General features: G+C 67.6%; 102 protein-coding genes, 5 tRNA genes, 1 other RNA gene, 7 pseudogenes and 1 riboswitch (2 of these 116 running past the window's edge). Of the genes and pseudogenes, 60 read left to right on the forward strand and 55 right to left on the reverse strand.

Annotated elements, in window-relative coordinates; all coding sequences use genetic code 11:
• Window positions 1-376, reverse strand: partial view of a DUF4214 domain-containing protein gene (locus IPG97_06375; protein ID MBK6856182.1) — the start only. 1,310 nt of this gene lie to the left of the window's left edge; the window shows 376 of its 1,686 coding nt (coding positions 1-376); its start codon is at window positions 374-376; its stop codon lies off the left edge, out of view.
• Between the two features lie 53 nt (window positions 377-429).
• Window positions 430-558, reverse strand: a riboswitch (cobalamin riboswitch).
• A gap of 93 nt (window positions 559-651) precedes the next feature.
• Between IPG97_06375 and IPG97_06380 the strand changes: the two genes are divergently transcribed.
• Genes IPG97_06380 through IPG97_06390 form a run of 3 tightly spaced genes read left to right on the forward strand, consistent with a single transcriptional unit; the run spans window position 652 to window position 4,171 of the window.
• Window positions 652-1,731 (forward strand): hypothetical protein, encoded by a 1,080-nt coding sequence (locus tag IPG97_06380; GenBank protein ID MBK6856183.1) that lies wholly within the window; start codon window positions 652-654, stop codon window positions 1,729-1,731.
• Window positions 1,728-3,335 (forward strand): ATP-binding cassette domain-containing protein, encoded by a 1,608-nt coding sequence (locus IPG97_06385; protein MBK6856184.1) that lies wholly within the window; start codon window positions 1,728-1,730, stop codon window positions 3,333-3,335. The genes IPG97_06380 and IPG97_06385 overlap by 4 nt, the downstream gene beginning before the upstream one ends.
• On the forward strand, window positions 3,332-4,171 hold the full coding sequence (locus IPG97_06390) for an ECF transporter S component (GenBank protein MBK6856185.1): 840 nt from the start codon (window positions 3,332-3,334) through the stop codon (window positions 4,169-4,171). Before IPG97_06385 ends, IPG97_06390 begins: the two co-directional genes overlap by 4 nt.
• 330 nt (window positions 4,172-4,501) lie before the next feature.
• On the opposite strand, the gene IPG97_06395 is transcribed toward IPG97_06390, so the two are convergent.
• From IPG97_06395 to IPG97_06405, 3 genes are all read right to left on the reverse strand, one after another.
• On the reverse strand, window positions 4,502-4,732 hold the full coding sequence (locus tag IPG97_06395; GenBank protein ID MBK6856186.1) for an amphi-Trp domain-containing protein: 231 nt from the start codon (window positions 4,730-4,732) through the stop codon (window positions 4,502-4,504).
• A 78-nt stretch (window positions 4,733-4,810) separates the two neighbouring features.
• Window positions 4,811-5,527, reverse strand: coding sequence for an ABC transporter ATP-binding protein (locus IPG97_06400; GenBank protein ID MBK6856187.1), 717 nt, complete (start codon window positions 5,525-5,527; stop codon window positions 4,811-4,813).
• Between the two features lie 6 nt (window positions 5,528-5,533).
• Window positions 5,534-7,576: a hypothetical protein gene (locus tag IPG97_06405; protein MBK6856188.1), complete on the reverse strand. Its 2,043-nt coding sequence runs from the start codon at window positions 7,574-7,576 to the stop codon at window positions 5,534-5,536.
• 92 nt (window positions 7,577-7,668) lie between these two features.
• Here IPG97_06405 and IPG97_06410 point away from each other — a divergent pair, with 92 nt between their 5' ends.
• A complete protein-coding gene (locus IPG97_06410) occupies window positions 7,669-8,493 on the forward strand; it encodes a dienelactone hydrolase family protein (GenBank protein MBK6856189.1) in 825 nt (274 codons plus the stop codon).
• A 37-nt stretch (window positions 8,494-8,530) separates the two neighbouring features.
• On the opposite strand, the gene IPG97_06415 is transcribed toward IPG97_06410, so the two are convergent.
• A complete protein-coding gene (locus tag IPG97_06415; GenBank protein ID MBK6856190.1) occupies window positions 8,531-11,149 on the reverse strand; it encodes a hypothetical protein in 2,619 nt (872 codons plus the stop codon).
• Window positions 11,150-11,238: 89 nt separating this feature from the next.
• On the opposite strand from IPG97_06415, the gene mce reads away from it, so the two are divergent.
• Window positions 11,239-11,658, forward strand: a complete 420-nt coding sequence (gene mce / locus IPG97_06420; GenBank protein MBK6856191.1) for a methylmalonyl-CoA epimerase — start codon at window positions 11,239-11,241, stop codon at window positions 11,656-11,658.
• 56 nt (window positions 11,659-11,714) lie between these two features.
• On the opposite strand, the gene IPG97_06425 is transcribed toward mce, so the two are convergent.
• From IPG97_06425 to IPG97_06435, 3 genes and pseudogenes are all read right to left on the reverse strand, one after another.
• Entirely contained in the window at window positions 11,715-12,203 is a 489-nt protein-coding gene (locus tag IPG97_06425; protein MBK6856192.1) for a VOC family protein, read from the reverse strand.
• A gap of 209 nt (window positions 12,204-12,412) precedes the next feature.
• Window positions 12,413-13,754 (reverse strand): annotated as a pseudogene (ccrA, locus tag IPG97_06430) (crotonyl-CoA carboxylase/reductase).
• Between the two features lie 53 nt (window positions 13,755-13,807).
• A complete protein-coding gene (locus IPG97_06435) occupies window positions 13,808-14,215 on the reverse strand; it encodes a hypothetical protein (protein MBK6856193.1) in 408 nt (135 codons plus the stop codon).
• 292 nt (window positions 14,216-14,507) lie between these two features.
• On the opposite strand from IPG97_06435, the gene IPG97_06440 reads away from it, so the two are divergent.
• On the forward strand, window positions 14,508-15,698 hold the full coding sequence (locus IPG97_06440; protein MBK6856194.1) for an acetyl-CoA C-acetyltransferase: 1,191 nt from the start codon (window positions 14,508-14,510) through the stop codon (window positions 15,696-15,698).
• Between the two features lie 124 nt (window positions 15,699-15,822).
• Here the strand turns inward: IPG97_06440 and recR are convergent, their stop codons facing one another.
• The 4 genes from recR to dnaX are packed head-to-tail and all read right to left on the reverse strand — an operon-like array spanning window position 15,823 to window position 18,921.
• Window positions 15,823-16,422, reverse strand: a complete 600-nt coding sequence (gene recR / locus IPG97_06445) for a recombination protein RecR (protein MBK6856195.1) — start codon at window positions 16,420-16,422, stop codon at window positions 15,823-15,825.
• Between the two features lie 6 nt (window positions 16,423-16,428).
• A complete protein-coding gene (locus tag IPG97_06450) occupies window positions 16,429-16,887 on the reverse strand; it encodes a YbaB/EbfC family nucleoid-associated protein (GenBank protein ID MBK6856196.1) in 459 nt (152 codons plus the stop codon).
• A gap of 56 nt (window positions 16,888-16,943) precedes the next feature.
• Window positions 16,944-17,978, reverse strand: coding sequence for a hypothetical protein (locus IPG97_06455; GenBank protein MBK6856197.1), 1,035 nt, complete (start codon window positions 17,976-17,978; stop codon window positions 16,944-16,946).
• A gap of 58 nt (window positions 17,979-18,036) precedes the next feature.
• Window positions 18,037-18,921, reverse strand: coding sequence for a DNA polymerase III subunit gamma/tau (dnaX, locus tag IPG97_06460; protein ID MBK6856198.1), 885 nt, complete (start codon window positions 18,919-18,921; stop codon window positions 18,037-18,039).
• A 153-nt stretch (window positions 18,922-19,074) separates the two neighbouring features.
• On the opposite strand from dnaX, the gene ffs reads away from it, so the two are divergent.
• From ffs to IPG97_06480, 4 genes and pseudogenes are all read left to right on the forward strand, one after another.
• Window positions 19,075-19,173, forward strand: an RNA gene (ffs, locus tag IPG97_06465) — signal recognition particle sRNA small type.
• A 32-nt stretch (window positions 19,174-19,205) separates the two neighbouring features.
• Window positions 19,206-19,293: transfer RNA gene (locus IPG97_06470), tRNA-Ser, on the forward strand.
• Window positions 19,294-19,585: 292 nt separating this feature from the next.
• Window positions 19,586-19,852 (forward strand): hypothetical protein, encoded by a 267-nt coding sequence (locus IPG97_06475; GenBank protein MBK6856199.1) that lies wholly within the window; start codon window positions 19,586-19,588, stop codon window positions 19,850-19,852.
• A 196-nt stretch (window positions 19,853-20,048) separates the two neighbouring features.
• Window positions 20,049-21,078, forward strand: a pseudogene (locus tag IPG97_06480) (Lsr2 family protein).
• Window positions 21,079-21,188: 110 nt separating this feature from the next.
• Here IPG97_06480 and IPG97_06485 read toward each other — a convergent pair.
• Complete coding sequence (locus IPG97_06485) at window positions 21,189-21,728, reverse strand: nucleoside deaminase (GenBank protein MBK6856200.1); 540 nt, start codon at window positions 21,726-21,728, stop codon at window positions 21,189-21,191.
• A 97-nt stretch (window positions 21,729-21,825) separates the two neighbouring features.
• On the opposite strand from IPG97_06485, the gene IPG97_06490 reads away from it, so the two are divergent.
• From IPG97_06490 to IPG97_06500, 3 genes are all read left to right on the forward strand, one after another.
• Window positions 21,826-22,350, forward strand: a complete 525-nt coding sequence (locus IPG97_06490) for a hypothetical protein (GenBank protein MBK6856201.1) — start codon at window positions 21,826-21,828, stop codon at window positions 22,348-22,350.
• A 120-nt stretch (window positions 22,351-22,470) separates the two neighbouring features.
• Complete coding sequence (locus IPG97_06495; protein ID MBK6856202.1) at window positions 22,471-23,031, forward strand: hypothetical protein; 561 nt, start codon at window positions 22,471-22,473, stop codon at window positions 23,029-23,031.
• A gap of 111 nt (window positions 23,032-23,142) precedes the next feature.
• Window positions 23,143-23,232: transfer RNA gene (locus tag IPG97_06500), tRNA-Ser, on the forward strand.
• A gap of 120 nt (window positions 23,233-23,352) precedes the next feature.
• Here the strand turns inward: IPG97_06500 and IPG97_06505 are convergent.
• Window positions 23,353-23,716 (reverse strand): annotated as a pseudogene (locus tag IPG97_06505) (YceI family protein).
• A gap of 178 nt (window positions 23,717-23,894) precedes the next feature.
• Between IPG97_06505 and IPG97_06510 the strand changes: the two are divergent.
• The 5 genes from IPG97_06510 to xseB all read left to right on the forward strand — a co-directional run bounded on the left by IPG97_06510 (window position 23,895) and on the right by xseB (window position 28,886).
• On the forward strand, window positions 23,895-24,323 hold the full coding sequence (locus IPG97_06510; protein MBK6856203.1) for a MarR family transcriptional regulator: 429 nt from the start codon (window positions 23,895-23,897) through the stop codon (window positions 24,321-24,323).
• A 174-nt stretch (window positions 24,324-24,497) separates the two neighbouring features.
• Window positions 24,498-26,345: an ABC transporter ATP-binding protein gene (locus IPG97_06515; GenBank protein MBK6856204.1), complete on the forward strand. Its 1,848-nt coding sequence runs from the start codon at window positions 24,498-24,500 to the stop codon at window positions 26,343-26,345.
• 89 nt (window positions 26,346-26,434) lie between these two features.
• Window positions 26,435-27,019 (forward strand): superoxide dismutase, encoded by a 585-nt coding sequence (locus IPG97_06520; protein MBK6856205.1) that lies wholly within the window; start codon window positions 26,435-26,437, stop codon window positions 27,017-27,019.
• Window positions 27,020-27,286: 267 nt separating this feature from the next.
• Window positions 27,287-28,675, forward strand: a complete 1,389-nt coding sequence (gene xseA / locus IPG97_06525; protein ID MBK6856206.1) for an exodeoxyribonuclease VII large subunit — start codon at window positions 27,287-27,289, stop codon at window positions 28,673-28,675.
• Window positions 28,668-28,886 (forward strand): exodeoxyribonuclease VII small subunit, encoded by a 219-nt coding sequence (gene xseB / locus IPG97_06530; GenBank protein ID MBK6856207.1) that lies wholly within the window; start codon window positions 28,668-28,670, stop codon window positions 28,884-28,886. Before xseA ends, xseB begins: the two co-directional genes overlap by 8 nt.
• Before the next feature lie 61 nt (window positions 28,887-28,947).
• On the opposite strand, the gene IPG97_06535 is transcribed toward xseB, so the two are convergent.
• Window positions 28,948-29,460, reverse strand: a complete 513-nt coding sequence (locus IPG97_06535; GenBank protein ID MBK6856208.1) for a hypothetical protein — start codon at window positions 29,458-29,460, stop codon at window positions 28,948-28,950.
• Between the two features lie 71 nt (window positions 29,461-29,531).
• Between IPG97_06535 and IPG97_06540 the strand changes: the two genes are divergently transcribed.
• Window positions 29,532-30,596, forward strand: a complete 1,065-nt coding sequence (locus tag IPG97_06540) for a polyprenyl synthetase family protein (protein MBK6856209.1) — start codon at window positions 29,532-29,534, stop codon at window positions 30,594-30,596.
• A gap of 54 nt (window positions 30,597-30,650) precedes the next feature.
• Here the strand turns inward: IPG97_06540 and IPG97_06545 are convergent, their stop codons facing one another.
• On the reverse strand, window positions 30,651-31,337 hold the full coding sequence (locus tag IPG97_06545; protein MBK6856210.1) for an alpha/beta hydrolase: 687 nt from the start codon (window positions 31,335-31,337) through the stop codon (window positions 30,651-30,653).
• Complete coding sequence (locus tag IPG97_06550) at window positions 31,334-32,263, reverse strand: alpha/beta hydrolase (protein ID MBK6856211.1); 930 nt, start codon at window positions 32,261-32,263, stop codon at window positions 31,334-31,336. Before IPG97_06550 ends, IPG97_06545 begins: the two co-directional genes overlap by 4 nt.
• A 144-nt stretch (window positions 32,264-32,407) precedes the next feature.
• On the opposite strand from IPG97_06550, the gene IPG97_06555 reads away from it, so the two are divergent.
• Window positions 32,408-33,796, forward strand: coding sequence for a lipopolysaccharide biosynthesis protein (locus IPG97_06555; GenBank protein MBK6856212.1), 1,389 nt, complete (start codon window positions 32,408-32,410; stop codon window positions 33,794-33,796).
• Here IPG97_06555 and IPG97_06560 read toward each other — a convergent pair.
• Window positions 33,783-34,133 carry a hypothetical protein gene (locus IPG97_06560; GenBank protein MBK6856213.1) on the reverse strand — a complete coding sequence of 117 codons (351 nt, stop codon included), beginning with the start codon at window positions 34,131-34,133 and terminating at the stop codon, window positions 33,783-33,785. The two genes, IPG97_06555 and IPG97_06560, sit on opposite strands and share 14 nt — an antisense overlap.
• 62 nt (window positions 34,134-34,195) lie before the next feature.
• Here IPG97_06560 and IPG97_06565 point away from each other — a divergent pair, with 62 nt between their 5' ends.
• Window positions 34,196-34,921 (forward strand): tRNA (guanine(46)-N(7))-methyltransferase TrmB, encoded by a 726-nt coding sequence (locus IPG97_06565; GenBank protein MBK6856214.1) that lies wholly within the window; start codon window positions 34,196-34,198, stop codon window positions 34,919-34,921.
• Window positions 34,922-34,937: 16 nt separating this feature from the next.
• Here the strand turns inward: IPG97_06565 and IPG97_06570 are convergent, their stop codons facing one another.
• Window positions 34,938-35,663 (reverse strand): acyltransferase, encoded by a 726-nt coding sequence (locus IPG97_06570; protein MBK6856215.1) that lies wholly within the window; start codon window positions 35,661-35,663, stop codon window positions 34,938-34,940.
• Between the two features lie 90 nt (window positions 35,664-35,753).
• Here IPG97_06570 and IPG97_06575 point away from each other — a divergent pair, with 90 nt between their 5' ends.
• Window positions 35,754-36,257 carry a hypothetical protein gene (locus IPG97_06575; GenBank protein ID MBK6856216.1) on the forward strand — a complete coding sequence of 168 codons (504 nt, stop codon included), beginning with the start codon at window positions 35,754-35,756 and terminating at the stop codon, window positions 36,255-36,257.
• 41 nt (window positions 36,258-36,298) lie between these two features.
• Window positions 36,299-36,682 carry a YbaN family protein gene (locus tag IPG97_06580; GenBank protein MBK6856217.1) on the forward strand — a complete coding sequence of 128 codons (384 nt, stop codon included), beginning with the start codon at window positions 36,299-36,301 and terminating at the stop codon, window positions 36,680-36,682.
• A gap of 1 nt (window position 36,683) precedes the next feature.
• Here the strand turns inward: IPG97_06580 and IPG97_06585 are convergent, their stop codons facing one another.
• From IPG97_06585 to IPG97_06595, 3 genes are all read right to left on the reverse strand, one after another.
• Window positions 36,684-36,935: a hypothetical protein gene (locus tag IPG97_06585; GenBank protein MBK6856218.1), complete on the reverse strand. Its 252-nt coding sequence runs from the start codon at window positions 36,933-36,935 to the stop codon at window positions 36,684-36,686.
• Between the two features lie 64 nt (window positions 36,936-36,999).
• A complete protein-coding gene (locus IPG97_06590; GenBank protein MBK6856219.1) occupies window positions 37,000-37,623 on the reverse strand; it encodes a TetR/AcrR family transcriptional regulator in 624 nt (207 codons plus the stop codon).
• A gap of 24 nt (window positions 37,624-37,647) precedes the next feature.
• Window positions 37,648-38,613 carry an aldo/keto reductase gene (locus IPG97_06595; GenBank protein MBK6856220.1) on the reverse strand — a complete coding sequence of 322 codons (966 nt, stop codon included), beginning with the start codon at window positions 38,611-38,613 and terminating at the stop codon, window positions 37,648-37,650.
• Between the two features lie 147 nt (window positions 38,614-38,760).
• Between IPG97_06595 and IPG97_06600 the strand changes: the two genes are divergently transcribed.
• From IPG97_06600 to IPG97_06610, 3 genes are all read left to right on the forward strand, one after another.
• The gene (locus IPG97_06600; protein MBK6856221.1) at window positions 38,761-40,311 is read left to right on the forward strand and encodes an adenylate/guanylate cyclase domain-containing protein; all 1,551 of its coding nucleotides are present in this window, start codon (window positions 38,761-38,763) and stop codon (window positions 40,309-40,311) included.
• 140 nt (window positions 40,312-40,451) lie between these two features.
• On the forward strand, window positions 40,452-41,837 hold the full coding sequence (locus IPG97_06605; GenBank protein MBK6856222.1) for an FAD-binding protein: 1,386 nt from the start codon (window positions 40,452-40,454) through the stop codon (window positions 41,835-41,837).
• Window positions 41,838-42,020: 183 nt separating this feature from the next.
• Entirely contained in the window at window positions 42,021-43,577 is a 1,557-nt protein-coding gene (locus IPG97_06610; GenBank protein MBK6856223.1) for an acetolactate synthase large subunit, read from the forward strand.
• 15 nt (window positions 43,578-43,592) lie between these two features.
• On the opposite strand, the gene IPG97_06615 is transcribed toward IPG97_06610, so the two are convergent.
• The gene (locus IPG97_06615; protein MBK6856224.1) at window positions 43,593-44,360 is read right to left on the reverse strand and encodes an SDR family oxidoreductase; all 768 of its coding nucleotides are present in this window, start codon (window positions 44,358-44,360) and stop codon (window positions 43,593-43,595) included.
• Window positions 44,361-44,464: 104 nt separating this feature from the next.
• Between IPG97_06615 and IPG97_06620 the strand changes: the two genes are divergently transcribed.
• Window positions 44,465-44,854 carry a VOC family protein gene (locus IPG97_06620; protein ID MBK6856225.1) on the forward strand — a complete coding sequence of 130 codons (390 nt, stop codon included), beginning with the start codon at window positions 44,465-44,467 and terminating at the stop codon, window positions 44,852-44,854.
• Between the two features lie 10 nt (window positions 44,855-44,864).
• Here IPG97_06620 and IPG97_06625 read toward each other — a convergent pair whose 3' ends face one another.
• The 3 genes and pseudogenes from IPG97_06625 to IPG97_06635 form a co-directional block, all read right to left on the reverse strand.
• The gene (locus IPG97_06625) at window positions 44,865-47,801 is read right to left on the reverse strand and encodes a CocE/NonD family hydrolase (GenBank protein MBK6856226.1); all 2,937 of its coding nucleotides are present in this window, start codon (window positions 47,799-47,801) and stop codon (window positions 44,865-44,867) included.
• A 125-nt stretch (window positions 47,802-47,926) separates the two neighbouring features.
• Window positions 47,927-48,882, reverse strand: a pseudogene (locus IPG97_06630) (alpha/beta hydrolase).
• 51 nt (window positions 48,883-48,933) lie between these two features.
• Window positions 48,934-50,004, reverse strand: coding sequence for a hypothetical protein (locus tag IPG97_06635; protein MBK6856227.1), 1,071 nt, complete (start codon window positions 50,002-50,004; stop codon window positions 48,934-48,936).
• A gap of 188 nt (window positions 50,005-50,192) precedes the next feature.
• Here IPG97_06635 and IPG97_06640 point away from each other — a divergent pair, with 188 nt between their 5' ends.
• Window positions 50,193-51,695 (forward strand): AMP-binding protein, encoded by a 1,503-nt coding sequence (locus IPG97_06640; GenBank protein MBK6856228.1) that lies wholly within the window; start codon window positions 50,193-50,195, stop codon window positions 51,693-51,695.
• Between the two features lie 51 nt (window positions 51,696-51,746).
• On the opposite strand, the gene IPG97_06645 is transcribed toward IPG97_06640, so the two are convergent.
• A complete protein-coding gene (locus IPG97_06645) occupies window positions 51,747-52,220 on the reverse strand; it encodes a hypothetical protein (GenBank protein ID MBK6856229.1) in 474 nt (157 codons plus the stop codon).
• A gap of 531 nt (window positions 52,221-52,751) precedes the next feature.
• Here IPG97_06645 and IPG97_06650 point away from each other — a divergent pair.
• From IPG97_06650 to IPG97_06670, 5 genes are all read left to right on the forward strand, one after another.
• The gene (locus IPG97_06650; GenBank protein MBK6856230.1) at window positions 52,752-53,534 is read left to right on the forward strand and encodes an alpha/beta fold hydrolase; all 783 of its coding nucleotides are present in this window, start codon (window positions 52,752-52,754) and stop codon (window positions 53,532-53,534) included.
• A gap of 64 nt (window positions 53,535-53,598) precedes the next feature.
• Window positions 53,599-54,465, forward strand: a complete 867-nt coding sequence (locus IPG97_06655) for an enoyl-CoA hydratase/isomerase family protein (protein MBK6856231.1) — start codon at window positions 53,599-53,601, stop codon at window positions 54,463-54,465.
• 89 nt (window positions 54,466-54,554) lie between these two features.
• Window positions 54,555-56,789: a bifunctional diguanylate cyclase/phosphodiesterase gene (locus tag IPG97_06660; GenBank protein MBK6856232.1), complete on the forward strand. Its 2,235-nt coding sequence runs from the start codon at window positions 54,555-54,557 to the stop codon at window positions 56,787-56,789.
• A gap of 48 nt (window positions 56,790-56,837) precedes the next feature.
• The gene (locus IPG97_06665) at window positions 56,838-57,668 is read left to right on the forward strand and encodes a DUF1775 domain-containing protein (protein MBK6856233.1); all 831 of its coding nucleotides are present in this window, start codon (window positions 56,838-56,840) and stop codon (window positions 57,666-57,668) included.
• 39 nt (window positions 57,669-57,707) lie between these two features.
• Entirely contained in the window at window positions 57,708-58,844 is a 1,137-nt protein-coding gene (locus IPG97_06670; GenBank protein ID MBK6856234.1) for a beta-lactamase family protein, read from the forward strand.
• 59 nt (window positions 58,845-58,903) lie between these two features.
• On the opposite strand, the gene IPG97_06675 is transcribed toward IPG97_06670, so the two are convergent.
• Both IPG97_06675 and IPG97_06680 read right to left on the reverse strand, forming a co-directional pair.
• On the reverse strand, window positions 58,904-60,352 hold the full coding sequence (locus tag IPG97_06675; protein MBK6856235.1) for a DUF839 domain-containing protein: 1,449 nt from the start codon (window positions 60,350-60,352) through the stop codon (window positions 58,904-58,906).
• Window positions 60,353-60,524: 172 nt separating this feature from the next.
• On the reverse strand, window positions 60,525-61,301 hold the full coding sequence (locus IPG97_06680) for an MBL fold metallo-hydrolase (protein ID MBK6856236.1): 777 nt from the start codon (window positions 61,299-61,301) through the stop codon (window positions 60,525-60,527).
• 35 nt (window positions 61,302-61,336) lie between these two features.
• Here IPG97_06680 and IPG97_06685 point away from each other — a divergent pair, with 35 nt between their 5' ends.
• Window positions 61,337-61,828, forward strand: a complete 492-nt coding sequence (locus tag IPG97_06685; protein MBK6856237.1) for a metallophosphoesterase family protein — start codon at window positions 61,337-61,339, stop codon at window positions 61,826-61,828.
• A gap of 23 nt (window positions 61,829-61,851) precedes the next feature.
• Here IPG97_06685 and IPG97_06690 read toward each other — a convergent pair whose 3' ends face one another.
• Together IPG97_06690 and IPG97_06695 are read right to left on the reverse strand one after the other, a co-directional pair.
• Window positions 61,852-63,318 carry a hypothetical protein gene (locus IPG97_06690; GenBank protein ID MBK6856238.1) on the reverse strand — a complete coding sequence of 489 codons (1,467 nt, stop codon included), beginning with the start codon at window positions 63,316-63,318 and terminating at the stop codon, window positions 61,852-61,854.
• A 185-nt stretch (window positions 63,319-63,503) separates the two neighbouring features.
• A complete protein-coding gene (locus IPG97_06695; GenBank protein MBK6856239.1) occupies window positions 63,504-63,785 on the reverse strand; it encodes a hypothetical protein in 282 nt (93 codons plus the stop codon).
• A gap of 10 nt (window positions 63,786-63,795) precedes the next feature.
• Between IPG97_06695 and IPG97_06700 the strand changes: the two genes are divergently transcribed.
• Entirely contained in the window at window positions 63,796-64,626 is an 831-nt protein-coding gene (locus IPG97_06700) for a dienelactone hydrolase family protein (GenBank protein MBK6856240.1), read from the forward strand.
• Between the two features lie 125 nt (window positions 64,627-64,751).
• A complete protein-coding gene (locus tag IPG97_06705; GenBank protein ID MBK6856241.1) occupies window positions 64,752-65,639 on the forward strand; it encodes a metal-dependent hydrolase in 888 nt (295 codons plus the stop codon).
• A gap of 6 nt (window positions 65,640-65,645) precedes the next feature.
• Here IPG97_06705 and IPG97_06710 read toward each other — a convergent pair whose 3' ends face one another.
• From IPG97_06710 to IPG97_06730, 5 genes are all read right to left on the reverse strand, one after another.
• Window positions 65,646-65,954 (reverse strand): DUF167 domain-containing protein, encoded by a 309-nt coding sequence (locus IPG97_06710; GenBank protein ID MBK6856242.1) that lies wholly within the window; start codon window positions 65,952-65,954, stop codon window positions 65,646-65,648.
• A gap of 32 nt (window positions 65,955-65,986) precedes the next feature.
• Complete coding sequence (locus tag IPG97_06715; protein ID MBK6856243.1) at window positions 65,987-66,787, reverse strand: methyltransferase domain-containing protein; 801 nt, start codon at window positions 66,785-66,787, stop codon at window positions 65,987-65,989.
• Between the two features lie 73 nt (window positions 66,788-66,860).
• On the reverse strand, window positions 66,861-68,003 hold the full coding sequence (locus tag IPG97_06720; protein ID MBK6856244.1) for a serine hydrolase: 1,143 nt from the start codon (window positions 68,001-68,003) through the stop codon (window positions 66,861-66,863).
• Window positions 68,004-68,148: 145 nt separating this feature from the next.
• Window positions 68,149-69,006, reverse strand: coding sequence for an Appr-1-p processing protein (locus tag IPG97_06725; GenBank protein ID MBK6856245.1), 858 nt, complete (start codon window positions 69,004-69,006; stop codon window positions 68,149-68,151).
• Window positions 69,007-69,404: 398 nt separating this feature from the next.
• Window positions 69,405-70,091 carry a hypothetical protein gene (locus tag IPG97_06730; protein ID MBK6856246.1) on the reverse strand — a complete coding sequence of 229 codons (687 nt, stop codon included), beginning with the start codon at window positions 70,089-70,091 and terminating at the stop codon, window positions 69,405-69,407.
• On the opposite strand from IPG97_06730, the gene IPG97_06735 reads away from it, so the two are divergent.
• Window positions 69,999-70,187, forward strand: coding sequence for a hypothetical protein (locus tag IPG97_06735; protein ID MBK6856247.1), 189 nt, complete (start codon window positions 69,999-70,001; stop codon window positions 70,185-70,187). The two genes, IPG97_06730 and IPG97_06735, sit on opposite strands and share 93 nt — an antisense overlap.
• A gap of 278 nt (window positions 70,188-70,465) precedes the next feature.
• Here IPG97_06735 and IPG97_06740 read toward each other — a convergent pair.
• Window positions 70,466-71,323: pseudogene (locus IPG97_06740) on the reverse strand (SAM-dependent DNA methyltransferase).
• A 403-nt stretch (window positions 71,324-71,726) separates the two neighbouring features.
• On the opposite strand from IPG97_06740, the pseudogene IPG97_06745 reads away from it, so the two are divergent.
• From IPG97_06745 to IPG97_06755, 3 genes and pseudogenes are all read left to right on the forward strand, one after another.
• Window positions 71,727-72,780 (forward strand): annotated as a pseudogene (locus IPG97_06745) (IS110 family transposase).
• 14 nt (window positions 72,781-72,794) lie between these two features.
• The gene (locus IPG97_06750; protein ID MBK6856248.1) at window positions 72,795-73,127 is read left to right on the forward strand and encodes a helix-turn-helix domain-containing protein; all 333 of its coding nucleotides are present in this window, start codon (window positions 72,795-72,797) and stop codon (window positions 73,125-73,127) included.
• Window positions 73,120-73,773 (forward strand): hypothetical protein, encoded by a 654-nt coding sequence (locus IPG97_06755; GenBank protein ID MBK6856249.1) that lies wholly within the window; start codon window positions 73,120-73,122, stop codon window positions 73,771-73,773. Before IPG97_06750 ends, IPG97_06755 begins: the two co-directional genes overlap by 8 nt.
• Before the next feature lie 328 nt (window positions 73,774-74,101).
• Here the strand turns inward: IPG97_06755 and IPG97_06760 are convergent.
• Window positions 74,102-74,175: transfer RNA gene (locus tag IPG97_06760), tRNA-Arg, on the reverse strand.
• An 86-nt stretch (window positions 74,176-74,261) separates the two neighbouring features.
• On the reverse strand, window positions 74,262-75,014 hold the full coding sequence (locus tag IPG97_06765; GenBank protein ID MBK6856250.1) for a DNA alkylation repair protein: 753 nt from the start codon (window positions 75,012-75,014) through the stop codon (window positions 74,262-74,264).
• A gap of 149 nt (window positions 75,015-75,163) precedes the next feature.
• Between IPG97_06765 and IPG97_06770 the strand changes: the two genes are divergently transcribed.
• Window positions 75,164-76,141, forward strand: coding sequence for an alpha/beta hydrolase (locus tag IPG97_06770; protein ID MBK6856251.1), 978 nt, complete (start codon window positions 75,164-75,166; stop codon window positions 76,139-76,141).
• An 84-nt stretch (window positions 76,142-76,225) separates the two neighbouring features.
• Here the strand turns inward: IPG97_06770 and IPG97_06775 are convergent, their stop codons facing one another.
• The 3 genes from IPG97_06775 to IPG97_06785 form a co-directional block, all read right to left on the reverse strand.
• Window positions 76,226-77,155 carry an MBL fold metallo-hydrolase gene (locus IPG97_06775; GenBank protein MBK6856252.1) on the reverse strand — a complete coding sequence of 310 codons (930 nt, stop codon included), beginning with the start codon at window positions 77,153-77,155 and terminating at the stop codon, window positions 76,226-76,228.
• A gap of 155 nt (window positions 77,156-77,310) precedes the next feature.
• Entirely contained in the window at window positions 77,311-77,781 is a 471-nt protein-coding gene (locus IPG97_06780) for a transglycosylase SLT domain-containing protein (GenBank protein ID MBK6856253.1), read from the reverse strand.
• 327 nt (window positions 77,782-78,108) lie between these two features.
• Window positions 78,109-78,200: transfer RNA gene (locus IPG97_06785), tRNA-Ser, on the reverse strand.
• Window positions 78,201-78,340: 140 nt separating this feature from the next.
• Here IPG97_06785 and IPG97_06790 point away from each other — a divergent pair.
• From IPG97_06790 to IPG97_06810, 5 genes are all read left to right on the forward strand, one after another.
• A tRNA-Ser gene (locus IPG97_06790) sits at window positions 78,341-78,428 on the forward strand.
• A 163-nt stretch (window positions 78,429-78,591) separates the two neighbouring features.
• A complete protein-coding gene (locus IPG97_06795; GenBank protein ID MBK6856254.1) occupies window positions 78,592-79,527 on the forward strand; it encodes a PQQ-binding-like beta-propeller repeat protein in 936 nt (311 codons plus the stop codon).
• 421 nt (window positions 79,528-79,948) lie between these two features.
• The gene (locus tag IPG97_06800) at window positions 79,949-80,302 is read left to right on the forward strand and encodes a hypothetical protein (protein MBK6856255.1); all 354 of its coding nucleotides are present in this window, start codon (window positions 79,949-79,951) and stop codon (window positions 80,300-80,302) included.
• 103 nt (window positions 80,303-80,405) lie between these two features.
• Complete coding sequence (locus IPG97_06805) at window positions 80,406-81,938, forward strand: hypothetical protein (protein ID MBK6856256.1); 1,533 nt, start codon at window positions 80,406-80,408, stop codon at window positions 81,936-81,938.
• 2 nt (window positions 81,939-81,940) lie between these two features.
• A complete protein-coding gene (locus IPG97_06810) occupies window positions 81,941-83,431 on the forward strand; it encodes a hypothetical protein (protein ID MBK6856257.1) in 1,491 nt (496 codons plus the stop codon).
• A 20-nt stretch (window positions 83,432-83,451) separates the two neighbouring features.
• Here IPG97_06810 and IPG97_06815 read toward each other — a convergent pair whose 3' ends face one another.
• Both IPG97_06815 and pheA read right to left on the reverse strand, forming a co-directional pair.
• Window positions 83,452-84,216: a hypothetical protein gene (locus tag IPG97_06815; GenBank protein ID MBK6856258.1), complete on the reverse strand. Its 765-nt coding sequence runs from the start codon at window positions 84,214-84,216 to the stop codon at window positions 83,452-83,454.
• A 192-nt stretch (window positions 84,217-84,408) separates the two neighbouring features.
• Window positions 84,409-85,395, reverse strand: coding sequence for a prephenate dehydratase (gene pheA, locus IPG97_06820; protein MBK6856259.1), 987 nt, complete (start codon window positions 85,393-85,395; stop codon window positions 84,409-84,411).
• A gap of 106 nt (window positions 85,396-85,501) precedes the next feature.
• On the opposite strand from pheA, the gene larB reads away from it, so the two are divergent.
• The 3 genes from larB (at window position 85,502) to IPG97_06835 (ending at window position 88,115) form a co-directional block, all read left to right on the forward strand.
• Complete coding sequence (larB, locus tag IPG97_06825) at window positions 85,502-86,233, forward strand: nickel pincer cofactor biosynthesis protein LarB (GenBank protein MBK6856260.1); 732 nt, start codon at window positions 85,502-85,504, stop codon at window positions 86,231-86,233.
• Entirely contained in the window at window positions 86,230-87,570 is a 1,341-nt protein-coding gene (gene larC, locus IPG97_06830) for a nickel pincer cofactor biosynthesis protein LarC (protein MBK6856261.1), read from the forward strand. Before larB ends, larC begins: the two co-directional genes overlap by 4 nt.
• Window positions 87,571-87,656: 86 nt before the next feature.
• Window positions 87,657-88,115, forward strand: coding sequence for a nuclear transport factor 2 family protein (locus IPG97_06835; GenBank protein MBK6856262.1), 459 nt, complete (start codon window positions 87,657-87,659; stop codon window positions 88,113-88,115).
• Window positions 88,116-88,252: 137 nt separating this feature from the next.
• Here the strand turns inward: IPG97_06835 and IPG97_06840 are convergent, their stop codons facing one another.
• The 3 genes from IPG97_06840 to IPG97_06850 form a co-directional block, all read right to left on the reverse strand.
• Window positions 88,253-88,975 (reverse strand): MBL fold metallo-hydrolase, encoded by a 723-nt coding sequence (locus tag IPG97_06840; GenBank protein ID MBK6856263.1) that lies wholly within the window; start codon window positions 88,973-88,975, stop codon window positions 88,253-88,255.
• A 67-nt stretch (window positions 88,976-89,042) separates the two neighbouring features.
• The gene (locus tag IPG97_06845) at window positions 89,043-89,711 is read right to left on the reverse strand and encodes a TrkA family potassium uptake protein (protein MBK6856264.1); all 669 of its coding nucleotides are present in this window, start codon (window positions 89,709-89,711) and stop codon (window positions 89,043-89,045) included.
• Window positions 89,711-90,379 (reverse strand): TrkA family potassium uptake protein, encoded by a 669-nt coding sequence (locus tag IPG97_06850; protein MBK6856265.1) that lies wholly within the window; start codon window positions 90,377-90,379, stop codon window positions 89,711-89,713. Before IPG97_06850 ends, IPG97_06845 begins: the two co-directional genes overlap by 1 nt.
• Before the next feature lie 223 nt (window positions 90,380-90,602).
• Between IPG97_06850 and IPG97_06855 the strand changes: the two genes are divergently transcribed.
• Window positions 90,603-92,468, forward strand: coding sequence for an APC family permease (locus IPG97_06855; protein ID MBK6856266.1), 1,866 nt, complete (start codon window positions 90,603-90,605; stop codon window positions 92,466-92,468).
• Between the two features lie 100 nt (window positions 92,469-92,568).
• Window positions 92,569-92,928, forward strand: a complete 360-nt coding sequence (locus IPG97_06860) for a hypothetical protein (protein ID MBK6856267.1) — start codon at window positions 92,569-92,571, stop codon at window positions 92,926-92,928.
• A 37-nt stretch (window positions 92,929-92,965) separates the two neighbouring features.
• Here IPG97_06860 and IPG97_06865 read toward each other — a convergent pair whose 3' ends face one another.
• From IPG97_06865 to IPG97_06885, 5 genes are all read right to left on the reverse strand, one after another.
• The gene (locus IPG97_06865) at window positions 92,966-93,388 is read right to left on the reverse strand and encodes a CbiX/SirB N-terminal domain-containing protein (protein ID MBK6856268.1); all 423 of its coding nucleotides are present in this window, start codon (window positions 93,386-93,388) and stop codon (window positions 92,966-92,968) included.
• Window positions 93,389-93,397: 9 nt separating this feature from the next.
• On the reverse strand, window positions 93,398-94,315 hold the full coding sequence (gene gluQRS / locus IPG97_06870) for a tRNA glutamyl-Q(34) synthetase GluQRS (GenBank protein ID MBK6856269.1): 918 nt from the start codon (window positions 94,313-94,315) through the stop codon (window positions 93,398-93,400).
• A 51-nt stretch (window positions 94,316-94,366) separates the two neighbouring features.
• Window positions 94,367-95,608, reverse strand: coding sequence for a CoA transferase (locus tag IPG97_06875; protein ID MBK6856270.1), 1,242 nt, complete (start codon window positions 95,606-95,608; stop codon window positions 94,367-94,369).
• A gap of 121 nt (window positions 95,609-95,729) precedes the next feature.
• A complete protein-coding gene (locus IPG97_06880) occupies window positions 95,730-97,271 on the reverse strand; it encodes an alpha/beta hydrolase (GenBank protein ID MBK6856271.1) in 1,542 nt (513 codons plus the stop codon).
• On the reverse strand, window positions 97,252-97,488 hold the full coding sequence (locus tag IPG97_06885; protein MBK6856272.1) for a hypothetical protein: 237 nt from the start codon (window positions 97,486-97,488) through the stop codon (window positions 97,252-97,254). Before IPG97_06885 ends, IPG97_06880 begins: the two co-directional genes overlap by 20 nt.
• 130 nt (window positions 97,489-97,618) lie before the next feature.
• Here IPG97_06885 and IPG97_06890 point away from each other — a divergent pair, with 130 nt between their 5' ends.
• From IPG97_06890 to IPG97_06920, 7 genes are all read left to right on the forward strand, one after another.
• A complete protein-coding gene (locus tag IPG97_06890) occupies window positions 97,619-99,613 on the forward strand; it encodes a hypothetical protein (GenBank protein MBK6856273.1) in 1,995 nt (664 codons plus the stop codon).
• Window positions 99,601-100,257: a response regulator transcription factor gene (locus tag IPG97_06895; protein ID MBK6856274.1), complete on the forward strand. Its 657-nt coding sequence runs from the start codon at window positions 99,601-99,603 to the stop codon at window positions 100,255-100,257. The genes IPG97_06890 and IPG97_06895 overlap by 13 nt, the downstream gene beginning before the upstream one ends.
• 128 nt (window positions 100,258-100,385) lie before the next feature.
• The gene (locus IPG97_06900) at window positions 100,386-100,805 is read left to right on the forward strand and encodes a hypothetical protein (protein ID MBK6856275.1); all 420 of its coding nucleotides are present in this window, start codon (window positions 100,386-100,388) and stop codon (window positions 100,803-100,805) included.
• On the forward strand, window positions 100,802-101,236 hold the full coding sequence (locus IPG97_06905; protein ID MBK6856276.1) for an ester cyclase: 435 nt from the start codon (window positions 100,802-100,804) through the stop codon (window positions 101,234-101,236). The genes IPG97_06900 and IPG97_06905 overlap by 4 nt, the downstream gene beginning before the upstream one ends.
• Before the next feature lie 122 nt (window positions 101,237-101,358).
• Window positions 101,359-102,186 (forward strand): DUF4234 domain-containing protein, encoded by an 828-nt coding sequence (locus IPG97_06910; GenBank protein ID MBK6856277.1) that lies wholly within the window; start codon window positions 101,359-101,361, stop codon window positions 102,184-102,186.
• 59 nt (window positions 102,187-102,245) lie between these two features.
• Window positions 102,246-103,679 carry an OB-fold domain-containing protein gene (locus IPG97_06915; protein ID MBK6856278.1) on the forward strand — a complete coding sequence of 478 codons (1,434 nt, stop codon included), beginning with the start codon at window positions 102,246-102,248 and terminating at the stop codon, window positions 103,677-103,679.
• A gap of 3 nt (window positions 103,680-103,682) precedes the next feature.
• Window positions 103,683-104,885, forward strand: a complete 1,203-nt coding sequence (locus IPG97_06920) for an acetyl-CoA acetyltransferase (GenBank protein ID MBK6856279.1) — start codon at window positions 103,683-103,685, stop codon at window positions 104,883-104,885.
• A 217-nt stretch (window positions 104,886-105,102) separates the two neighbouring features.
• Here the strand turns inward: IPG97_06920 and IPG97_06925 are convergent, their stop codons facing one another.
• The 3 genes from IPG97_06925 to IPG97_06935 form a co-directional block, all read right to left on the reverse strand.
• Window positions 105,103-105,672, reverse strand: a complete 570-nt coding sequence (locus IPG97_06925) for a TMEM165/GDT1 family protein (GenBank protein ID MBK6856280.1) — start codon at window positions 105,670-105,672, stop codon at window positions 105,103-105,105.
• 1,945 nt (window positions 105,673-107,617) lie between these two features.
• On the reverse strand, window positions 107,618-111,691 hold the full coding sequence (locus IPG97_06930) for an ATP-binding cassette domain-containing protein (protein MBK6856281.1): 4,074 nt from the start codon (window positions 111,689-111,691) through the stop codon (window positions 107,618-107,620).
• Between the two features lie 29 nt (window positions 111,692-111,720).
• On the reverse strand, window positions 111,721-113,505 hold the full coding sequence (locus IPG97_06935) for a long-chain fatty acid--CoA ligase (GenBank protein ID MBK6856282.1): 1,785 nt from the start codon (window positions 113,503-113,505) through the stop codon (window positions 111,721-111,723).
• A 332-nt stretch (window positions 113,506-113,837) separates the two neighbouring features.
• Between IPG97_06935 and IPG97_06940 the strand changes: the two are divergent.
• Together IPG97_06940 and IPG97_06945 are read left to right on the forward strand one after the other, a co-directional pair.
• Window positions 113,838-115,031: pseudogene (locus IPG97_06940) on the forward strand (thiolase family protein).
• A gap of 197 nt (window positions 115,032-115,228) precedes the next feature.
• Window positions 115,229-115,343 carry the 5' portion of a hypothetical protein gene (locus tag IPG97_06945; GenBank protein MBK6856283.1) on the forward strand. The gene runs 65 nt beyond the window's last position, so the window shows 115 of its 180 coding nt (coding positions 1-115); the start codon lies at window positions 115,229-115,231; its stop codon lies off the right edge, out of view.

Below are 115,343 nucleotides of genomic sequence, written 5' to 3' on the forward strand. Positions count from 1 at the left end.
CCCCGGCGGCCTGTCCTTGTGGTTCGGTGGCTCCATCGACCAGGGCATCGATGGAATCGAAGGGGGACTTGCCGTCCTTCTTCACCGCGCCAACGGCCGCTGACGCCGAGGTCGGGTTCCACGGCTGACCCACCAAGGAGTGAGCGGCCAGACCCAAGATGACGTCGGGCGTCTCGAAGCCGGGGAAGTCGCTGATGTCGAATCCGCCGTCAGCGCGCTGGGTGCCGACCAGGTAGGACACCGCCGAGTCCCGGCCGGCGACCCCGGAAAGGCGAGCGTTATCGGCACCAGCAGCGCCGGGTACCACCGAAGCCAGGCCGACGGTGGAGGCCAGGGTGGCTCCGACGATCACGCGGGACGGACGACGAGCAGACATGTTGACCTCCTGGGATCCCGTTCCACGGGGACCCGGTGTTGGGGTGACCGACCGGTTTCGGACGGTGGTGCGGCAGGTTCCTGGCTCCCGACCGAGATCGGTTACAGCTGCGGGTCAGCGTCGGACTCTCACCGAACTTCCCCTCCGGCCCACCGAGGCGGACCGGCGTCGGCAACTTCCGGGTTGCCGTCGGCCTACACGTGGTGCGTACGGTACGGGCACCCGTCCCCGGTGGTCAACCGTGCATCGACCGGATCGGGACCACCGCCCGGCCCATGCGCACCACCAGCCCGCTCCACGCCGTCACCTGGTCCCTGTGGGCCGTGGCCGCCGCCGCATCGGTCCAACTCGCGCCCAGCCCGGTGTACGTGGCGCTGGTGATCGCGGTGGCTCTCCTGGTGGTAAGTGCCCACCGACTGGACCACACGTTGGCCTCGGCCTTTCCACTGTTGGTCGGGTTGGGCGTTGTGTTCGCCGTCTTGCGCGTGGTCCTGACCGCGCTCACCACCCACACCGACGGCGTCGGTGGTCCGTCACCCGACACCTGGTTCACGCTGCCCCAGGCCACGCTCCCACGGATCCTCGGCGGGTTCACCGTCGGCGGCACCGTCGAAGGCGTGATCGTGATGTCGGCCGCGGCCCAAGCCTTCGCTGTCGTCGGGATCATCGCCGCCTTCGGGGCGTTCAACGCCGTGGCCTCCCACCACGAACTGCTCCAAGCCACCCCCCGGGCTTTCCACGAACCCGGCCTCATCGTGACGGTGGCCTTGGCCTTCGTACCGTCCACCGTCACGGCGATCTCGGCAGCCCGTGAGGCCGACCGGGCCCGAACCGGCGGACGGGTGGTCCGTCGAGGACGCCTGGTGCGCACCGCCGTGCCCATCTTGGAGTCGGGTCTTGAACGAGCCGTGGCCCTCGCCGAGTCGATGGATGCCCGCGGCTTCGCCCGACACCGCGCCAGCCGGCGGGACCGGACCGCGGCGTGGCTGGGATTCGCGTCGCTTGCCGCTCTGGGCGCTGCCTTCGTGGCGCTGGTGGGTAGAGCACCCGACTGGGCGGTGGTGGCGGCCGGGGCCGGGACCGTGGGACTGGTGGCCGCGGTGGTCACCGCCTCGCGGGGCACGGCAACCACCCGATACCGACCACGACGATTGGCCCGCCTCGACGCCGGAGTCATCACCATCGTTCTCGGCGCCCCGGTCGTGCTCACGCTGCTGAGGGCTTCGGGCCACGAGACGCTGACCTGGTGGCCCGACCCGGTCGTGTTCCCGCCGTTCTCGCTGTGGCCAGCGCTGGCCATCGCCCTGCTGGCGGTGCCCGTGCTGGTACCCCCCGGTGAGAAGGAATCCCGATGACGGCGAACAGAACGGGAGAGGTCCACTGGGACGGCGTGGGTTTCGCTTACCCCGACGGGCCGGCCGTGCTGAACGATGTAGCGCTCCACATACCGGCGGGTGAGGTGGTCCTGGTGGTCGGGGACTCGGGGTCGGGGAAGTCGACCCTGCTGCGAACCGTCAACGGCCTGGTGCCTCACAGTTCCGGCGGACGGTTCCGGGGCGAAGTGACCGTGTCGGGTCGATCCACGGCCACAAATCGACCTCGCGACCTCGCCGATGTGGTCGGGTTCGTTCACCAAACCCCCGAGGCCCATTTCGTGGTGGACCACGTCGAACACGACATCGCCTTCGCCCTCGAGAACCTGGGTCTGGACGAGGCGACCATGCGCCGTCGGGTGGAAGAAGTCCTCGACGCCCTGGCCATCGCCCACCTCCGACGACGATCCCCTGCCACCTTGTCGGGTGGGGAGCGCCAACGCTGCGCCATCGCCGGGGCGCTGGTCACCGCGCCCGCGGTGTTGGTCCTCGACGAGCCGACCTCGATGCTCGACCCCCAAGGCGCCGATGATGTCCTCGGCGCCCTGCGACGGCTCAACGAAGACCTCGGTACCACAGTGGTGGTGGCCGAACATCGCCTGGAACGAGCCGCCCCTCTCGCCGACCGAGCCATAGTCCTCACCGACGGGCAGATCACCAACGACGGGCTGCCGTCACTGGTGTTGCCAACAACTCCCGGGGCACCTCCGGTGACCCGCCTAGCTACCGAGATGGGATGGGATCCGCCCCCTCTGACGGTCCGAGAAGCGAGGGCGTTGGCCCGGGCTACGCCCCGACCGACGTGGGCGGCCGAGACCGCGGATCCCCCGGTTGTGCACCCCGGCCCCACGCCAGGCGATGTGTTCGTGCGCGCCGCCGGGGTGACTGTGGCTCACGGACAGACCGCCGTTCTGCGCAATGTCGACCTGGAGATCCGCTCCGGCGAGGTGGTAGCCCTTCTCGGCCGCAACGGCTCAGGGAAGACCACGCTGCTGCGGACGCTGGCCGGCGCCCATCCGACAGCAGACGGCGAAGTGACCGCCACCGTCCCGGTGGCCCACGTCCCGCAGGAACCCGATTCTCTGCTGTATGCCGAGACCGTCCGCGCCGAAGTGGAGGCCACCCTCAGGCTGATCGGTCGGGCCGACAACGAGGCGGTGGAGCGATGGCTGGCCGCCCTGCGCCTCGAGGACTTGGCCGACCGCCACCCCCGGTCGCTGTCGGTAGGCCAACGCCAACGGGTAGCCATCGCCGCGGTGGCAGTCGGGAATGCCCCGGTACTGGTCCTGGACGAACCGACCCGCGGCATCGACGCCACCTCGCTGCAAGCCTTGGAGGCGGCGATCATCAGCCACCGTGACAATGGCGGGGCGGTGGTGCTGGCCACCCACGATGTGGAACTGGCGGCCCGGGTGGCATCACGAGTGGTGGTCCTGGGAGATGGCGAGGTGGTGGCCGAGGGGCCGACGCGCCAGGTGCTGGCCGGTTCGTTGTTCGCTCCGCAGGTGCTGCGTGTGCTTCCCCCGTTCCTCACCGTTGCCGAGGTAGCCGCGGCCCGCCGCCGAGCCCGCGACCTCCAACCATGACCTACCCGTCGACACCGTCGTTGGTGGAGAGGTCGCGCACCACCGCTGTGTACCTGCTGGTGGTGGTGGTCGGGGTGGCCGCCTTCCTCTACCCGTTCTGGATTCCCGGCGAGGCCCTTCCGGCCGAGGCCCACGCTGGTGACGCCCCCCTGATTGCCGCCGTGGTCGGAGCCCTAGCGGTGGCGGCGGTGACCCTGGAGGTTCGGCGGGGCACCATGAACGGCACAACCGTGGCGTTGCTGGGGATGCTGTCGGCACTCGCCGGGCTGATGAAGCTGCTTGACCTTCCCGGAGGTGGCAGTGGGTTGTTCTTCTTGGTGATCCTGGCCGGCGCCGCCTTCGGGCCTCGCTTCGGCCTGCTGCTGGGGCTCACATCGTTCGTGGTGTCGGCCGTACTGTCGAGCGGGCTGGGTCCATGGCTGCCGTTTCAGATGCTCGCCCTCGCCTTCATGGGAGCCGGAGCCGGACTGATCGGACGGGTCACCATCCGTCTCGATCGACGGGTGGAGGTGGCGGTGCTGGCTTTTTACGGGTGGGTGTGGGGTTTCCTGTTCGGCGCCATCATGAACCTGTGGTTCTGGCCGTTCGTCCGTGACGGCAGCGAGCTGAGCTGGGAACCAGGCATGGGCTTGGGCCAGACCCTCCGCCACTACTGGTCGTTCTATGTGGCTACGTCGTTCGCGTGGGACGCGGCTGGAGCCATCGCCAACGCCATCATCATCTTGGTTGTGGGGCGAGCGTTGCTGGCGCCTCTGCGTCGCCACGCCCACCGACTCAACCCCGTCGTAGTCCTCGATCGGTCGCCGGCCCCGAACAACGAACGCCACCTCGTTTAGCCTGGATCCACCGAAAGGCAGAGCTTTCCGGCGGAGTTCGGTAGCCGGCCTGACGGACGACGTCTTCGCTGCTGCGACCGGCAAAGCCGATCTCCGCAGGTCAGGGGCTCCGCCACAAAGGGCTCTGCCCCCGAACCCCCGCCCAGTCCTGTGACTTCAGCTCGTCAGACAGCCGAGCACTAACGGTGGCCGCACAGAGAACCCGTCTCGCCTGGGTGACCATGGAGAATCGAGCACAACCCAAGATCGATCGGTGGATCGAGGTTTAGTTGACGAGCAGATGCCCGGGCACTCATCGCCTCGGCCGCTGGCCTGTCGCGAGCGATCAGCTCACCAGGAGATGGTGACCTCGATCTCGGAACCGTCGGCGTCGATCTCCACCTCGAGCTCGAAGCTCACCTCAGCGGGAACCTTGACGGTGACCGGCGCGCCGTCTCCGACCACCTTCACCTCGTTGTGCCGTTCGAGCTGATCGGCTAGGTCACGCAGGCGCGCCGCCGCCTGTTCACGTGTCATCGACTTCTCATCTTCGTGCTCGAACAGATCCACGTTTCGCTCCATTGTTCTCGATGTCGGGAACACCCAGCCTGTCATGTGACCGGCCGTGAGTTACGCCGACCGCGGCGACGGCCTCACCCGTCAGCCACCTACCAGGGGGAGGACTTGGTCGACGGTGGCGATGCCGTCGAAGACGACCTCGCCATCACGCAGGGCGAGGCTCCGGTCGACGCGGTCCACATACGCGGGGTCGTGGGTGGCAACCACGGTGGCGGCGCCGTCGGTGTGGACCTCATCCAGCAGTTCGAGCAGCACCGCCTTGCCTGGTTGATCGAGCCCGACGAAGGGCTCGTCGACCAACAGGAGCGAGAACGGGCGGACCAACGCCAACACGATCGACGTCTTCTGGCGAAGTCCTCGACTGAACGTGGCGGGCAGATCTTCGACACGGGCCGTCAGCCCCAGCCTCTCGCACAGACCTTCGGCATAGTCGTCCCAGCCGTCACCGCCGTGGAGGCGGGATACGTACTCGACGTGTTCGCGCAGGGACAGGTCGTCGTAGAGAACCGGGTCGTCGGGCAGATAGGACGTGGTGGCCCGTGCGTCGATGTCTCCCACCTCGAACCCCGCCACCTCCAGGCTCCCCGCTGTCGGCTCCAACAGCCCGGCTGCCATCCGCAGGAGGGTGGACTTGCCCGAGCCGTTGTGGCCGATCAGTGCCACCGACTCCCCCACCCCCACCGACAGGTCCAACGGCTGGAGTGCAACGACCCCGTCGTAGGTCTTGGTCAGCCCGGCCGCGGCCAGCGCCGGGGCAGCATCGACCAACTGAGGAGCGGCGCGTTTGTCGGCGGTCATGGGGTTCTACTCCCTGATCTGAGATGTCGGGTCTGAGGGCAGTTCGGGCGATGAGCTAGCGGCCGTTCCACCAGATGAACCCGAACCCGGGTCAACGGGGTCAACGGGGTCAACGGGCAAGCCGCCAACCGAACCAGCCGTAGCGCTGGGATTCGGGCTAGCAGCGGGTTCGCGGTCGCGGGCTCTTCCGATGGGCTTGGAACTGGTTCCGCCCTGGACTCCGACGGGCGCGGGTCCGACCGACTGCGAGGGCTTTCGCCGTGTGCCGGCTGGTGGCGTGGAACCGGACCGCTTTCCGCTTCCCCTATCGGCACCACCGTTGTCGACAGCACCATGGTCGCCCTCGCCACCCCTGGACCCGTCGGACGGTTCAGCACCACCCGAGTCCACGCCCACCGACTCGCGCTCGGCGGCCTCACGCTCAGCCGCGGCGCGCTCCAACGCCTTGGTCGGCGATGCCTCCTCCATGGCCGTTCGGATCCACTCGTGGATGGGATCGTGGAACCGCACCCAGCCCGCCACAAGGACCGCCACCACCACCAGCGGCATCCCGCCCAAAGCCAAGGCCGGTACCAGGTCGTCACCGCGACCGAGCGCGGCCCGGGCCAGAAGCAATGGTGCGGTCCCCGCCACGGCCATCCCCGGTGGCCAGGCTGTGCGCATCACGGTGCGAGCACCGGCGATCTCGGGGGTGGACATGGACAACACGTCCACCGCGGAGGGGGCTCCTTGGATCGTGCTGACCACCGCGCCACATCCGGCCAACAGCCCAACGGCTAGGCCGCTCACCACCGCGGGAGCGAACTCCACCCGATCGCCGAAGGGCAGGGCGGCCACCACGCCAGCCACCAGGCCCGCCACCGCAGATACGCCGTAAACCACTGGGAGGTGGCCCAAGAAGAGGTGACCCCGCTCCACCGGGAAACCGTCGGTTCGCCCCGGGTGGTCGACCTCTTGCCCCAGCGGCTCGACCGCGTCGAGGGCGGCCACCCACAGGGCCAGGCCGGCGGCCACCACCAGCGGGGTCGTTCCAGCCCACACCCCGCGCAGCGCGAACCCGGCGACCACCGCTAGGCCGATAACCCGCACCAGGCGGGTGGCGGGCCAGCGGCACACGCTGCGCACACCCCGTCGCAGGATCGGCCAACGGGCCTGTCGGCGACTCCCCCGGATCCAAGGCTTGGCTCGCGGACGTTCCTGCGCCAACTGGCGGCGCAGGACCATCACGGTGCGAAGGTCCTGAAGGGTCACGGCAAAGCGAAGTTGGCCGACCAACGCGGTCCTTCGTTCGGCCGCCTCCAGCGAGGTGGCCGCCACCCTCGCCACCCCGACCCCCACCAGGACCAGAGCCAATACCGGACCGACCAGCCCCAGCGGATCCGTGTCCAGCGGCCACACCCCCAGGGCGCCGATGACCGTGGTCGGCGCCATCGGCAACTTGCCGGCGACGTCACCCACCGACCACACCACCAGGCCGAGGCCGAACGCGGTTGCGATCCAGCGCGGTAGACGGATCCCCGATGCCGTGAGCGCAGCCCCGAACCCCAAGGCCACCGTGACCGCCCCGAAGGCCGCACCGACCATCAACCACTCTGCCGGGTTGCCGGGAAGGCGACGAAGCGCCAGCTGCCCGGTCGCGGCGCCCACCCCGGCGCCTACGGCCACCAGGAAACGAACCTGGCGAAGGGCCGGACCGCGCAAGGCCACGGCCCGATCCACTGGAGCCAGGAGCACGTGGCGCACGTCGGCGCGCTCGAGAGCAAGAGGTCCACCGCGACTACCCGATCGCAGCCCCACGAACAACGCCACCGCGGCCAGAAGCCCGAGGACGGCGGGCCCGTGGTCGCGCACCTGGTCGAGACTCGAACCTGAAACCTTCCCGTCGCCGACGAACCCCGACAGGAACACCAGCGCAACTACCGCCACCAGAGCGGTGACGTACACCTGGTACAGGGCATCGACCCAGTGGATGGCCGCTACACGCTGGCGACGTCGGGCCTTGCGTAGGTCGCCGATGACCACGGCAGATTCGGCGGCTGTCAACGACACGTCGGTCGACGCTACCCAAGCGATGTCCAAGCCACGCGGTCAGCCCGCTACCCACTGGGGGTCCAAGAGATCGGTCCGGTTACGGTCCGGGGATGGCCGACGACCCGATGGACGACTTCGAGACCACCACGTTCACCCATGGGGGCAAGACCCGCACGGTGTTCCGCATCGGCGAAGGCCCTGCGGTGATCGTCATGGCCGAGATGCCCGGCATCAGCCCCAAGGTGTTGGACTTCGCTCGCCGGGTGGCATCGATCGGGTGCACCGCCGTGGTTCCCCACCTGTTCGGGGCACCGGGGCGAGACCCGGTGCCCGACGGGAAGGCCACCGCCGCCGGCGCCGCCTACATGATTTCGTCGCTGGTGCCCTCCTGTGTGAGCCGGGAGTTCACGGTGTTCGCAACCGGCAAGTCGTCTCCGGTCATCACCTGGCTGCGGGCTCTGGCGGCCCACGAGCACGACCGCTGCGGTGGCCCAGGTGTCGGCGCGGTGGGAATGTGCTTCACCGGCGGCTTTGCCCTGGCCATGGCCGCCGACGACCGGATCTTGGCCCCAGTCCTGTCTCAGCCTTCGATGCCGGTGGCGCTCACCAGCTCCCAGAAGTGCTCGATCGACATCTCCCGCGGCGAGCTGGATGCGGTCAAGCACCGTTGTGCCAACGAGGGACTCGAGGTGATCGGGCTTCGGTTCCGCAGCGATCGACTGGTACCGGCCGAGAGGTTCGAGTTCCTGCGCCGAGAACTAGGTGACTCCTTCGTGGCCGTCGAACTCGAAGACGCCGACGCCAATCCCGACGCGGTCATGACCCCTCATTCGGTCCTCACCGAGCACCTGATCGACGAACCCGGCACCGCCACCAGGGACGCTCTGGAGCTGGTCCTCAACTTGTTCCGAACCCGCCTCCTGACACCCTCCTGACCGGTCACCAAGGCCGCCCCACCGGGCCCGGCGGCTACTAGCCGGTATAGGAGGGCGACGCCGGAAGGGCAGAGGCGGGACGGGCGGGGGCCGGCCGGTTCGACGGCTGTTGTGGCGTCGACGGACCTGATGTGGTTCCCAGGCCACCATCTGGGTGTCTCGGGGTGGTCGTGGGTGGCACCCCCGACGTCGACGACGGCGCGCTGGTCGACGGGAGCGGACCGACCGCGGAGCTAGACGTAGTAGAGGACCCCATCGACGACGGAGTCGCTGGGGTCGACGGCTGGACCGACGACGACGGCGGCGCTGGATACAGCGGGGGGCGTGAGGTCGTGGTGGTTGCGGGCACGGCCGCGGCCGACACCAGCGTGTCGGCCAGTGGGGCCGACTCGGGCAGGCACGACCATGGCGCGCTGGCGGTGCCGGTGACGCTGACGGCACCGAGGGAGACACCCACGGTCACGGCCAAGTCGAAGCTGGTGGCACCGGGCCGCAGCGTCGCCGTCCACGACTCGGGCCTACTGCCGGCGACGGCCTGCCAGTCGGCGGTGACGGTGTAGCCGGCGCTGGGAGAACGGGAATCGGTGCTGACCGAACCGAGGTCTACCTCCAGACCAGGCGGATCTTCGGTGGCCCACCGGGCCGACGCCGCCGGACCGGTGGATGACGCGACGGGTACTCCCTCGGCGTAGTTCCCGTCAGCCAAGGGAACTCGCAGCACCAGATTGTCGAAGGCGAGCTCGACCCAGGCGCTGGCCGCCAGTTCCTCGCCGTAGCTGGCCGCCACCACGGGGCGGACCCGGTCCTGGAGGATCCGTTCTGCCAACCCGGCCAGGTCCACGTTCGCGGTCAGCACGTGGTCGATGGTCCCACCCGCCTCCACCGCCGGGGAGGCCGTCGCCCGCACCGACAGGTCGACGGCGGTGGGCACCCGCTTGATCTCACCGGCGACGGTGTCGCTGATGAGGGCCAGGCCGCTTCTGGTCGGCTCGGCCGCGGGGAGGCACTCTCCCTGCTTGGGGTCGACGGTGGGATCGACCGGATCGGGCATGCATGCCGACGCCTCGGCTGGCGTCAGAAAGCGCACGCCGTCTGACTCCAGGGGCATAAGGGCGTCGACCAGACCGTCGAGCGAACTGGTCCAGATCGAAGCGGACACGAAGTTCACCAACGGACGGTCACCTGCCGGTCTGGCCAGGAGGGAGCGAAGCATGGCGGCCAGTTCGCCGGGTCCGTCGGCATAGGAGGCCCCCGAGGTGAACGCTGGCCTTCCGCCCGGGCTCCAGAACGCCTGGCCGACTCCGCTGCCGTTGCCGTACCCGATGAGAACCCCGTTGGGTGGGCCGTCACCAGCGGCGCCATCCAACGCCGTCCAGGACCCAGCCATGGGGGTTTCCAGGCCCCCGCCCAGCGACCAGAAGCTGGACATCTGGAGTTGGTCCATCAACGAGAACGAGTCACGGTAGAAGGCGGCCGGGTCGGGTAGGAGCGGAGGCGCGGCATAGCCGTACCCGATGATTCCGACCAGTTCGTCTCGCTCGCTGGCCTGATCGACGTAGGTGTCCCACACCGTGGGAGCGAGGATGGCCAGTTGCGGGCCGATCGACCAGCCCAGGGGAATGTCGCCCCGACGGGGACTCATCCACCCGCCGGGGCGCGAGTAGCGGCTCAGCGGAACGTTGAGGTTGTCTCCGTCGCTGATCGCCACGACCACGTTGAGCTGATCCGAGCTACAGGGGGCCACGCCGTCGAGCTCGGGGACCGCGGCCCGGGCCCGGGGTCGATCGGCGCCAACCGCGATGTGGAAGGAAAGGTTCCGGCTGGTATCGGTTGGGATCAGGAACTGACCGTTCACCGACAAGGTTGCCACCGCCGCGGCCTCTTCCTCCCCCGTGTCGGATAGGTACCCGTACACGGCATGACCCGGGGTCGACGCGGTGATGAGCGCGGATACCCGAGCCCAGTCTGGGGAGTTCGGCCTGGTGAATACAGTGGGAATGCCCTGCTGGGAGGTGAAGTCCCAGCTGGCGTCACCGGCTTCCATCACCGCTATCCCCTTGTAGGGCAATCGGTCTCGGTAGTCCCCGATCACCTCTTCGTAGGCCGCGGGTGCGTCGGGCCATCGGCCGCGCAGGTCGTCCAGGAGGCCCAGACCCCGGGCTTCCAGGCTCGGGACCAGGTCTGGGGTGGCGACCACCGCGCCGTCGGCGGCGGCGATGGTGGCGGCCGCGGTCATCGTCCACGGTTCGGACTCTGTGGCCAGCACGTAGCCCGACGCCTCGCCGGCGAATCGGTCGAGCACCTCGTTCACGGTGAGCGTGTCGACCACCGTGACCAGACCCCGGCTCTGGTACTCATCGATCCACCGCTGCGCGCCGCTGTCGCCAGGGTCCTTCAGGTACAGCTGAGCCGAACGACGGTTCACCAGGCCCTGCAACGTCCGCAGCATCATCCGTTCGGCCGTGCCCGACCCGGCCAGGTCGGCCACCCAGGTCGGACCGACCGACGGCCTAGTGGTCAGGAACCTCCCCTCGAGGTCATCTACCGCCGCTGCCATCGCCGGGCGGGTTCTGGACGCGCCTGTTCCGCTGCCGATCACCACCAGCGCGCCGACCACGGCCGCCAGGACCATGGCCACACGGGCTCCCCTGAGCATCGGCGAACCCTACCCAGCACCTGTGACCGATTCTCGGGAAAGACCGCTCCGATGGGCGACCGGGCCGGCACGGGGGGCACAATGGGTTCATGTTCACCGCCATCGACCACGTGGGTATCGCCGTCGCCGACCTCGACGAGGCTCTCGACTTCTACGCCAAGAACTTCGACCTGCGATCGGTGCACGAGGAGGTGAACGAGGAGCAGGGTGTTCGTGAGGCCATGCTGGCGGTGGGTGACTCCGGTAGCTGCATTCAGCTCCTCGCCCCGCTGAAGGCCGACTCGCCCATCGGCAAGTTCTTGGAGCGCAGCGGTCCGGGCATCCAGCAGATGGCCTACCGGGTCGAAGACATCGATGCCGTGTCGGCCACGTTGCGCGAGCGTGGTGTCCGCCTCCTCTACGAGGTGCCCAAGAACGGCACTGCCGGGTCCCGGGTGAACTTCATCCACCCCAAAGACGCCGGCGGCGTCCTGGTCGAACTGGTCGAACCCGGTACCGACCACCACTGAAAGGTGAGGCTCGCCGCCGAGCGAGCGCATCGGTGTTCGATCAAAGAACCCCTGCTTCAGATTCCTTCGACGACCTGGATGATGGTGCCGTCGATGTCGTGGGGGTTGACGTAGGCCACTCGGGTTCCGGCCACACCGGGGTGGGTGACCTGGTCCACGACGTCGTAGCCCTCACGCTCCATCACCGCCACCGCATCGGACGCGTCGGCCACGCGAAGGCCGAGGTGGTGCAGGCCCGGGCCCCACTCTTCCAAGAACGCGGCCAGGTCGGCGTCGTCGTCCACCGGCGACACCAGGTGGAGCGCCACGTCGCCCAAGCGCAACACCGCCACCTCCACACCCTCGTCGGCCACCACCTCGCGGGTCTCCACGGTCAGGCCGAACACGGTGCGGTACTGCTCCAGAGCACCACCCAGATCGGCCACCGCCACGGCGATGTGGTCGAGGCCGATCACGTCGACGCTGGCCCCCGGCGCTCCCGGCTGAGACTCCTCCCCCTTCAGCTCTTCGGCCTCCTCGAAGGGGTTCTTGGCGGTCAGACCCATGCGTGTCTCCCTGCGTTGTGCGGCGGCCGCGGTCGTGGCGACCATGCGGTGACGCCTGCGGTGGATCGCAAGCCTGCCACGCCCGGGACGCGAAGGAACCCCAGCCCATCAGGCCGGGGTTCCTACGACGTTGTTCAGCTGGCGCTAGACCCAGACGGCCCCGATCAACCCCGAGGTTGTCGGTCGGGGCGTCGAGACGCCTCCTGCGACTAGGCGCTGAAGCGCTGGAACAGGGTGATCTTGTCCTCGCCGACCTTGGCGCGGAACTCGGGGTCGTCGATGCCCAGGCCCTTCTCGGGGGCCAGGCACAGCACGCCGGCCTTGCCCTCGATCTGGTTCTGGTGCACGGCCAGGGCGGCCTCGCCGGTCTGCTCCAGGGAGAAGGTCTTGGACAACAGCGGCTGGACCTTGCCCTCGCAGATGAGCTGGTTGGCGGCCCACGCCTCCTTGTAGTTGGCGAAGTGAGAGGAGACGATGCTCTTCAGCTTCATCCACAGGTGGCGGTTGTCGTATTCGATCATGTAGCCGGAGGTGGCGGCGCAGGTGACGATCTTGCCACCGCGGGCCGCAGCGAACACCGAGGCTCCGAAGGTGGAACGACCGGGATGTTCGAACACCGTGTCGACGTCGCGGCCGATCAGGTTGCGAATGTCCTTGCCGAGGCGGCGCCACTCCTTCTCGTCCTGGGTGTGCTCGTCCTTCCAGAACTGGTAGCCGGCTTCCCGACGGTCGATGACGTGCTCGCAGCCCATCTCGCGGAGCAGGTTGGCCCGCTTCTCCGACGAGACCACACCCGACGGGGGTGCCGCCGCCGTTGAGCACGTACTGCACGGCGTAGCCGCCGATGCCGCCGGTGGCGCCCCAGATGAGCACGGCCTGGCCCTGCTTGAGGTCGCCGGCGTGCTTGCTGACGATCATGCGGTAGGAGGTGGAGTTGCACAGCGCGTTGCAGGCCGCCTCTTCCCATGTGAGGTGGGCGGGCTTGGGCATGAGCTGGTTGGCCTTCACCAACGTCAGGTCGGCCAGACCGCCGAAGTTGGTCTCGAAGCCCCAGATCCGCTGGTTGGCGGCGAGCATCGAGTCGTCGTGAGCCGACGGGTCCTGGTCGTCGAGGTAGTTGCAGTGCAAGGTGACCTTGTCGCCCGGCTTCCAGTTGCGCACCGCCGAGCCGACCCGGACGACCACGCCGGAGGCGTCGGAACCCACCACGTGGTACGGCAGGGCGTGGCGGGCGCCCCAGACCGACTCCTTGCCCAGCCGGTCGAGGAACCCGAAGGTGGACAGCGGTTCGAAGATGGACGTCCACACCGTGTTGAAGTTGATGGCCGACGCCATCACCGCCACGTATACCTCGTCGGGGGCCATTTCGGGCGTGGCCACCTCGCCCACGTGCAGCGACTGGCGCGGGTCCTTGTCTTCGGACGCCACCCCCTCCCACATGGTCTGCTCGTCTCGCTTGACGAAGGCCGCCCGGTAGGACTCCGGGATCGGGAGGTTGCCGATGTCGTCGCCGGACGCACCGGCCTGGATGGCGTCGAGGAAGGCCTGCATGGCGGCGCATCCTAGGAAAGCCGCGCCTGCCGACTCCCATCTGTGACACCCCGTCAGACCGGTAGCATCACCAGCCACCAGGACCGGGAGAACCGATGCCACTCACCCCAGACGAGATCGCGGACAAGGAGTTCTCCTTCGGCCTGCGCGGCTACGACCAGACCGAGGTCCGAGAGTTCCTGAGCCTGGTGGCCGCCGAGGTGGCGGGCGGATCGTCTCGGCGCCAACCTCGGCGACGGGTCCCAGCGCCTGGCCCGGGGCGAGCACGGCGACGACCAGGTGGCGGGGCGGTCGACGCCGCGGCCGCCCAGGCCGCCGTGGACCGGGCCCACCGCCGAGGCGGCCGAGATCCGCCGGGCGGCCGAGGCCGAGGCCGAGATCATGCAGCCGAGGCCCAGGCCGGTGCTGGCGGCCGCCGAGGCCGCGGCGCTGCGCCTGGTGGCCGAGGCCCAGGCCCGCATCGACCAACGGCTGTCCGCCCCCAGTGGCGGGGTCGGGGCGGAGACCAGATCGCCATCGATGGCGGGCGCTCCCCACCATCGATGCCCTCAGCGCCGAGATCAGCGCCCCGGTGCGCGGCCGCGAGGACATCCTCCCCAGCTCCAGTTGGTGCGCTCCAGGGTGATGGGCCACCGACGCCGCCGGCCGGCGCCCGGTGGCGCCCAGCCGCTGACCTCGCCCGGATGGGTGATCCGGTGATGCCATCGGTACGCTTGACCGGACCGTCAAGCCAACCTCTGAGGGGAAACTCCAATGGCCGGATCCGTGATCATCAATGGCGCCCGCACTCCCGTGGGCAAGCTGTCGGGAGCCTTCTCTGGCTTCAGTGCTGCCGAGCTCGGTGGGTTCGCCATCAAGGCCGCCCTGGAGCGGGCCGGGGTTACCGCCGAACAGGTGCAGTACGTGTTCATGGGTCACGTCCTCCAGGCTGGCGCCGGTCAGATCACCGCCCGGCAGGCCGCGGTCAAGGCCGGGATCGGCATGGGTGTGCCGGCCACCACCGTCAACAAGGTGTGCCCCTCTGGCATGCATGCCATCTACCTGGCCGACCTGATGATCCAGGCCGGTGAGGCCGACATCGTGATCGCTGGTGGCATGGAGTCCATGACCAACGCCCCCTACCTCCTGCCCGGTGCCCGCGGCGGCTACCGCCTCGGCGACCAGAAGGTCGTCGACTCGCTCATGTACGACGGCCTGTGGGACCAGTTCGACCACGTGGCCATGGGCGCGGGCACCGAGGCCTACTGCGGCAAGGAGCCCCAGGGCATCTCCCGCGAGGAGCAGGACGAGTTCGCCGCTGCTTCCCACCAGCGGGCGGCGGCGGCCGCCAAGAACGGCCTCTTCGACAACGAGATCGCCCCGGTCTCGGTCCCCCAGCGCAAGGGTGACCCCCTGGTGGTCAGCGAAGACGAAGGCGTGCGCGGTGACACCACCGCCGACAGCCTGGGCAAGCTTCGCCCCGCCTTCGACAAGGCCGGCAACATCACCGCCGGCAACGCCAGCCAGATCTCCGACGGTGGCGCCGCCCTGGTGATGATGTCGAAGGCCAAGGCCGACGAGCTGGGTCTGGCCCCGCTGGCCGAGGTCGTCGGCTACGGCCAGGTGGCCGGACCCGACGCGTCGCTGCTGCACCAGCCCTCCAACGCCATCGAGGCCGCCTTGGCCCGAGCCGGCAAGTCGGTGACCGACGTGGACCTCTTCGAGCTGAACGAGGCCTTCGCCGCGGTGGGCATCGCTTCCATGCGTGACCTGGGCATCACCGCCGATGTGACCAACGTGAACGGTGGCGCCATCGCCATCGGTCATCCGCTCGGCATGTCGGGCACCCGCGTCACCCTCACCCTCGCCCTCGAGCTGGCTCGCCGGGGCGGCGGACTCGGCGCTGCTGCTCTGTGCGGCGGCGGCGGCCAGGGCGACGCCATCCTCCTCCAGGTGGCCGGCTGACAGACCCGGTAGTAGGCGAACCTCGGTTCCCGCCGCTCGCCGACTGCGCTCGAACTTACGAAGGGGCGGCCTCAACGGCCGCCCCTTCGTTGCGTTCTAGCCGCGGTCAGTCGCCGCCAGTTGGTCACATCTGACGGCGACCTTCCAGGGCTCGGCCCAGGGTCAGCTCGTCGGCGTACTCCAGGTCTCCACCCACCGGAAGGCCACTGGCGATGCGGGTCACCTTCAGACCGGCCGGTTCCAACTGACGGGCAAGGTACATAGCGGTGGCCTCCCCCTCGATGTTGAGATTGGTGCACAAGATGATCTCCTGGATGCCCTCGGGCACGATCCGGGCCATCAACTCACGGATGCGGAGTTGGTCGGCGCCGATTCCCTCCATCGGGTTCAACGCCCCTTGCAGCACGTGGTAGCGGCCGCGGAACTCGCCGGTCTTCTCCACCGCCACCACATCCTTGGGATCCTCGACCACACACACAACCGAGGGGTCGCGTCGGTCATCTCGACAGATCCCACATTCGGGGGAATCAGCCAGGTTGAAGCAGCGACTGCACCAGGCCACCTTCTCCTTCGCCTTCTCGATGGCCCGCGACAGGCGCAGGGCGTCCTCGGTGGACAACTTGAGAAGGTGGAAGGCGATGCGTTGGGCCGACTTGGGACCCACCCCCGGCAGACGACCGAGTTCGTCGATGAGGTCCTGAACCGGACCGGCGTAGGCCGACACCGCCGTTCAGTCGGCAGAGCCGGTCAGGCCACCCAGGTCGAACCCTCCCAGGTCCATTCCCGGCAGATCGAAGCCCCCGCCCATGGCCCCTTGTTGCAGCTCGTTGACCTGTTCGACGGCGTGGCGAAGCGCGGCAAGGACAAGGTCCTGGAGCATCTCGACATCGTCGGGATCGACGGCCGAAGCGTCGATGGCCACCGCTGATGGTTCGAAGGCCCCCGACAGGGTGATCCGGACCACGCCGCCCCCGGCCACGCCCTCGATCAGCGTCTCGGCGGCGTGCTGTTGAGCTTCGACCAGCTGAGCCTGCATGGCCGAGGCCTGCTCCAGGAGGGCTCCGAAGTCGAAGCCTCCGCCGCCGAGCACCGCGGCCAGGGGGTTGTCGGGAGCGCCGTCTATGTCGATCAGGTCGTCGGCCGCGGCCGCGATCACGTCGTCGGCGGGAATGGCATCGGGGTCAGACATGGGGAACCTCCGAGATCGGGCAGGCATCGGGATGTGGGGCAGGGTGGAGCACACGGTCAGGAACCTTCGACGAAGGTGGCGCCGGGGAAGGCTTCGGTCAGGGCTTGGACCCCACCCACCGACGCGTCGGGGGCATCGTCGAGGTCGTGTACATCTTCCCCCTGAAGATGATCGAAGTCATCGGTCACCTCGGTGGGCGTCGATGGCCGCCGGTCACCTCCGGTCACTGACCCGCCACCGGGTGCCGGCCCGGCCCCGGTATCGCCGGCCACCAGGCTCAAGCGGACCGGCGAGCCCAGCGCCGCCGACAGGGCGACCTCGACGTCTGCCTTCTTCTGCTCGCATTTCTGGCGATGTACGTCGTTGGGAACGCTGACCGTGACCTCATCGCCCGCAACCGACACCACGGTTCCAGCCGCGAACATTCCCTTGGTCAGCCCCCCCAGGCCCGGGATGTCCTGCCAGATATCGACGATGTCGTCGAGGGTGAGAGGGCTTGCACTACCCGACTCGGCCGGCGATGTCGTGGGAGCCGGCAGAGGGGACGCTGGGGGACCGGGTGACTCCGGCGGCGCGGTTGGCGCCGAGCTTCCCGCAGATGGAGACGGGGGAGGAGGCGCGGGTGACGTCGGCGGTGCCGGGGGGGTTTGGGTTGGTGCAGCCGGAGGCGGTGACGACGAAGGCGCCTTGCCCGCCCGGCGAGCTGCCAGCTCGGCCCGGGCCGCGTCGGCGGGTCGGCCTCCGCTGCGACCAGCCGCTGGTCCCTGGGCTCCGCCACGCGACCCAGCGCCGGGTGCCGCAGTGGCAGCGGACGGCGGAGCGTCCGGCACCGGTTTGGCCGATGCGGCAGCGGTCGATGGTGGACCACCCCTTCCGCCAGGGGTCGGCCCTCCACCAGAACCGGAGCTGTTCAGCGGGACGCCGCTGGCCAACGAGGCCAAAGAGTCTTCGAGGCGAGCGATGCGGGCCTCCAACGCCGCCACCGAAGAGTCCCCGTCGACCCGGGTGAGCTTCACCACCGCAACCTCGAGTGGGATGCGCGGATCAGGGGCCTGGCGCATCTCCAAGAGGGCATCACCGATCGCCTCCAAGGCTCGGGTGGTAGCCCTGTCTCCGAGCTGATCAGCCCAGGCCTGGACCTGCTCCAGGTCACCGGCCGGGAGGTGGTCGGTGCCCGCCCCCCATTCGCAACAAGAAGACGTCGCGCAACCGGGCCAACACCTCTTCGCCCAAGACTCGGGCATCTCGACCCGAGCCGAGAGCATCGGCCACCGCTACCAGGGCACGGCCGGCATCGGCGGCGGCAATGGCGTTGACCAGATCGACCGCAGAAGCCGAGTCGTCAACCACACCGCCCGCCGCGGCCACCCGGTCGAGTGCCGAGAGCGTGTCTCGGGCCGAGCCTGCCCCGGCCCGCACCACCGGATCGATGACCTCGGGGTCCAGCTCCAGGCCAGCGTCGTGGATCACCCAGGCCACGTGCTCGGCAAGTTCGTCGGCTGACAGCAGGTGGAACTCGTAGTGCTGGGTCCGGCTGCGGATGGTGGCCAGAACCTTGTGAGGATCGGTGGTGGCCAGCACGAACACCACGTGGTCGGGCGGTTCCTCCAAAGTCTTGAGCAGTGCCGCCGATGCCGCAGCGGTGAGCATGTGAACCTCGTCGAGGATGTACACCTTGGTGCGGCCCGGCGAGCCGAGGTTGGCCCGTCCCACCAGCTCCCGGACGTTCTCCACGCCGTTGTTGGACGCAGCGTCTAGTTCCTGGACGTCATAGGACGTGCCTGAGTCGATCGAGGTGCAGCTATCGCAGGTGCCACACGGTTCGCCGTCGGCGAGCTGCTCGCAGTTGAGCGCCTTGGCCAGGATCCGGGCGGTGGATGTCTTTCCCGTTCCCCTCGGCCCGCTGAACAGATAGGCGTGACCCACCCGGTCGTCACGCACCGCGTTGCGCAGCGCCCGGACCACCTGTTCTTGGCCCCGCACGTCGCTGAAGCGGCGCGGTCGGTAGCGGCGGTAGAGAGACTGGTAGGCCATCGCCCGTCACCCTACCGATCCTCGCCGACAGCGTTGCCCGGTCCGGGACGGGCGCGGTCGCGCGAGGTCACGCTGGGTTGTCAGCGAGGTCACGATGAACGCGGCAGGATCGAAACCGGGTATTGTGTGGGTCCGTTCGCACCCGCAGGTGGCGGCCGGGTCCTGTGCAACCACAGCCCGTGAACCGAGTCAGGGCCGGAAGGCAGCAGCTCTCAGCGGTGTCTGAGGTGTGCCGCAGATCGCCTGGCCGCCTCCTGCGGGTGCGACCGGAAAAGCAACACCCTGGAGGGGTGCGAGAGCGGCCGAATCGGCACGCTTGGAAAGCGTGTGTGGGGAAACTCACCGTGGGTTCGAATCCCACCCTCTCCGCCAGTTAGGTGAAGCACGTCCCCGCCCGCCGTTCAGTCGGGCGGGGACGTGCTTCTTCTCCCTGACAGACCCCTGCATGGCCGGGAGCGTGGGCCTGCGTTCCGCCCGCACGTCCCTTAGGACCCGAGCGGATAAGTCCGGTCGCCGTCGCTGCGAGGGTGATCTTCACCCGGCTGCGAACCCGTCTGCGTGGCGCTGCCGTGCGCCATTTCGATGAGACCTCGGCACCTGTCGCTGGGGCCAACAGAGGGGTTCATGTCGATTCGACCTCAATTGGCGCACCGAACCAGACGGAATGGTCACCATCACCGCCAGTCTCGCCCCCGCCACCGCCGGCGCGGTGTGCGCGGTGATCGACGCGCATGTCACCCGATCGGCCGCGCCCGCAGGCGCGTCACTGCCCCAACAACGAGCCGACGCACTGGCCGAGATCGCCACCAACGGCGGCAACAACGTCGGCCGAGGTGGTGATCCACGTTCGAGGAGACGCCACCACCCTGGCCGACGGCACCCCCATCAGAACGATCTGGCCAACGAAGCCGGCACCGAGACCGCCGACTAGGTAGCCCGCTCAGCTCGGGGCTGACCGTCATCGCCGTGTGAGACGACGGGTCGGCCTGAGCCATCCAGCGATCGTTGCTTCGCTTTCTCAGTCCGTGTGCTCGGGCAACCCGAGCGCGGGCTCGTCGATCGGGGATAATGGACAGGTGAGCACGGGGTTCGGACACTCCGAGGGCGAGGGGCGGCACACCGTCTCTATCGACGACTTCGTCATCGCACGGAACCCCGAGGAGGACTCTTCCCTGCCCTATCTGGTCCGGCTCCCTCTCCGGACCTGACGGCATCGTGCTGAAGGTCAGGGAGATCTGGCCTCGTACCGCCAAGCTGTACTGCCACCCCGCAGCGGGATGGCCATCAGCACCGGAGATAATCGAGCGGGTGCCGGTGAGATCGTGTTCCCGCCGGGGAGCGGCGATCGACCTGGTCCTAGAACGCGGGCGGGAGAATCGGTCCCAGTTCGTGTTCGCCAAGGCGCGGGGTCGCGACGTCATCTTCTGGCAATCGGCACGCACCAGCCGGCAGGCCCGACCGAACGTCACGATCCCGACCAAACGAGCTTCTGGCCATGTCCTCGAGATCCTCGTCGACAGCCACGAGCAACGACCCTGGCGCTTCAACCAACAGCAGGCGACCATCGCACGAACGGCTTTGACCGCTGGCGACTACGGGGTCGAGGTCGACGGCAAGCTCATCGCCTCGGTCGAGCGGAAAAGCCTCCCGGACCTCGTGTCCACCATGACCGGGGGCAAGCTCCGATACGTGCTCGCCGCGCTGGCCGACGTACCGAGATCTGCTCTGGTCGTCGAGGATCGGTACTCGGCGATCTTCAAGCTCGTTCATGTCAGACCGGCGACGATCGCAGAGGGTCTCGCCGAAGCTCAGGTCCGATTTCCCGACGTACCGATCGTGTTCGGTGAGACACGACCCCTCGCCCAGGAGTGGACCTACCGCTTCCTCGGTGCCGCGCTCGAGCACCACCTCAGCGACACGGTTGCGAGGGAGTTGACCGATGTCCTCCCACTGGCAGTACCCCTCGAGCCAGCACCGCCGTCGACTGCTTCCATCCGCGCCTGGGCCACCCAGCAGGGTTTGCCGGTCGCCGCCAAGGGCCGGCTACGGCCCGAGATCGTCGCCGCCTACAACGACGCCCATCACCGGGCCCACACGAGCACCTCTGGGGACGACAGCACGCGCCAGCAGGTCCCGGCGGGTCCGGCTCCCAGTTGAGCCGGACCGGTACAACCGCGCCTCCGGTGACTCCGATGTCACGAGCCAGATGTCCTGACGGATCGCCCACCTACGCTGCCCGCGACTCCCGTGTTTGACGTCACCGCTGGTCAAGGCCTACGGGCGGCGAAGAAGTCGGTGAGGAGTTGGGCGGATTCTTCGGCCCGCACCCCGTGTACGACCTTGGTCATGTGGTTCAGGCGGGGGTCGACGGCGAAGTTGTAGAGGGACCCGGTGGCCCCGGCCTTGAGGTCGGCAGCACCGAACACCACGGTGCCGACCTGAGCCGCCCAGATCGCACCGGCGCACATCAGGCACGGCTCCAGGGTGACCACCAGGGTTGCGTCGTGAAGACGTCGACCGCCGACCGCCTCGGCCGCCCGCCGAATGGCCAGAACCTCGGCGTGTGCGGTCGGATCGCCCGACGCCTCCCGCTCGTTGTGGGCCCGGGCCACGATCTCCCCGTCGACCATCACCACTGCCCCCACGGGCACGTCACCTTTGACCTCGGCCTGATGCGCCTCGGCCAGCGCTTCCCCCATTGCCTGGCAATAGTGGTCGTAAGAGGGGTCCGGTTCGGGCACGATGCAACGGTAACGAGCGGTCTCAACACTCCCCGATTTCTGCTTCGCGTGTGGCGTTAGCCACATCGATCGGTAATGTCCCAGGGCTTGCCCTGGTGGAGACACAACCCCGACAAACCGACACCGGCCGAGGAGGCCCATCACGGGCATGGGAGGAGACTCGATGCCAACTGAGGTGGCGAGCGGCGAGCTCGCAAAGCAGCGATTTGCCGAACCCGATTCCCAGCTCAGCCGAACCGTGCGCGGGGCCGTGGCCGGGGAGGTGGGCGGCGCGGTGTTCGCCATCTTCGTCATCTGGTTCACCACGACCCTCGACGCCCCCGGGAAAGCCGCGTTGTTGATGATTTCGACCGTGGCTACGGGAAGCGGGTCTGTCGCCGACGGTACGGCCAACGTGGCTGTAGGCGTACTTGTACACCTGGCGCTGTCGGCCGCCTACGGCATGATCTTCGCTCAGTTCGTTCCCCGGATGCGCACCAACGCGACGCTGCTGGTTTCTGCTGGCCTCTACGGGATCTTGATCTACGCCATCAACTTCCAGATCCTCTCGCCGCTCTACTTCCATGCCTTCCAGGACGCCAACCAACCCTTCATGTGGCTGGTCCACGTCATCTACGGCCAGTTGCTCGCTGTCATCTTCATGTCCCGAGGGGTCCGGTCCCGCGAGCCCCGCTTCTTGTGGAGATGACCAAGGAGGCGAGCAGACAGGCGTGCCGCCCCACAAGCACGGCGTGGTTGAACCGAGGCAAAGCCTCGGTCTGGTCAACCTCGCAGCGACTACGACCGGACCTACCGCAAGGACCCTGAGATGAGCCAAGCGCCACCAGACCAGACCCCATCTGACGGGGAGAACCCGAGCGAGTCGGTCGAACAACGACTGGCCCGACAGCGGCGGGAGGCCGCTCTTCGCTTGTCCACCGGCGACGCACCCGCCACGCCCGCCGAGCCCGCTTCAGACAAGCCGGGCGAGGCGCCGTACTTCGAGGCCAAGGTTTCGCCGATCGGGGGAGACATCGACTCAGCCGGGGGCCGGATAATGGTGTGGCCGGACCGCCTCGAGGTGATCGACGCAACCGGCCGCCTGGACGGGCGGATGCCCATTGACACAATCGCCAAGGTCAAGGTCACCAAGCGACTCACATCGGTGACGGTCAAGATCACCGGATCCACGCACCGCCGGCTCACGATCAAGGGTGTGAAGCCGGCTGATGCCACCGGTCTGCGCCATGCGCTGGCCGATCTTCGCACCCCAAACCCCGCCGGCTCCAAGGGTGTGCCCACCGCCGATGCCATCCGCCACCTAAAGGAGCTGGTCGACATCGGCATCCTCACCGACGAGGACTTCAACGATCGTCGTTCTCGCCTGTGAGGGTCCTGAACCGAAGCCGCGACGGCGACCACGAACCTGTCCGCCGCCAAGCCCTACTACCTATCGGTATCAGTTGGGCCGCCTCCTGCGATCCGAGTAGCGTCACCTGACGGAGGGTTGCCAGAGCGGACGAATGGGACGGTCTCGAAAACCGTTGTGGGTGCAAGCTCACCGTGGGTTCAAATCCCACACCCTCCGCCACCAAGAAACCCCCGGCCCAGGCCGGGGGTTTCTTCGATTTCAGTGGGTGACGGCGTGACCGGGTGAGGACGGAACTGACCGGGTGCGGACGCCGACCCCCGAGTGGAGGACGGAAGGGACTCAGTCGGCCTGGAGGACGGCCTCGACCTCCAGGTACACCTTGATCTTGTCGCCCACGACGACGCCGGGGCCGTCCATCGGAACCTCGAAGTCGACGCCGAACTGCTTGCGGCTGATCTCGGTCTCGGCCGAGAACCCGGCACGGGTGCCGCCCCAGGGGTCGGGGTGGGTGCCGTTGAACTCGAGGTCGAGCTCGACGGGCAAGGTCGTGCCCTTGATGGTGAGAACCGATGGTGAGGGTGCCGGTGAAGGACTCGAAGGTGCCCTTCACCTTGCTGACCATGAGGTGACGGACGCTGAAGCCCACCTCGGAGTGGGAGGGATCGATGGTCCAGGTGCCGGCGGGGATCTGGGGGGTGGTCATGGTTCGTCTCCAGTAGGTGAAGGTTCGATAGTTGCGAGTGCAATCACTATCTCTCAACTTCATTGATCTGTCAACTATTCCTCGGTAGGCTGATTTCCATGGGACCCACGACCGAGCCCACCGAGCCCACCGAGCCCACGAGCCCACCGTCGAAACCCGATGGCTCGACTCCACCGAGATCGCGGCCTGGAGGAGCTTCATCCACGGCACCCGCCACCTCTTCGCCGCCCTCGACCAGGACCTGAAGCCGCACGGTCTCAGTGGCGACGACTACGGCGTGCTGGTCGCCCTGTCCGACTCACCCGACAACCAGCTCAGGATGGCCGATCTGGCCGAGCAGTCCGCCCAGTCGCGCAGTCGCCTCTCCCACCACGTCGCCCGCCTCGAAGACCGCGGCCTGGTGGAGCGCATCTCATGCCCAGAAGACCGGCGAGGTCAGTACGCCGTGCTCACCGCCCGCGGCCGAGAACTTCTGGAGCAGGCCGCCCCCCACCACGTCGCCAGCGTCAGGACTCACTTCCTGGATCACCTGGGACCCCACGACCTCGAAACCCTGGGCGCGGTGTTCGGGCGGCTCTACCCGTCGCCCACTACCGACCCGAACTGAACCGGTGAGCTCCCTCGGGCCACGGTCACCAAGAGCCGACGAGCGCGGCGAAGCCTGACCGCCGGGCACTCCGGGCGCGTCGGGTGATGAACGCCTGGCCAAGGCAAAGGCGGAGGCACCGTCGAAGCCTGGCCGTATCGTTCCGATCAGATGAGTTCGAGCGCCGTGTTCCAAATGATGCACTCCGACCCCACCAAGGTGGCCGGCGTGACCCTCACCCCCGGGCTGATCCGGCGCGTCTGGCGATTCGCCCGTGCCTACCGGCGTCGGGTGGCGGCCTTCTTGACCCTGGTCGTGGTCCAGTCGTTCCTGGGCCTAGCCCCACCGCTGGTGATCCGTCGGATCATCGACCACGCCATCCCCGACGCCGACCGGGACCAGGTGATGGTGTTGGCCGGGCTGATGGTGGCAACCGCGTTCATGAGCGCGGCGCTCGGTCTGGTGGAACGGTGGCTGTCGGCCACCATCGGCGAAGGACTCATCTACGACCTTCGCAGCGCCCTGTTCGACCACGTTCAGCGCCAGCCCATCGCCTTCTTCACCCGCACCCAGACCGGGGCTCTGGTCAGCCGTCTCAACAACGACGTCATCGGTGCCCAACGGGCCGTCACCGGAACGCTGGGGACCGTCGTGTCCAACGTGGTCACCCTGGCCACCACCTTCGGAGCCATGGTGGTCCTGGAGTGGCGGCTGTCGATGCTGTCGCTGCTCTTGTTGCCGGTGTTCCTGTTGCCAGCCAAGCGCGTCGGCCGGCGACTGGCCGGAATCACCCGCGAGGGCTTCGACCTCAACGCTCAGATGAACGCCACCATGACCGAGCGCTTCGGTGTGTCGGGGGCGCTGCTGGTCAAGCTGTTCGGCAGCCACGACCGGGAGGCAGACGGGTTCTCGGCCAGGGCTGGTCGGGTGCGAGACATCGGCGTTCGCAGCGCCATGTACAGCCGTACCTTCATGACCGCTCTCACCTTGGTCGGGGCGGTGGGTACCGCCGTCATCTACCTGGTGGGTGGTCGCCAGGTGATCTCCGGTTCGATCAGCACCGGCACCTTGGTGGCCCTCGGGGTGCTGGTCACCCAGATCTACTCACCTCTGGCCAGTCTCACCAACGCCCGCGTCGACCTCATGACCGCCTTCGTGTCATTCGACCGGGTGTTCGAGGTCCTCGACTCACCCAACCCCATCACCGACCGGCCCGATGCTCGAGTTCTACCCACACCCCGGGGCCGGGTCGAACTGGATCACGTCACCTTCGCCTACCCGAGCGCGATGGATGCCTCGATCACCTCGTTGGAGAGCGCAGCTCAACTCGCCGCCCCCGACATCGGGGCCGGGCCGGTCCTTCACGACGTCACGTTCACCATCGAACCCGGTGAGCTGGTGGCGCTGGTCGGGCCATCGGGTGCCGGCAAGACCACCATCAGCCAACTCATCCCCCGGCTCTATGACGTCACCGACGGTTCGGTGCGCGTCGACGGCCACGATGTACGCGATCTCACGCAAGCCTCGCTCCGTTCGGCGATCGGTGTGGTCAGCCAGGACCCCCACCTGTTCCACGAATCGGTGGCCGACAACCTCCGCTACGCCCGCCCCGAAGCCACCGACGCCGACCTGGAGCGGGTGGCCCGAGCGGCTCGTATCCATGATGTGATCGCCGCCCTCCCCGACGGGTATCGCACCGTGGTCGGCGAGCGGGGCTACCGGCTCTCGGGTGGCGAGAAGCAACGGTTGGCCATCGCCCGGATGCTGCTGAAGGACCCGGCCATCGTCATCCTCGACGAGGCCACCTCCAACCTCGACAGCGAGAACGAAGCCGCAGTGCAGGAGGCCCTGGCCCATGCCCTGGAGGGACGCACCGCCATCGTGATCGCCCACCGCCTGTCCACCATCGTCGACGCCGACCGGATCCTGGTCCTCGACCACGGACGCCTAGTCGAACAAGGCCGACACATCGACCTCATGGACGCCGACGGACTCTACGCCGACCTGTACCGAACGCTCGTCCGCGAACACGCCGGCGCCTGAGGACCGAGATCCACCGTCTGGTTCGGAGTGGGGGACGTCGGCGGTAGGGTCAACGCCGCGCTGAAACCGTCCCTCCGAAAGGAACCCCCATGGCCATCGAGCTGCCGCCGCTGCCCTTCGCCCCCGATGCCCTCGAGAGCAAGGGCCTCTCGAAGGAGACCATCGACTACCACTACGGCAAGCACCACGCCGCCTACGTGAACGTCCTCAACGGGCTGATCGACGGCACCGAGCACGCCGACTCGTCGCTGGAGGAGATCATCCTCGCCGCCGACGCCGGGCCCCTGTTCAACAACTCGGCCCAGGTCTGGAACCACACCTTCTACTGGAACTGCCTGTCGCCCACCGGCGGCGGTACCCCCGGTGGCGAGCTGGGCGACGCCATCAACTCGGCCTTCGGCTCCTTCGACGCCTTCGCCACCGAGTTCTCCGACGCCGCCAAGACCCAGTTCGGTTCGGGCTGGGCCTGGCTGGTGGACGACGGTGGGCTCAAGATTCAGAAGACCGCCAACGCCGATCTGCCCCTCAAGCACGGCGTCAAGGCCCTGCTCACCATCGATGTGTGGGAGCACGCCTACTACATCGATTTCCGCAACGCCCGCCCCGACTACATCTCCAACTTCCTGGCCAACTTGGTGAACTGGGACTTCGTGGCCCAGAACCTGGCCAGCTGATCGACCACGCCACCACACCGCCGACCCGGGCTCCGCGCCATGGGTGAGGTGGTTTGTCCGAGAACGAGGGCCGCACTCCGAGCTTGGGGTGCGGCCCTCGTCGCTTCGCAGACGAGCGGGCGATGTGTGGCCCAGGAAACACGATTCGAACCGAGGTCTTCCCAGCGAGGCGCTACTCGAACGTGAGGCGGACCAGGCGTGACCCATCCACCGGGCGTTGCTGGCCGAGCCGCTTCGACGTCGGCGACCGCGGGTACCGTGCCGCCCGTGACCGACCCGACCCCCAGCCCCGAAAGTGGTGCGCTGTTCGACCGTGACGTCGGCCGGACCGACACGCTCAGCGTGGCCGAGTTGGCAGCCCGCATCGCTCGGGTCGCGGCCCGGGCCTTCCCCACTGATCTGTGGGTCAGCGGGCAGATCCGCAACCTGAACCGATCTGCCAACGGCCACGTGTACTTCGACCTGGTCGAGCCGTGCCCGGCCGGGGCCACTCCCCGTTCGATGGTGGCGGTCACCCTGTTGGCCCCAGAGCGGGTGGTGGTGAACAACCAGATCAAACGGGCCGGGGGCGGGGTCCGCATGGAGGACGGGATCGAGGTTCGGATCCAGGCCCGGCTCCGGTGGTACGAGCCCCGGGGTGTGCTCCAGCTCCGGATGAGCGCCATCGACCCCGAGTTCACCTTGGGCCGCCTCAAGGCCGACCGGGACCGGGTCCTGGCTGCTCTCAAGGCCGAGGGGCTGTTGACCCACAACGCCACCAGACCGCTCCCGATGGTCCCGCTGCGGCTGGCCGTCGTCACCAGCACCGGTACCGCGGCGCACGCCGACGTCATGGCCGAACTGGAAGGCAGCGGGTTTGCCTTCGACGTGTGGCTGCTCGACGTCCGAACGCAAGGGGTCGAGGCTGCCCCTCAGGTGGTCCGAGCACTGGAGCGACTGACCAATGCGGTGAACACCGGTGAGTGCTTCGTCGACGTCGCCATGGTGGTGCGAGGTGGTGGGGCCACCACCGACCTGGCCGTGTTCGACGACGAGGCCATAGCCCGAGCCATCGCCGCCAGCCCGGTGCCGGTGTTCACCGGAATCGGTCACGAGATCGACCGCTCGGTGGCCGACGAGGTGGCCCACAGCTCCCACAAGACGCCCACTGCCGCGGCCGCCGCCGTTGTCCATCGGGTTCGGACGTTCCTGACCCGGTTGGATGGCACCTGGGTCGCCACCCGCCAGGCCGCGCTGGCCACCGCTGGCGAGGCAGAACGGCGACTCGACCTGCGCACGGCCCGTATCGGCCGCGGCGTGAACCGAACGTTGCAAGGCCACCAGGTGAGGCTCGACCAGATCGGGTCCCGAGCTACCCGGGCCGCCACTCGCACCATGGAGCGGGCTGACCGAGACCTGGACGGGTTGGCCGCTCGGGCCCGAGCTCACGACCCGGCCCTGGCCCTGGCACGGGGTTGGTCGATCACTACCGGCCCCGACGGCCGGGCCATTCGCTCGGTGACCGACCTGGCGCCGGGATCGATGATCCACACCCGGCTGGTCGACGGTTCGGTCACCAGCACCGTCACCCCCGACGGCGTCCAAGCCGCCGTCGACCCAGCTACCGGCGGCCCCCACGCTGCCACCCCATCGCTTCAGGAGACCTCCGATGACTGACCTCACCCCTGCTTCCGAGATGGGTTATGCCGCGGCATTGGCCGAACTTGAGTCCATCTTGGACCGATTGGAGCACGACGAGCCCGACGTGGACCGGGTGGCAGACGACGTGGCCAGAGCCGCCGAGCTGGTGTCCCACTGCCGCAACCGCATCGTCACCGCTCGAGCCCAAGTCCAAGCGGTAGTAGCCGACCTCGAACCCCCAAGCTGAGCCTCGACACACCGATCGGACGGGGGTTCTGCCTTACGGCGGATCCAGGCTGAACTGCCGGCTAGCCGTTCCGATCCTGGAGGTCGCAGCGGGCGTCCACCGTGAAGGGGACGTCGGTGTCGTCGGGCAGTGCATCGGCCGGTACCGATGAGGTGGCCGAGACTCCGGCTTCCAGGGTTCCACCGGCTTGGATCCGACTACCGCGCAGGCGGGCCCAGTCGATCGAACCTGGCGCGGGACCAGACTCACCGCGGGCCTTCCAGGCCGCGGACCCGAAGGCTTCGTGAAACTGGCTGCCCCGATCCACCGACAGGCCGGTGCCATCTACGACACCAGAAGATCCGTCGTCTTCCACCTCCATCACCATCTGCAGGACGCTCCCACCCGCACCTCGGCCGACCAGGAACACGGTGGTGCCGTCAAGCCCGCATGCCTCCAGGTCGAAGGTGATCAGCGTGTCGCCGAGCGTCACCTCGGCGGTCCGGTCCTGGAACTCGGTCCGGCTGCATCCGGGCGACGCCGACAACAGGGCGACAGTGGACACCGCTACGGCGATCACCCGGGCCGGTCTCATCACCTGAGGGTAGGGGTACTAGGCCCCAACGATGGCGTGGGCGTGGCGGAGCGGCCGTAGGGTTGGCGGTCATGGCCGGCGCCGACCTCTCCCCGATCCCAGCCGACCTGGCGCTGATCGCAAGCCGCGTCGAGGAACGCATCACCCGGCTCATCGGCGAGGAACGGTCCCGGTGGGCCGCCCTCGACACTGACCTGGACGAACCGCTGCACGCCCTCGGCCGACTCGTCCTAAGCGGCGGCAAACGGCTGCGGCCCGCCTTCTGCCATTGGGGTTTCCGGGCCGCGGGTGGCGACCCAGATGACCCGGCGGTGGTGGACGCCGGTGCCGCCTTCGAGTTGCTCCAAGGGTTCGCCCTCATCCACGACGACGTGATGGACGGTTCGGCCTCTCGCCGCGGGGCGCCGGCGGTGCACCGTCAGTTCATCGACCGACATCGGTCCCAGTCCTGGGCCGGCGAGGATCGCCGATTCGGGGAGGGTGTCGCCATCCTGGCCGGGGACCTGGCCTTCGTCTACGCCGACCTCCTCCTTCCAGACGGCCCGCCCGAGGTGGCTCGGCTCTGGCACGAGCTGAGGGTGGAGCTGAACGTCGGCCAGTACCTGGACCTGGTGGGTACGGCTCAAGGGCGACGGGACCGGGCCGGTACCCGGCGGATCGCCCGCTACAAGTCCGGCAAGTACACGATCGAGCGTCCACTCCAGTTGGGTGCCGTCCTGGCCGGGGGGCACCACATGACCGAGGCGTTGAGCCGCTACGGCGACCCGCTCGGAGAAGCCTTTCAGCTCAGAGACGACGTCCTGGGCGTGTTCGGGGACAGCACGCGCACCGGCAAACCGGTGGGGGACGACTTGAGGGAAGGCAAGCCCACGCTCTTGTTGTCGGTGGCCCACGAGCAAGCCACCGATGGTCAGCGGGCCGCTCTCGACCTGGTTGGCGACCCCGATCTGGATGCCGACAAGGTCACCCTGATCCAAGAGGTGTTGGTGTCTACCGGCGCGCTCAGTGCGGTGGAAGCCGAAATCGAGTCACTGGCCGATCAGGCCATCTCGTCGTTGGATGAGCTCGACACCGGCACAGAGGTGCGGCGGGCCCTCACCGACCTGGCCGACTTCGTGGTCGCCCGCACCGCCTGAGCCGGACAGCCGATGGCTGGCCAGACCCCATGTGACGGTCACATCTCGAGCTGGTCAGCGCCCGTATCGGTCCAGTGCCGCCTCTATCCCTTCGACCACGACCCCCGGCTCGGAGGCGATGGCCTCCAGCCACGGCGGGCGGGACCGGGTGGCCACCGCCACCGGCTTGTCCACCCGACCGAACTCCACCGCTTGGCGCACATAGGCGGTGGCGTAGTCGCCGGGGCGGACGTCTCGGGTCAGCTCCACCAGGGCATAGGGATCGGGGGTTCCACCCGTGGGGGTGCCCAGCCGCGTCCTGATGACCGCCGATGAATGAGGTGCCGGCCCTCCACCGGCCAACCCGGGACCGTCGGCGATTATCACGCCTGCAACCAGTTCGGGCCGGGCGCCAGCGATGAGAAGGCCGACATAGCCACCGAGGCCACGTCCCAACACCGTGACCGGCGGGGAGTCGTCGTCGGGGATCAGGTGGGCCAACGCCACGTCGACATCGGCCATCAGGGCCTCCGCTGTGTATCCGCCCCCCTTGGGCATGCTCGAACGGCCGTGGCCGGTGAGGTCGAGTCCCCACACCGGACCGGTCCAGATGTCGGTCACTGGAGGAGGGGTCGATGGGGTGTGCTCACCCAGGCCGTGCAGGAGCAGCAGCGGCCGCCCCCACGCTGCCCCGGGAAGCGACGGGCGCAGCCGGTGGAGCGCCAACTCGGTTCGAACATGGCGGAGGGTCACGGTGGTCATGACAAGAACTCCAACACGTGGTCCGCTACCAGTCGGGGCTGTTCAACGTGGACGAAGTGCCCGACTCCTTCAAGGGGGATGAACAGCCCCCGGCTCGGAAGCATCGGTTCGATGTCTTCGGGCAACGTGCCCCAACCCATGAGCTCGATGTCCAAGCCGAGGATGCACAGGACCGGCGCACCGATCGAGGGCAACAGGTCCATGGACCACTGGGGGCGCCAGGGGCCGAACCCACCCATGCGCATTGATGCGTCGATCTTCCACCGCCACCCGTCTGGACGCTCATATCCACCGATCGGAACCAGGTACTCCAGCCATGCCGGGTCCAGCCGCGGGTTCATGCGACCCCGGCGTTCGGCCAGCTCGGCCGCGGTGCCCGGCTTGCGGACCTTGGTCCCCGCGGCCCGACGATGATCCAACCAACCGGCCAGCTCACTGCGGCGCATGCTGGTCCGGTTGTGCTCGGCTACATCGGGCCAGGACCGGCTGGAGGGCAACCCGTCGAGGTTGACCAGGTGGCTGACCCGGTGGGGTACGGCATCGGCGAGAGCCAGGAGGAGCGCCCCGCCCTTCGAGTGACCTACCAGGGGGATGGGGGCCGGACCGATGCTGTCCAGCACGGCCAGAGCATCTCGCCGGTCGGCATCCCAGGAGTACAGCGATGCATGCTCGGAATCGCCGTGGCCGCGCTGATCCCAGGACACCACCCGCCAACCGGCATCGGCGAGCAGTGGAGCAAACCCGTCGAGCGTGCCCGCGAAGTCGAAGCCTCCGTGAGCCATGAGGATCGGAGGTGCGTCTGCGTCACCCCACTCCCAGGCCGCCAATGCCAGGCCGTCGCCGTCCACCACCCGGAAGCGGTCGGGTCGACGGGCGCCGGGGTAGGAGCCGGTGACGGGCTCCGAGCGGAGTCGGGCCCTCGGGATCTCGACGTCTTGGGCGCCGGATCCGACGGGTCCCGCTGACGACGGCGAGGCCTCGGTGGTGGTCACCAGGCCAGGGTACGCCCAAACTTGACCCGCCGGTCAAGATCGTTGACCGCCGAGTCCACCCCGTATTGTGGATTCGTTGTGACCGACTCGACCTCCTCCGCCACGGTCGCACCGGGCGCCCCCGAGATCGCGGCCGACGCCACCGACCAGACCGCGGCCCGACGAACTCTGCGCGAGCGCGGTGGCGGCCATCGTCACCTCATCACCGGGTCCAGCGTCTTGGTGCTCGGCGCCGCCGCCCAGGGCGTGGGCGGAATGGTGTTCTCGCTCCTCGTCGCCCAACTCGACCCCAAGCACACCTTCGGTGACGCCACCGCCCTCTACACGTCGTCGCTGTTCGTGGTGTACCTGGCCGGGCTAGGCCTGCCCGTGGCCCTGGCCCGCTACGCGGCGGACCGTTCCACCGATGCCCACACCATCTTCACCTGGGGCGTGCTGGCCACTGCGGCCGCCTCGGTGGTGGCCAGCGCCGGATACCAGGCCATCGCCCGCCCCCAGGCCGCCGAAGACGTTCTGTGGAACTGGCACCCGGCCGGCGGCTTCGCCGTGTTCACCCTGGTGGTGGTCGGATCGGCCTGGTCTCTAATCGTCGACGTGCGGGCCATGACCATGCGGCGCTGGGGGGTGGTCCTGTTCCGGATCGTGGCCGTGAGCGTGGCCAAGATCGCCCTGGTCCACCTCGGTCAGACCAGCGACCATCGATCGCTCCTGTTGTTCTTGTACCTGGGGGGACCCGTAGCCCTCTCCGGCGCGCTGGGCGTGGCCTTCATCAACCGCACCACCGGGGGCAGACACCGCCTCGGCCCGAGACCGACCAACGCCCGGGCCGCCGCCCGCTACTCGGGCGTCAACTACCTGTCGACCCTCGCCTACCAGGCCCCGTACTTCGCCCTGCCGGTGATCGTCCTGCTCAACGTTTCCAACACCGTCAACTCCAGCTTCTACGTGGCCTGGGGAATCGTGTCGATCGCCTTCTACGTGCCGTCGGCCATCGGGCAGGCACTGCTGGCCGAGGGCGGCAAGGACGGCGCCCGGGTGCGTTCCCAGCTCCGCCTGGCCATGGTCCTCGCCGTCGGGCTCATGGCCGCCGGCGCCCTGGTCACCTTCCTGGGCCGGGAGATCGTGGTGATGGCCTACGGCGAGGGCTACCGCGACGCCGCCGAGATCCTTCCCCTGATGATGGCGGCCGGCGTGCCGTGGGCGCTCACCTCGCTCTACCTGGCCGAGGCCCGCATCTTGCACCGCAACGTCGCCACCGTGGCCATCACCGTCACCCTCACCGTGGCCATCATCGGCCCGGCGCTGGTGCTGGTGCCCGATCAGGGGATCGAGGGCGCCAAGACGGCGTGGCTGGTCGGCAACCTGGTGGCGGCCGCGGTTGCGGTGGTGCTCACCGCCGTCACCCGACGCCGCGATGCCCTTGGGCAAGGCGACCTCAGCGAGGCTGGTCAGCTCAACAACGGGTGAGATCAGGTCGGTAGGTGGGCGGCTGATCGCCACCCCCACCGGTGACGATCCAACTGTCGACCGCCTCGGCATCGACCACACCGGCCCTGACCAGATCCTCGATCGAGGACGGATACCGGTCCCGCTTGGACTGGTACTGGGCTACCGCCATCTTGAGGTTGCGCAACTCGGTCTCACAGTTGCTACGGCTGGTATCTGCCTCGATGTTTCGAGCCGAGGTGACCGCGACCAGGACCAGGCCGACCACGAACACCGAAACCAGCAGCAGTTCGGACAGCGTAAACCCGGCTTCACCGTGCCACCTCGAAGGGCGACCGGGGCGGGTCGGTTCGCTCACGGGTCAAGACGGTACCGGTTGGAGGTTCGAAGGCTCGCGTCATCGGGGGCCAACATGGACCGGTGACCGTCCCGCGCTCGCCCCAGCCCGACGAATCGGGCTCGTCACGTTCCAAGGCGGTGAGAACAACCAAACGTCGGGGCCGCATGTCGGACTCCAAACGCCAGGCCCTCACCGACCTGACACCGGCGTGGTCGATCACGCCGCCCCTACGCCATGGCGAGCTCGTCGGGGCGTTCCGCCGCGACGCCCCCCGGCTGCTCGACGTCGGGGTCGGCACCGGTGAAGCGACAATCGACTGGGCTACCCGCCACCCCGACTGGGACGTGATCGCGGTCGAGTTGCACCGCCCCGGCATCGCCCGTCTGCTCCAGGTCCTCGACGACGACGGCCCGACCAACGTGCGCATCCTCGAAGCCGACGTGACCGCGGTGGTGGCGGACCTGGCCGACCAGAACGACCCGGCCGCCGCCCAGGTGATCAACGCGGTGCGGATCTTGTTCCCCGACCCGTGGCCCAAGCGTCGTCACCTCCACCGCAGGCTCGTGGACGAGGCGTTCGTGGCCACCGTTGCCGACATCGTCGCGCCCGGCGGCTGGCTACACCTGGCCACCGACTGGGACGACTACGCCCTCCAGATGCGCCTTGCCCTGATGGCCGAGCCCCGCCTCGAGGTAGACGTGGACGGCGCCGCCCTTAGACCCGAACGCCCGGTCACCACCTATGAGGGTCGAGGCCTGCTCGCCGGCCGCCACATCACCGATCTGATAGCTCACCGCCGAGACTGACCCCAGCGTCGGCTGATCAGGACAACCGACTCAGCTCGTCGTCGTCGAGCTCGGCGAGCCGGGCCAGCGCTTGTGGGTCAACCGTGGGTCGCTCGGGGATGACCTCGCCCTTGCCGTCGGGGCGGATCCAGCCCACGCCGGGCTCGTGACGGCGGATCACCCGGGCCGGGACCCCGCCGATCACCGCCCGATCCGGTATCTCGCCACGCACTACAGACCCGGCCGCCACCACCACATGACGACCGATCCTGGACCCGGCCAACACCACCGACCCGTGGCCGATCCACACCCCGTCTCCGATGACGACCGGCTCGTGTTCACCCAACTGCACACCGGGCGGTGTGGCCGGATCCTGGTAACCGTGGTTCCCGTCGGTCACGTAGATGTCCTGACCGAACCACACGTCGTCACCGATGGTGATCGACTCGTGGGCCACGATCCCCGAACGCATGCCGATCACGCACCGGTCGCCGATGACCAGGGCCCTGTCGGGGACGGTGGGCTGGTCGGGGGAATAACCAGCCGCCAACGTCACCCAGGTGTTGACCAAGGTGTCGGTGCCGATGTGGATCTGGCGCTCGCCGTAGATGGTGGCAGTGGGGAAACCGATGACGCTGCCTGCCCCGAACGATCCGAACCTCTCTGCCGCCGCGATCCCGGGCGCAATGGCTCCCGCCACCCTCAGGCGACTCCAACCCCACTGGATGGCCTGGTTGGTGACACGGTGGACAGCTCGAGCCATGGGTCGTGGGAGCACCAGCGAAGAGTACGGCCGACGTTGGCGGAGCGCGCGGTTTTGGAGTGAGCAGCCGAGTCCCTAGCCTGTTGGGTCATGGAGTCCGCCCCGGTCACCGAGGTCCCGGTTTCCGCCGCTGCTACAGGCGGCTGCCCGTTCCCTCACCAGGCACTCGGTGCCACCAGCTGCCCCATCACCGCCACCGCTGGTCCGGCCTCGGCTGGACAGCGGTCCAAGGCCGACCAGATCGCCCGCCGGGTGCTGCGCGTTCCCGAATCCGCGGCCCCCGTGTCGGCGGCTCGGGCCCAGTCGGCTTTCCAGAAGTCGATGATGATCTCGGCCACCCGCTGCACGCTCACCTACGTGGTGTTCCCGTTCCTGCTCCCCGCGGTGGGCTTCGCCACCGGCGTCGGGCCGTGGGTGGGTCTGCTGATCGGCACCGTGGCCATCGTGTGCGACGTGTTCACCGTGCGACGGTTCTTCGTGGCCGATCACAAATGGCGGTGGCCGTTCACCGCCATCGCCTCCAGCATCATCGTGTTGTTGGCGGTCCTGCTGGTCCAGGACCTCACCCACATCTCGGAGCAAATGTTCCGGTGACCACCTCGGCCGCACCCGGGCGCCTTGGTCGGGCGGGGTGGATGGCGGTCGGATTCGGCTCCGTCGGGCTCGGGTCGCTGGGCATCATCGTGCCCGGGCTGCCCACCACGGTGTTCTTCATCGTGGCGGCATGGTGTTTCAGCCGCTCCAGCCCACGATTCGAGCAATGGATCCTCGAGCTTCCCAGGATCGGCCCGCTGGTGCAGGACCACCGGGCCGGCTTGGGCATGCCGATTCGGGCCAAGCAGTACGCCACCGGCACCATCGCCCTGGCCGTCACGTTTAGCAGCGTGACGCTGCGCAACGCGCCCGTCATCGTCGCCGTGGTTCTGGCCTTGGCTGCGATCGGGGTGGCCACGATCTGGTGGCGCGTCCCCACCCGTGAACACGTGCTGGCCCGTACCGGCGAGGTACCCAGCCCGTAGGTCAGGTGGTGGCCCGCAGGCGCCGCGCCTTGGCGAATCGCAGGGTTCGATCGGCGACCAGGCGGGTCAGACCTACCGCGGCACCCGAGGCCACGGCGTACATGACCGCCTCGGTCAGCGATGTGTCGTGGGCGGCCGGGGAGACACCACGTCGGGTCCTCCACTCACGGGCCAGCGCCTTCTGCACCAGGGTGGTGACCCCCAACGTGATAGCCGCGGCGGTAGCCGCCCAGATGAGATCGTCGTCTTCCATCCGCCCTGCTTAGCCGGTGACAGCAACTCCGCCGGGAAGGCTCTGCATTTCGGTGGAACCTGGCTCAGTACTCGGCATCGACAAAGGCAGCCATGACCTTGTCCCGATCATCGCCGAATCCGACGAACAAGTTGATGGTCGTCGATACGAACACCTGGTTGAGACCGCTTTCGTCCAACAGCCCGGCCTGGGCCAGGGCCACAGCCCCGTGAAGCGTTGACCAGAGCTGGGTGGCTAGGTCCACCGGGTCGGCGGGACCGAACCTTCCCGCCTCGATGCAGCGTTCGACGCCGTCGACCAACACCATGAACGTGTCGTACCCGACCCCGGCCAGCTCGCTGGCATCCGGAGCATCGGCACCGAGCCCGAAGGTAACCCGATAGATGTGGGCGTCTTCCATGGCGTTGGTCAGGTAGGCCAGCCCGAGGCGGGCCATGTCGACCACGGGATCAGCCGAATGGTCCACAGCAGCGAGTCGACGGCGTAGGCGTTTGAACCCCTCCCGGGCCACCTCGAAGCGCAGATCGTCCATGGAGCCGAAGTGCGTGTAGACGGCCATGGTCGACGTTCCGACCTCTTGGGTCAGTCTGCGCAACGTCAACAGCTCGGGCCCACCTTCGGACAACAGACGGGCCGCGGTCTCCACCAACGCCTCCCGGATATGGGGATTCGCGGTGCGAGGGTTCATCGCTACTAACTCTCTCACACCCGCCTATCGCCTGACAGCAGCCTCCAGTTCGGCCTTCAGCTCCGGGGTGAGCCGCGCCAGAGCGTCGAGCGCCCCCATGTTCTCTCGCACCTGAGCGGCGGTGCTGGCCCCGGTTATCACGCTGGACACGTTGGGGTTGGCCGCGCACCAGGCAATGGCGAGCTGAGATGGGGTCACCTCGATGCGCCGAGCGATCTCCACCAACTTGGTTGCCTTTGCGTTGTTGTCGGGGTCCACGAGGATGTCGCGCAGCCACTCATATCCCGGCAACGAAGCGCGACTTCCTTCGGGGATCCCGTCGACGTACTTGCCGGTGAGGAGCCCCGATGCCAACGGGCTCCACGTGGTTAGCCCCAGACCGATGTCGTCGTACAGGCGGGCGTAGTCACGTTCCACCCGCCTGCGTTCCAGCAGGTTGTACTGGGGTTGCTCGACCACCGGTTTGTGCAGGTGGTGGCGCTCGGCGATCTCCCACGCGGCCCGGATCTCATCGGCAGACCACTCCGATGTTCCCCAGTAGAGGGCCTTACCCGATGCGACGATGTCGCTCATGGCCCACACCGTCTCCTCCAACGTGGTGTGAGGATCGGGTCGGTGGCAGTAGAGCAGGTCCACGAAATCGAGCCCGAGACGTTCCAATGAACCCTCGATGGCATGCATCAGGTACTTGCGGTTGAGGGTGTTGCGCATGTTCGGCACGTCGCCGTGGATGCCCCAGTAGACCTTGGTGGTGAGCACGTAGGACCACCGTTCCCAGCCCAGAGCGGCTATGGCGCGGCCCATGATCCGCTCGGACTCGCCTCCGGCATAGGCCTCGGCGTTGTCGAAGAAGTTGACACCGGCATCACGGGCAACCGACAGGCAGTCTTCGGCCAGGCCGGTGTCCACCTGGGTCCCGAACGTCACCCAGGATCCGAAGGACAACGCGCTCACCTGAAGTCCAGAACGGCCGAGCCGGCGATAGGGCATAGCGGGGCGGGTCGAGTCGATGGTGGTCATGTGAGACTCCTGGCGTTGCATGCGATGGTGGGCGCGCCGGAGCCTACCGAGCCTCCGAAACCGGCACCGCCGGGCCACTAGCGTCGTCGGATCGAGACCGTGGAGCCTGCCCCTGACATGACGGTCGGAGTTGACCTGGTGGGCCCGCGCCGTGAGCTCGATCACCACGGACCCACCGCCGCTGAAGGCAAGCGACTGGTCAGGCGCGTACGGGTCTGGCTGGCCCTGGGGCTGACCCTGGCCAACCTGGCTGGCATCGCCGTGGTGGTGGCCTGTGTGATCTGGGTGATCCCGGGCCCCCCGGTCGAGCGGCTGGGACGCCTCGTGGCGCTCAACATCATCGTGGCGTTGGCTTTCTGCCTGGTGGCGGTGCCCTCGATCCTGGCCTGGGGGGAGACCTGGCAGCGGACGGGTCGACGGTGGCTCAGGGAAGGACGTGACCCCGAACCGCGCGAGGTGACGGCCGTCCTGCACGCGCCGGCACGGATCTTCACCGTGCACGTCACCGCCTGGTGCCTGGCCGCGGTCACCTTCACCATCCTCAACACCCTGCTCGACCCTCAGATGCTGACCCGAGTCGGCTTCACGGTGTTCCTGGGTGGACTAACCACCTCGGCCTTCACCTATCTCATCGCCGAGCGGGCCATGCGCCCGGTGGCAGCCCTCGCCCTGACGGCCACCCCGGTAGATCGCCCCCGCCTACCCGGAGTGGTCACCCGCACCACCATCGCCTGGGCGCTCGGGTCCGGTGTCCCGCTCCTCGGTGTCGTACTGACCGGTGTGTTCGCCCTGATCCGGCCCCGGGCTACCGAGACCCAACTGTCGATCAACATGATCGTGCTGGGGGGACTAGGTCTGGTGGTCGGGTCGTGGATGCTGTGGTTCGGGACCAAGGCTCTGGCTGCACCGCTGCGGGATCTGCGTCGAGCCATCCGAGCCCTGAGCGACGGGGACCTGGAGGCCAGGACCGTCGTGTTCGACGGCAGCGAGCTGGGACTGCTCCAAGCCGGCTTCAACGAGATGGCCATCGGCCTCGAAGAACGGGAACGGATCCGAGACCTGTACTCGAGACAGGTCGGTGAAGATGTGGCCCGAGACTCCATTGAACGAGGCACGGCTCTGGGCGGCGAACTGTGCCGAGCCGCGGCCCTGTTCGTGGACGTGGTGGGGTCCACCGAACTGGCGGCCAGCCGACCGGCCAACGAGGTGGTGGAACTGCTCAACCGGTTCTTCGCGGTGGTGGTCGACGAGGTCCATGCCCACGGCGGTTGGATCAACAAGTTCCAGGGCGATGCGACCCTGGCCGTGTTCGGCGTGCCCACCGCCACCGGAGACCCCGCCGGCAGGGCTTTGGCAGCGGCGCGCGGGGTGGCCCGCCGTCTACCCGACGAGGTACCCGAACTGGGGGCCGGGGTCGGGGTGGCCTTCGGTCCGATGGTCGCCGGCAACATCGGTGACGAACGGCGCTTCGAGTTCACGGTGATCGGCGACCCGGTGAACGAGGCCGCCCGACTCACCGAACTGGCCAAGACCCACCAGCCGATGGTGCTTGCTTCAGCCGCGGCGTTGCAGGCCGCGTCGATCTCCGAACGGGAGAACTGGCGGCTGGGCGAAGAGGTGACCCTGCGGGGTCGTCACACCCCCACCCGCCTGGCGGTTCCGCTGTAGGGGTGACGAACCCCGCAACCGGCGACACAGTTCACATCAGAGGCCCGACCTGACCCGATCGGGTCATGGCATGCTTTGCGGCCGCGGCCACCGGTCGCCCACCAGCGTCCCAATCCTTGAACCAGGGGGGTTCACCAGACATGACGGTCGACACAGCCGGACTCACCGCATCGCTCGAGGCCGTCGTCGGTGCCGGTCAGGTGCTCACCGGAGACGACATCTCCGAGGACCTCACCCACGACGAGGTCCTGGGCATGCCCGGCGTCCGGCCCGCGGCGGTGGTGCGCCCCGCCGACTCCGACGAGGTCGCCGCCGTCGTGGCCTGGGCCAACCAGAACCGGGTGCCGGTCACCGCCCGGGGCGCGGGTACGGGCATGTCGGGCGCGTGCATCCCCCATGCCGATGGGATCCTCATCTCCTTCGACCGGATGCGCTCCATCCTCGAGATCGATCTGGATAACCACGTGGCCGTGGTGCAGCCGGGTGTGACCCTGCTCGAACTCGACGAGGCCCTCAAGCCTCACGGACTGATCTACCCGGTGCAACCCGGGGAGAACTCGGCCAGCCTGGGCGGCAACGTCGCCACCAATGCCGGCGGGATGCGCGCCGTCCGCTACGGCGTCACCCGCTCCCAGGTGTTGGGTCTTACCGCGGTCTTGGGTACCGGCGAGGTGATCCGTACCGGTGGCAAGTTCGTCAAGGCCACGTCGGGGTACGACCTGACCCAGCTCATCATCGGTTCAGAAGGAACGCTGGCCGTGGTCACCGAGGTGATCTTGCGGCTCCATCCCCGCATGACCCACGGTGCCACCGTGTTGGTGCCGTTCCCTGATCTGGCCCACGTGGCCGGATCAATCCCACCCATCGTCGGGTCGGGACTGAACCCCACCATCCTCGAGTACATCGACTTCATCACCATGAGCGCCATCACCGCCAGCGCCGGCCTTGATCTCGGCGTACCGCAGGAGGTGAAGGACGCGGCCATGGCCTACCTGGTGGTGGTGTTGGAGAACCACGTCGACAGCCGCGTAGAGGAAGACACGGCCACCCTGGCTGAGATGTGCGCCGACCTCGGCGGGCTCGACGTGTATGTCCTCCCCCCGGCCGCCGGTGCTGCCCTGATCGACGCCCGCGAAAAGGCGTTCTGGACAGCCAAGGCCATGAACGCCAACGAGATCGTGGACGTGGTGGTGCCCCGGGCCGAGATCCCGGCCTTCCTCGACCGATGCCAGGCCATCGCCGCCCAGTACGAATCGTTCGTGGTCGGGTGTGGTCACGCTGGCGACGGCAACGTCCACCTGTCGGTGTTCCAGACCGACCCGGCGAAGTGCCACGCCACCATGCACGACATCTTGTCCACCGGCGTAGAGCTCGGTGGCGCGGTATCGGGCGAGCACGGCATCGGCCGGGCCAAGAAAGCCCACTTGGCCGCCACCGAAGACCCGGCCAAGCTCGACCTGATGCGCCGGATAAAGACCGCCTTCGACCCCTCCGACATCCTCAACCCTGGCGCCATCTTCGACTGACTTTCGGCGCTCGCCGAAGTACCTGCCAGGCCTCTCAGCCCCTCGGCTCCCCAACCACCGACAGGACCGACCGCCGAGCCCGGGCCGTCCCTTTCCCACCGACGACCGGGCACCGACGACCGGCCACCACGGTCCCAATCCCCCACCCACCCATTACACCAACGCAACTTCTGAGGTAGATCAATGAACGGAGCCCAGGCTCTCATCCGCACGCTCGTCCAAGCTGGCGTGGACGTCTGCTTCATGAATCCCGGCACCTCTGAGATGCACTTCGTGGCCGCCTTGGACGACGTGCCCGAGATGCGCGGTGTGCTGGCCCTGTTCGAAGGGGTAGCCACCGGCGCGGCCGACGGTTACGCCCGCATCGCCGACAAGCCGGCCTCGGTGCTGCTCCACCTGGGACCTGGCCTGGGCAACGGTCTCGCCAACCTCCACAACGCCCGCAAGGGCCACGTTCCGGTGGTGAACATCGTGGGCGACCACGCCACGTACCACAAGCGATACGACGCCCAACTCGAGTCCGACATCGAGACCGTGGCCGCCAACGTGTCCACGTGGATCCGCACCTCGGCCACCACAGCACAGCTACCCGCCGATGCCGCCGAAGCTGTGGCCGTGGCAGCTGGCCCCCCGGCCCAGATCGCCACCCACATCCTGCCCGCCGACGTGAGCTGGACCGAAGGAGCCGAGCCCGCCGCACCGCTCGCACCGGTCGTTCCCGAGCCGATCAACGCCGAGACAGTGGCCGAGCTGGCCGCCATCCTCGGTGGCGACGAGTCCGCCGCCTTGTTCGTCGGCGGACGGGCATGTCGGGCCGAGGCGCTGGTCCAAGCCAGTCGCATCGTCAACACCACCGGATCCAAGTTGCTAGCCGAGACCTTCCCCACCCGCATCGAACGGGGAGCGGGTCGGGTACCGGTGGATCGCCTGGCCTATCTCGCAGAGTTCGCGACCATGCAGCTCGACGGCCTGAAGCACCTGATCCTGGTCGACGCCAAGTCGCCGGTGTCGTTCTTCGCCTACCCGGGCAAGGCCAGCGACCTGGTACCGGAGGGCTGCACCGTGCACACCCTGGCCGGATACGGCGGAGACCCCTTGGCTGCGCTCACCGCGCTGGCCGAAGCCGTCGGCGCCGCCGCCGGCAGCGAGACGCTCCAGCCCCTCGACGTGCCCGAACTGCCCGCCGGCCCGCTGTCGGCCGATGCGGTGTGCCGAACGATCGGGGCCCTGCTCCCCGAGGACGCCATCGTGTCCGACGAGGGCAACACCAGCGGCTTGTTCGCCGCCGGTCACACCGCCGGTTCGCCAGCCCACGACTGGCTGTGCCTGACCGGTGGTGCCATCGGGCAGGGCCTGCCGGTGGCGGTGGGTGCGGCGGTGGCCGCACCCAACCGCAAGGTGGTGGCGCTGCAGGCCGACGGCGCCGCCATGTACACCCTCCAGTCGTGGTGGACCATGGCTCGGGAGAACCTCGACGTGGTCACGGTGATCTTCAACAACGCCAGCTACGCCGTGCTCAACATGGAGTTGAACCGGGTGGGTGCCACCGCTGGTGGCCCCAAGGCCAAGGAGATGCTCGACCTCAGCCACCCCAACCTCGACTTCGTCGCCTTGGCTCAGGGCATGGGCGTACCGGCCAGCCGGGCCACCACCGCCGAGGAGTTCAACGAACAGTTCGCGGCGGCCATCGCTCAGCGCGGCCCGGTAGTGATCGAGGCCATCGTCCCCTCGATCCTCTAACGAAGGGCCGAGCGGTCAGGTCAGCGGTCGGGGCCAGTCGTCGGGGCGGAGGGCGGCGTCGGTGCCGCCGTCCATCACGATGAACGAGCCGCAGAAGAAGGCGGCTTCGGGCGACAGCAGGTAGGCGATGAGCCCTGCGGCTTCGTCGGCCGACCCGGGCCGCCCCACCGGTATCGGATAGATGTCGCTGATGGCCTTGACGAAGTCCCATCCGCCTTCGGTCATGGGCGTGTCGACGAAGCCAGGTGCGATGACGTTCAGACGGATCCCCGACCCGATCCACCGCTCGGTGGTGGCCGCCCGCCGAGACCACCGGGCCAGGGCCAGCTTGCTGGCGGCATAGGCGCCGTTGGGTTCGTCGGCCAGGGCGGTAGCCGCTGGCTCGTCGCCGGCCAGGCAAGCCTCGGCCAGCGCCACGGGATAGCCGGGCATGGTGGTCGTCGAGTTCGACGACACCACTACCACCGACGCCTGATCGGAGCTGGCCAGCAGTGGGTGGAGGCCTTCGATGGTTGCTACCGCCCCGAAGTGGTTGACGGAAACGATGGTGCTGGGATCGCCCTTTTGGAGGCCGGCCGCAACCACCAGGCCGTCGATCCGGCCTTCGCTGCACTCGGTCACGCGTTCGACCATCGCCGAGCGCCCGACGGGGGTGGACAGATCGGCATCGACCTCGGCCCCGGCCACGTCAACTCCGATCACCTGATGGCCGTCGGCCTTCAGGCGCTTCCTCAGCGCTCGCCCCATGCCGCCTTCAGAGCCGGTCACCACGATCGTTCCCACTGCGTTCCCCTTTCGGATCAGGTCGTCGAGACGGTAGACGCGATCACGGGCGGCTCGGGCGGCTCGGGCGGTGCTGACAGTGGCGGGCCGTACACTTCCGCTCCATGTCGATACACCACCTCCAACTCTGGGTCCCCGATCTGGCCCGGGCCGAACGGTCCTGGGGGTGGCTGCTGGATCGCCTTGGTTACGAGATGGAGCGGCGCTGGGACCATGGACGCCTGTGGCGGGGGCCGCACTCGGCGATCGTGATCGAGGCGTCGCCGGACATGGTCCCCGGGATGCTGTACTCCCGACTTCGGCCCGGAATGAACCATGTGGCCTTCCGGGTGGACAGCACCGACGATCTGATTCGCCTGCTGGAGGATGCCCCCAGCGCCGGGTGGACTCCGCTACCCGACCAGCGCCACCCGGTGGGAGCCACCGTCACGGTGGCCTATCTCGAGGACGCTGACGGCTTCGAGGTCGAGCTGGTGGCCCCCGACCCGGCCTGAGTCGATCGGGTCAGCCGGTGTAGGCCGGTCTCCCCCCGACCGGCCTGGCACCGCTCGCCGGGGCTGCACCCGATCCTGGAACCCACCCGGGCCGAGGACCCGGTGCCGACGTGGGCGAAGTCGAGCTCGGCGACGGCGCGGTCGAGGTACCCGGAGAGGTTGTCGGCGAACCCGGAGCCGCTGGCGTCGTCGAACCAGTCGTCGCGGAAGTGGTGGTCGGGCCCGCTGTCGTGGAGCTCGACGAACCCGGTCGTGACGTGGTCGAACCAGGGACCGACGAGGTGCTCGGAGCCGTGGACGGACCGGTCGACACGGTGGTCGACGTGGTGGTCGGGCCCGGCACCGACAGGGGCGGCGCGGTGGTGGGAGGAATCGGTCGGGTCGGTCCGGTCACCGACCGCACCACCACCGGCAACGACGCATCCGACGATGGGCCGTCGTCCTCGCCATAGCGGGCGATCACCCGCACCTCGAAAGCAACGTCTCTCGGCACCGTCAGGTCGACCGTGCCGAGGTCTCCGACCACCTCGACCGGCTCGGGATCGCCGTCCTGGCCGTCACCGTCCTGGCGAGCGGCGATCACCAGGTAGGAGGTCGGTGCCGGCCCCGGAGGAGCTTGCCAGTACACGGTGACCAGCCCGGGTGCGTCCGAGTCGACGTCATCATCGGCGACCGCTACGACCCCGGTGGGGGTGCGGGCCGGACGGTACGGGCGACACGGCTGGTTGCGCAGCGAAACACCTTGGGTGGTCACGTCGGGGAGGGTGCATGCCGGCAAGGTCGAGGGAACCTCAGGGGCCTGGGCCGACGGAACCCGAGGGAGCACCACCCGTGATGGAGACGTCACGCTGTGGCCGATCTCGTTGACGGCGGCACCATCGATCGTGTCGAACATCCACAGCGGCTGGTTGCCGCCCGGGGCTTCGATGTTCACCCGGATCTGGGAGCCGGCCCGGATCACATGGGCGAAGGGAAACAGCTCGACCCGAACCGGGGTGAAGACTCCGGCTTGCAGTGGCGCGGCGTCTTCGGCCTGATGGGTGTGGAACGGCACCAGTTCGGTCGATCGGGCCGGATCCAGAGCCCGGTGACTGGCTCGGAGCCAGCCGCTCTGGATGAAGACCTCTTGCCCGTCGGGGCGGACCTCGGTGAGGGTCACCTCGATATCGGTGTCTACCGCGGTCGAGCGGAGCCACAGATCCACCGAACCCTGCCCGGCGTAGGCCGTGGTCTCGGAGTAGGGAGCGGTCAGGTAGCTGAGCGAGTTGCCCTCGGCCAGTGGATCCCAGCGGTAGTCAGGGTGAGGGCGCCAGGCCTCACCAGAGTCACCGGCCAGGGTCTTGCGACGCTTGGTGGTGGGGTCGTAGACGTAGGCGCTGGCAGCACGAGCCACACCATCGGGCACGGTTGCCGGGAACTCCCAGAGCTGCCCGTCGGGGTGGAGGTAGAGCTGTTCACCTTCGAGACCGTCGAGGGGCCAAGACGAGTGACGGGTCTCGGCCGTTCCCACGGGCAGGCCTTCGGATCCGGTGACGGCCCCGTTCTCCCACTTGATGCGTATGTGAGGTTGAGCCTCGTAACCGGCGCGGGCCGCGGCATAGGAGGGAGCATCGGCGAACGGGGCCGGAGGTAAGGCGAAGGCGGCAGTATCGGAGCTACCGAAGATGTCGGACGCCAAGATCCCGGGGGCAAAGGCCGCCACCAGCGGGTTGATGGCGGGGATGCGGTGGCCAACGTAGATGTCGGTGAACGCCATCACCTGAACGAGCTCGGTCGGGGCCATTGGTTCGATGTGAGCACCGTTGGTGAAGCTGGCGAACACCTCGGTGTCGGGATCGAACAAGGGAACCAGGTTGGCGGCGCTGCCACCGGTCTGTTCGTCTTGCCACTGGCTGGCCAGGTAGGTGGGAACCTCGATCCGATCCACGAACGTTTCGGTGTTGAGGTAGTCGAACTCGTGCTCAGCGAAAGGAGTGGACCGGATGCGTTCCAGCAGCGGCTCGCTCTGGAGCCGCAGGTCCTGGTTGCGTGCGCACACCGTGTCGCCATCGGCGATGCGGTTGCGGGCCCAGCCCCGGGCTGCGGGCCGGGCCCCGTTCTCCCGGTCGGTGGCCCACTCCACCGCGAACCCGTCGTTGAGGATGCCTCCCGGGTACAAGATGGCGCTGTAGGTGTCCGAATAGGGCGACAACGGCGTGATGGCCCGAAGGTGGGGGGGCCGGGTGGCAGCCACATAGAGCTGGCTGTAGCCGGAGTAGGAGATGCCGGTGAGCCCGATGTTTCCGTTGGACCAGCTCTGGCGGGCCAGGAGTTCCACCAGGTCGTAGCCGTCGGTTGCCTGGAGGTCCTCCATGAACTCGAAGGCACCACCCGAACAGACAGTGCCGCGCATGTTGACCCCGACGACCACGTAGCCCTGAGCCACGTAGAGCAGCGACTCCGAGGGTGGGTTGCCTGGTTTGGAGGGGTCGTATCCCGAGTAGTTCACCACCACTGGCCACGGGCCTGGCCCCGCGTCGACCGGGAAGTTGACGTTGACCGACAGCTTCGTGCCGTCGCGGGTGGTCAGGTATCCATAGCCGGCCAGGATCGGGTGCGCCGAGGCCTCGGCGTCGTACCAGGAACTGTCGGGGTGATCATCGGGGTCGGTGACGGTCAGCGAATCGACCGTCTCGCCGCCACTCGTGACCTCGTACCCGCTGGCCGCTTCGACCTTGCGAAACAGGTAGGCCCCGGCGGAGTCAGCGGTTCCGGCATCGACCAGATCCCCGTCGTGGTCGTTCAGCTCCACGTCTTGTCCGGGTGTGAGCCCGGTGACGTACACCTGGTTCACGCTGCCACCGGCGTTGAAGGGCGCGGCCGCCGAGGCGGGATCCACCAGAACCGGATTGGCCGCCGCCACCACAACGGCGGCCGCGACTGCGATGCGACGAAGCAACGAATCCATTCCCCTGTTAGGGCTCCGGCGACTGAGGTCCGGAACCTGGAATAACCAGTGTTATCCAGGTTGGTCCGCTCGATCCAACCGAGACCATCCACTGGGACCCCACGGCATCTGTGGGTTCGAGGACCTCAGGACGAGACGAGGGCCCGAGGCGAAGAGGCTGCGGATCGGCGGCGTCGCGGCGCCGGATTCGGCCAAAGGTCGGTGAGCGTGGCCAGCACGTCCTCGGCCACACCCAGACCGCCCAGGTGGCTCTCACCCACCAGGGTCTCCAGTTGGGCGTCGGCGATCCGGGAGACCATGTGTTCACCGTGGGCGTAGGGAACGATGTGGTCGGCATCTCCGTGCCACCACCGAACCGGCACCTCCACCTCTCCCACCTCGAAACCCCAGTGCCGACCGAAAAGCACCAGGTCCGAGATGGGTGCCGATATCTGGCGGCGGGAGCCGTTGAGCAGGTCGTCGAGGAACATCGCCTTGAACGCCGGCTGTTCGAGCAGGCGGCGGTCGCCCTCGGGTGACAGACGGCCGTAGAGGGCGATGGCCGGGTTGGCCAACGGGCGGCTGACCTTCAACAGGCCGGCCAAGGTCATAGACAGGGGGACCCTCCCGACCCGGATGACGGGGGCAAACCGTCGGGCCAGGGCAACAGCACCACCATCGGTGGCATCGACCCCGACCGTGGGGCCACCCCACCGAGCACTCCCACACCGACGGCACGGTCCGGGAACCTCCGGGCCATGGCCAAGGCGTAGGGCCCGCCGCCCGACAGCCCCACCACGGCAAAGCGATCGATGCCCAAGCCGGCCATGACGATCTCCATGTCGGCGGCGAAGTCCAGTACCTGGCCGTAGACGTGAGGAGTGGACGATCCGATTCCCGGGCGGTCTATCCCCACGATCCGAAGACCCTGATCCCAGGCCATCGATCGGGCCTCGGCAGGCACCTGGCGGCGCGCCCCGGGGGTGCCGTGGAACCAGAACACCGGTCGGCCATCGTGGGGGCCGAACTCAGAGAAGCCGATTCGGCGGCCGGAGGCGACGGGAATGGTGCCTTCGACCCGGGGAGGAAGAACTGCGGTCACCCAGAGAGCTTTCCACACCACAGCCCGTAGGCACAGGGGTCCTGGGAAGGATCAGCGGGCGACGTGGGCAGGCGCGTAGACGAACGACGGTGTGACCCCGCTGCACGACGCGTGCCAGCTCACAGCCATCGCGTCGGCGGGGATGGCCACTGTGTAGATCTGTTCGCCGAATCCTCGCCCCGGCTCGTGGTGACCGATCCCGACGGTGGCACCCGATGGCAACTCGACCACGGCCAGGATCGACACGGTGTTGTACGGCGGGCATTGGGTCAGTCCCACCAGGCCGGGAAAGGGTCCGACCACATGGACAGCGGGCGGAGCGGAACCGGTCGTCACCTCGAAGCCAGCGGGTGAGTACAGCCATCCCTCACACACAGCAAAGACGTTGAACGCACCCGGAACCACGGGATCGGCGAACTCGCCGGCCCGGTAGGTGAGGTCGATGGAGGTCGACCACGTCCCGTCGGGAGCGGCGGTGACGAGACGACGTCCATAGTGGAAACGACCAGCAGAGGGCACCCGGCCCTGGGCAACGCCGACCAGGACGCGACCGCTACATCCCGACCCTGCGACCTCGAGTGTCCCGTCACTGACCACCGCGGGGACCGTGAGGGTCGGCGTGGGCAAGGGTGCCCACGATCCACCGACGGTCACGGCTACGGGTTGGTAGTCGAAGCGCACGACGTCGGCGCCGTCGGACGCCATGGAGAAGTCTGGCTCGAGACAGGACGCCTCGACTTCGGCGGGACCCGACGGTGCCCATTCGGGCACGGCCACCTCGGCCGTGTCGCCACCTGAGGTCGTAGTGGTGGCCAGGCCGAAACGGGCAGTACCCGAGCCCGCCACCAGGCGCACCTCCACATACTGGAAGTCCTCGTCGCATCCGGTGGCGTCGACCGTCAGCTCCGAGCCGCGGACGACGGTGGTGGTCCCCACGCTGAGCGAGGCGCCAACCGGAGCCGGGACGGTTCCGAGTGGTGGGGCCGGAAGCACGGGTGTGGGCTGGCATGCGGCCATCGCCCATACCGCCACCGCCCCGGCGAACAGGGCTTTCGTCCGCCGCCACCGGGAACGATGGTTCACGACGAGCAGATCTGTGGCGGAGTTGGGGATCTCGGACATCTTGCGGACTTCCTCGCTGGTGGCACTCAGATTCCGTCTCGCCCCCCGACCGAGCCGAGGCCTGCTTACCGAGCGTGTCGAAAGCACAATATCGACCACGCTGCGTGTTGTCACCTGGGGACCCAGCGGATGGGTCCAGGCGTAGAACCCGAGCACTCACCACCTTGGATCCGTGGTACGGATTGACCATGCCCACGCCCCCGCTCCCCTTGGTGGAACGTCACCACGACCGAGCCGAGCACGTCGCTATCAAAATGGGAGGGGTCGAGCTCACCTACGGGGAACTGGACCGGGCCGTCAACCAGGCGGCGGCAGCGCTCGCGGCGCAATCATCGGGAGCGGGGGTCATCGCCGTTCCAGCCGTGCCCGAGGTAGAGACGGTGGTGGCGACCCTGGCGGCGCTGCGCGCCGGGGTCACCGTCACCCCGCTCAACCCTGGCGCGGGGACCGCAGAACTGGCCCACATGGTCGACGACTGTCGGCCTGCCTTGGTGGCATGCCGACCCGACCTCGATCTTCCTGCCCCGGTGTCACACCTGGCTCGTCTCGGCGTAACCGTCGATACCGGCTCGTCAACCCAGGCGCGACATGGGGCCACCCCCGCAAGTCCCGGGCCTGACGATGTAGCGCTGGTGGTCTACACATCGGGCACGACAGGCCCCCCCAAGGGGGTGATGCTGTCCCACCAGGCCCTCGCCCACGACCTGGACAGCCTGGCCGACGCCTGGCACCTGACCGCCGACGATGTGTTGGTCCAGTCCCTGCCCCTGTTTCACGTTCACGGGTTGGTCCTCGGCGTACTCGGCCCCCTACGCCTCGGTGCCACCGTTCACCACCTCGGACGCTTCGATGCTCACCGGACGATCGATGCCTTCGATCGGGGGGGCACCGTCCTCTACGGCGTGCCCACCATGTACCACCGACTGGCGGACGCGGTGACCGACAACAAACCCCTGGCCCGGTCGCTGGGGAACGCTCGGCTCTTGGTCTCAGGGTCGGCCGGCCTTCCCGCGCACGACCGACAACGCCTGGCTGACGCCACCGGTCAAGCGGTGTTGGAGCGCTACGGGATGACCGAGACTCTCATCACCTGCGCAATGACGGTGGGCGGAAACGGCGGGCCGGGCACCGTCGGTCCTCCCCTACCCGGGGTGGAGCTCCGCCTGGTAACCGAGGAAGGCGCGGTCGTCGAGGCCGACGACCACGCCACCGTGGGCGAGATCGAGGTCCGAGGACCAACCTTGTTCAACGGATATCTGGGCCAACCTGAGGCCACCGCGGCATGTTTCGACACCGACGGGTGGTTCCGCACCGGTGACCTGGCCAACTGGTCCGACGGCGGCGCGGTCACCATTTCGGGTCGCCGGTCCGTCGATCTCATCAAGACCGGCGGCTATCGGGTAGGGGCCGGCGAGGTGGAGAATGCCCTGCTGAGCCACCCGGGTGTGGCCGAGGTGGCCGTGACAGCCGAGCCCGATCCGGACCTCGGTGAACAGATCGTGGCCTGGGTGGTCCCCGTCTCACCCGAACCGCCCCCGGCCGGGGACCTCGTCGACCACGTGAGTCGCCTGCTGAGCCCCCACAAACGGCCTCGCTCGGTCAGGTTCGTGTCAGCCCTGCCCCGCAACGAGTTGGGCAAGGTTCTGAAGCGCCAGTTGTCCGGTGACCCCGTATCCGAATCGGGTGCCTAGGTCCTCTGGACCCGAGCGAACGGGTTCGGTCGGGTCCATAGGAGCTCGCCTTCAGTTGCCCGAGATCTGGGATCCGGCGGGAGCTTCCACGCTCAACACCAGTTCGTGCGCCGCCCATCGGGCCAACATCGACTCCAGCAGGTCGACCACGGCGGCCTCGCCGGGACTTCCAGGTCCAGCATGGGTCTCCACATAGGCCACGCACACGTCGGTCAAGGGGTCGGGGCGGATGCCCATGGCATGGAGACCCTCGATCGGTAGCGCATCCGACACTGGCTCCAGGCCGAGCTCATATGCCACCTGAGACGCGAGGGTGGTGGCCGTGGCCCACAGCCACCTACCGGGTAGCGGGACCCCGTAGATGCCTCCCAGACGCGACGCAGCAGGATCGGGCAGGTAGATGTCGGCGTTCGGCTCGCAACCGGGCGCTAGGTCCAAGAAGCGAAGGGCCTGACCCGATTGGCGCTGAGAATGAGCCCGTCCCACCGCGTTGCGGAACGCACCAGCCCCGATGCGAACCGGCATGGACCACCCGTGAGAACAGGTCTCCTCGTTCGGCCCCGATGGTGCACCGTGTCCAGCACATGGGCCATGGGGAACGGGAGCCACCGCGAGCACGACCTCGTCTCCGTGCTTGACCCTGACACCGGTCCCCGGCAGAAAATGACAGAGGGTGGCTGCCACCCTCAGTGTGCTCATTCCACGATCGCTGATCATCGCTTCACCTCCGGAGCGGATGTTAGGTACTCCTAACATTCTTAGCAAAGTAGCCGCACCAATCCGAGCTACAACCCGCTCGGGACGCCTCCGGTGGCAACTGTGCACGGTTCCCCGTACCGTCTTGGCACCGATCGCCCCGAGGACCCAGATGACCGACACCACCGCCACACAGTCCAACACCAACTCCGGTGACCATCACGACGCACTCGCCGACACTCGCCCCCCCTCGGCAGCGATTCCGGCCTCTCCGACCACGTACGAACCGTGAAGGCCAACGGCATCGAGATCGCATACGAGACCTTCGGGAACAAGACCGATCCGGCGATCCTGCTGGTCATGGGACTCGGCACCCAGATGCTGGCGTGGCGGGACGAGATGTGTGAAGCGATGGCCGACGCCGGCCACTACGTGATCCGCTACGACAACCGCGACGTCGGCCTCTCCACCCACATAGATGCACCGGTACCCAGGCTCACCGACATGGTCCTCAAGCGGGGAGCGCCCTACACCATCGCCGACATGGCCAACGACGGCATCGGGCTGCTCGACGCCCTGGGCATCGAGCAGTTCCACCTGGTCGGAGCCTCCATGGGTGGGATGATCGCCCAGACCATGGCGATCGTGCATCCGAGCCGGATCCTCACCCTCACACTGATCATGACGTCCACCGGATCTCGCCGAGTGGGGCGACCCACCACATCGGTGATGAGGAGACTGGCCGCCAGCACCGAACCGTCCGACCGTGACGCCGCCATCGAGGCGACCGTCGAGACCTACCGCGTCGTCGGATCCCCCGCCCACCTCGACGAGGACCACATTCGCGACCTGGCCGGCCGGGCCTTCGATCGGGCCCACAACCCCGCGGGCCGTCAACGCCAACTGGCGGCGATCATGGCCCAACCCGACCGGACCGCGGCTCTGCGCAAGCTCAAGATCCCCACCCTGGTCATCCACGGCCTCGACGATCCGCTGGTCACACCCAGCGGCGGTCTGGCTCTAGCCAAGGCGATACCCGGTGCCACCTTCATCGGCCACGCCGGCATGGGCCATGACATCTCCCACACCATGTGGCGCACCGTCACCGACGACATCCTCAGGCTGATGGCCCGCCCCTCCTGACCACACCCATCCCAACCTGCCCCGGGTCGTTCCGGGTGAGACTGGTGTCGGTTACGGTCCGGAAATGCCCAACGATTCCGGCAAACCGATCACCGAGGACCCGACCACCGGCTCCGCCGAATCATCGGAGGGTGAAGCCCGAGCCATCCTGCTCACCCACGACGAGTCCCGCGTCCGGACGCTCACCCTCAACCGCCCCGATGCCCTCAACGCCTGCAACGAAGCCCTCTATGACGCCCTCACCGACGGGCTCTTGGATGCGGCTGAGGACCCCACCGTCGCCGTCGTTCTGCTGACCGGCAACGGCCGGGCGTTCTGCGCCGGGACCGACCTCGTGGAGATGGGCGCCCGGGTCCTGGACCCCGACGGGTTCCAGGAGGGCAAGCACGGCTTCCTCGGCCTGATCGACGCACTGACCGAGTTCCCCAAACCATTGGTCATCGCCGTGAACGGTCTGGGACTCGGGATCGGAGCGACCATTCTGGGGTTCGCCGACCTGGCCTTCATGGCCGACACCGCTCGGCTCAAATGTCCCTTCACCAGCCTGGCCGTCGCCCCCGAGGCGGCATCGAGCTACCTGTTCCCTCTCCTGGTCGGGCGCCAGAACGCCACCTGGGCCCTCCTCAGCAGCGAGTGGATCAGCGCCGCCGAAGCCTTGGAGATGGGCCTGGTGTGGAAGGTCACCGAACCAGAGAACCTGCTGGCTGAAGCCCGCCGCCACGCCGAGGTGTTGGCAGCCAAACCCATCTCCAGCCTGGTGGCGTGCAAACGGGTCATCACCGCACCGGTCCGGGCCGAGATCGCCGCGGCCCGAGAGCGAGAGAACCAATGCTTCATCGACCTGATGGGTGGGCCCGCCAACGCCGAGGCACTGGCCGCCTTTGCCGAAGGCCGAGCGCCGGACTTCACCAACCTGCCGCCCGGTTGGTGAACATGCGGGCATGACCAGCGAAGAACTGGGAGACTCGGGCAGTTCAGGGGGTTCGCCTGACCCCGAGATCTAGGGGATCGCTCAGCAAGATGTCAGACGGCACCACCAACCCGCGGCCGCGCCGACCAACCACCTCCGTCGACGCCGCATCGATCGGCGCTCTGCTCACCCACGTCGAAGCCGTGGTGGTGGGCGTCGACGAGAACGGTACCGTCACGTTCCTCAGCCCGTCAGCCCGCTCCGTCCTCGGCCATGAACCGGCGGTGGCGGTCGGACGATCGGTGCTGGAATTCATGCACCCCGATGAGATCTACCGCTTCGAGGAGTTCTTCGGTTTCGCGACCGAGGGACAACGGTCGAGTAGCCAACCCACCGTCAAGATCCGCCACATCGACGGGACGTGGGTCGACATGACCCTCGACATCACGGTCGGACCCGACGTCGAGCCCTTCGGTGCTCTCATCGCCACGTTGAAGAGCACGGTCGACGCCACCCCAGCCGAGATGGAGCTACGAGCTCGGTTGACCCGCGAGGACCGACTGGTGCGGCTGGCCTCGGCGATCCTGGGCCTCGACCTGGCCAGCTTCGACGAAGGCGTCAACGAGGCCCTGTCTCAACTCGGTGGCCTACCTGGAGTCGACCGGTGCACGGTGATGCGCGTCAGAGGTGACCACTGCGTGAAGACCCACCAGTGGTGTAGCCGCCGGGTCCGACCTTCGACTCGTGATCAGGTTCCCATCGACTGGCTCGAGGGGACCTTCGGACCCGAGTGGCGAGACGACCTGTACTTCGAGACCGCCGAACAGATGCACCGCACCGACATCGTCGGCGTTCAAGAGATGGACGACGACGGCATCCGTTCCAGCGTGGCCGTCCCGATGCTCCATGACGGGAAGTTCTCGGGGTTCGTGGCCTTCGGCAGCAAGGAGGTCGGTCCGCTTCGAGGTAGCGAAGTCCTGTCGCTGCTGCGCAGCGCGGCCAGTCTGCTGGGTGAGGCACTGGCCCGCCACGATGCCGAACTGGAGCTCGCCCACCGAGCCCGCACCGACCTGCTGACCGACATCGACAGCCGATGGGCGTTCCTCGATGCCGTGAGCGACGGCCTGCAACGCCTGGGCTGCGGGGCTATCGGTGGTCTCGCCCTGCTGCTCATCGATCTCGATCGGTTCAAGCTGGTCAACGACTCTTTGGGTCACCTGACCGGAGACCAGGTGTTGGCTGGCGTCGCCGCTCGCCTCCGGCATTTCAGCCGGCCCGGGGAACGCCTCGGGCGCCTGGGCGGGGACGAGATCGTGATCCTGCTCGAGGGCGAGCGCCCCGACAGCTTCCGAGACCGGGTCCCCGAGCTCATGGCCGTTTTCGACACTCCGATCGAGATCGGCGACCGTCAGTGCACCATCACGGGCAGCGGCGGCGTCGCCATCGCGCAGCCCGGCGATCGACCCGAGGAACTCCTGAGCCGGGCCGACGCGGCCATGTTCCGGGCCAAGGACCTGGGGAGGGACCGTGTCGAGATGTATGACACCGCCCTGGCCGACCTGCTCACCCGGCGATACCGCCTGGAGGCAACCCTGCGCCAAGCGGTGCGCGACGGCGAGCTGGAGCTGTACTACCAACCTGAGCTCCACTTCCCGACCCGATCCATCCACGGCGTCGAAGCCCTGGTCCGCTGGAACCATCCCGTCGACGGACTGCTGTCGGCCGCCGAGTTCATCCCGATCGCCGAGGAGAGCGGCCTGATCGTTGAGCTGGGAACGTGGGTGTTTGCCGAAGCCTGCCGCCAGCTTGCGGCATGGCAGGGTTCCGGTCATTGGCCCCTGGTACGGGTAAACGTCTCGGCCAAGCAGCTCAACCACCCCGACGTGGTCGACGACCTGCTGGGTTTGATTCACAGCTCCGGAGTCGACCCGAGCTTCTTGTGCGTGGAGCTGACCGAGACCGCGGTGATGGCAGACCCCGATCTGTCGCTCGAGGTCCTGGGCAAGTTGGCAGGCCTGGGAATCCAACTGGCAATAGACGACTTCGGTACGGGCTACTCGTCGCTCAGCTACCTCAAGCGCCTGTCCATGCACGTGCTCAAGATCGACCGCTCGTTCGTGGACGGCTTGGGCCGATCCGCCGACGACATGGCGATTGTGGCCGCCATCATCTCCTTGGCCAACACCCTCGGTCTCACCGTGACCGCCGAAGGCATCGAGGACCCGGCTCAACTCGACGCGCTCACCGAACTGGGCTGTGAATATGGCCAGGGGTGGCTGTTCGCCAGAGCGATGCCCGCCAACCAGGTCACCGACCTGCTCGGAACAGAAGCCCCCTTCGGTTGAGTTGGCGCGACACCGACAGAAAGTTCGAGTGATGCCACCATGGCAGCCATGACCCGCTCTGCACCCTCACGGCTCGCCACCACCGCCGCCGCCCTCGCCGCTCTCACCGTCGGCGTGTGGGCTCCCTCGGCGAGCGCCCACACCGAGGCTGACTACGTGGCCGTACCCGCTGGCGCCGAAGCGACGCTCACCCTGCGCCCCACCCACGGATGCGGTGATTCACCCACCGTGGCGGTGGCCATCCAAGCCCCGGTCGAGGGAGCCACGGCCGGAGACGTGGAAGGCTGGGCGGCGACGGCCACACCCGACGGACGGGGCAACACCGTGCTGGAGTGGACCGGCGGCTCTCTTCCCGCCGACCAGGCCGGAGCCTTCCCGATCAGCTTCTCCACCCCCGACAACGCGGGGCGCCTGCTGGTGTTCCCATCGGTCCAGGAATGTGAGAACGGTGAGACCTTGTCGTGGATAGATGGCGACCCGGCCAGCGAGTACCCGGTGCCGCGCCTGCTCATCCTGCCCGTCGGGTCGAGCTCGGCCCGCTCAATCGAAGACGTCCCGCCCGATGCCCCCGGACGTGACCAGTTGACCGCGGTGATCGAGATCGGTGAACCGGCTTCGACGACCACGACCACGACCACGCCCGAGGGTTCCGACCTCACGACCACCTCGGCCGCTACCGGCTCCTCGACCACTTCCGCGACCGAAGACGGCTCTGCCGATGGCACCTCGGCCGATGCGATCGGGGCGTCAGGGTCCGAATCGACCTCGGCAGAGGACGACGGCTCCTCCAGCACCACCCTGATCGTCGTGATCGGAGTGGTCGTGGTGGCGGGGATCGGTGGCCTGGTTCTCCAGCTCCGGCGACGTTCGCACCAGTAGGGTCCCCGGATCCCGCACCACCGCTCCAGGGGAACAGCCATGACCGAGATCCACGGTTCTTGTCGAGACGACTTCGCCCCGGTGAAGGAGCGGTTCGCCGCCAACTTCGCCGATGGTCTCGAACGAGGCTCCAGTGTTTCTGTGACCCTCGGGGGTGAGGCCGTCGTCGACCTGTGGGCCGGAGATGCCGATGCCGAGGGAAACCCATGGCAGGACAGCTCCATCACCAACGTGTGGTCCACCACCAAGACGATGTCGGCCATCACCATGTTGATGTTGGCCGACCGGGGCCAGCTCGACCTCGATGCTCCGGTGGCCGACTACTGGCCGGAGTTCTCGGCCAACGGCAAGGGCGCGGTCACCATGGCGCACGTGCTGGGCCACACCGCGGGAGTGCCGGGTTGGGATCCCGAGATAGCGCCCGAGGACCTCTACGACTGGGACAAGGTGACCCGACTGTTGGCTGAGGGGCCGTTGTGGTGGGAACCGGGAACGGCGTCGGGTTACCACGCGGTGTCGCAGGGCTTCATCGAAGGCGAAGTGGTGCGACGCGTCACCGGGCGCAGCATCGGAACGTTCTTTCGTGACGAGGTCGCCGGACCGTTGGGCGCCGACTTCCACATCGGGCTCCCGGCCGAAGAAGACCATCGCTTCTCCCCGATCGTTGCCCCCGACCGTTCGATCCACGATGTGGTCGGGCTGGACCGAGGGTCGGTGGCCCTCCGGGTGTTGGCCAGTTGTCCGTTGACTGGGGCCGAGCCGAACACTCGAGCCTGGCGAGAATCAGAACTTCCGGCCGTGGGCGGCATCGGCAATGCCCGCTCCGTCGGTCGGATCCACAGCGCCCTGGCCTGCCAAGGCACCGTCGACGGGGTGACCCTCATGTCGCCTCAGGGCGTGGAGCGCATCTTCACCGAACAACACCACGATGTGGACCTGGTGTTCGGCACCAGGATGCGTATGGGCACCGGCTTCGGGCTCCCCAACGAGAACGTCCCCCTCGGCACCGGTGGTCGGGTCTGCTTCTGGGGAGGTTGGGGCGGGAGCCTGTCGGTGATCGACGTGGACCGAGGTCTCACCGTCTCCTACGTGATGAACAAGATGGCACCGGCCCTCATCGGCGACCTGCGCGGTGCCCTTCTGGTGTTCGCCGCCTACCAGTCCCTGGCGGGCTAGCTCGCCGGACCGATGCGTGGCCTCGGTCCGGCCATTGCGTGCTCACGGGCCGGGGAGGGTCAGTCCTGGGGGTCGGGTTCGCCACCTTGATTGCGTCGCCGCACGGCCACCACGCCTCCGGCGATGGCCGCGGCGGCCACCACCGCTCCGGCCACCAGCACCGTCGAGGCCGACCCGCCGTCGTCACCGCCGCCACCGCCCGTTTCCTGGGCTGCAGCCAACGTGGTGGACGGCGACGGGACTGCGCCGTCATCGACCGCCTCGTCGGTGACGGCACCGCGGAACGGGCCGCTTATCTCATAGGTGATCCCTCCCACCGCTGCGTCCATGGCAACACCAGGCAGGATCTCGGCCACCTTCTTGGGGGTGGGTCCCCGTTGGCTGGAGAAGTACAACCGGTCACGGCTCGGGTTGAAGCAAGGTCCGGTAACCTCGGAACCTTCATGGCCTGGCTCGGCCACCCGCACGAACGGCGCCACAACACCTTGGGCGGTGATCATCACCACTTCCATGTTGGCCCCGTCCTCGGCCACATAGAGGTCACCGGTACCAGCATCGACGGTGAGGTTGTCCACCCCAGACAACACCGCACCCTCCACACCCAGGCGGTCGGGTTCCCCCTTCCAGATCACCTCGTGGTGCTGAGCGGCGATGTCGATGGCGTGAACGGAGTGGTCTCCCTTGGTGGTGAAGTAGACGATCCCGTCGTGGGCCCAGCAACCCTCTCCACCGCTGAACCGGGTTGCGGTGGGTGCCTGATCTCTGGTGGCAGCGGTGGTCGCCGACGGGTCGGCGATCTCGGCCCAGGTGACCGCACCATCGGCGTCTACAACCGCGGCCTCCAATTTGCCTTCGGAGAGGTCGGGGTACTTCGAAGGTGTGAAGCGGTAGAACAGCCCGAGCGGGTGGTCCTGGGTGAGGTACAGGGTTTCGGTGGCCTCATCCACCGCCACCGCCTCGTGTGAGAACAAGCCCATGGCCGGGTGGGCCACCGCCTCCTTCTTACCGGTTGGGTCGCACTCCCACACCCGACCCTTCTCTTCGAAGTTCTCCTCACATGACAGCCACGTGCCCCACGGGGTGGGTCCGCCGGCACAGTTGGAGTTGCTGCCCTCCAGGATCGGGTAGGCGTCGGTGATCTTCCCGTCGCGGTCGTAGCGGACAGCAGTGACACCACCGGCGTCGGCCAGCATGAAGGAGAACACCTCGCTGTTGCAGGTGTGGATCCAGCCTCCGTCGTCGGTGGCGAAGGTGGCCGCGCCGTCGGGGAACAGGTGCCACCGCTGGTCGGTGTCACCTACCGGTTCCCCAGCCACTCCCACGATGCGTGACGTGAAACCCTCCGGTAGCAACAGTCCGTTCTCGTCTGGTTCGGTGGCCAGCGGACCATACGGACCTTCGCCCGGAACGGCCGGCTCGGCACCGGCTGAGGCCATGGCGAGGTGGGGCAGGACCGCCCCACCCGCACCGGCCGCCACCGCTCGCGCCAAGAATGCTCGCCTATCCATCGGGTCCCCTTTCGGTCCGCACGGCACCACGGCTCGGGCCGACGGACACGATGAGGTTAGGCAGAGCGACATTGCGGGCGCAGCCCGACCCAATGGTCCTGGTGACCTGTTCACGTGGCCCTTTGGGGAGCGGTCCGCCGTCGCCGCCTTCCCGGGCGTGGTACCGGGCTGTTCAAACGGTGAAGTGATGTCCGGGTAGGGCCAGTTCGACCGGACCGGCGAAGGCATCGTCGGCGGCGGCGGCCGCCACTCGCTCTGGTCCGGTTCCCTCATAGATGTGGGTTACGGCGAGCCGTCTGGCACCGGCGGATCGGGCCATGACCCCGGCCTGGCGTGCGGTCAGGTGCTGTACCAGCCCGGCGTCGACCTCGGCGAGCGTCGCCTCGCACAGGGCCAGATCGAAGCCCTCGCCCTCTGGGTCTAGCGAGGCCAGCGACCACCCTGGGCCGGTGTCGGCGCTGTAGGCGAACCTTCGCCCACCGGAGGCAACCCCAACGGCCAGGGTCTCCACCGGGTGGTCGGTGGCCGAAAAGCGGAAGCCGAGGTCACCGACCATGACCGACGACCCATCGGTGATGTCGGTCCACTCCAGCGGCGCCAACTCTCGGCCAACCAAGCCCTCCAACAGGCCGCGGGTACCGGCGGTGCCGAAGACGGGGATGTGGGCGATGTCGAACCCGTAGCGAGCCGCGGTCCGAAGCAGGGGAAGCTCCAACCAATGGTCGTGGTGTTCGTGGGTGACCACCACCGCATCGATCTCAGTCAACCGGAGGTGTTCTTGGAGAACGGCCATCGAGCCGGGCCCACAGTCCAACCACACCGACGTCGACGGCGTCTGGATCAGATACCCGCTACAGGCGTTGCCGGGGTGCCCGAAGCTGGCTGCCGAACCCAGCACCGTGACCGTGAGGTGACCACGGTGATGATGGAACCGGTCGCCGATGCCCATGGATTCGAAGTGTACGGACCAGGCAGTATGACGACGTGACGCGCATCGTGGTCCTGTCTGACACCCACGTGAGCCCGCGGTCGACCCGACAACTACCTGACGAGGTGTACCGGAACCTGGCCGCTACCGACCTCATCCTCCACGCCGGTGACCTGGTGAGCCTCGATATGTTGCGCGAGTTGGAGGGGTTCGCTCCTGTCCATGCCGTGCTCGGCAACAACGACCACGAGTTGCTGGGGTTGTTGCCCGAGAGGTTCGAGGTGGAGGTGGAGGGGATTCGCTTCGGCCTGGTGCACGACAGCGGCGACCGCCAGGGCCGGGCCGCCAGGATGCGGCGTTGGTTCCCCGATGCGGATGTGGTCGTGTTCGGACACAGCCACGAACCCTGCAACGAGGCGGGCGATGCCGATCAGGTACTGTTCAACCCCGGATCGTCCACTTGGAAGCGACGGGCACCCTCCCACACCTTCGGTGTGATCGAGGTCGGCGCCGGGCAGATCCTGCGGGCAGAGATCCTCGAGGTCTGAGCTGATCCCGATCGGATCCAGCGTTAGCCCTCGCCCAAGAGCTCCTCGACCGAGGCCTCGGTGACGATCTCGGTCGGCTCGAGCGGAGCGCCGTCACCGTCGTTGACTGCGGCCAGGTTCAGGTTGGCCCAGTCGTTCCAGTCATTCAGGACCGTGAGCACCGAGTCGTAGTCGATGTTGATGTGTGCCGCGACCGCGGCGGCGTCGATGATGGCGTTGGCGTTCCAGTCCTTGTCGACTCCGTTGCAGATGCCGTTGGTCTCGATGAGGGCGTTCTCGTTCAACGAGGCGTTGGTACCTCGTGAATAGTCGAGGACTCCGTTGCCGGTGCCATCACAGTTGGTGTCCACCCCCGGGAACTGGAACCGGTAGTTCATGATCGAGTTGTAGTTGGGCTTGTAGTTGGTGTTCTCGAAGCCGCCGTGGCGCAAGTTCAGGTTGTGTCCGAGCTCGTGCATGATCGTGTTGGAAACGTTGGAGTCGCTCAGATAGCACTGGAGCGAGACGATCAGGTCGTCGCCTTGGATCTCGGCCTGACCCGAGCTCCCAGAAGTGGTGTTGTAGCGATGCGGGTTGAGCACGTAGTGGAAGTAGCCCTCGCGCAGCGGCGAGAAGTTGGCGGCCTTGTAGCCCAGGTAGTCGGCACCGTCCACCCCTCCGGCGATAACGCCGTCAGCGTCGGCGACGACCGTGCCACCCGTGAAGAGACCGCCCTGGCCGCGGTCAGCGATCAGGTTGATCCCGGTGGAGCCATCGGGGTTGGTGCCCGAGGCTGCCGCGAACGAGTTGGTCAGGGTCGTGATGGCTGCAGCCGAGGGACGGTGCGAGTGCGGGCCGCACGTGCCAGAGTCGAGGTTGTCGTCGAACCAGTCGAACTCCAACAAGATGTCGCGCTTGCCGGGTCGGGTTCCCATCCCGAACAGGTCGAGGCCAGCCGCGCTGCCCAGGACCTCGTCACCGTCCTTGATTCCGTCGTCGTCGGAGTCGGCGTCATTGGAGTTGGTTCCGGTCACCGCCGCCGACACATAGGTGCCTCCGCCGTTCTCGACAGCGTTGGGCAGTCCGTCGGAGTCGCTGTCGGTGGAAGCAACGCAGGTCCGGGTGGCGCCGCTGCGAGACATGGCGGCGGTGGTCACCACCGAGGCCTGGACTCGGCCCATCTCCTCGTACTCGTCCTCCCACGAGCCGCTCCAGTAGCCCTCGTTGTCATAGGCGGTGACCTTGACGACATGGGTGGTGGACGGCGCCAGCCCGGTGAGCACACAGGTCGTGGCCGGAGCGGCGATGGTGGCCACCTCGACACCGTCGACGTGGATCCGGTAGTCGGTGACGGTCTTGCCGTCGCCGGGGGTGGCAGCGGTCCAGTTGAGGGTGACCAAAGGCCCCCGGATCGTGGGGGTGAGACTCGAACCCCCGCTCCAGGTGGGCCCGCACGCCACCACGACGGCCGCTATGAGTGCAGCCAGAGCCAAGCCAGTGAGTTTGCGCACGTTCATCCCCCTCTGAGAGCCAGCCTCAGTATCGGCACGGCCATCCCGTCGATTGATCTGCGACCAGTGTGCCACATGACACGCTGCAGCAACTGGGCCATTCGGCCTACTAGTTCTCCCGGGTGCCGGTCTTGGCTGGTGGTCCTCCCGTTCCCGCTCCACGGTCTTGTGCCCGGTCCTGCGACTCAACCTGGAACTCCGCCGGAGCGCTCTGCCTTAGCCTGGATCCGCCGAAAGGCGGAGCCTTCCGGCGGAGTTAGGTCGCCGGTGGCGATCGGGTGCAGCTCCGGCGACGGCGACAGTGGCCAATCCGCCGCAACCACACCCGCAGACAACACAGCCGACAGCGCCAGGGACAGCGACGAAGGGGGCTCGGCCACGGACGACGACACCAGGCCCGCCACCGCAACGGTGGCCACCGCCTCAGCCGGGTGCACTTCTCGTTCCCCGGCAGCTCCCGGAACCACAGATCGAACCATGACTTCGGCCGGAACCGAGCGCCATTTCCAGGTCATCGTCCCCGACACCTATGACGGTAAGACCGCGTTGCCGGTGGTGTTCACCCTCCACCCCGACGTCATCGACTATCGGGTCATCCCGCCCCTGGTCGGCGCCATCGACATGGCTGCCGACTACGACTTCATCACCGTGTCACCCTCTAGCCTGGTCGACGGAACAATCCCATGGTGGATGGCGGTGAGGATCGACCCGCCGGGTCACGACATCGTGTTCTTCGATGACCTGCTCGACCTGTTGGAGTCCGAGCTCTGTGTTGATCCGAGCCGGGTGTACGCCACCGGTATGGCCAACGGCGCGCAGATGGCCGCGTTGTTGGGCTGTCAACTCGGTGATCGGATCACAGCGGTGGCCCCGCTGGCCGGTCCTGAATGGCCGACCGAATGCGACGGACGACCGGTGCCAGTGATGGCGTTCCACGGCGACAAGGACCCGTTCGTCTCCTACCAGGACTCCCGAGGTGACGCCCGCGAGATCGCTGACCGACACCTTTGGAAGGGGAACATCCCCGCCGGGGTAACCGAGCACCCGGGAGCAGAGCGGGCCATGGCCAACTGGGCTGCTCACAACGGCTGTGACCCCAAGCCCGAGGTCACGGAGGTCAGCGCCCAGGTGGTCCGCACCAGTTGGACGGGCTGCCAGGCCGACACCGAGTTCTTCCACATTGTCGGCGGTGGCCACACCTGGCCCGGTCGGCCGGTGGCGGGCATGGAGGCGGTGTTCGGTTCCACCACCATGGACATCGATGCCACCAAGTTGATGTTCGAGTTCTTCTTCAGCCACCACCTCTAAGAGCGGATAGGTCCGGGCGTTGTCGCGGCGAGGTTGACCAGGTCACCCGGGCGAACGTCTCGAATCAAGGCCAGCCAACGGTGGGTGGAACAGATCTCTGACCGTGAAGGGTTCAGGGGCTGACGGTGACGGCCGACAGAGAGACGGTGAGCGCTTCGCCCATCGAGGAGTTGTCGGCCGAGGCAGTGCTGCCGACGCGTCGGGTGACCTTCACATACCCCGACGACATGCACCCCATGTGGGCGCCGCACCTACCGGAGTTCGCGGCGGCAGCCAACGCCATCTCGCTGGGCATGCCCTATGCGGAACCGCTGTTCATCCGGGCCATGCGCTCGACCTTCGACCGCATCGATCCTGAGCTGCGAGCCCGCTCGGAGTCCTACATACGCCAAGAGACCGGACACCACACCCAGCACAAGAAGTTCAACGACATCGTGGTGGCCCACTATCCCGCGGTGCGCCACGTGCAACGCCTGATGGCCATCAACGATCGGTGGGTTTGGCGGCGCAGCCCCCGCTTCCGCGTCGCCTACGCCGCGGCCGGTGAAACGATCTCCTACGGCGTGGCCCGGTGGACCGAAGCCCACCTCGGCGAGCTGATGGACCGGTCCGAGCCGGTGGCCGCCACCTTGTTCTGCTGGCACCTGGCCGAGGAGATCGAACACAAGGCGAACACCTATGACGTGTTCGAGGCCACCGACGGCTCCAGGCTCCGCTATGCCCTGGCTGCCCTGGTGGGTTTCACCACCATCGCCACCTTCACGTTCCTCGGAGCACTGGTGCAGCTCTGGAGCGAGAATCGACTGCGCTACCCGCTCACGTGGTTCCGCCTGATCCGGCTGTCGGTGTCCATGGCCTTCGTACTGGTCCCCACGCTGGTGCTGTCGTCGCTGCCCGGCCATCACCCCAATGACTTCACCGACCCGATCTACCTACCCCAGTGGCTCAAGCAATACGACCCGGTAACCGGCACCATGCCGTTGTGGGGCACCACCCCTGGCGAGGCGGGCTGACCACGATCAGCGAGGCGTGGTCCAAGCCGTCGGAAGGTCGCCGGTGGTGGTCACCTCTATGACCTTGGACCGGCCGTGAAGTCCACGGCGGATCCGCAGGCTCCGGTCCCGGACCCGAAACGATGCACCCACGAAACGCAGTAGCTCGGCGTTGGCCTTGCCGTCGTTGGGCGGAGCCGCCACCTTGACCTTTAGCTGCGATCCCACCGGACCAGCACACTCTGTGCGCGACGACCCGGGCACGACTCTTATCTCGAGGCGCCAACCCGATTCGGTACGACTGGCCCAGACCGGTACAACAGGTTGGTCACCCACCGACCCAGGTTCGCGCACGTTCGTCGTCACGCTCAACGGTGGGCGATGACCTCACCGTGGACGACGATGAACGTTGCGTCGGGCGCCACCTTCCACCGTCGCCACGCGCCGGCGATCTCGGACAGTTCGTCGGCGGTGCTGTAGCCGTAGGAGATCGCCTGCTCGGCAAAGGCCGAGGCCACCACTCGTTCGGCCCAAAGCTCACCCCACCACTGTCTGGTCTCTGCATCGGCGTAGGTCCAGGTGGAGGAGGTCATGACCGCGTCGGTGAAGCCGGCCTGGCGCGCCCAACTCAGTAGGAACCGTCCGGCATCGGCCTCGGCGCCGTTGTGAGTGGTCACCTGGTGGTAGAGCTCCAACCAGCGGTCCAGCATCCGATCACGGGGTGCCCACACCTTGGCGGTGTAGTCACTGTCTCGTACGGCCAACACCCCGCCAGGTTTGAGCACTCGCCGCGCTTCGACCAGGGCCGCTACCGGGTCGGTCAGGTGTTGGAGCACCTGGTGGGCGTGTACCACGTCGAAGGTCGAATCCGGGGCATCCAGCGAGTACAGGTCCCCCACTTCGAAACTGACGTTGGAGACGTCCTTGTGGGCTGCCGTGGCCCGAGCGGTGTCGATCACCTCTTTCGACGCGTCGATTCCGGTCACGGTGCCGGGCGAGACCCTTTGCGCAAGGTCCACGGTGATGGTCCCCGGTCCACAACCCAGGTCGAGCAGCCGTTGCCCCGACCTCAGTTCCGCCAGGAGGTAGGCCGCTGAGTTCTCCGCCGTCCGCCAGGTGTGGCTCCGTAGGACCGAAGGGTGGTGGCCGTGGGTGTAGGTGTCTCCCATCTCTGGATTCCAGCCTCCGGGACCCGTCTGCTCAAAGCGGGTTCAGGGCCTCGAGACTGGCGACCGCAGATCGTCAGTCACGGGCATCCAGTACTGCCCTCATGAGCTGTTCGTCATAGGCGGTTCGGGCCTCGCCACCCTCGTTTGCAGCTAACCCCTGCCGGGTCACCACCAGGTCCAGACTGGGGACGACATAGACCTTCTGATCGTTCCGTCCCAGAGCAGCAACCCAGTCACCAGGAACACCCCCGCCGACCGTCCGCCCCACCAGCCACCACAGATAGCCGTAGGAGGGTTCGGCCGCTGACGGCGTCCACGCCCGGTCGAACCAGGAGGTGGTGGTGAGCTCTGCATCACCCCATGTGCCCTTGCGCAAGGCCAACAGCCCGAAGCGGGCCAGGTCCCGGGCCGGGAGGCTGAGTCCCCAGTGGAGCGCCCCGGTGGCATCCCGGTTCGTCGGCCGGTCTGGACGCGGCTCCCACATCGCTCCGCCGCTCATGCCCAGCGGGTCGAACATGCGTTGGCGGCTGAGGGTGTCGATGTCGTGACCGGTGACCGTTTCGAGCACGGGCCGGAGCTTTTGGTACGCGGCGGTGTTGTAGTCGAAGGTGGTGCCGGGCTCGGCCTCCCGGGTCAGCCGTCGAGGGTGCAGACCGCTGGTCATGGTGAGCAGGTGCTCGATTGTGATGTCGGCTTCGACCGACCCGGCCTTGCTCCAACCCGCGGGCAAGATGTCGGACACGGCCCCGTCAAGGTTCAGCTCGCCGCGTTCGACCGACATTCCCACCAGGGTCGAGATCACACTCTTTTGCACCGACGCCAGGTCTCCAGAGGTGGCCTCGGTCCATCCGGCGAAGTAGCGCTCCAGCAAGAGTCGTCCACCGACGGTGATGGTCAGGGCGCGGCTGTTGGTTTCCTCCGCTAGTCGGGCGACCGCCTCCAAGCCTTCGTCGGTCCAACCGACCGACGAAGCCGCCACGGTCTGCCAGTCCCCATCGGTTCCGGCGGGTGGCACATACCCGGCGTCCCTCCCGTCGGCAATGGGCCCAGATGTCGGGGTCGGGCTGGTGGATTCGGTCGTTGTCTCCGAGCTCGATCCCGGCGATCGGGTGGACCCGGTGGTCTCCCGTTCACGGCTGCAACCCCCGACCGCCACCGACGCCGCCGTCGCCGCTGCGCCCGCAAGGAGCGTTCGACGACTCACGAATCCCGTCATTCCCGCACCCTACGGGAAGATGTCCCCGCATTGATCTGACCAGCGGCTCCGACCAAGAAGAACGGTTACGAATCGAGCGATATCGCCAGAGTCGGGTTCTCGAACTTCCTCGTGGCGTGGATAATGACGATCCGCGGCGCCGCTATCAGGCCTTAGCGAAGAGCCCAGCAGGCTCGATCGGATCGAGCCAGCCCTGCTGCTGGAGTCGCTCGTACGCCTTGGCGATGTGCTGCGGCGTGAACAGGCGCTCCTTGCGTCGGTTCCACGAGCCAACAACCCCCTCGGCCTGATCGAGCGTCAACGGCTCGGTCCGGCGGTTCTCGTCGTCATCACGCTGGGATGCCCAGTGCACGGTGGCGAGGAGCTCGAGCCCGTAGGTGGACTCGTAGCCCTCGATCAGGCGAGTGACCCGATCCATCCGAGCCGACGTCTCCGGCTGTTCAGCCAGAAGGTTTGCGGACGCAGGCTTGGCCGCGTCGAGGACCTCGAACTGGAGCGAGTCCAGCGCCTTCGCGGAACCGTCGCCGGTACCACGGATGTAGTGCCCCTCCATCGAGGAGAGCACGTGCCGGAGGTTGTCCGCGTACGGCCCGTACCGGCCCTTGGCGTAGTTGAGACGGAGCGGCTCGCCCGACTCCTGCATGAAGTACATGACCTTTTGGATGTCGACTGCGGTGATCTCCACGGCGAAGGGCAAGTACCGCTGCATTATGCCGATGAGGGCCGCCCGGCCGGGAGTCATCTTCGGCGTGTCGGTCCGGACGGGCTGGTCGACGGCTGCCGGTGCGCCCTCCGGCGGGTAGAGGAGAACCTGCACGTCGGGAACCTGCTCAAAGGCCCTCTCGATGACCGGGCGCACGTCCTCCCAGCGAAGCCCGCCATGGCCGCACCCCAGTGGCGGCACCGCGACGCTCTTGATCGACAGGTCCTTGAGCTGCTGCACGGTGAGCAGATCCAGGGGCACCTGGCCATGCACCAGGAACTCCGCCATGCGCCGCTCCATCCGCTCAGGGTCGTCGGGCGTGTTCGTGACGCGCGTTGATGGTGGAGTCCTCGACGTCGACCGATCCGTAGACGGCATCGAAGATTGCCGGGGCTTCGTAGGCGCGCCTGCGGGCGCGGCCCGTCGTCTCTCGTAGGTCGCCACGCTCGACCAGCGCGTCGATGGCCGCTTGGGCTGTCGGTCGGGTGACGCCGATCATCGACTCGACCCGGGCGGCGGTGATCATTGGGATGACGAAGAGCTGCTCCGCGAGGCGGATCACCGAGTTGGGGCGGCCTTCGTCGAGGAGCTGGTTGCGAAGTTGATGCTGCAGCTCGACGAGTCGGACCGTGCGCTCTTCGGAGTCCCGGGCCTGGCGTCGAACGCCCCTGAGGAAGAACGCGATCCAGGGCATCAGGTCACCCTTCTGGCTCGTGATGAGGAGGTGGTCGTAGTACTCGCTGCGGTGCTGCTCGAAGTACGCCGACAGGTAGAGCAGGGGTTGGGGCAGTGCGTCTCGCAGCACGAGCATGAGCGGGATCATCAGTCGACCGATCCGACCGTTGCCGTCCAGGAATGGGTGGATCACCTCGAACTGGTAGTGGGCGACGGCGAGCTGGACGAGCAGCGGAAGGTCGGTCTCGTGGAGGAACTTCTCCAGGTCGCCGAGTGCTCGCTGCATCGTCGGGCGGCGGCGGCACGAAGACGGCATCGTCGAGCGTGGCACCACCGATCCACACGGGGCTCGTTCGCAGCTCACCGGGACGACGCTGCTGGCCGCGGGCTCCCTGGAGTAGGCGCTCGTGCATCTCCCGGAACAGTCGGATCGAGATGGGGAACCCGTCGCGAACGCGCGCGAGTCCGTACTCCATGGCAACGACGTAGTTGGCGACCTCGGTCGCGTCGGCGGCGGCTTCGGTTGACGACACCTGGCCGGCCTCGAACAACAGGAGCTGGCCGACGTCGGTCTTCGTGCCTTCGATACGGGAGCTGAGCACCGCCTCGAGACGGAGGTGCGGACCGATCAGGAGGTGCGGGTTCGGGATGAGGCGGCCTACCCCGCCCAGCCGATGTGCCGCTCCAGTCGCCTCGTCGAGAAGCTTCACAGCCTCGTCGGACAGCGAGATCCGGCGTGGGGTCTCGGCGGGGAAGAAGGCTCGATAGCCCTCCGTCGTCTTGCGGACCCGACCCCGCTCGGTTGAGGTGAACGCGTCCGGTCGCACCTGTGCTCCTTGCTGAAGGCGGCTTCCCCACCATCGATCATAACGAAAGCGACAGCCGATCTACTCTAGTTAGGTGGGATGGAACACAAGCGGGCTTTCCCTCGGCCCGGTGCCGTTCCGACCAGTCCCGACTACCGTGTAGCACGGCGTCCCAACCGGTCCGTTAGGAGACCCGCTAGAACTCGGTCCCTCCCAGGACGCGCAAGAGGCGGCCTCCGGAACCGGGGACCGCCTCTGACCAGCGCATGTGCGCAGCGCGCTCGCTTGTCCTTGTCCACGCCGTTGACGTTGAACGGCGGGTTGGCCATCACGAAGTCGAACTTCTCGACGGCGTCGTGGAGGTCGTCGTAGTAGCTGTTGCCGAGGCGGATGTCGCCCGAGAGGCCGTGGAGAGCCAGGTTCATCTTGGCCAGCGGGACGGTGACCTCCTTCTGCTCCTGGCCGTAGACCGACAGCTCCCGGGTGGCCGAGCCGGCATGGCGCTCCACGAACTTGGCGCACTGCACGAACATGCCGCCCGACCCGCACGCGGGGTCGAAGACCTTGCCGTGGAACGGCTCGATGACCTCCACGATCAGCCGGACGATCGAGTACGGCGTGAAGAACTCGCCGCCAAGTCGGCCTTCGGCCATGGCGAAGTTGGAGAGGAAGTCCTCGTAGATCAACCCGAACGCGTCGCCCGACAGCTTGCGAGGCAACGGGGAGAACAGCCGGAGCAGTTCGGTGAGGGTCGATCGCTCGAGGCGCTGGTAGCCCCGTGGCAACACGTCGCGCAGCTCGGGGTTGGCGGCCTCGACGGCCTTCATGGCGCCGTCGACCGCCTTGCCCAGATCGTCACCCTCGGGAAGGTCGACCAGGCCCGACAGACGTGCTTCGTCGGGAACGAAGAGCACCGAACGGGCCCGGTAGTCGTCGGGGGTGACGGGGTTACGGGCCGTGGCCTCGGCCTCGAGCTCGGGGCGGATGGCCTCGAAGCGATGCTCGGCGTAGGCGAGGAAGATCAACCCGAGCACCGGTCCGCGGTAGTCGGCCGGCGTGAGCGTCGAGTTGGCCCGCAGCTCGTCGGCCGCCTTCCACAACGTCCGTCGAACCTCGGCCAGGTCCTCGCTCCTCAACGCGGCTCTCCTCCATGCGCGAACTCCAACGAATGACAGTACGAGATTCCCGTGACCTGCCCTAGCCTCATCTCGGGGTCGACGGCAGCCCGGTCCTTCCCGAGGTCAAGCGCTCGGGTGAGGAGCGCGCCGGGCCTCAGCGAGCCGACCAATCCCGTGGTCAGTTATAGAGACACAAGTGACCAAACGGGTGGTACGCTCGGCGTCAGTGTCACTCTGGTCTCTGCCCGGGAGCTTGGCTCCTACGCTCGGTGTCCTTCGTGGGCAGCATGCTTTGTGCCGGCTCCCGGGCGCGCAGAACCGGCCGGCGTGGCTTGATAGGAGCGTGGCATCGCCCCCACTGAGGTGTGCCCACCGACCGGTTCTGGTCCGGATCACCAACGTGAAAGGCGACCAGAGCCCCATGATCACCCTCGGAATCGATGCGCACAAGCGCACCCATACCGTCGTCGCGGTCGACGACGTCGGATGCCAGCTCGGCACCAAGACCACGACCGCAACGACCAGCGACGACCACCTGAGATCATCCGGTGGGCTGACCGGTTCGGCCCCGAACGGCAGTGGGCGGTCGAAGACTGCCGGCACCTCTGCGCCGTCTCGAGTCGGACATGCTCGCCGCGGCGAGCGGATCGTTCGGGTGCCACCCAAGTTGATGGCCCACGCTCGCGACGCAGCCCGCACCTACGGCAAGTCTGACCCGATCGACGCGCTCGCCGTCGCTCACGCCGCGTTGCGCAACCCGGATCTTCCCGTTGCGCAGCTCGATGGTCCTGCCCGGGAACTGCGACTGCTGGTCGACCACCGCGGGACCTGGTGGCGGAGCGGACCCGTTGCCTCAACAGGCTTCGCTGGCATCTCCACGAGCTCGACGCGTCCTGGGATCCGCCCGCTCGATCGCTCACGTCCTACAAGAACCTCGACGCGATCGCTGCCCGGCTGACGAGTTTCGATGGTCCGGTTGCTCGCATCGCAGCCGAGATCGTCGAGCACGCCCGGCACCTGACCGTGCGCGAACGCCCTCGAACGCGGATCACCGGCATCGTCAACAAGCTCGCCCCGACCCTGCTCGCCCTCGCCGGGGTCGGCGCTCACCGCCGCCAAGATCGTCGCGGAGACCGCAGACGTTCGCCGGTTCAAGCACAAGGACGCGTACGCCCGCCACAACGGCACCGCACCCCTGCCCGTCTGGTCCGGCAACCGCGAACGCCACCGCCTGTCTCGCACCGGGAACCGCCAACTCAACGCGGCCATCCACCGCATCGCGATCACTCAGGCCCGCTGTCACGACGACGCCATTGCCTACATCGACCGGCGCCTGACCGATCACCCACAACACCAAGACCGAAGCGCTCCGAGCCCTCAAACGACGTCTCTCCGACGTCGTCTACCGAGCCTTGCTCGCCGACGCCCAACCCGCCCAAACGGCACCCGCCGACTTGCTCGCGGCCGCCGCTTGACATAGGAGCAAACCATGAGTGATTCACTCACGATCAATCCGGCGCACCTGTCCGATGACGACTGGGCTTCCATCCGAACGTTCCTGAACGCTGCGAAGGACCGGGGCGAGGTTGTCGAGTTCTCCTCCCACGTGGCGCTGCTGACCCCGGCCGACGCGGCCAGGCGGCTTGGCATGTCCCGGTCGACGGTCCTGCGCCGCATCGCCGATGGTGACCTGAAGGCCACGAAGGTCGGCACCCACCACCGGATTCCGCTCGCCGAGTTCGAGCGGTACAGCCACGAGCTCATGCGCCGAATGGCCGAAGCGAGCGCGACAGACATCGAGGCCGAGCTCTTCGGTGAGTGACCCGGTCGTCTTCATCGACGCCAACACGCTGGCCTCGCCCGTCACCCGTACGCTCCTCCTCGCCGGAGGTCGCGCCGATGGCCTCCTGTTGACCTGGTCGGCCCACGTCGAGGTCGAAGCCGACCGCCACGCCCGCGGTGCGTCTTCACGCACCTCGGTGGTCCGTCGGGACATCCTGGGCATGGAGCTGTCGAAGTCAGCCCGAACGACGGACGGGTTGCTGACCGCCTCGGACGAGGATCGGCAGGTGATCGCAGATGCCATCCAAACCCGAGCGCGTTTCCTCGTGACGACCGACGTCGATGACTTCGCCCTCGACGACCTCCAGGCACACGACATGAGCGCCGTGAACCCCGACTACTTCATGGCACTGCGGTTCACCCAGCACGCCTACCGGGAGGGCGTCCGCACGCTCGCCGAGGTGGCGAAGAACCCGCCTCGAACCGAAGCGGAGGTGCACCGGATGCTCGGCCGGCGACATCCCCGCGTGACAGCACGCTTCGCCGACATCTACGACCTCACCCCGGTCGTCGCAGACGAGGATCAGCCCAGCGTGCTCTTCCGAGGCGCGATATGCGTGCGATGCGAGGCCACGCTCGACGCCGGTGGCCGTCGGGTTGGCCTCTGCGCCGAGCACATCCAGTAGGGCGGTCAGTCAGGAACGTGATTGGCAACCAGCGCTGCCAGCTCGCGATCTGGGAACGAGTGTCGCTTGTAGAGCGGAATGCACGGGGTTCCCGCGAGGCGAACGGCCATGGGCACCAGGTCGTCACTTCGCCCGTTCTTGGTGGCATGGATCGTGTACATCGAAGAGCTACAAGCCCCGCCATGCTGACGAACCTCCACCTCGTGCCGCGTTCCACCCCAGTCCCAACTGGTCCGTTAGAGGACCCGCTAGAACTTGGCCCCTCCCAGGACGCGCAAGAGGCGGCCTCCGGAACCGGGGACCGCCTCTGACCAGCGCATGTGCGCAGCGCGCTCGAAGGGACTCGAACCCCTAACCTTCTGATCCGTAGTCAGATGCTCTATCCAATTGAGCTACGAGCGCTGGGTTGGCTGGAGCACTGTAGTCCCCCACCGGATCGACGAGCCAACGCGACTCGAATGGGTGAAGCTCAGCGCAGTGCCGACACGTCACCCACCGGACCGAGCCGCTTCGATCGCGGCCCGCTGCGGGCCGGTCAGGTACTTGACCGCCTCACGCAACGTCACGCCACTGGCACGTCCGACACGAGGCGCAAGCCACTCGAACACCAGGTCTGGGCGGCGCTTGGACGTGTCTCTCAACACCCAGCCGATGGCCTTGGCAATGAAGAACTCACGTTCATCCAACAGGTCATCTGCATAGCGACCGAAGCGTACGAAGTCTCCTCGACCCCCGCGCAAGGGCACCAGGAGTGCCAGAAGCGCAGCTCGGCGCAGCCAGAAGTCGTCGTTCACGACCCAACGATCCAGCCATGTGGCCGACGACTGATCAGCGGCCACGATGGGGCCAACCAGCCAGATCGCTATCGGATCCACCAGAGCCCAGGTTGAGGCCTGGCGCAACATCGACTCCATCATGGGCAAGTCGGCGGCGTTCAAGACCTTGGTCCGAGCGGCCAGCAGCTCGACGGCGGCCAAGCGGTGCTCGTGGATGGGGTATGACCACAGTTCCCCGGCCAACTCCACCAACTGGTCACGGTCGAGGCTCGGGTGGTCACGATGGAACCGGCGAACCACACCTCTCACCTCCGGAACCGATGCACCCAGGTGACCTATCTCGCTCTTGAGGTATGTCCGCTGCTGACCGGCCCGCTCCTGGTCGGCGTGAGCCTCGAGCTCGGACTTGATCTCTGACACCGCACCGCTGACGTCCACCAGCAGAACCTGCCACACATGGACCATGCATCGGGTGGTCCACGTGTGGCAGATCCCTTTGGCCAGATCCCCGTGGCCAGACCCCCGTGGCCAGGTCCCACCGCGGGCGAGCCCGGGCGGGCCGACACAAGAACCTCCGATACCTGGCCGAGGACGGGTCGGCCGTAGCCTGGGAAGTGGTGAACCAGGAACCGCCAGTCCGCTACCGAACCATCCACGGCCATCGGCGTGCTTATCGCCTGCTCGGCGAGGGGCCGCCCCTGCTGTTGCTCCACGGAATCGGAGACAGTTCGGCGAGCTGGCTGCCGGTCATGGCCGAACTGGCCCAGCACCACACCGTCATCGCTCCCGACCTGTTGGGCCACGGCAACTCGGCCAAACCCCGGGCCGACTACTCGGTGGCGGCCTACGCCAACGGCATGCGTGACCTGCTGGAGGTGCTGGGTGTGGAACGGGCCACCGTGGTCGGGCACTCTCTGGGTGGAGGAGTTGCCGCCCAGTTCACATATCAATACCCCGAACGGTGCGAACGCCTCATCCTGGTGGCCACCGGCGGCGTCGCTCGGGCGGTGAACCCGTTTCTACGGGTGGCATCGGCGCCCCTGGCCGAAGTGCTTCTGGTCACGATGAACCTGCCTCCGATGCGCCCATTCGGGCGTCTCGGGTTGGAGTTCCTTCGCCAGGTCGGCCACGACATGGGTCGAGACAAGGACGAGCTGACCGAGGTCTTCAGCCGACTACCCGACACCGAGGCGCGGGTGGCCTTCACCCGCACCCTGCGTTCGGCGGTGGACTGGCGGGGCCAGGTCGTCACCATGCGGGATCGGGCCTACCTGACCGCCCACATGCCGACGCTGATCATGTGGGGCACCAACGACGGGATCATCCCGTCCCGCCACGCTCAGATCATCCACGCGGCCATGCCCGGCAGCTTGCTCGAGTACTTCCCGGGTGCGGGTCACTTCCCCCACCACTCTGATCCTCAACGATTCATCGACCTCATCCTCACGTTCATCAACACCACGCCGCCGGCGGATCACAACCCCGAGGTGTGGCGAGCTGCCCTTCGCGACGGCAGGCCCGGGGTGTCCACCACCGAAGACGATGCCATCCCCGAGCTCCGCACAGAGCGGCCCGGTCGGACCCGGGCCTGATCGCTGGCCTTGCTGGTCCTCACCGATAGACCGGCGACCGAACTCCGCCGGAAGGCTGTGCCTTTCGGTGGATCCGGCTTAGCGCTAGCCCAGCGGCGTGGGTTCGGGCAGTGTGACCACCCGGAAGTCCTGGCTCACCGCCGCCACCTCGTCGGGGAAGCGGGCCACATCCACCCCCAGGGCAAAGCCTGGCTCGACGCCGAGGGGGACGAAGAAGTCGTCGTGGTGGGTGGCCACGATCACCCGAGGTTGAAGGCGGGGCAGGATCCTCTCCAGGTAGCCCGGGGTGAACTGTCGGCCCGCGATCCCGCACAGCATCACGTCCACGTCACGGTGCCTGACCTCGTCGTCGATCAGGTCTGCCGATCCCTGGTGGTAGAGCGTGACCCCCGCGACAGCGATGTGGATGCCCCACACCTGGCCGCACTGGTAGGCCTGTGGGCACAGGTCACCCAAGTGTTCGCAGGTGAGCTCCCCGCCTTGGTTCACCTTGAGGCCCAGCACCAGCTTGGAATGGACGCTGGGGACGAAGGTCACCTCGAACGGCCCGATCTCATAGACCCGGTGCGGCTCTACCACCACCGACCGATCGGCCAGCCCGTGAAGGGCCATGAGATGTCGGGCCGAAGTGCTGCCGTAGACGGTGGCACCGTCGCGACGGGCGATCTCGGGGGCATCGAGGGCATGGTCGAAGTGGGTGTGACCGACGAGAACGGCGTCGGCTTTGGGTACCCAACGGTTCACCAGGTTCCTGTCTGGAAGGACTGTCCGCCGTCTGAGCATGTCGGCGAATGGGGCTCGGCTCACATAGGGATCGATGAGAACCGTCGTGCCCTCGTAGGTGAGCACGAACCCGGCCACCCCGAGCCATCGCACCTCGAGGCCTGGGGGTAGGCCCAGATCGCCATCGGCCACCGCCAGGTCAGCAACCGTGGCCCGATCACGTGACTGGTGGCCGCTACGGGTGGCGGCATAGCTCAACAGGTCGACGGCATGACGCAGGGGTGAGGCCATGGCCGGCGAGGCTAGGGCTCTCCCGACCCTGGGCGCTCGGGGGCCAAGCGGATACATCAGGTCGAGTGGTTGATGGGCTGGCACGGGGCCCGAAAACGACATCGGAGCGCCGGGTCAACCCGGCGCTCCGATGTCAGTTCCTACGGCAGGGCCGATCAGGCCGGGCAGCCACCACCTGGGATGCGCTTGCCGCCCGAACGCCACGGCTGCCAGCCGTCCTTGTACATGCGGTGGGCTTCAGCCGACAGGGCGCTGGCCACCTCGGCGTTCTTGAACGGGTCCTTCATCTCGGCGAAGTCGTAGCCGAAGGTCTTCTTGATCCACTTGGTGTGGGTGGGGTGGATCTGGAAAAGGCCGGTGGTGCCGCTGCTCGGGTTGACGGCGTCGGCTTGGAAGCGGGACTCCCGGTTGACGATCCGCTCGGCACAAGCCGCGTTGAGGCCCCAGTGCTCGGCGATCGCCATCCTGGCGAAGCCTTCGGGTGAGCACGCGGTGGTTGCCCCGGCCACGGTCAGAACGGCCAAGAGGCCGACGACCAGGTGCCAGGGGCGGCGCCGACGCACCTCCGGCTTGGGGTTGCCGTCTCCGACGGAACCGTGGACCGGGGTGGGGGCGGGGCGTGTCACTCGATGGAACTCCTGTTTCGGTGGTCCCACCCACCTCTGGAGGCGGGTCAGGTCCGGCAAATGCCGGGTGCTGCGGGCGGGAGGTGGACTCACCGGAGGTGGGCCGGGCTCCCGCTCTGGGGCTAACAGGGAGACATGTTTGTCGCATTCGTCATGGAAATGCAACATCAGCAAGCTGTCTGTGACACATGACAGGCGGATCGCAACCTGACGTAACGGGTCCGACGGACCCAGTCCACGTGGCTCGCGCATCGCTGCCCAGAGGTCCCGCCACCGACCCGGGGAATGAAACAAGCCCCCGGCATGGTGACCGGGGGCTCGTTCGCTTGGCGGAGAGGGTGGGATTTGAACCCACGGACGAGTTACCCCGTCACCTCCTTAGCAGGGAGGCCCGATCGGCCTGACTCCGGCACCTCTCCGTGTTGCGGGCAGCATCGTACACACCACCGCCACCTCGGTCCCACGAGTTGGCCGTCACCCTTCCTGTAGCTGGTCGCCATCGGGCCCGGCGACCGGCAGAGTAGCCAGTGAGGGTTCAAGGCGACCTAGGATCACGGGCGGAGCGGTGGCAGAGCGGACGAATGCACCGGTCTTGAAAACCGGCGACCTGAGAGGGTCCGAGGGTTCGAATCCCTCCCGCTCCGCCAATGGGTTCTCCCGGGGTCGAGCCGTTAGCGGCGAAGTCCATGACGGGGGCGGCGGCGCCATACTGAGCCGATGAGTTGGCGGAGGGGTCCAACGGGAGGCGGGGATGACGCCCCTACCCGAAGGCGCCCACTGTGGGTCGGCTCCGCGATCGTCGTTGTGGTCGTGGTCGTGGTCGTGGCGGCGACGTTGACTTGGCGTCGAGCCACCGACCCCAGCCGGCGCCTGGGGCCAGCACCGACGATCGTCGGTCAGCAGTGCGGACTGGGCAAGCCGCCCGCCGCCCTGTTGGCGCTCGACGGACAGAGCGGCCGCCTGTTGTGGTCCCGCCTGGTCGGCAACCTCGACCGCTACCAACCAACCGGGGTCGCAGTGGCCGCGGGCACTGTCGTCGTTCACGGTGAGAAGGGCCCCATCTGGGGCCTGTCAACCAGCGACGGCTCCCACCGGTGGTGCGCGTCGGGCGGGGTGGTGGCTGCCGTCGACGATCGGATGTTCACCATCGATGGCCGGGGATCCACCGTGGAACTAGACACCGTCTCCGGCACCGCCACCCAGGTATCCCCCGACGTTCTGGCCTCGTTGTTGGAGGCGGAGGCCGGCCCTATCGCAGTGAGCGGCGAATCGGCCGGTTGGTCTCAACACGCCCGCAATCTCCGTGCCGTCGACCGGGCCACCGGCGAGACCCTCTGGTCCCGGCGAGTTCCCGGCTACGCCCAGATCACCACGGCGTCGATGGTGCTCGTGAACGACCAGTCCAACGGAACCGGCCAGCTCTTGTCGGGAGAGGAGGGGTTGCCGGAAGAGGGCACGGTGACGGCTTACCGCCTCGACACCGGCGAGCGGGCCTGGTCTGAACGTTTCCCGTGGTTTGGCGGCCTGTTCCTGACCGGGGAACGTGTCTACCTCCAGGGCTGGTCGGATCGGACCATCCGAGCTGTCGATCCCCGGACGGGTCACCTGAGCTGGGCTCGAGAGCACGACAACCCGGGGCGAACGGTGCGATACCGCGACGTAGGTGCCATGACCGGCGTGGCCACCGATCCCGCCACCGGTCACGTGTTCGTCTTGTTGGTGTCCTCGCGACCTCATCGGGACTAGAGCCCCTCGCGGATCGGTCACCTGCGTCGTGATCACGGTGGTAGATGGTCGGCTCTTCCATAGCCTCACCACCTAGCCCGCGCGTGTCGATGCTCTCCAACGGCTCGGGACTTTCGCCCCTGCTGTCGGCCGGATCTGAGGCCGATGCTCAAAGGATGACCAAGCCGCTGAAAGTCCTCCTGCTCGAGAGCCACCCCGGGGCCGGCACGACCACCGCGGATCGCTTGGTGCACGATGGCCATCAGGTCCACCGCTGCCACGAACCCGGAGACACCGGCTTCGCCTGCATCGGCTTGGGACCCGACCGACATTGCCCCATCGACCGCCACATCGACGCCGCGGTACTGGTTCGCAGCGAGGACACGCCGACCCCACCCCGCTCGAGGACGGGGTCAGGTGTGCGATCCGGGCCGGGATACCGGTGGTCGAGGTCAGCGGTACGGGGCCCGACCCCTTCGCCGAGTGGGTCGCTCTCCACGCCGATGAGTCTTCGGTCAGCGCGGCCTGTACTACGGCGGTGGAGCTGGCAGCCCAACCGCTCATCGCCGCGGTCTTGGCCAAGGTCACCCCACTGTTGGACGAGGCTGGCTACAACCCCGACGATGTCGAATGCACCATCAGCACCGAGTTCCCCGACCTCGATCTCGATGTCGGGGTACCCGGGCCGGTCGATCGCCCGTTGGAGCAGGCGCTCGGCGTACGGGCCTACGACGCTCTTCGGCCCCTCACCCGTAGCTACAAGACGGTGAACGTCACCGTTCACGGTCTAACCTGAACGCGCGCTCAACTAGGCGGAACCGCGCGCAACCCGCCTGAAGAGCTGTGGTCACAGCAGTTTCGTATCATCGTTGACCAGCGAAAAGGCACGGGGAGGGCCGGTGGATAACGACATACATCCAACGGTCGCATCGACCTCCGCGCTCACCGAGGAACTCCGAAGGCTCATGGGGTTGAGGGCGCGGTCCTCGATTCGCGACGGGTCGTTCCCGGCCGTGACCGCCTTGCTGTCCGAGGCGGAACTGACCTCCCCCGACTCCCGCCTGGCCGCAATGACGGCGTTGATCGACCAAGCGGTGGCGACCATCGACGATGCCGCTCACCGCCATGCCGCAGCGGCTCTACTCGGGTCCGGCGACGGACGATGGCGCACCGTCGCCCAGCGCGGCACCGAAGCCGCCAGCGCTTTCGCCTGCGGCTGGGATGCCTACCGCCGCAAGCGAGCATCTGGAACGGCCCAGCTCGACGACACCCTCGATTCCCTGGCTGCGGCCATGATCGCCGTTTCCCGATCCAGGCTGGCTCCCGAGGAGACCGCCACCGAACCGGGTCCAGGCCCGTTGGCCCCCGGCTCGAACGCCACCAGCGAGTCGACGTCCCCCCCGATCGTTCCGATCGTCATCACCGACACGGAACACAGAGGCGCCGACACGGATCGTGGAGGACCTGACGGCCTCGAGCCGTCTCCGCCCTCCCGCCAGGCCAGGCGAAGGTCGATCGTTCTCATGACGCTGGTTGCGGCTGTGACCGTTGCCTTCGGGGCCTTGGCGATATGGGCTCTCACCCACGATGACAAGGTGTCGGAGGCCAGCGACCCGAACACCTCGACCACCAGTTCCCGTCCTCGGAGTTGCGTCCAACTCACGCACAGGTTGGGCGACGTCGGACCAACCGCCGACGACGAGATCAGGGAGTGGGCGCCCTTGTTCCGTCAGGCCTCCAAGGACCTGCCCGCCGGAGCGAACACCTGCGCCGGGGTCATGGGACGCGATAGCGGCATGATCAACCAACCCATCTCAGACGGATCGGCGCAGGGGATCGGTGCCCTGGTTGCAGTGGAAGGAGAACCGCGCCGAACGCTGATGCTCCACCACAGCGAGTTCTGGGTGCTCCGCAACTTCTACCTCGCCTACGGGGACAAGGCTGGAGTTCCCTACGAGCGAGACGATCGAGACGGATCCTGGGTGGTGCGCCTGACCCAGAGCGTCGTGGTCGGAGGCCCACATGAGGACGCCCGGCTCGTTTGGGGATCGATCCTCGCCGAATGGGCCGAGCGGGGCGGCATCGACGGCGAGATGGGCCTACCGGTGTCGGGCCAGCGAGACCTTCCCGGGGTCGGAATGGTGCAGGACTTCCAAGGTGGCCGAGTGACCATCGACTTCGTCGACTCGACCCAGGTCGAATGGAAACCGATCCCGAACCCGGCCAGCCAGCTCCCACCCAACATCGCGGGCCGGGTGCTGGTCGCCGATGACGGCTCGTCTTGGTTGATCGACGAGAACGAAGTTCGCCACTGGCTTCCGGCCCGAAGTGACTACGGCTGTGCCACGTCGCTGGCTGTGGACGTAGTTCGCGACGTACCTATCATCGCGATCGCCACCCTCGAGATCGGAGAGCCTTCAAGGTGTCGATGACCGTGACCGACCCGTCCGCCAACCACTCGAAGCCCGACTCGCCAAAGCGTCCTGTGTCTGGCCGGCGCCAGAGCGCGGCGTTGGTCGCCCTCGGCGTGGCCGTGATCGCGGCGGGTGTGGTCTGGGTCGGTTCCCGGGAGCCCGAACGACCTGACGGTTCCAACCGGGTCCGACTCGATGCCATCGAGGCCCCCGATCGCGTCACCACCGGCCGAGCGAGCCGCAACGTCGAGCCTCCGACTCAGCCGGTCCTACCGTCCACCGAACTGGCCCTACCTACCACCATCCCAGGACGCCTGCCCACCGCTGCGGCCACGCGGACCCGGTCTGGCACCGGTAGCTCCACAGGCCGCTACGAAGGCAACGGTGGCTTCCTCGGAACTGCGACGATCCCGCACGGACCGAATCCCGACCGCTCATCGCCGGGCGGCTCTCCTGGACCGGGGGACACGTCATGGCTCCCCGGGCCCGATGTAGAGGCCCCCATTACCGGCCCGGTCACCAACCTGCCCGGGGACACCGACAGCGAGCTGCCCACACCACCGACCACGGCTCCCGAGTCGGCGCGGACACCAGACCCTGAAGAGGTCGACCCGCCCGATCCCGACGAGATCGGGTGCCCCAACCTTGGTCTGGTTCCCATCGGTGGCTACGAGGATGCAGCCTCCTCGGCGTACGCCCACCTTCACACCATCTTCCGGTCGCTCGCTCCCAGCATCCGGGTCGGGAACGATCTGGTTTGCGGTCATCCCCTCGAGAGCTGGCGGGACCTGACCATCCAGCGCCTCATGGCGGGCGGCAAGTCGGCTGGCGTGATCATCACCGCCGCTGACGGCACCAGCGTCGCCATGCACATCACCGACACCGAATGGAACACCTACCGTTTCCGCTACAACGGCGACGCTATCGGGGTGAATCTCGTCGGCTACCCGGTCGGGCGGATCCAGCTGAACGGGGTCGACATCATCAGGACAACCGCTGGTGGACTGGTGTTCGGCCAGCCCGGTGGACTCGGTCTGCCGGTCCTCGGTGGGCAATGGGACTTCTGGATCGCCGCTGGAGGACCCGCTGGCTACATGGGTCTTCCCATGGGTGTCCCCGAGTCCGCAGCCGGGCCCACTGGGGCCACCAGTTGGGCTCCGGGAATGGCTTCCACCGGTGCTCGTCAAACCTTCCAGCACGGCTGGACCTTCCTTGCGGGGGTCATCAGCGACGTGGACGCGTTATCACAACCGGCAGACCGCTATCGGTGGTTCCCGTGGAGCGAGCTGCCAGTCGATCCCAAGCCCGCCGTGGACTACCGGGGGCACATCATGAAGCTGGGTCCCACCACCTGGTACGTCGACAAGGACGGCATCCGACACTGGATCCCGTCGGCCAGCGCCTGGATGTGCGCCACGTGGGACCTCAAGGCCACCCAGTACGTAGTGGAAGCTTGGGAGCTGGATGCCTACCCAGAGGACTCCCATTTCGTGTGCGCCGACTACAAGTAGTCGACTCGCTAGGCCAGCGGTCAGGCCACGAACCGTCTTGGCACGGGAACCGCGTCGACGGCGTCGGCGCTGCGGCTCATGACGTCCACCCCACGGCAGAGGTTGGCCACCGAGATCACCTCGGACCATCGAGGTAGCGACACGTCGCTCACCGGTCCGCCGCCGCTCCGGCCCACCGGAGTGAGGATGCGACCGGCTTTGGTCAGTCCGACCCGCAGGGCGTAGGCCTGACGGCGCGACAGGCCACAGGTGTTCTGGGCGAACATAGGTTCGAAGGCGTTGCGATACGCCGGACCGTGTTCGGGGTGGTCCATACGGTCTTGGATCCACGCGATGACGGCATCGGGATCGGTCTCCACCCCCACGCCGACGCACGCCAGCTGCTGGGACGTCGGTGTCGGCCTGACTCCGACCGTCGCGTCGGTGACGATGGCATGAAGGTCATCTGAGGAGCCGGCGTCGGTGGAGGGCACCGCCCTCGAGATCCCGGCCCGAGCCATCCGCACCCCGAGGAGTGGGTTGTCCACTCCATCTCCCCAAACCAGCGCAACCATCTCGGGCTGTCCCGGCAAGTTCCGGGCCAGCTTCCCAGCGGTGGTCAAAGATCCGTACCGGTCCCACGACGAGGGATCCGGACGGAGGGCAGCGAGAACCAGATCGAACTGTGTCGATCCGGGCTCGTCAACCAACCGAGCGGCCTCCTCCCATCCCATCGCCGTGGGCCGGTGACCCGCCACCTCTAGGGCCGCGGCCCGCCCCAGCCGCCCCACTTCTCCGTTGTCCACAACCAGAACATGTATCGCGCCGTCCCTCCTACTTCACGATCCGTGCGCAGGAGCACCAAACCGCGCGTTCGGGCCGACCGCAACGCACAAACTCGGGAGATCAGTGGGAAATGGGGAACGCAGGCCTGTGACCTGCGGTTTTACCCGATGCTCCCCGCGTCTTCCCGACCCGGAACAGCGATGGACCCGCCGTCAGAGACCGGCGTCGACGATCTGGGCCCGCATTCCGGCCAGCCACGTTTCCGCGTCACGAGACGCCTCGTCTACCCCTTTTCGTACCGTCGGGCCGTCAGGGGCGGCCGACGGGTACGAGCCGAGGAACTTGACCGATCCGTGTTTGATCCGCAGTGCCTTGAGGCAGTCGGCCACCACGTCGTCGGCGATGTGACCCTCCATGTCGAGCAGGAAGCAGTACTCGCCCAGCGCCTTCTTGGTGGGCCGCGACTCCAGCTTGGTGAGGTTGATCGACCGAGCCGCGAACTCCTGGAGGATGGCCAGCAGGCTCCCCGGCCGGTCGGCCCTCTGGGCCACCACCACCGAGGTCTTGTCGTGTCCGGTGGGCGGGGGCACCACGCCGGGGCGCACCGCCACGAACCGGGTCTGGTTCTCTGGGTGATCCTCGATGTCTCGGGCCAGCACCTCCAGCCCGTAGATGTCCGCCGCCAGTTCGTTGCCGATCGCCCCCACCGTAGGGTCGGCCAGCTCGGCGACCAGCCGAGCACCCTCAGATGTGGAGTTGACCGCCCGGGTGGTAACGGTCGGAAGGTTGGTGCGCAGGAAGGTTCGGGCCTGGGCGGTGGCGTGAGGGATCGACACGACCTCGGCGATCGCCGATATCACGGCGCCAGGCAGACCCATCAGGTGCTGTTGGACACCGATGACCACCTCCCGCTGGATCAAAACGTCCACGTCGAAGGCCAATGTGTCAGAGGTGATGTTCACCCCGCCTTCGATCGAGTTCTCGATGGCTACGAAACCCAGGTCGACGGCACCCGACTCGGCGGCCACCAAGACGTCGGCCATGGTCGCCAACGGAACCAGTTCGGCGGAAGCCAGGTCGGGTTGGGTGCGCAGCGCCTGCTCGGTGAACGTGCCCCACGGTCCGAGGAAGCCCACCTTCAGCCGGGTCGTGTCGGCCGTAGCGGGTGCCGGATCGGTGGAGGAGGCCTCGGTCGTCACGACCGTGCAGGATAGGGCGGTGGACGAGGCCGCCCTCAGACAACTTCTCGACGACGTACGGGGCGGCACCACGACCCCCGACGATGCCGTGGCCGCCCTGCGCCTCATGCCCTACTCCGACATGGGTTACGCCCGGGTCGATCACCACCGACATGTTCGCCAGGGCATGGCCGAGGCGGTGTACGGCCCCGGCAAGACACCCGACCAGGCCGCACGCATCGTGGCCGAGTTGCTGGCCCGCTCCGCTGCGGCCCCCCTGGTGCTGACCCGAGCCGACGCGGCCATGGTCGACGCCGTTCTGGCCACCAACCCTGGCGGCCACGCCATCGGTGCGCCGGAATGTTCGACGGTGGTCTGGCGTCCGGCGCCACCGAGACCCGAACGGATCCTGGTGATCACCGCGGGCACCGCGGATCTGCCGGTGGCCGACGAGTGCGACGCCACCCTCACCGCCCACGGGTTGATCCCCACGCGCATCACCGATGTCGGTGTGGCCGGAATCCATCGTCTGTTGGATCAACTTCCCGCCCTCACCGACACCGATGCCGTGGTGGTGATCGCCGGCATGGAAGGAGCTCTCGCCTCGGTGGTCGGCGGGCTCACCGGCGCACCGGTGGTGGCGGTGCCCACCAGCGCCGGCTACGGATCCGCGTTCGAGGGGGTCACCGCCATGCTCGGCATGGTGGCGTCGTGCGCCGCGGGCGTAACCGTGGTGGGCATAGACAACGGGTTCGGGGCAGCCAGTGCCGTAGCCCGCATGTTCCTCAACCCGAACCGCCAAGTTCCCCCGTCTGTCGACCAGTCGGTGACGGCCGCCCCCGATCCGGTTGGCCCATGACCGCCGCCTGGTTCCACTGCTTCTCTGGCATCGCCGGCGACATGGCCTTGGGCGCCTTGATCGACGCGGGGGCACCGGTGGAGGAGGTCAACGCCATCTTGGGTCGCCTCCCCCTTCCGGGTTGGGCGCTGGAGGTGGAACCGGTGTTGAGGGGCGGCATCGGTGGCACCAAGGTCCACGTGAAGGTCCGGGAGTCGACCGTGGTGCGCACGGCGGCGCACATCCAAGGTCTCGTCGCCGAGGCCGGTCTCCCGCCCCGGGTCGAGTCTCGGGCCCTGGCCGTTTTCGGATCGTTGGCTACTGCCGAAGGCCACCTGCACCGGCGCCCGCCCGACCAGGTCCACTTCCACGAGGTGGGTGGGGTGGATGCCATCATCGACGTGGTCGGCACTTGCGCTGCTCTCGAGGTGCTCGACGTTGACGACATCTTCTGTTCACCGGTGGCGGTGGGGCTGGGCATGGTCAGAGCCGCTCACGGCATCATCCCCAACCCGGCTCCGGCGGTGGTCGAACTGCTGCGAGGGGTTCCCACCCGGGGTGTCGACCTGGCCGTCGAGCTCACCACCCCCACCGGAGCGGCATTGATGGCTGCCCTGGCCCGCGGTTTCGGACCGTTGCCGGCCATGACCGTCACCACCACCGGGTTCGGGGCCGGGTCGCGAGAGCTGCCGGACCGACCCAACCTGACCCAGGTCGTGCTGGGGGAGCAGGCCCGGGCTGCGTCCCCTTCGGGTCAACCGCAGATGCTGATCGAGGCGAACGTCGACGACGCCACCGGCGAGGTCTTGGCCCACACCGTGGCCGAGTTGCTACGGGCCGGAGCGGCCGACGCCTGGATCACCGCGGTCACCGGGAAGAAGGGGCGTCCTGCGCACGTGGTCAGCGCCCTGTGCGACATCGCCGTGCTGGGACCGGTCCGGGCCACGCTGGTCCGAGAGACCGGGACCCTCGGGGTGAGAGGAGTGGCGATGGACCGTTGGCCCGAGCCTCGCTCCATGGGTGAGGTCGAGGTCGGCGACCTCCCGGTTCGAATCAAGGTCGGGCCGGGACGGGTCAAGGCCGAGTTCGACGATGCCGCCCGGGTCGCGGCCGAGACCGGGCGTCCCCTTCGCTCGGTGCTGGCCGAGGCCGAGGCCCGCTGGTCGGTGGAACACCCGGCCGAGCCCGTCGACGACCACGGTCTCATCGACGACCACCGCCCGCCGGAGGCGGCACACGATCACGGCCCGTCTCACCACCACGACGGTCACGACCATGACCATCCCCATCCCCACGACCACGACCACGACCACCACGCCCCGCCCCAGGGTCCCGACCCCGACCTGCCATCGGCCTGACCCGGCCTCGACACGGCTGCTCGCCATGTGTGTCGGAGAATCGTTGGTCGGCTCCCCCATCAGCTCGCCTCCATAGATTCAGGGCCATGGAAATATCCGAGGTGATCGCCCGAGAGCAGATCCGCCACCTGCTCGCCGCCTACACCTGGGCCGGGGACCGTGGCCGGCTCGACGAGCTGGCCGACCTGTTCACGGTCCACGGCGTCCTCGACGTCGGCGCTCACGGCGACCGGTGGCAGGGTCGAGAAGTCATCCTCGCCGAGCTGGGGGCCGTGGTGGAACGAACCGCCAAGGCCCAAGGGCCAGACGCCTCTCCAGGACCGGTTCGTCACCACGTCTCGAGTGTCCTCATCCCCGAGGTGGAAGGGGGTAGAGCCCGGGCCAGCTCGTACTTCGCCGTACACACCGCCATCGGGCTCGACCACTGGGGCCGCTACTTCGACCGCTTGGAACTGGAACTGGGACGCTGGCGGTTCAGCGAACGAATCGTGGTGGTGGACGGCTCGTCCCCGAACTCCCTGATGGTCCAGAACCCCAGCCGCTAGCGAACGGCCACAAACCTCACGCCACCGACCCCTCGGCGGCTAGCCAAAGGCGCCCCAGGCAAGCCCCCTCAAAGACGACACGGCGGCGAGATGTGACCCGTCCGCCACGGGCGCTTCGCAAGCGGCGTCAGACGTGGTCAGCGAGCGAACATCATGAGCCACTGTTCGAGGCTCTGAGGCCGGAACACCACATTGCGGCTGCGGGTCTCGGCCATGGTGGCCGAAGGCTTCTCGGAGTAGAGGTGACCGGGGAACAGCACGGCATCGTCGGGGACCTGGGCCAGGCGCTGGGTGAGGCTGAAGTACATCTGCTCGGGATCGCTGCCCGGAAGGTCGGTGCGGCCACATCCGTCCAGGAACAACGTGTCGCCCGCCACCAGCCGACCATCGACCAGGAAGCACTGGCTCCCGGGCGTGTGGCCCGGAGTGTGGATCAAGGTGATCGGGATCTCGCCCACCATCACGGTGTCACCGCTGTCGTGGCCGACGAGGTGATCGGCGGTGACCCGCGTGGTGCGAGTGATCCAGGGGATCTCGTCAGCCTGGACGTGGATCGGCACCTGGACCTGGTCGAGAAGCTCGGCGATGCCCACGATCTCGGCCATCCCACCCAGGTTCCCGCCGACGTGATCGGCGTGGAAGTGGGTACCGAGGGCACCGACAACCTTCATCCCGTCGGCCTCGGCTACAGCAATGATCCCGGCCGGGTCATAGGCCGGGTCGACGATGACCGCCTCGCCCGTCTCGCGATCTCCGATCAGGTAGATGAAGTTGACCATCTGCTGGGCCACCGGGTCGGTCTCGGCCACATCGAGGCCGGCCAGGAGCTGGCGGAAGTAGAGGCGGGACGGTTCGGGCATGGCTAACTCCTGACGGCCGGACCCGCTGATCGTAGGTCCGGACCAACTCGGACAAGCGGCTGCCGGGTCAGCCGACCAAGGCGCCGATCACGTCCTCTTCGGCTTCAGGGGTGGTAAGCACCAGCACTTCGTCACCGGCCCGTAGCACCGTGTCACCGCGGGGCACGATCACATGGCTGTCCCGCAGAACTGCCACCACCGTGGCACTGCGAGGCAGGCCCAGGTTCACGATCTCCTTGTCGTTGGCCGGCGAGTTGTCGGCCAACGTCGCTTCGCACAGTCGGGCCTTGCCGCCCTCGAAGGACAACAGCCGGACCAGCGTCCCAACCGAGACCGCCTCCTCGACGAGGGCGCTCAACAGGTGCGGAGTAGACACGGACACGTCCACGCCCCACATCTCGTTGAACATCCACTCGTTCTTAGGGTTGTTGACTCGTGCCACCACCCGCGGCACCGCGAACTCCTGCTTGGCCAGCAGGGAGATGACCAGGTTGTCCTCGTCGTCTCCCGTGACGGCGGCCACCACATCTGCGGCCTGGACATCGGCTCGGGCGAACTCGGACACCTCGCACGCGTCAGCGGTCACCCAGCTGATCCCGGGGGACTGGGGTATCGAGGTGGCTTCTGCCACCCGGTCGGCGTCGACCTCCACGATGACGATCTCGTGGCCCGCTTTGGCCAGGTCTTCGGCAATGAACGTTCCGACGTTGCCCCCGCCGGCGATGACGACCTTCATCAGTGCCCTCCCTTGACTGGGCCGTTGCCCAAGTGTGCGTCGAAACGCTCGATGGAATCTCCGCTGACCATGGCGTGAAGGACGTCGCCGTCCTGAACGATGGTGTCGGGACCGGCGACACTGCCTTCGCCGAGCCTGGTCAACGCCGCCACCCGGGCGTGACCGGCCAGGTCGATCTCGCCGAGCTTGTGACCGGCCCACTTCGGTGGCACCGGTCGTTCGATGAGGAGGACGTTGGCGCTGGGGTCGATCCACTCCGCGTTGGGGCGGTCGGGCATGATCCTTTGCAGCACCCGCTCGGTGGCCCACTCAACCGTGGCGATGGTAGGGATGCCGAGTCGTTCGAAGATCTTGGCTCGTCGAGGGTCATAGATCCGGGCCACCACCCGGTCGACGCCGAACGTCTCCCGGGCCACGCGGGCCACCAAAATGTTGGAGTTGTCTCCGTTGGTGACCGCCGCCAGGGCGCCAGCCTCCTCGATGCCCGCCTCGGTGAGTCGGTCACGGTCGAAGCCGACACCGGTGACGGTGCGACCACCGAAGTCCTCCGACAACCGCTCGAAAGCACGGGGCCGCCGGTCTACGACTGCGACGGTATGACCGCTCTCCTCCAGGTTCCGGGCCAAACCGGCCCCGACCCGCCCGCAACCCACAACGACTACGTGCACCGTGACATCACCTCGGCTCAACCGTCCCGGTTTGGACGGCGCTGGAGCCTACGTCCGTCCATCCAGCGCAGGCCACCGGACCCACCACGAACCGGACCCCGGCAAGGCTCGCACCAACTGATGCCCAGGCACTAGACCAAGCAGGTTCACGCCCCGGATCCGAGTGCCCGAGAGAGTGCTCGAACCGGCCGGGGTCCCTGCTACCTCTCTGAGGTGCGACGGCATGGCATCAGCGTTCAAACGGCTTCTGGTGGGGAAGCCCCTCGCCAGCAGCGAGGAACAACACCAACGGTTGGGCAAACCCACGGCCCTGGCCGTATTCGCGTCGGATGCCGTCTCCTCCACCGCGTACGCCGGCGAGGAGATGCTCCTCGTCTTGTTGATGGCGGTCACGTTCCCCAACTCCCACCACTATCTGGTGCCCATCGCCATTGCTGCGGTGGTGCTGCTGGTCCTGGTCGGCTCGAGCTACGTGCAAACGATCCACGCCTACCCCGACGGTGGCGGCGCCTACGTGGTCAGCCGGGAGAACATCAGTCCCCTGGCCTCACTGGTGGCCGGGGCGTCACTCCTGGTCGACTACACGCTCACGGTGGCGGTTTCGATCTCGTCGGGCGTGATGGCCATCGGCTCGGCCTTCGACTTCAACGACGACATCACTTTGCGGGTCGGCCTGGCCTTGTTCTTCGTGACGATGATGGCAGTCGGCAACCTGCGGGGCCTGAAGGAGTCAGGGAAGGTGTTCGCCATCCCCACGTACTTCTACGTGGCGTCGCTGGCGGTGTTCTTGGGTACCGGCTTCTTCAAGCTGTTCACCGGTGACCTGACCGAGGTCGAAGGCACCAAGGAGTTGGCGCACCACTTCGCCGAGAACCACGAACTGATGACCAGCGCAACACTGTTCGTGATCCTGCGGGCGTTCAGCTCCGGCGCCGTCGTCCTGTCCGGTGTGGAAGCCATCTCCAACGGTGTCCCGGCGTTTCGCAAGCCCGAGTCCCGCAACGCCTCACAGACCCTCGCGATGATGGCTGGCATCCTCGCCGTCGGCTTCTTGGGCCTGTCGGTACTGGCCCAACACCTCAAGCCGGTGGTGGACGAAGGCGGCGAGACGATCATGTCCCAGATGGGCGGTGCCGTGTTCGGTACCGGAAGCATCCTCTACTACTGCCTCCAGTTCGGGACGTTCGCGATCTTGATCATGGCGGCCAACACCGCCTACGCCGACTTCCCACGGCTCAGTTCCCTGATCGCTCGTGACGGATATCTGCCCCGTCAGCTCGCCAACCGAGGCGACCGACTGGTCTTCTCCAACGGCGTACTGGTCCTTTCAGGCATGGCCGCGCTCCTGATCGTGGTGTTCCAAGCCCAGGTGTCAGCCCTCATCCCGCTCTACGCCGTGGGTGTGTTCACCGGATTCACCCTCAGCCAGTTCGGGATGATCCGCCACCACCTCGCCCTCAAGGAACCAAAGTGGCGTCGCGGCCTCGCCATCAACGCCCTCGGCTGTGTGGCCACCACCGTGGTGTTGGCCGTGGTCATCTACTCCAAGTTCACCATCGGGGCCTGGATCCCGGTGGTGGTGATCCCGCTCATCGTGTGGGGGCTTCGCACCATCAAGGCCCACTACGTCGACATGGATGCCCGCATGGCCGCGGCTCCGCTCGAGAAGGTGAGCCGCCGCACCAACACCGTCGTCGTGTTGGTCGGACGGGTCACGAAGGGATCACTCACCGCGCTCGCCTACGCCCGGTCGCTCAACCCCGACAAGTTGGTGGCGGTGACGGTGGTGTCGAACCCCGAGGAGCAGGAACGGATCAACTCCCAGTGGGAGGAACACGACATCCCTGTCGACTTGGTGTCGCTCTACTCGCCGTACCGGGAACTGTCCCGGCCCATCATCCGCTACATCGACGACCTCGACTCTCAGACCGTCGACGACTTCGTGACCGTGGTCGTGCCCGAGTTCACGCTCGAGAAGCGGTGGCATCAACTCCTGCACAACCAGAGCGCCTTGATCTTGCGAACCCGCCTTAGAGGCCGGCCCAACACCATCGTGACCAGCGTTCCGTTCCACGTCGATCCGGTCTAGAAAGCGCGCCGACCCACGCGCCCGGCTCCAGGGGCGTCGAGCCATGGCAACCACTAGGGGGCCGAGGGTGGCATTGCACGGGGCGTGACGGTCTGGAAGGGTGGTCGCCGTGCTGAAGGGGCTGCGCCGCAAGATCAACGAGTCGATCGACGAGATCGAGGAGCAGCGTCTGGCCGGCCGGGTCGCCGACTTCGCGCTCACGCCGATCGCCGAGGCCCCGTTGCGCGTCCGCATCACCATCGCCGGTGAGGTCCAGAGCGTGCAGGTGGTCCCCCACCTCGGGTCACCGTCGTTGGAGATAACCGTCAGCGACGGCAGCGGGCGCGCCGCCGCGGTCTTCACCGGTCGTCGACGGCTGGGCGGCGTCGACTGCGGTCGTAGGGTCCTCCTGGAGGGCGTGGCCCGCCAGGACCGGGGACGCCTGCTCGTGGTGAACCCGGCCTACACCATCGTCGAGTAGCCCGTAACCAGGAATCCCGGGGTCAGTTCAGGCACCGTCAGGGACCGGTCAGGGCCCGGTCGACCTGACCGGCCAAAAGGTCCACTACGGCCGGATCGGCACCGAACGCTTCGAGAAGGCGGACCTGCACACCCGGGAACTGCTCGGCGGCGTCGGCCACCAATTGGGGGATGTCGAGCTCCTGATGGCGACCGGGGTGAAGGAAGTGGGGCAATACCGCCACCACCGTGGCTCCCTGGGCCGCGGCCGCGGCGATGGCGTCTCCGATCGAGGGGCGGGCGAGCTCCATGAAGGCGCCGATCACGGTCGGGGTGATGCGCTGGTCGAGTGAGCTGGCCAGGTCGAGGTGAGCCTGGTTGGCGGTGGCCGCCCGGCTGCCGTGGGCGACCAACACCACCACCGTCGAGGTCAGCAACGCCGGAACGGTGGTTGCCCCGACATCGGGTGGCTCAGGGTTCACAAGGTCACGCTAGGAGGTGTGACGCGGGTCGAGCACCCAGGCCGTGGCCGGGACGAGGGCGGGATGGAACCGCTCGACCAGGTCCTCGACGCCGACCCACTCTCCGGGCAGGGCAAGTCCCAGGCTCACGGCCATGATCTGAAGCACATCGGCCGACGACACTCCCAGGTCGGCCAGCTCGGGAAGGGTGACGGCACCATCGCGCTTTGCCAGCCTCTGACCGGTGGGACCGAGAACCAGGGGAACGTGGGCCCATCGAGGTCGGGCGACACCGAGCAGGTCGGCCAGGTGGGCCTGGCGCGGGGTGGACGAAGCCAGGTCGTCACCTCGCACCACCTGGTCGACTCCCTGGGCGGCGTCGTCCACCACCACGGCCAGGTTGTAGGCGGGCACGCCGTCGTTTCGGCGCAGAACCACGTCGTCTACAACAGCGGAGATCTTTCCCAGCAGCTCGTCCTCCACCGTGACTCGCCCCACATCGGTTCGAAGTCGGAGCGCGGGCGGGCGGCCGGAAGCCTGGTGGAGGGCGATCTGTGCCGAGGTCAAGGTCCGACAGGTTCCGGGGTAGGCGCCGTCGGGGGCTGCCCCATCGTGGGGCGCCGACGCGGCGTCTCGGATCTCTCGGCGGGTGCAGTAACAGGGATATGTGAGTCCGGCCGTTTCCAGCTTGGCGATGGCGGCCTCGTACCGCTCGAAGCGTTCGCTCTGGCGCACGACCGGGCCGTCCCAGTCCAGGCCAAGCGAGGCGAGGTCGGCGAGCTGAGCGGCCTCGTGGTCGCGGCTGGACTGGACCCGGTCCAGATCTTCCATCCGAACCAGGAACGACCCGCCCTCGCTACGGGCGAAGAGCCAGGCCAGCAGGGCGGTCCGCAGGTTTCCCACGTGCAGCCGGCCGGTCGGGCTGGGAGCGAACCGGCCGGTGGTCACGCTCCGAACCTAGATCGCTCCGGCCCGATCAGGTGGATCGGCCCGCTGGGTTCAGGCGATGGCGCCCGACTCCCGCAGTTCGATGATGCGGGACTGGTCCAGCCCCAGTTCATCGGCCAGGACAGCGTCGGTGTGCTCCCCCAGCCATGGCACCCTGGTCTCGGGGCCTTCGGCCACCTCGGACAGCTTGACCGGGTTACCTGGGACCAAGACGGGCTGGGTCTCATCGTCGGTGCGGGGTACCTCCACCAACATGTTGCGGGCCGCTACATGCTCGTCTCGGACGACCTCTTCGTCGGAGAAGCACGGCCCGGCCGCTACACCCAGCGCGGCCAGGTCATCGCAGGCCTGCACCTTTGTGCGCGTCGACGCCCATCCCTCGATGGCGGGGCGCAAGACGGTGTCGAGGTTGTCGATCCAGCCCTGACGCTCGGCGAAGCGAGGATCGTCGACCCATTCGGGATGTCCGATGGCCTCGACCAGCTTGGCGAAGTGGTTCTCACGACCGACCTGGATGATGAACCAGCCGTCGGCGGCCCGGAATCCGTGCATGATCAGCGGTCCCAGGTCTCCGTTGCGCAGGCCCATCGACCAGAAGTTGGGGACGATGTCGGTGATGGCAACCAGCGCGTCGAGCATGGCGATGTCGACCTTCTGCCCCCGACCGGTGGTGTCACGGTGGCGGAGGGCGGCCAACACGCCGATCACCGCGAACAGTCCTGATCCGATGTCGCCCAGTCCACCCATGGGCGCTACCAACGGGGGCTCGTCGCCTTGACGCTTGAACTCGTAGATGCCAGACATCGCCTCGGCGATCGGGGCGTAGGCGGGCCAGCGGTCATAGGGCGAGCCGGTGGAACCGAATCCCGACACCGACAGGTAGACGGCCCGGGGAGCAACCGCAGAGATGTCCTCGTACCCGAGGCCGAGGCGGTCGAGGGTGCCGGCCTTGAAGTTCTCGGCCACCACATCGAACTTCTGGGCCAGGTCCAGGATCACCTGGCGGCCGTCGGGGTGCTTGAGGTCGACACAGATCGAGCGCTTGTCCAGGTTGTTGCGCAGGAACGTGGCCCCGACCCGGCGCCCCTCAGGGTCGGTCATGGCTGGCAGAGAGGCCCGCCCGGAGTCGCCGCCCTTGGGGTGTTCGACCTTGACCACCTCGGCCCCGAGGCGGGCCAACAGTTGGGTGGCGTAGGGCAGCGACTGCATCTGCTCGAGGGCCAACACCCGGATCCCGTCCAACGGCTTGCCGTTGCCGGCCGCGGCCTGGTTGGCAATGTCTCCAAGCTTCATTTGCCCTGCTCCGTTCCGGGTCCCAGCTCGTCAACGCTGAAGGATCTGACGAGCCGTCAGATTAGAGGCATCCAGTTCGGGATCGAACAACGCAGGCGACCCTTTCATCGACAGACCGGGGCTACAAAAACCTCGGCCCCGTTAGGGCCTCGACACATGTGAGGTCGAGCAGGGCGGCTGGGTTCTCCAGGAACGCTGACATGATCGTGTCGGCACATGGGTCACCGGTGACGACGTGGCCGCGGTTCGGCCAGAGCGCGAAAGTTGCGTTGGAGAGTCGCCCGGCGACCGCCTCACTGCCACTTGGCGGGGTGATGGGGTCGAATCTCCCAGCCATGACCAACGTGGAGATGTCGGATTCGACGGGCTCGTTGAAGACGTCGGAGGTTGGTTCGACTGGCCACTCAGAACACAGCGGGACGGTGAGCAGGAGACGGAATCGTCCGGGATCGGAGATCGCTGAGGCGTCTTCGTCAGGGTCGCTACTGGCGTGGTCCGCGCAGTTCACGGTGAGGTTCATGCCCCAGGCGATCTCGTGTCTTGCGGAGACGCTGCGGCGAACCAGCTCGCCGACGATCGCGGTGTCCCCCGCGGAGAGGTCCCCGATGATCGACGGGAGCAAAGCGAGCAGGACCGGGTCGTACATGGCTTGGAAAAGACCCCCCATCATGTCGGCACCGGTGATCAAGAACTCCTGGGGTCCCTGGCCGTCCCCGAGATCGATCTGAACGTGGACCGGCGCAGCGTTGTAGCGCCGCTCGACCGCGTCGATCTCAGCGGAGAGGTCGTCGTGCTGCGTAGCGCAGGTGGTGCTCTCGTTGCACGCGGCGGCCAGCTCGGCGAATGCCCGATCGCCTGAGACTCGGGTCGCAGCGATCCCGCCCGTGGTCACATCGTCGACCGAGTCGAGGATGACCGAGCGGATCCCGTTCGGGGTGGATCGCATCGCCGCCATCGTCAAACGCGCCCCATAGCTGATTCCCAGGATGTTCCACTGGTCATAGCCGAGTGCCATTCGGATCGCATCGAGGTCGGCAACGTTGGCCTCAGTGTCGTAGTCGTCGAGGTCGATCCCGGCCATCTCGAGACGGTGCCGGCAATCATTGAGCGCGTCCACGATCGCGGCGCGTTCCTCTTCGAAGGAGCCGTCGATCTGGAGGTTCTCGACCCAAACCTCGTTGCGCTCAGGGCAGTCGAGAAGAGGTTCGGCGGCACCGGTGCCTCGCTGGTCATAGAGGACGATGTCCCGATGAGGGTCGCTCCATCTCGCGGCCACAGGAGTCATCGACCCGCCTGGCCCACCGGCAGGCACGACGAGAGGATCGGGACGTACGTCGGGCCCGGTTGCCGGGACGACGACGACAGGAAGCGAGATGGTGGAGCTGTGTGGCTTGCTCCAGTCCGCGGGGACCTCGACTCGGTAACACCTCGCTTCGGCGGGTGCGGTGGCCGGGCAGGTCTGGTCCGCCGCGACCGCCTCGAACGGAGTAGAGGCCACCCCGACGTTGTCTCCAGCGTCCATCGACCGACGGGAATCTCCGGGGCTGCAACCAGCCACCGCACTCAACACAGCCAACGCGGCAACGGCCACTGTCGTCCTCTTGATGGCGCCGTTCACTTCTGGCGCCGGGTGACCGTCGTGGCTACGGGATCTGGCGGACATCGGTCCCACTGGGACGAGAACGACGCCGACGGACGGCTTCTGCGACAAAGGAGGCGATGAGTGCGAGAAGGCCGACTGTGAGCAGAACCTTCGATGCGGTATTGAGCATCGAGGTGTCGTCGCTGTCGCGCCCGGCACCGAGCAGCAGTCCAGTGATGAGCATCCCGGCCGACACGGCGATGAACGGCAGCATGGTTCGGGTTGGCCGTGGCGACATGAGCCGGTCCTTTCGTAGGGAGGACCTCACCTTGGGCCGGTTCTGAGTTCCGGGTCATCGGGGCTAGACGGTTGATCGCGTCAGGGCTGACCCTGAGGCAGTTGCCGGCAGCTACTGCGAGGATGGGACAGTGACCGGAGGCCTTCGCCGAACGACGACAGGTGTGGCAGCGGGCTGCTGGCTGATCACGGTGCTGCTTCTGGCGTTGGCCGTGACTTGCGACCGGCGGGTGGCGTCACTGGGTCGGTCCGATCTGGTGGGCGACACCGCCGAGGCGGTCGTCTATGGCTCGGCGATGATGAGCGCGGCGACGGTGGGGCTCATCGTGGCGATCCGCCGCCGACGGCATCCCGTTGGGTGGTTGTTCCTGGCGCTGGGTGTAGTGCTCGGCATTGGCGCTGCGGGTGACGCATGGGCGATGGAGCACGCTGTTGTGCTCGGCGATACAGGTGATCTGGCGCGCATGGCGTTGGTGGCAGGTCAGGCGAGCTTCATCGCATGGTTCGTGCTCCTCGCCGCGATCCTGCACCTGACCCCTACCGGCTCCCCACTGACACAGCGTTGGCGGAGCGCACTTCGTGTCACCACGGTCGCAGGCGTGGCCGCGTTGGGTGCGAAGGTCCTACAGGACACCCCGTTCGACCCGCCCTTCGACGATCTCACCAACCCGTGGGCGGTCACCTCGATCTCACCGCTCGTGAACGCAGTGGCTGGCATTGGCATCACCGTGGCCATGATCGGCCTCGTCGTTGCCGGGGTATCGCTCGTAGTGCGCTTCCGACGTGCGGTGGGTGACGAGCGGTTGCAACTGCGGTGGCTGTTCGGTGCGGTGCTTCCGTTGCCATTGCTCGTCGTCGCGTCGTACACGGCGGCGATGACAGGCCAAGCGGCGCTGCGCACATTGGCGACCGGCGGGTTCGTGCTCGTGGTCCCGATAGTGGCGGGCTTGTCGGTAATGCGGTTCCGGCTCTACGACGTAGACCAGATCCTGAGCCGAGCGACGGCATATGTGTGTAGCTCGGCGATCCTGGGGGTCCTGTTCGTCATCGTCGCGGTGGTGGTCGGACAGGTTGTCGGACTCGTTGCCGAGGAGTCGACCGTACCCGCGGTCATTGGGGCGGTGGTGACGATGATCGCGGCGCGCCCGCTCTACGAGCGGCTCCAGGATCACATCGATCGTCGGTTCGATCGTCGCCGCCACGATGCCCTCCAGGTGCTGCGCTCCCGGCTCGCTTCGCCTGCACAGGAACCGGATCTCACCGAGGTGTTCGTCGACGCGCTCGGTGACCCGACCGCGACTTTGGCGTACTGGATCGACGATGAGCGGCTTTGGATGACCGCCGACGGCAGGTCGGCGACGCTGGAACCGGGCGACCTCGAGGTGACCCGGGATTCGACACCGATCGCCCGGTTGCGGATCGGTCCCAGCACCGATCCGCAACTCGCGTCCCTGTTGCTCGATGAGGCGTCGACCGAACTGGACAACGTCCGACTACGAGCTGTGATCTCATGCCAGTTGGAGGAGGTGAGGGCATCGCGTGCCCGGATCGTGGCGGCACAGGCAGACGAGCGGCATCGCATCGAGCGCAACCTCCACGATGGAGCTCAACAACGACTGCTCGGGTTGGCTCTCGAGCTGCGCGCCCTCCAGGTCGGAGACGACGCCGTAGGCGGCGCGACGATCGACCACACCGTGTCCGAGATCGGTGCGGCGGTGCGCGAGTTGCGCGAGCTCGCCAACGGGCTACGCCCATCGGCATTGGCCGACGGGCTCGGCCATGCCCTCGACGACCTCGCCGGACGCGGTCCGGTGCCGATGGCGTTGACCGCCGACCCGGTCCAGTTGAGCCCCCTGGTCGAGGAGACACTGTGGTTCGTCGCCTGTGAGGCCGTCGCCAACGTCGCTAAGCACGCCGACGCGACACGTGGCGGCATCGAACTGATCGCCGACGGTGACACGGTGGCGCTCGTCTGTTGGGACGACGGCCGAGGCCGCGCCGACCTCGCCGGACGCGGGCTTCAGGGCATCGCCGACCGGGTCGAAGCCGTCGGCGGACACCTCTCCCTCGTAAGTCCACCGGGTGACGGGACGCTGCTCAAGGCGGTGGTGCCATGCGGGTCGTGATCGCCGACGACTCGGTCCTACTTCGCGAGGGGCTTGCCCGACTGCTGGCCGAGTCCGGACACGAGATCGTCGCCGCAGTCGGCGATGGCGACGCTCTGCTCGACGCCCTCGACACAACGGACGAGCGTCGGCCGGAGGTCGCTGTTGTCGACATCCGTATGCCCCCCACCTATACACACGAGGGAGCTCAGGCTGCGGTCGAAGCGCGGCTACGATACCCCGACATCGCAATCCTGCTGCTGTCACAGAGCATCGAGACGCAGTTCGCGTTCGATCTGGCCCGCACCCATCCGGAGCGGTTCGGTTATCTGCTCAAGGACCACGTTGTCGATGTCGCGGTCCTCACCGATGCCATAGCCACGGTTGCGGCCGGCGGAACGGTCCTCGATCCCGAGGTGGTCGGTCAGCTCCTAGGACGACGCAGCGCCCAGGACCGCATCTCCCGCCTCACCCCCAGGGAGAAGGAGATGCTCGCCGCTATGGCCGAAGGCCGATCCAACCGGGCCATTAGCTCACGTTTCGCGCTCAGCGAGAAGACCATCGACGCGCACATCCGCAGCATCTTCACCAAGCTCGACCTGCTTCCCGAGCCAGACGACCACCGCCGCGTCCTCGCCGTTCGAGCTTGGCTGGACGGCACATAGGTCCTAGCGAATAGGTCCGCTAGGCGCCTTAGGGCTAGCACCGAGATGGCCCGCAGGCACGCCCTGATGCGGCCGAACACTGGCTCGGCGCATCGTGAGTGCACTGACCGAACCCAAGGAGACCGCACGTGCAAGCCCGACCACTCGCTATCGCGGCCATCGCCGCACTCACCCTCATTTCTGCCGCGTGCAGCGACGACAACGAGGCAACCTCCGCCTCGAGTTCAACATCCGCATCACTGGTCGCCACGAGCGCTCCCAATGACGCCGGAGAGCTCGAAGCGTTCTGCGCCGCTGGCGGTGACATCAACAGCGCCACCGCCACCATCGACAGCACCGAGGCAGCCACGACCATCTTCACCGACCTGCAGCCCACCATCGAGAAGATGGTCGCCGCCGCCCCCACTGACCTCGCTGATGAGGCCCAGGCCTTCGCCGATCACGTCGATGGGGCGCTGTCCAGCGGTGACTTCACCGCCTTCGAGGATGGCACCGTCGACGCGCTCGTCGCGGACCTCGAGGCCGCATGCTCCGGAGCCGACCAGTGACCAACGCGACGGAGTTCGACCCGATCGTCCATGCCCGCCGGGTGATCGACGCTGTGAACCAGCGAGACATCGATTTCTTGATGAGCGTTCTCGCCCCCGGATACATCGCCGAGTGGCCCGACGCCACCCTCGACCGTGACCCGTCGATCGGACGCGAGATCGAGATGATGACGGGTCTCCCCGACCTGCGTTTCGACATCGGGACGGCAACGATGCTGGCTGACGGGCGCGTCCTAGTCGAAGCGACCGTCGTCGGCACCCACGCCGGTGAGCTCGTCCTGCCCTTCGGCCTCGTCCTTCCCCCGACCGGCCGCACCCTGTCGATGCCGTTCGACTTCATCATGACCTTCTCCGACGGTCAGCTCGTCTACGAACGCCTCCGCTTCGACCACCACGTACTCATCCACCAACTCGGCGACGGACCTCTCTGATCCAGTCCACCGTGCTCCCGATGGGTAGTTGGCAATGGTGAGTCTGAAGGCAGAAGTAGATCCGCAGTAGACCGCTGAACGGATGGGGGCGAGATCTGCGTCGGGGTCGTAACGTCCAAGGGGTGTCCGACCAGATCCCCTCTGATCCCTCCGGTGTCGATCCCACCGCATCGTTCCCTCCACCAACGGATCCGACGGCTCCCCCCAGCACCGGCCCGACGCCTCCGTGGGGCCCGGGTGACGGGGCGTACGTTCCCCCTGCAACTTCCTACACGCCGATGGCCCCCACACCGATGGCCCCGTTCACGCCGGCCCAACGCATGCGGGCGGCAGTGGAGCGGCGGGTCACGGCCGACTACCTGTTCAGCTTCTGGACCGCCCTCGGGTGGACCCTGCTGACGTGCGGGATCTTCGGCTACTACGTGGTCTACAAGATGTTCGAACGGTGGGTGGCCCACAACCAGCGACGCCTCGAGGTGCTCGAAGCAGGTACCACCATGGCCTGGGAGAAGGCGGTGGCGGCGGGTCGGGGCGACGAGTTGACCCCGTGGTTCGAGTCTCTCGGCACCCAGATCGGTGTCCTGCGCCGGATCACCACCGAGTTCCGAGACCCGGGACTGTGGACGTTGATCTGCGTTCTGGCCGGCGGAATTGGTCAGATCATCGGTTACGTCCTGCTCGACGGTGACCTCACCGACCACGAGGCCGCCGAACGGTCCGCCGAGGAACAGTTGGCGGCCATCCTCGCCTCGCTGGGCGTTCACGTCGCCCTGCCCCCGGCCCCGGTGCCCAAGGGGCGCCACAACACCGTCGGACGCATCGTGGCCCTGTTCGCCAGCTGTGGTCTGTACTCATTTTGGTGGCAGTACGACGTGATGGAGGAAGGCAACGCCAACTTCCGTGCCGACTGGGCCCGCGAAGACGCCCTGCTCGCCGCCCTCGGAGCCTGACCTCGTCGCCGATCGGCAAATGTGACGCCCCGTCAGAAACCGGCCTAGCGTTCCCTTCCATGCGAGGGATCATCAGCCACGGGGCCTACCTCCCCTACCGGCGGCTAGACCGCACCACCATCGCCGCGGTGTCCGGCACCGGGGGAGGCAAGGGCAGCCGGACGGTGGCCAGCTACGACGAGGACACCACCACCCTGGCGGTGGAGGCGGCCCGTCGTGCCTTGCGCGCCACCGCCGCCCTGCCCGGCGCCGTGTGGTTCTCCACCGTGACGCCCGCCTACGTCGACAAGACCAATGCCACGGCGATCCATGCCGCTCTGCGCCTGCCCGGCGACGTGATAGCCGCCGATTTCGGTGGTGCCGTCCGCTCGGGCGTGGCCGCCCTGCGATCGGCCCTGGCCGGAGGGCCCACGACCCTGCTGGTCAGCGCCGATGTTCGCACTGGCCTCCCCGGGAGCGCCGACGAGGCCGCCGGTGGTGACGCCGGCGCCGCCCTGCTGGTCGGAGACGACGCTGACGGCGAGGTCATCGCGGAAGTGCTCGGTGCGGGATCGGCCACCGACGAGTTCCTCGACCGCTGGCGCACCCCGGGCGACGCTCGATCCAAACAGTGGGAGGAGAAGTTCGGCGAAACCCGCTACGTGCCGTTGGCGGTGGCAGCCTTCCGGGCCGCGCTGGCCGACGCCGGGATCGAATCCGACCAGGTGGACCACCTCGTGGTGGCGTCCACCCATGCCCGGGCCGCGAAGGCCGCGCTTCGCAAGCTGGGTGTCGACGGGGCCAAGGTCGCCGATGACCTGGCCGGCACCGTCGGCAATCCAGGCGCGGCCCAGCCTGCCCTGTTGTTGTCCGCGGCCCTGGAACAGGCCCACCCCGGCCAGGTGATCGTCTTGTTGTCTCTGGCGGATGGAGCCGACGCCATCGTGCTGCGGGCCACCGATGCCATCGCCAGCCACGCCGTGACCGATCCCATCGGGGAACAGATCGGATCCGGGGCTCCGGTGACCTACGGCAAGTTCCTGGCCTGGCGGGGGATGATCACCCCCGAGCCACCCCGTCGACCCGAGCCGGCCCGTCCCTCGGCCTCGGCGGCAGGCCGTAGCGAAGACTGGAAGTTCGGTTTCGTCGGCACCAGAGACCGATCCTCTGGCGCCCTCCACCTCCCACCCGCCCGGGTGTCACGAGATGGCGGCGCCGTCGACGAGATGGAGCCGGCACCCATGGCCGAGGTGGGTGGCACCATCGTCACCTTCACCATCGACAAGCTGGTGTACTCCCCCAGCCCGCCCGTGGTGTTCGCCATCGTGGACTTCGACGGTGGGGGCCGGGCCCCCATCGAGCTCACCGACGTGGACCCTGCCGACGTCGCCATCGGTGGACGGGTCGAGATGACGTTCCGCCGGCTGTTCACCGCCGATGGAATCCACAACTACTTCTGGAAGGCCCGCCCCGTCCGGGACGCCGCCACCACCGACACCGCAACGGAGGCCTGACCAATGGGAAGCCACGGCATCAAGGACCGCGTGGCCATCGTCGGGATGGGCTGCACCCCCTTCACCGAAGCGTGGGACAAGGGCGTCGACGATCTCGCCCTCGAAGCATCCAACGAGGCGTTCGCGTCGGCCGGAGTCACCAAGGACGACGTCGACGCCTATTGGCTGGGTACGGCCCAGTCGGGCATGAGCGGCATAACCCTGGCCCGTGCTCTCCAGTTGCAGTCCAAGCCGGTCACCCGGGTCGAGAACTACTGCGCCACCGGATCCGAAGCCCTGCGCCAGGCCGCCTATGCGGTGGCGTCGGGGGCCTACGACATGGCCATGGCCGTCGGTGTCGAGAAGGTGAAGGACTCCGGGTTCCAAGGGCTCAACGCCTTACCCATCCCCAACGATGGCACCACCCGCACCCTGACCGCGGCGGGGTCGTTCTCCATGGTGGCCCCGGCCTACGCCGAGAAGTACGGCGTTCCGATCGAGGACCTCAAGCGCACTCTGGCCCGCATCGCGTCGAAGAACCACTACAACGGGGCCCGCAACCCGCGGGCTCAGTTCCGGCGAGAGATGAGCGTCGACCAGATCTGCGCCATGCCTCCGGTGGCTGGCCTACTAAGCGTGTTCGATTGTGCCGGGGTGGCCGACGGTTCGGCCGCCGCCATCGTGGTGCGAGCCGAGGACGCCCACCGCTACACCGACCACCCGATCTACATAAAGGCCCTCAGCTTCGTGGCCGGCAACGGCTCGGGCCTGGCCGACCCGAGCTACGACTACACCTGGTTCCCCGAGATCGCGGCGTGTGCCGCCGATGCCTACGCCCAGGCCGGCATCGAAGGTGACCCCACCGCCCGCATCGCCATGGCCGAGGTCCACGACTGCTTCACCCCCACCGAGCTGGTGCTGATGGAGGACCTCCAGTTCTCGGCCCGGGGTACGGCATGGCAAGACGTCGAGGCCGGCCGCTTCGACCTCGGCGGCGAACTTCCCGTCAACCCCGACGGCGGGCTCAAGAGCTTCGGACATCCCGTCGGGGCCAGCGGCCTCCGCATGATGTTCGAGGCCTGGCTCCAGCTCCGGGGAGAGGCCCCCGAGGACCGCCGGATCAGCTCCATCTCCGGCGACCGGAACCTGGCCCTCACCCACAACCTGGGCGGATACCCCGGCGAGATGGTCAGCTTCGTGAGCATCCTCGGCCCCGAACCGGGCTGAACTGGATCGAGCGCGGCGGCGAACCTCACCGCCGATCGAGGCTGTTGACGACGGTCGAGAGGAGGGAACGGGCCGACCCCTGAGGGTGGAACCGAGGAGGGGGGGGGGGGGGGGGGGGGGGGGGGGGCGGGGGGGGGGGGGGGGCCCGGGGCGGTGGCGGGCGGGGGGGGGGGCCGGGGGGGGGGGGGGGGGGCCGGGGGCGGGGGGGGGGGGGGGGTCAGCCCCTGACCCCCTCGAAGATCAGCAACAGGCCGAAGATCACAAACGACACGGTGGCACCGATGCGGATGGCGCGCTCGGGCAGCTTCTTGCCGAGGGCGGCACCGACACCGATGGCGAGGGCGTCGGCCGCCACCATTCCCAACGTGGACCCGATCCAGGTTCCGACCAGACTCCCGGTGGTGGCCAGGGTGATGGTGGCCAGCATCGTCTTGTCGCCGAGCTCGGCCAGGAAAAAGGCGACGCCGGCGGCTACGACCGCGGAACGGTCGCTCTTGTTGACCCGATCGGCTTCGTCCTCGGTGAGATCGTCGCCCCTGAACGTCCAGGCCGCGAAGCCCAGGAAGGCGACACCGGCCACGACGTTGATGGTGTCGGTCGGGAACGAGTCGCCCAGCAGGGAGCCGACCACCACCGACACGGCATGGACCAAGGCCGTGGCGATGGTGATGCCGATCAAGATCGGGACCGGCCGGTAGCGGGTGGCGAAAGCCATGGCCATGAGCTGGCTCTTGTCGCCGAGCTCGGCCACGAAGATGACGGCGAAGCTGATCAGGAACGCTTCCATGGAACCTCGATGGTGGGACTGGAGATGCCCGGAGGAAGTGGGGGTACACCTCGACCGGACATCGCGGGCTGCGATGTCGGCCGAAGGTCTTGCCCATCCGATCTCTCGGACCCGGGGACCGGGGCTCATCACCCAGCATGTCGATCACCCGGCGGGGGGCTACTCCCCTTCGCCGCCCTTGTGTTTACCAGCGGGATCCGCCGACCTCAACCTGGCTCACGGCGACCGACCCCACTGTGAAGAGGATCTCGCGGGTCAGCCGCCCTCTTCGGCGGCCGGGGAGCCGGGAGGGGGCGGGTAGTCGGGTCCGATGTCGGATGTGGGGATCTCAGACAGGATCCCCGGCGCGTCGGGGACGTCCTGGAACAACAGGTTCTCGTCCAGCTCTTTGGGGTCCACCATCATGTAGCGCTGGCCACCCAGCGGATAGCGCCACATTCCCCGGCCCGTCACCTGCTGTTCGCTCGGGCCTTCGAGGTCGGGATCCCACCAGACGACGGTGAAGTCGTCTATCCCCACAAAGTCGAGGGCATCGAAGAATCCGTGATCGCCGTAGCTGATCTGGGGGGTGGTCGGCCCGCCGCCCGATGGCGGATACCGGAACATGCCGCCGGCGAATGAGTCGGCTGTGAGGTTGGGGCCGGCCATGTGGATGCCGGTGTAGAGGAGCTGGATCATCGGCCCGGTGACCTGAAGGCTCTTGGTGGCCGAGGGATCCTTACCGAAGAACCACCGGTAGAGGCGCCAGGCTTCGGCCTGAGGGGGAAGCCCCCGGGCCGGAGATGACGATGCGCCAAAGGCGTGGGACCACTGCTCCTGGTCGGTGATGAGGCGACCGATGACGGTGGTGTCGGTGAAGGCGATTCCGGTGATGACCCACTCGGGATGGTAGTTCTGACGGCTCGCTGCGTTCACCATGTCCATCAACATGAACGGATCGCCAGCAAAGGCCACCGTGGTGATCTCGGCTTCCTTGAGTTGGCCGACGATGCCCTGGGCCTGGGCCGACAGGGTGTTGGTGTCCAGCAGGTAGGAGATGACGAGCTCGGCCTCGGCCCCCATCTTCTTGTACCGCTCCTTCAACCTGACCGTGAGGTCGCCGTAGATGGGAGGGTCCTGTTCGTAGTGGATGACGGCCAGGGTGCGGTTACGGGTGCGGTAGCTGGGATCACCGGCGTACTGAGCGGGGCGACCGAACAGGCTTCGGACTCCTAGATCCAGCACGCCCTGAAGGATCTGGTCGGGGCTGGCCAACACCCCCCACGAGTAGGGGGCCAGCTCTTCGTAGAGCGTGTCAGGTGAGGTGGCGCTACAGGCGATGCACAAGACGCCCCGGCGGGCCAGCTCCTGTTGGTAGGCCAGGGCCTGAGTTGGACCACCGATGCTGGCGAAGGCACCCATGTCTTCGGCCACCCGACGGGCGTCGGCGCGAGCTTGAGCCGGGTTGCGGCCATCGCCCGAAGCCTGGAACGGCTTGATCACCACCCGCCGGCCGTAGGTCTCGTAGTTCGCGTTCGCCATGGTGTTCAGGTCCTGGACGAGCTTGGTGCGCTCGGCCGCCCCATCGAACACGCCAAGGCTCTCGGCCAGACCGAGCAGATCCTGGGGACCGGGTATGTAGTAGGCGACCACGATCTCATCGGCGGTCACGCCCTGGCTGGTGGCACCGCCGTTGTCTGCGTGCTCGTTGCCACCCCTGTCGAGCCAAGGCTTGTCGCCATCCCACGCCGGCACACAGGGAACGGCGTACACCGACGGCATCATGATCCGGCCGGTGGCGGTGTCGCAGCGGTCGCCCCAGTCGTAGTCGTCGAGGGTTCCCGCCGCTTTCGCCTCGGCGTAGGTGGGGGCTAGCTCGGGGTTGGACGACCACTTGTCGGCAGACTCCGAGTTGCCCTCGACCCCAGGCTTCCCCGGCCCACCGGTACCGGATCCTCCGGCACCGTCACCGCCCCTGACGGTGGCCACCACGCCCGCCCCCACCAACAAGACGACCACGGCCAGGAGAGGTCCGAATCGTTGTGCAGGCGACAGCTTGGGCCAGGGCCGCTGCGCCGGTCCGGCGGGCTGGTTCATGACGCACCTCTAGGGGACTGGGTTCGGGCGTTGAGGTCCGGTTCGAATGGTCGGATCGCTTGAGGGTGTGGGTCGAGGTGCCGAGGTAGGACTCGACCACCGCCCGGTGGTTCAGAACCTCTTCGGGCGTACCCGAGGTGACGACCGCTCCTTCGTCGAGGGCCACCAGACGATCGGCGATCGAGGCGATGAGGGAGATGTCGTGTTCGATGACTACCAGTGTCACGCCCATCGTCGACCGAAGCCCCGACAACACCGGGGCCAGGGCCTCGGCTTCTCTCTGCGCGATCCCAGACGAGGGCTCGTCCAGTAGCACCAGCGAAGGCCCGTGGGCCACCACACAGGCCAGGTCGACCATGCGTCGTGAGCCAGTGGACAGCTCGGCCACCCGAGAGCTTCGAAGGGTGGTGAGCCCGAACGTCTCCAGCAGCTCCTCGACTCGCTGAGCCACCGCTGCCTCGGTCATCTGCACGGCCGGAAGCCGCAGCGCCGCCGACAGCGGGTCGCCCGCCTCGATCCAACGTTCCAGCGCCGTCGACACCGTCTCGGTCACGGTGAGGCCCGGGAACAGGCGGGCATCCTGAAACGATCGGCCCAGCCCGGCTCGGGCCCGGCTGGAGGGGCTGAGACCGAAGATGTCGGTGCCGTGCAGGAAGATCTGGCCGGAATCCACGGCGGTGAATCCGCTGATCAGGTCGAGCAGGGTGGTCTTGCCTGCTCCGTTCGGGCCGATCAGGCCCACGATCTCCCCAGGGGCAACCGACAGGCTCACCCCTCGCACCGCACTGATGCCACCGAAGGTCACGTTCAGGTCGTCAGTGACCAGAGCCGGGACGGTCGGGGCCGGGGCCGGGGCCGGGTCGGCGGTCTCGGCGGCGGTCGTCGGCGCGGGGCCGGTCGGTGCCGAGGAGCGCGGGGTGCTGGGGGCCGCTCTCTCGGTCTCACCGAGGGCCTGTCGAGTTCCCTGGAGGTAGATGGCCTGGATCAGTTCGGGCTGCTTGGCCAGTTCGTCGGCGGAACCGTCGAAGCGGATGGCGCCCTTCTCCATGAAGTAGGCGTGGTCGGCCACGCTCAGGGCCACGTTCACTGATTGCTCGACGATGACGATGGTGGTGCCCTCGTCTCGCAGCGCCCTCAGCTCGTCGATAAGACGTTCGACCACCAGCGGGGCCAGACCGAGCGACAGCTCGTCGATCAACAGCACCTGGGGCCGCGTCATGAGGGCCATGGCCAGCGCGAGCTGTTGTTGCTGGCCACCCGACAGGTCTCCGGCCTGGTCACCGCCACGTTCGGCCAGGACCGGGAACCGCTCCAGCGCCTGAGCGGTGCGATCTGCGACCGTCGACCCGTCGCCGCGTAGCAGCCAGGCTGCCACCCGCAGGTTCTCCTCGACGGTGAGACCCCCGAACACCCCGTGGCCGCCAGGCATCTGAGCTATTCCGGCGGCCGCTATCTCATCGGGTTCGAGGGCGAGCAGGTCAACCGGACCCAGGTGCACTGCACCAGCGGTCACCGAAGCCACCCCGCCGATGGCGCGCAACAGCGTGGACTTGCCGGCTCCGTTGGTTCCGAGCAGCGCGGTTATCTCGCCAGGGCGGATGTCGACATCGACGCCGAACAGCACCTGCACGTTGCCGTAGGACACGTCCAGGTTTCGCACGCTGAGTCCGTCGGGTTGCATGGGAACATCGGGATCGGCGTGGACCACCGGATGCTCACGAGCGTTGGCCTTGCCCTCGGGGTCGGTGGCTTCGGCCAGCGCGATGTCTGCTCTGACCATCTCGATCCCCCGACGGGAAGCCACCGCGCCCAGCAGCCGTTCACGGATCCGGTACACGAGCTCGGCCAGACCACCGGGTAGGAACATGAGGACGATCAGAACTCCGACCGCGGACGGCAACAGCGACCAGTCCCCCGTGAGGAAGTTGCGGCTTCCGTCGAGTACCACCGCGCCCAGGACTGCGCCGAACGCGCTGCCGACGCCGCCGACCACCGAGGTGATGAACACGTTCAAACCCTGGTCGGGGGCGAAGGTGGCCACGTCGTAGGCCTCGTTGACATAGACGATCATTCCGCCGGCCACGCCGGCCAGGAACCCAGAGAGTCCGAACGCGGTGAGGCGGGCCAACGGCACCTTCACGCCGTAGGCCTGGACCCCGGGGGCGTTGTCTCGCACCGCTCGCAGGACACGGCCGGTGCGGGTACGCCGGATTCCGGCCACCGCCACCAGGCAGGCGATCAAGATCACCAGGCAGACGCGGTACATGGTGGTGTCGCTGGACAGGTCCCACGTGGCCAGCAGCGGACGGCGTTCGACCTGGTCCCTGGGGATCCAGTCGGCTTGGCTCGGGTTGAGGATCCAGCCGGTGGCGGCGACACCGAACGCGAGCGTGGTCACGGCCAGGTAGAGACCCCGCCATCGCAGGGATGGCAACCCGAGGACCACCGACACCACCGCGGTGGCGAGACCGGCCACCGCCAGCGCCAGCACCAGGTCGAACTCCCAGTGCACCGTGGTGTAAGTGGTGACGGTGGCACCGACGGCAGCCAGGGCCATCTGACCGAGGGTCACCTCACCGGTCCAACCGGTGAGGACGACCACCGACAAGGCCAGCACCGCCAACGACGCCACCATGGCAGCTCGGAAGTCCTGGCTGGGGGAGAGCACCTCGGGGAGGGCCGCCGCCACCACGAAGGTCACCGCTATCAGGACCCAGCGGCCAACGCGGACCTCGGGCAAGCGGGCCAGTACCGCTGGAACCGGCGTGGGGTCGACGCTGACCTGCCAGCTCGATGCGTCACCTCGGTCGGCTCTCATCTTGCGAGATGCCTGGAGGAGCAGCCCGACAACCACGACCAGTGCCGTCACCACGTCGGTGGTGATGACCTGGTGACCACCCGCCGGCCCCGAGGCGACGTTCAGCACACCGATGGCCACCGCCGATGCCACGGCGGAGGGAATCGAACCGAACCCGGCCAGGGCCATGGCCGCCAACGCCGCCACCAACGCCCTGAGCCCGACGCCGGTGGTGAGGTCGAGGCCGAGGATGCCGGCTTGCAGGTAGGTGCCCATGAAGGCCAGCACCGAGGCCACCACCCAGACCCCGGCCTCGAGACGGGCTACCGGAACCCCGAGCATGGCGGCCCGGTCGCCCCGTTCGGCTGCGGCTCGAACCGCCACGCCGACGTCGGTTCGGGCCAGGAACATCCCGACTACGGCGATGAGCACCACCGACACGAGGGCGGCCACAATCTCGTCCATGCGGAAGACGGTGGTCCCGACCTCGACCTCCAGGCTGCCCGGCATCTTGAACGTGCGGTTTGGTGCCACCAGGTCGGTGCGGCCCCACAGCCGTGGCACCACCAATGATCCGACGGCGAGGAACTGAGCCAGACCGATGGTGGCCACCGTGAGGACCAACCTCGGTGACCGCCGGAACCGACGGACCACGACCAGGTCAATGGCAAGCCCCACCACCACGGCGGCAACCAGGCCCAGCAGGAGACCGCCGACGTACCCCATGGAACCCAGAACCGGCAGGCCGACGGCCACCACCAGCGCTACACCCACGCCCAACGCACCGGCCCGGGTGGCGGGCTGGCGGCCCAGCACCGCCGCCGCTGATCCTCCGACCACCCCGGCCAGCACCGCCAGCCAGCCCGCCACTGCCATGGACGGTCCGCCGAACAGGAACAGTCCGATGCCCAGCGACGCAGGCAGGGCCCCGACGGAAGCCTGGGCCATGTTGATGACCCGGTTGGCCCGGTACACCAGCATCATGCCCAACACCACCAGGGCGTTGAGCAGGCCGATGACCACCCCTTGGAGCCACGGCCCCAACGACACCGGGAAGGCGACCATCTGCACCGCCAACACGGCCGCTGCCGGCGCGCCGGCACGCAGCCAGGGCGGTACGTCGATCGAACTCCGTCGGACCGCCAAGGCCTAGGCCTTGGCTCGGGGGTCAGGGATCACGCGTACAGGGCCTCGATCTCCGCGGCGTAGCGGGCGTTGATGCCGCGACGCTTGAGCTTGGAGGTGGGGGTGAGAAGGTCGGAGTCGGGCAACCACTCCTCGCCGACCACCTTCACCTTCTTCACCCGTTCTGCGTTGTTGAACGGCTCCATCACCTCGGCAAGGCCGGATTCGATCTCAGCGATCACGTCAGGGTGGGCGGCCAGTTCCTCCAAGGTGGCGTCCTCCAGTCCGTGGCGGGCCGCCCACACCTTGGCGGCATCGGGGTCGATGGCGACGATGGCGCTGACGAAGGGGCGCTGGTCCCCGATGGCCGCGGCCTGGCCCACCAGCGGGATCATCTTGAGGGCACCTTCGAGGTTGGCGGGGCTGATGTTCTTACCTCCGGCGGTAATGATCAGTTCCTTCTTCCGGTCGACGATGCGCAGGTAGCCGTCTTCGTCGAGCTCACCAATGTCTCCCGAATGGAGCCATCCGTCGGCGTCGATGGTCTCAGCCGTCTTGTCGGGGTCGTTCAGGTAACCCTGGAAGACGTGGGGGCCGCGACAGATCACCTCGCCGTCTTCGGCCAGGGCCACCTCGGTTCCGGGAACGGCGGGCCCGACGGTGCCGGGCTTGATGTTCTCGGGGGTCCAGGTCATGGCCCCGGTGTTCTCGGACATGCCGTAGACCTCAGACATGGGTACACCGATGGCCCGGAACCATGTGAGCAGGGGCGGCGGGATCGGGGCGGCACCGCTGATGGCGAACTGGAGCTCTTCCATGCCGAGCAGCTCCCGGACACTGCGGAAGGCGACATCGTCGAGGAAGGCCCAGGTGGCTTCGTCCTCGGCGGTGGCGGTGCCCTGGGATCGACGGATGGCGATGGGCCCCGACGCTTGGACCGCTTCGTTGAACTTCTCGGCCTTGTCGGGGTCTGCGGCCAGGGCGGCCATCACCCCGGCGTTGATCTTCTCCCACACCCGGGGCACCCCGAACATGAGGTGCGGCTTCACCTCACGGCAGTAGGCCGCCACTTGAGACGGTTCAGGACAGGTGCTCACCTCGGTGCCCAGCACCACGTGTTGGTAGTGGCTCACCGTTCGCTCGGCGATGTGGGCCATAGGCAGGTAGGACACCAGTCGCTTGCTGGTGAAGTCGATGCCCGTCATCAACTCTCGGAGGCTCTCGACCATGAACACGGCGTTGCCGTGGGAGATCATCACACCTTTGGGGGGTCCGGTGGTGCCTGACGTGTAGATGATGGTGGCCAGGTCGGCGGGGGTCGCCTCGTCCAACTGGGCGGCCAGGTCCAGGGGTTCGTGGGCCAGGAGGTCGGCGTAGGTGAAGTCGTGGGCCTCGGCACCGGGGCGGACCACGCCCAGAGTCCGAAGTTCGGTCAGCGCGGCTCGGACCGGGTTGAAGCGGGCCAGGAAACCGTCGTCTTCCACCACGCCCACCACGGCGTCGCAATGGCCGGCCAGGTATTCGATCTGCTCGGAGGACGACGAGTTGTAGATGCTGACCGGGGTGGCACCGAGGAACAGGGCCGCGGTGTCCAACACGTGGAACTCGGGGCAGTTGCGCAACATGAGCACTACCCGGTCTCCTCGACCCACTCCCAGTTCGCGCAGGCCGGCCGCGGCTCGGGCCACGTTCTCTCGGTACTGGTTGAAGGTCATCTCCCGCCATTCCTCACCCTCTTTCCATCGCAGCGCAACCGCGTCGCCCCGTTCTTCGACGGTGGCGAGGAACGCACGGGGGATGGTCTGGCCGGCGGTACGGTCGGCGATGGTGCTCATGGCTGGAACGGCTGCTTTCTGATGGCTGGGAGGGGCACGGGGGGAGGCTGATGCCGAAAGGAGAGACGACCTGGCGCGGCAGCGGCCCAGGTTCCCGGTCTGAGGTGTCGCCCCTGTCGATAGCGGGCATAGCAATAGCAGATGGGTGGGGGTCCATGTTCCGGTTCCGGTGTCGTTACCCGCGGCGCCACGGCGTCGGCGGCCCGGCGCGGCGCTGAAAGCCGACGTCGGTGTCAGGGTTGCGGATGTCGAACCCACCGGCGAGACTGAACTTGACCAACCGGTCTAGTTCTGTTGAACACGCGGGGTAGGACCCCCGGAAGGGGAACGTCATGCCCACCGCCGTCATCGTCGACGCCGTCCGCACCGCCGGCGGCAAGCGCTACGGAAAGCTCTCGGGTTGGCACTCCGCCGACCTCGCCGCCGAGGTGCTCACCGCCCTGGCCACCCGCAACAACCTCGACCCGCCCTCGTAGAAGACGTGATCATGGGGTGCGTGATGCAGGTCGGCAACCAGTCGGTGAACGTGGGCCGTTCCGCCGTGCTCGCCGCCGGCTGGCCCGACACCGTCCCCGCCACCACCATCGACCGCCAGTGCGGGTCCTCGCAGCAGTCGGCGCACTTCGCCGCTCAGGGCGTGATGGCCGGGGCCTACGACATCGTGGTCGCCGCCGGGGTCGAGGTCATGTCCACCACCCCCATGGGAGCCTCGGTAACCCCGGGCAGCTTCCCCATGGGCCCCAAGGTCATGGAGCGATACGCCCCGGTGGGCGGCGTGGTCATGCAGGGCACGTCGGCCGAGATCATCGCCAAGAAGTGGGACATCTCCCGCGAGGAGCTCGATGCCTACTCCAGTGCAGAGCCACCAGCGGGCCGCCGCCGCCACCGCAGAAGGTCGCTTCGACAACGAGATCATCCCGGTCAAGGCCAAGATCTACGACCGCGAGACCGGCAAGGTCACCGGGCTCGACGAGATGGTCACCGCCGATGAGGGCATCCGCCCCGATTCCTCGTTGGAGTCCTGGCCAAGCTGAAGCCCGCATTCGACCCCGAGAACGGACGGGTCACCGCCGCCAACTCCTCCCAGATCACCGACGGTGCCTCGGCCATGCTGATCATGAGCGAGGACAAGGCCCGAGAGCTCGGCCTCAAGCCCCGGGCCCGCTTCCACTCGTTCTCTGTGGTCGGGGTGGACCCCATCGAGATGCTCACCGGCCCCATCCCTGCCACCACCAAGATCTTGGAGCGGGCCGGGATGACCCTCGACCAGATGGATCTCATCCGAGATCAACGAGGCGTTCGCCTCGGTCGTGCTGGCCTGGCAGAAGGAGCACAACCCCGACATGTCCAAGGTGAACGTGAACGGCGGCGCCATCGCCCTCGGTCACCCACTGGGCTGCTCGGGCACAAAGCTGATGGCCACGCTGCTCAACGAGCTGGAGCGCACCGGCGGTCGCTATGGCCTCCAGACCATGTGTGAGGGCGCGGGCATGGCCAACGCCACCATCATCGAGCGCTTGGACTGACCGGACCCGCCCCGGCCCGCCAAAGGGCGGGTCAGCCCCTGAACTGAAAGGTCAGTGACCGGTGGGAGCGCACTGCCTCCCACCGGTCACCGTTTTGATGCGGTCCCACAAAGGACCTGTGCTGACAGGTCCGGTCGTCGTCGCTACCAGCCCGGGTCGGTCTGCTAGCCCGGCCCCTGGCCTCCTAGGCTGATCACATGCCGTGGCCGATCGTCAACGTGATCGTGGCACTGGTGGCCGCCTACGTGCTGCTGCGGATCGGAACCATGATCCTGGGCAGCTTCGCCCGGCCGTTCCGGCGCCGCCCGACCC

It is taken from the genome of Microthrixaceae bacterium, from assembly GCA_016702505.1.
Taxonomy (GTDB): Bacteria; Actinomycetota; Acidimicrobiia; order Acidimicrobiales; family Iamiaceae; genus Aquihabitans.

What these genes read in the sequence shown, in the direction of transcription:
- IPG97_06380 (MBK6856183.1), top strand. Translation starts at nt 652, where the DNA reads ATGCGCACCACCAGCCCGCTCCACGCCGTCACCTGGTCCCTGTGGGCC.
- IPG97_06385 (MBK6856184.1), top strand. Translation starts at nt 1,728, where the DNA reads ATGACGGCGAACAGAACGGGAGAGGTCCACTGGGACGGCGTGGGTTTC.
- IPG97_06390 (MBK6856185.1), top strand. Translation starts at nt 3,332, where the DNA reads ATGACCTACCCGTCGACACCGTCGTTGGTGGAGAGGTCGCGCACCACC.
- IPG97_06395 (MBK6856186.1), bottom strand. Translation starts at nt 4,732, where the DNA reads ATGGAGCGAAACGTGGATCTGTTCGAGCACGAAGATGAGAAGTCGATG.
- IPG97_06400 (MBK6856187.1), bottom strand. Translation starts at nt 5,527, where the DNA reads ATGACCGCCGACAAACGCGCCGCTCCTCAGTTGGTCGATGCTGCCCCG.
- IPG97_06410 (MBK6856189.1), top strand. Translation starts at nt 7,669, where the DNA reads ATGGCCGACGACCCGATGGACGACTTCGAGACCACCACGTTCACCCAT.
- IPG97_06415 (MBK6856190.1), bottom strand. Translation starts at nt 11,149, where the DNA reads ATGCTCAGGGGAGCCCGTGTGGCCATGGTCCTGGCGGCCGTGGTCGGC.
- mce (MBK6856191.1), top strand. Translation starts at nt 11,239, where the DNA reads ATGTTCACCGCCATCGACCACGTGGGTATCGCCGTCGCCGACCTCGAC.
- IPG97_06425 (MBK6856192.1), bottom strand. Translation starts at nt 12,203, where the DNA reads ATGGGTCTGACCGCCAAGAACCCCTTCGAGGAGGCCGAAGAGCTGAAG.
- IPG97_06435 (MBK6856193.1), bottom strand. Translation starts at nt 14,215, where the DNA reads ATGCGGGCCTGGGCCTCGGCCACCAGGCGCAGCGCCGCGGCCTCGGCG.
- IPG97_06440 (MBK6856194.1), top strand. Translation starts at nt 14,508, where the DNA reads ATGGCCGGATCCGTGATCATCAATGGCGCCCGCACTCCCGTGGGCAAG.
- IPG97_06450 (MBK6856196.1), bottom strand. Translation starts at nt 16,887, where the DNA reads ATGTCTGACCCCGATGCCATTCCCGCCGACGACGTGATCGCGGCCGCG.
- dnaX (MBK6856198.1), bottom strand. Translation starts at nt 18,921, where the DNA reads ATGGCCTACCAGTCTCTCTACCGCCGCTACCGACCGCGCCGCTTCAGC.
- IPG97_06475 (MBK6856199.1), top strand. Translation starts at nt 19,586, where the DNA reads ATGGTCACCATCACCGCCAGTCTCGCCCCCGCCACCGCCGGCGCGGTG.
- IPG97_06485 (MBK6856200.1), bottom strand. Translation starts at nt 21,728, where the DNA reads ATGTGGCTAACGCCACACGCGAAGCAGAAATCGGGGAGTGTTGAGACC.
- IPG97_06490 (MBK6856201.1), top strand. Translation starts at nt 21,826, where the DNA reads ATGCCAACTGAGGTGGCGAGCGGCGAGCTCGCAAAGCAGCGATTTGCC.
- IPG97_06495 (MBK6856202.1), top strand. Translation starts at nt 22,471, where the DNA reads ATGAGCCAAGCGCCACCAGACCAGACCCCATCTGACGGGGAGAACCCG.
- IPG97_06515 (MBK6856204.1), top strand. Translation starts at nt 24,498, where the DNA reads ATGATGCACTCCGACCCCACCAAGGTGGCCGGCGTGACCCTCACCCCC.
- IPG97_06520 (MBK6856205.1), top strand. Translation starts at nt 26,435, where the DNA reads ATGGCCATCGAGCTGCCGCCGCTGCCCTTCGCCCCCGATGCCCTCGAG.
- xseB (MBK6856207.1), top strand. Translation starts at nt 28,668, where the DNA reads ATGACTGACCTCACCCCTGCTTCCGAGATGGGTTATGCCGCGGCATTG.
- IPG97_06535 (MBK6856208.1), bottom strand. Translation starts at nt 29,460, where the DNA reads ATGAGACCGGCCCGGGTGATCGCCGTAGCGGTGTCCACTGTCGCCCTG.
- IPG97_06540 (MBK6856209.1), top strand. Translation starts at nt 29,532, where the DNA reads ATGGCCGGCGCCGACCTCTCCCCGATCCCAGCCGACCTGGCGCTGATC.
- IPG97_06545 (MBK6856210.1), bottom strand. Translation starts at nt 31,337, where the DNA reads ATGACCACCGTGACCCTCCGCCATGTTCGAACCGAGTTGGCGCTCCAC.
- IPG97_06570 (MBK6856215.1), bottom strand. Translation starts at nt 35,663, where the DNA reads ATGGCTCGAGCTGTCCACCGTGTCACCAACCAGGCCATCCAGTGGGGT.
- IPG97_06575 (MBK6856216.1), top strand. Translation starts at nt 35,754, where the DNA reads ATGGAGTCCGCCCCGGTCACCGAGGTCCCGGTTTCCGCCGCTGCTACA.
- IPG97_06580 (MBK6856217.1), top strand. Translation starts at nt 36,299, where the DNA reads ATGGCGGTCGGATTCGGCTCCGTCGGGCTCGGGTCGCTGGGCATCATC.
- IPG97_06585 (MBK6856218.1), bottom strand. Translation starts at nt 36,935, where the DNA reads ATGGAAGACGACGATCTCATCTGGGCGGCTACCGCCGCGGCTATCACG.
- IPG97_06590 (MBK6856219.1), bottom strand. Translation starts at nt 37,623, where the DNA reads ATGAACCCTCGCACCGCGAATCCCCATATCCGGGAGGCGTTGGTGGAG.
- IPG97_06595 (MBK6856220.1), bottom strand. Translation starts at nt 38,613, where the DNA reads ATGCCCTATCGCCGGCTCGGCCGTTCTGGACTTCAGGTGAGCGCGTTG.
- IPG97_06600 (MBK6856221.1), top strand. Translation starts at nt 38,761, where the DNA reads ATGACGGTCGGAGTTGACCTGGTGGGCCCGCGCCGTGAGCTCGATCAC.
- IPG97_06605 (MBK6856222.1), top strand. Translation starts at nt 40,452, where the DNA reads ATGACGGTCGACACAGCCGGACTCACCGCATCGCTCGAGGCCGTCGTC.
- IPG97_06610 (MBK6856223.1), top strand. Translation starts at nt 42,021, where the DNA reads ATGAACGGAGCCCAGGCTCTCATCCGCACGCTCGTCCAAGCTGGCGTG.
- IPG97_06620 (MBK6856225.1), top strand. Translation starts at nt 44,465, where the DNA reads ATGTCGATACACCACCTCCAACTCTGGGTCCCCGATCTGGCCCGGGCC.
- IPG97_06625 (MBK6856226.1), bottom strand. Translation starts at nt 47,801, where the DNA reads ATGGATTCGTTGCTTCGTCGCATCGCAGTCGCGGCCGCCGTTGTGGTG.
- IPG97_06635 (MBK6856227.1), bottom strand. Translation starts at nt 50,004, where the DNA reads ATGTCCGAGATCCCCAACTCCGCCACAGATCTGCTCGTCGTGAACCAT.
- IPG97_06640 (MBK6856228.1), top strand. Translation starts at nt 50,193, where the DNA reads ATGCCCACGCCCCCGCTCCCCTTGGTGGAACGTCACCACGACCGAGCC.
- IPG97_06645 (MBK6856229.1), bottom strand. Translation starts at nt 52,220, where the DNA reads ATGCCGGTTCGCATCGGGGCTGGTGCGTTCCGCAACGCGGTGGGACGG.
- IPG97_06650 (MBK6856230.1), top strand. Translation starts at nt 52,752, where the DNA reads ATGGGACTCGGCACCCAGATGCTGGCGTGGCGGGACGAGATGTGTGAA.
- IPG97_06655 (MBK6856231.1), top strand. Translation starts at nt 53,599, where the DNA reads ATGCCCAACGATTCCGGCAAACCGATCACCGAGGACCCGACCACCGGC.
- IPG97_06660 (MBK6856232.1), top strand. Translation starts at nt 54,555, where the DNA reads ATGTCAGACGGCACCACCAACCCGCGGCCGCGCCGACCAACCACCTCC.
- IPG97_06665 (MBK6856233.1), top strand. Translation starts at nt 56,838, where the DNA reads ATGACCCGCTCTGCACCCTCACGGCTCGCCACCACCGCCGCCGCCCTC.
- IPG97_06670 (MBK6856234.1), top strand. Translation starts at nt 57,708, where the DNA reads ATGACCGAGATCCACGGTTCTTGTCGAGACGACTTCGCCCCGGTGAAG.
- IPG97_06675 (MBK6856235.1), bottom strand. Translation starts at nt 60,352, where the DNA reads ATGGATAGGCGAGCATTCTTGGCGCGAGCGGTGGCGGCCGGTGCGGGT.
- IPG97_06680 (MBK6856236.1), bottom strand. Translation starts at nt 61,301, where the DNA reads ATGGGCATCGGCGACCGGTTCCATCATCACCGTGGTCACCTCACGGTC.
- IPG97_06700 (MBK6856240.1), top strand. Translation starts at nt 63,796, where the DNA reads ATGACTTCGGCCGGAACCGAGCGCCATTTCCAGGTCATCGTCCCCGAC.
- IPG97_06715 (MBK6856243.1), bottom strand. Translation starts at nt 66,787, where the DNA reads ATGGGAGACACCTACACCCACGGCCACCACCCTTCGGTCCTACGGAGC.
- IPG97_06720 (MBK6856244.1), bottom strand. Translation starts at nt 68,003, where the DNA reads ATGACGGGATTCGTGAGTCGTCGAACGCTCCTTGCGGGCGCAGCGGCG.
- IPG97_06725 (MBK6856245.1), bottom strand. Translation starts at nt 69,006, where the DNA reads ATGGAGCGGCGCATGGCGGAGTTCCTGGTGCATGGCCAGGTGCCCCTG.
- IPG97_06750 (MBK6856248.1), top strand. Translation starts at nt 72,795, where the DNA reads ATGAGTGATTCACTCACGATCAATCCGGCGCACCTGTCCGATGACGAC.
- IPG97_06765 (MBK6856250.1), bottom strand. Translation starts at nt 75,014, where the DNA reads ATGGTCCATGTGTGGCAGGTTCTGCTGGTGGACGTCAGCGGTGCGGTG.
- IPG97_06775 (MBK6856252.1), bottom strand. Translation starts at nt 77,155, where the DNA reads ATGGCCTCACCCCTGCGTCATGCCGTCGACCTGTTGAGCTATGCCGCC.
- larB (MBK6856260.1), top strand. Translation starts at nt 85,502, where the DNA reads ATGCCCTACTCCGACATGGGTTACGCCCGGGTCGATCACCACCGACAT.
- larC (MBK6856261.1), top strand. Translation starts at nt 86,230, where the DNA reads ATGACCGCCGCCTGGTTCCACTGCTTCTCTGGCATCGCCGGCGACATG.
- IPG97_06835 (MBK6856262.1), top strand. Translation starts at nt 87,657, where the DNA reads ATGGAAATATCCGAGGTGATCGCCCGAGAGCAGATCCGCCACCTGCTC.
- IPG97_06840 (MBK6856263.1), bottom strand. Translation starts at nt 88,975, where the DNA reads ATGCCCGAACCGTCCCGCCTCTACTTCCGCCAGCTCCTGGCCGGCCTC.
- IPG97_06845 (MBK6856264.1), bottom strand. Translation starts at nt 89,711, where the DNA reads ATGAAGGTCGTCATCGCCGGCGGGGGCAACGTCGGAACGTTCATTGCC.
- IPG97_06855 (MBK6856266.1), top strand. Translation starts at nt 90,603, where the DNA reads ATGGCATCAGCGTTCAAACGGCTTCTGGTGGGGAAGCCCCTCGCCAGC.
- IPG97_06875 (MBK6856270.1), bottom strand. Translation starts at nt 95,608, where the DNA reads ATGAAGCTTGGAGACATTGCCAACCAGGCCGCGGCCGGCAACGGCAAG.
- IPG97_06880 (MBK6856271.1), bottom strand. Translation starts at nt 97,271, where the DNA reads ATGTCCGCCAGATCCCGTAGCCACGACGGTCACCCGGCGCCAGAAGTG.
- IPG97_06885 (MBK6856272.1), bottom strand. Translation starts at nt 97,488, where the DNA reads ATGTCGCCACGGCCAACCCGAACCATGCTGCCGTTCATCGCCGTGTCG.
- IPG97_06895 (MBK6856274.1), top strand. Translation starts at nt 99,601, where the DNA reads ATGCGGGTCGTGATCGCCGACGACTCGGTCCTACTTCGCGAGGGGCTT.
- IPG97_06915 (MBK6856278.1), top strand. Translation starts at nt 102,246, where the DNA reads ATGCGAGGGATCATCAGCCACGGGGCCTACCTCCCCTACCGGCGGCTA.
- IPG97_06920 (MBK6856279.1), top strand. Translation starts at nt 103,683, where the DNA reads ATGGGAAGCCACGGCATCAAGGACCGCGTGGCCATCGTCGGGATGGGC.
- IPG97_06925 (MBK6856280.1), bottom strand. Translation starts at nt 105,672, where the DNA reads ATGGAAGCGTTCCTGATCAGCTTCGCCGTCATCTTCGTGGCCGAGCTC.
- IPG97_06935 (MBK6856282.1), bottom strand. Translation starts at nt 113,505, where the DNA reads ATGAGCACCATCGCCGACCGTACCGCCGGCCAGACCATCCCCCGTGCG.